Raw genomic sequence first — 115,343 nt, 5'->3', positions numbered from 1 at the left:
CTTGCGGTCGTCCGTGGACTGATAGCCCATCTGCTCCAACATGCCCTTGATAGTTTCGGTGTCATGCTCATTCATCTGACAGCCATAAGTGACGATCTGATAAAATTTGCCTTGACCGAACTCCTTCATGTCCTGCGGGATGCCGAAGTCATAATGGACTTCGATCGATTCCTTGCCTCTGCGCTTTCCTTCGGCCAAATCCGGCTGGGAATTGATCTGAATATTTCTTCCCTTAATCCGGTACGTCGTCTTGCCGTCGCCTTCGGATACAACCTTCGCATCGGAGAAATCAAAATACTTGGAGTAGTCCTTCACCTTGTCGGATTTTAAGTCCGATGTATGCTGGCTCTCCTTCTTCATGCTGCTTCACGTCCCCTCTATAATCAAAACCATCCTGCGATAAGCAATCTGATACAACTTAATCCAATACAACATTATAGCATTCCGACTCTATGATATCCATCTCGGGAAAAAGGCAATATTCGTACAAATCCCCACCCGGCCGGATCCGTACATGCAAAAGACCCCAATCCGGGGGGGGGGGACTGAGGTCTTTCGTCTTTATTTGCGCAAGTTATATTGGTCAATCATCTTGTTCTGCTGGTCAACGTACCGGCTTGTAGCCGGCTGATTTTGATGGCCCTCATTCACCTTCTCCTGAGGATCCAGCTCTTCGATAAACGATCTGAGGTTGTTTTTCGGCTGCCCGTTGTCGTCAAACTTGTTTAATGGCTTGTCTGCCTGGTTCTTACCCATACGTCTAGCCACCTCCATAGAATAGGACATGACTATTCTTAACCGCCTGGGCGAAAGGTGAAACAAGCATTCCTCCGTTTTTTGGGGAAGTTATGTAGACAAGATGGTCGCCAGATCGCCTGTCTGGACGCCAGCCGCATTGGCTTCATCCGTATCGATATGCATGTCCAGCGCGTACTGCTCCGATACCCGAGCCACAACCCGCTCGAAAATAACCGAACGCTCGCCCTCCACACGCACCGTCAGCAGCTGCTTGTCCGCAATTCCCCAGTTTGCCGCAACTTCGGTATGAAAATGAATATGCCGCGCCGCTACGATCACGCCCTGCTCCAGCTCGACCTCGCCGGCCGGCCCGATGACCCGAATCCCCGGCGTGCCTTCAATATCGCCGGACTCCCTTACCGGGGGCTTCATGCCAAGGGCAAAAGCATCCGTGCGGGATATTTCCAGCTGCGACTTGGGACGTGCGGGGCCAAGTATCCGTACTTTATCAAAGCGCCCCTTCGGGCCGACGACGGCTACCGTCTCCTCGGCTGCATATTGTCCCGGTTGAGATAAATCCTTCATCGCCTTCAGCTCATAACCTTTGCCGAATAAAGCCTCGATATGCTCGGGAGACAGATGAATATGTCTGGCGGATACGCCGATCGGTACTTGTTTCATATGCGTTCTCTCCTCGCTCTCTCTATCGTTTTGCCTTTGCCCTCCCTCTCATTATACCCTGAACGCAAACAAAAAGCATACGGCCTAAGCCGTATGCCTGCTTGTTAAGCTGCGCTTATTTGAATTCGGACACCAATTTATCAAATTCTGCTTCTGTCAGCTCGAGATTGGCTTTGTTCAGGCCCTCCGGCTTAAAGCCGGCAACCAGATTTTCATAGCTTTTTCTCGTTTTGTCCTGATAGATCAGACCGGTTACGAGGCTGTTTGTTTCCATGATTTTATTCATGGCCATCGCACGGTTGGACGAATCGTAATCCGGCGTTTCTTCCAGATCGACGATATTTTCCTTGAACCACTCGTACGTATTTACTTTGTTGAACGTTACACAAGGGCTGAATACGTTGATGAAGGAGAAGCCTTCATGCTTCATGCCTTCTTCGATCAGTGAGGTCAGCTGCTTCAGGTTGCTCGAGAACGACTGGGCTACGAAAGTTGCGCCTGCCGCAAGAGCTACCTCAAGCGGGGACAAAGCGGATTCGATCGAACCGGATGGCGTTGATTTCGTCTTGAAGCCTTCCGCGGAACGCGGTGAAGTTTGGCCTTTGGTCAAGCCATAGATCTGGTTATCCATGACGATATACGTAATATTGATGTTGCGGCGAATGGCATGCACCGTGTGCCCCATCCCGATAGCGAAACCGTCTCCGTCTCCGCCGGCAGCGATAACTGTCAGCTCGCGGTTAGCCATCTTCAGACCTTGCGCGATCGGCAGCGAACGTCCGTGAATTCCGTGGAAGCCATAGGCGTTGATGTAACCGGAGATCCGGCCCGAGCAGCCGATACCCGATACGACAGCAAGCTGTTCCGGCTCCAGACCTACGCCGGCAGCCGCTCTTTGGATGGCTGCTTGGATGGAGAAATCTCCGCAGCCAGGGCACCAGTTCGGTTTGATGTTGTTACGGAAGTCTTTTAACGTTGCCATACTAGGTTCAGCTCCTGACAGAATGTAGTGATTTCAGCTGGCAAGAATGGGTTGCCATCGTATTTCAGCATGCTTTTGATTTTCTCGGCATAACCTACGTTGAGCTTGATCAGGGAAGCCAGCTGGCCGGTCGCATTGTTCTCTACGATCACGACTTGCTTCGCTTTCTCGAGGTAAGGCTGAATTTCTTCGACCGGGAACGGGTGAAGCAAGCGAACCGTGATGTGGTTCGTGTTGATGCCCTTCTCGGCCAAGCGGCCGCGCGCCTCGTCGATTGTACCGCCTGTGGAGCCCATGCCGATGATCAGCAGGTCCGGCGTTTCGTGAGGAGCATCCACCTTGATCGGGTCCGTCACCTTGATATTTTTCATCTTGCCCAGACGCTTATCCATCATTTTCTTGCGGTTGATCGGGCTTTCGGACGGACGGCCGTCTTCCGCATGCTCAACGCCTGTCACATGGTGAATCCCGTACTTCTGGCCAGGCACGGAACGCTGGGAGATGCCGTCTTCCGTGAACTCATAACGCTTGAACATTTGATTCTCTGCGGTTGGAGGCAGCTCGCCCTGCTGCAGCTTGCCGCGTTTCACTTGGATCCGCTTGTAATCAAGCAGCTCGCTCGTTTGCTTGCCCAGAGACAGCTGCAGATCCGTCAGAAGGATAACCGGCAGCTGATGCTCTTCCGCCAGGTTGAACGCTTCGATCGTATCGTAGAAGCACTCTTCGATCGTGGACGGGGAGAGAACAACCTTCGGAATCTCACCATGCGTACCGTAGATCATAGCCAGCACGTCGGATTGCTCCTGCTTCGTCGGCAGACCCGTGGATGGACCGCCGCGCTGCGTATCCACGATGACGACTGGCGTTTCTGTCATGCCGGCCAAGCCGATCGCTTCCATCATCAGCGACAAGCCCGGGCCTGCGGATGCCGTCAGAGCGCGCACGCCGCCGTAGTTGGCGCCGATGGCCATCGTACAGGCAGCAATCTCGTCCTCGGTTTGAATAACGGTACCGCCGAATTTAGGCAGCGTCTTGATCAGATATTCCATAACCTCGGAAGCAGGCGTGATCGGATATGCGGGCATGAAGCGGCATCCGGCAGCTACGGAGCCAAGGCCGATCGCATCGTTGCCGATGATGAACAGCTTTTGTCTGCCGTCTGCAGGCTCCAGCTGGAACTCGGGAAGAGGACCGCCCGTCAGCTCTAGCACGAATTCAGCCGCTTTGCGGACCGCTTCGATATTTTTCTCAACGACAGCCGGACCTTTGCGTCCGAACTCTTCTTCTACTGCTTTATTAAACACTTCGAGCGGCAAGCCGAGCAATGCCCAGGATGCGCCGGAAGCAGCCATGTTCTTGAATAGGGAAGTGCCCAGCTCCTCAGCGATAGCCGTAATCGGAACTGCAAACAATCTTGCGTTAACCCCTTCTGGCACCGTAGGGTTAACCTTCGCATCGGCGATGATCACGCCGTTATTGCGAAGCTCGTGAGCGTTTACATCGATCGTTTCTTGGTCAAAAGCCACAAGTATGTCCAAATCGTCGGAAATCGCGCGAATCGGTTTCGTACTGATTCTGATCTTGTTATTCGTATGCCCACCTTTAATCCGCGAGGAAAAGTGGCGGTATCCGTACAAATAATACCCCAGTCTGGTCAAAGCTGTGGAAAAAATTTTGTCGGTACTTTCCACGCCCTCCCCCTGTTGACCTCCGACTTTCCAAGATAATTGGCTAATCACCGCTGTCCACTCCTTTTAAATTCGCTGCCCTTGCAGCTGCACCTACTTGATCGTCTGAAAGACGATGGTACAAAGCATCTTTCAGTTGTCACCCAAATTCTATGTCTTCACAAGGTAAATTGCAAGGGTTTTCGACAAAAATCAAACATAGTTATTTTAGATCATATCCATATCGGGTTGAGAATAGTTTAGTCCTCTTGCATCTCCAAAAAAGATGTTAACGTTTTATTAAGCCGGAAGCTGCTCCATCAGGAACGAATGCCAGTTCGCATGCAGGATGCCTTCCACGATATCGTCGGGATACCGTTTGTACAGCTCAAGGGCGAGCCGATCAAACTGTCCGGCATGTTCAAGCTGGGGAATCCAGCGGTCAATCCCGTCAAAGTCAGACCCGAGCGTCAGAGCCCCCGCACCTCCGAGCGACAAAATATGGTCGATATGCTTCAGCAAGCCGGTGATCGAAGCACCTTGAGCGGCAACAAACCATGGGACGAAGGTAAGCCCTATTCGCCCGCCGATCCTTATCAGCTCCCGGATCTGATCGTCGTCCAGATTGCGCGGATGTCCGCAAACAGCCTTGCTATTTGAGTGGGTCGCCACAAACGGCTTGTTCGAGCATTCGGCCAAATCCCAGAAAGCGCGAACGGACAAATGCGAGGCATCCAGCACAATGCCCAATTCATTGCATTGCTTGATGAACGATTTTCCTTGGCGCGTGAACCCGGCTTGTCTCGGCTCCAAAACGCCGTCCGCCGCCCAGTTGGCATAATTCCAGGTTGTCCCGATCAGTCTTACTCCCAGCTGGTACAGCGTCCTGAGGTACAGCGGATTCCCCTGCAAAGCGTCCGCCCCCTCCAAAGTCAGCAGCGCTCCTCGCTCCGGTCCGTTCATCACGGCTTCCAGATCGCGGCGGGTTTTGATCGGCCGGACGCGTCCGCCGGCGGCGATTGTGCGATGGAACAAGTCCGCATATTCCAAGTAATGATCAAACCTCGGGTTCTTTATACGCTCGGACAAATAAATGGCAAAAAATTGCACCTTAATGTTGGATCGGCACATCCGGGGGTACGTCACATCAAGACCGCTGGGGCCGCTGGAGAAAAAGTCGAGGGAAGGGTCTTCGTACATTTTGAGCAGCGCATCGCAATGCCCGTCGATAACAATCATAAGCGATCAGCCTCCCGATCATCGTATGTGATGGCATACAGCTCAAAACACCTGTCTACTGGGTAAACAGGTGTTTCGGGTTTCCACGCTTGACGCTCTATTCAATCTCATAATAGCAGCTCATGCCATTTGGTGAGCGGCTCGTAAGCTCCTGCCGTAGGAACACCCGCACTACCTCGGCTCCACGATCAATTTGATCGCAGTGCGGTCCTCTCCGTCAATGACTATATCGGTGAACGCTGGTATGCAAATCAAATCAACCCCGCTGGGAGCCACAAATCCTCGGGCGATCGCTACGGCTTTAATAGCTTGATTAAGCGCCCCTGCGCCGATGGCTTGGAGCTCGGCTGCCCCACGTTCGCGCAACACACCGGCAAGCGCGCCAGCTACGGAATTTGGGTTGGATTTTGCTGAAACTTTTAATACTTCCATGAAAAGTACCTCCTCGGGAATGATGATAGCTTCCAGTATTCATCATATTCTAGGAATTTGCCGTTAATTCCTTCTACCCGAAGATGGCGTTATCGAAAAACTTAGAATGTTCAGTCAATTATCCGAGGCTATTCAAACAGCAGATCGTCCTCGGTCATTCGCACCAGCTGCAGCTTCTGTCCAAGGCCTGTCTCCGGGTTCACGTCGATGCATACCGCGTGAAAATGCCAGGTTCCTTCATCAACTACAAATCTTGCCGGGAGCGAAGTTTTGAATTTGTACATGACGGCCTCGCGCTCCATCCCAAGTATCCCGTCCCGGGGTCCGACCATACCCACATCCGTTAAATAGGCCGTGCCTTGGGGCAGGATACGCTCATCATGCGTCTGAACATGGGTATGCGTCCCAACCACCGCCGATACTCGGCCGTCCAGATGCCAGCCCATCGCCAGCTTCTCGCTCGTAGCTTCCGCATGAAAGTCCACGAAAATATACGGCGTACGCTTGCGGGCCATGCTCACCAGCTCGTCCGCCTTGGCAAATGGGCAGTCCAGAGGAGGCAGAAACGTGCGCCCTTGCAGATTAATGACCGCCAATTCCTTATCCTTCGATCCGATAAACGTCATCCCCGCTCCGGGCGTTCCGGCAGGAAAGTTTGCCGGACGGACAAGCCGCGGCTCATCATCGATAAATTCGAAGATGTCCTTCTGATCCCATGTATGATTGCCCATCGTGATCCCCTGAACGCCTTGTTCAAAAAATTCACGGGTGATCGCGGCCGTAATGCCGCGGCCTGCAGCCGCATTCTCGCCATTCACCACAATCCAGGTCGGATTGTATTTGGCTCTCAGCTTCGGCAGGCAGGTTTTCAGCGCTTTGCGCCCGACCGAACCGACAATGTCTCCAATAAATAACAGTCTGATGCTCAAAACCTCCTTATAATAGGGCAAAACGCAAAATAACCCCACAAAGTGGGGCTCAAGGCTCCGGGTGCACATTCAGGTACTTTGCGGGAACCCCGAATTTTAAGAAAAGCTCAGAAAAAGAAGTGGCTTGAGTGCCACTTCTCTTCGTAAGTGAAGCTGTTATTTGGCGTATTCGACCGCGCGGGTTTCCCGGATGACCGTAACCTTAATATGTCCCGGATAGTCCAGCTCATTCTCGATTTTCTTCGTAATGTCACGCGCCAATCGGAATGCTTCGGTATCGTCGACCTTCTCCGGCTGCACCATGACGCGAACTTCTCGTCCGGCCTGGATAGCGAATGATTTCTCAACGCCTTCGAACGACTCGGAAATTTCCTCAAGCTTCTCCAGACGCTTGATGTAAGTTTCCAAAGTTTCTCTGCGCGCTCCCGGTCTTGCTGCGGACAACGCATCGGCTGCGCCGACGAGCATTGCAATGACCGAGGTTGCTTCCGTATCGCCGTGATGCGATGCGATACTGTTGATAACGACCGGATGCTCCTTATACTTCTTGGCGATCTCCACACCGATCTCCACATGCGAGCCTTCCACTTCGTGGTCGAGCGCTTTGCCGATGTCGTGAAGAAGCCCGGCACGCTTCGCCAATGTCACGTCTTCTCCGAGTTCTCCCGCCATTAGACCGGCCAGATAAGCGACCTCCATGGAATGCTTCAGGACATTCTGTCCATAGCTTGTACGGAATTTCAAGCGGCCCAGGATCTTGATAAGATCGGGATGAAGACCGTGAACGCCGGTTTCGAACGTAGCTTGCTCGCCATGCTCGCGAATCCGCTCGTCCACTTCCTTGCGGGATTTCTCCACCATCTCTTCGATTCGGGCCGGATGTATCCGTCCGTCAGCCACCAGCTTCTCCAGCGACGTACGGGCGATCTCACGGCGAATCGGGTCAAATCCGGACAAAATGACCGCTTCAGGGGTGTCATCGATGATCAGGTCAATCCCCGTCAATGTTTCCAGGGCGCGGATGTTGCGTCCTTCCCGGCCGATGATGCGTCCCTTCATCTCTTCGTTAGGCAAGGAAACAACGGATACGGTCGTTTCTGCAACATGATCCGCCGCGCAGCGCTGAATAGCGAGCGTGATGATGTCTCTTGCTTTCTTGTCTCCTTCTTCCTTGGCCTGCTGCTCGATCTCCTTAATGAGCTGCGCGGTTTCATGGCGAACTTCCTGCTCTACGTTGCTCAAGATGATTTGTTTGGCATCATCCATCGTTAACGCGGAGATTCGCTCCAATTCGGAAACCTGATCGCGGTAGATCTGATCAATCTGCGATTGGGTCTCTTCGATTCGTTTCTCTTTGTTGGCGACCTGCTCTTCTTTGCGTTCCAGGGATTCTAATTTCTTATCCAGCGATTCCTCTTTTTGCAACAATCGTCTTTCTTGTCGTTGAGTTTCATTCCGACGGTCACGAATGTCTTTTTCAGCTTCGGTTCTCAGCTTATGAATTTCGTCTTTGGCTTCGAGAACCGTTTCCTTTTTCAGTGCTTCCGCTTCTTTACGTGCATTTTCCACGATTTGCAGAGCGGCCTGTTCAGCACTGGAAATTTTCGCTTCTGCAAGGGACTTGCGGATAAAATAACCGATCCCAAAGCAAATTGCACCAACAACGAGAACGATCAGGATCCAGATGACTAGGTCTTGTGTAGGCATCAGTTCACCTCCCTCGTTGTTTCTCCAAGGGGTAAGCTTGGGATATTCAGGTTTTTAATCCAATCAGCTTGCTGTAGTAAAGTAAAAATTGGCGATTTTACTTTGCGAATCGTTGCTTTGGGCTGGCAAAGCACGACTCCGTGTATCAGGAATGTACAACAACATTTTATAGGTTGTGAAGAAAGCTTGTCAAGCCGTTAACGCCGGACCTTTATAATATGCACGCAATTAGGGGACAGAACCGGCATTTATTCGTCAAAATCGCTTTGTTCCGGAAACTCATGCCAATCCTCGTCGCCTGATGCAGCCGGCATTTTTGCCATGACCTTGCTGACAACATTGCCCGAGTAGCCGCGACGCTGCAGAAAGCCGGCGATTTTCCGGCGTGCCTTCAGCCGATCTTCCTCCCAGTCCTTGCGGTAACGCTTGCTCGCCAGTTGGTAAGCCGCCTCCACTTCAACCGCCTCATCCACCTGCTCAAGCGCATTCGTTATATGCTCCTTTGGAATGCCTTTCTGCTGAAGCTCCTGCTTGATCCAATGGCGCCCCTTCTTATGGGACTCCGATCTTTGCTTGGTCAGCATCTCGGCGAACATCTCATCGTTCAAATAACCTTCGTTTTTCAGCCGCGCCGCCACATGATCGATAACTTCCGCTTCAAATTCCTTCCGCTTAAGACGCTCTCTTATTTCATATTCGGACCGAAGCCGGCTTGACAGCAGCCTGAGGGCACTGGAGTAACCCCTGTGGCGCTCCTCCTCGATCAATATATGCTCGTATTCCCCCGGCTCTATGGAAGCGCCCTTGAGCAAGCGAAACTTCACCATCAGATCCTCATGCACGGAAAACGCGAATAAGCCGTCCAGAAACACATTATACCGCTGCTTGGACCGCGCTTGCCGCTCGATCTTCGTAATAACGCCTCCTACCGGCGCCTGCTCCTGCTGTTCCTGTTCTTCCGTCACCCTGTAACCCCTCCCGTCTTAATGACAAAAGAGCACCTTCTCCAGAAGAAAAGGTGCTCCCTGCCTACTATTCCAATACTGCCAATTCTTCTTCGTCTTCCATCTCATCGTCCGTATTGGGACCTGTCACGGCAATCAAATTGCTGTTCTCGCGAATTTTCTTCTCGATCAGGTCAGCCACATGAACATTTTCCTTGAGGAACTGCTTCGCATTCTCCCGGCCTTGACCCAACCGGTCATTGTTGTACGAATACCAGGCTCCGCTCTTCTGGATGATGTCCATCTCCGTCGCAATATCGACGAGGCTGCCTTCACGGGAGATGCCTTCACCGTACATGATATCAATCTCGGCCTGCTTGAACGGAGGAGCTACCTTATTCTTCACAACCTTGATCCGCGTCCGGTTGCCGACCATATCATTGCCCTGCTTAATCGTCTCAATTCTTCTGACGTCCAGACGCACGGAGGAGTAGAACTTCAGAGCTCGTCCACCCGGAGTCGTCTCGGGATTCCCGAACATAACGCCGACCTTCTCGCGAAGCTGGTTGATGAAGATGGCGATCGTCTTCGATTTGTTGATGGCCCCCGACAGCTTACGCAAAGCTTGCGACATCAGACGGGCTTGCAGACCGACGTGAGAGTCGCCCATCTCGCCTTCGATCTCAGCCTTCGGCACAAGAGCCGCTACGGAGTCGACAACGATGATATCCACCGCGCCGCTGCGTACGAGTGCTTCGGCAATCTCAAGCGCCTGTTCGCCCGTATCCGGCTGCGAAAGCAGCAGCTCGTCGATATTGATGCCCAGCTTGCTGGCATACAGCGGATCGAGCGCATGCTCGGCATCGATAAAGGCAGCCGTTCCTCCCGCCTTCTGCACCTCGGCGATCGCATGCAAAGCGACCGTCGTCTTACCGGATGATTCCGGGCCGTACACCTCAATGATTCTTCCGCGCGGAAAACCGCCGATGCCCAGTGCGATATCCAGCGCCAGAGAGCCGCTAGGGATCGTTTCTACTTGCATATGGGTGGATTCACCCAACTTCATAATCGAACCTTTGCCAAACTGCTTCTCAATTTGACGAAGAGCATTTTCCAAAGCTGCTTTACGATCCGTCAAGAGACTCACTTCCTCTTCTTATAATTTCTATGATAGTACCATCATAACGGTTTTTGAAAGGTTTGCCAAGCTATTTTTCGAACATACATTCGCATCGGAATCCAAATAAAAACCGTAACAAGGGTTGAAGTTGTTACGGTGCTTCCGCATAACTCTATTATACTTTATTTTCTAGCCGCCAGCAACTATGTTTTGCAAATATCCGGACGAAGCCGGTCAGCAAAAAACGCCTCGCGCCTGAGGCCTTCTTCTAGAAGTCCGGAGAACAAAAGCGGCCGGCGGCCGATAGGGGTTCCCCTTGCGGTTTCAACCCCCTACCGGCTCTCCGGCATCTTATTCACCAGCTTTTAGCCCTTCATACGCCGCCACAGCTGATAGAGCGCGCTTTTGGCCGCCCTCAGCTTGATCGTAGGCCGGTTGCCCGCAAGCTTCAGCTCTACGGCGTCCGGCGCTTCTCCGCGCGCCGCTATGCCGACGTATACGAGCCCTACCGGCTTGCCTTCCGTTCCGTCAGGACCCGCTACGCCCGTCACCGACAGGCCGTAATCGGTGCCGCACAGCTCCATGACCCGCTGCGCCATCGCTTTGGCCGTCTCGGGGCTCACCGCGCCGGGAGCTCCTTCGCCCTCCAGCAGCTCGGCCGGCACCCCCAGCACATCGCGCTTGATTTCATTCGTATAGGTAATGACCCCGCCCGCGAAAGCGCCCAGTCCGCCCGGAACCGCCGTCAGCAGATCGCTGAGCTGGCCGCCCGTGCAGCTCTCCGCCACAGCGAGCGTAAGCTTCTGATCGCTCAGCTTGCGGACGATAAACTCCTCTAGCGACATGTCCTCGGACGCATAGATGAACTCACCCAGACGGCTGCGGATCTCCGACTCCAGCGGCTGCAGCCTGGAGGCGGCCTCCTCGGCCGTTGCAGCGCGCGTCGTCAGCCGGATCGCCACCTCGCCCTCTTTGGCGTATGGGGCAATCGTCGGATCCGTCTGAGCGTCAATCAGGTCGATCAGACGATGTTCGAGCAGCGACTCGCCGATGCCGGCGAACTTCAGAATGACGGAATGCAGCGGCTGCAATCCCTCGAAGCGCGTTTGCAGCCAAAGCTTGACGCCGTGATCGAACATCGGCTTCATCTCTCTCGGCGGTCCCGGCAGCACGATATAGTGAATGCCATCATGCGTAAGCGCGTTGCCGACGGCCAGCCCCGTCTCGTTGGCGAGCGGGTCGCTGCCCTCCAGCATCAGCGCCTGGCGGGCGTTGCTCTCCACCATAGGCATGCCGCGGCTTGCGAACAGATCCGTTATTTTATCCATGGAAGGCTGGTGAATGAGCAGACGCCGTCCCAGCGCTTCGGCAAGCACGTCCTTCGTCAGGTCGTCCTGTGTCGGTCCAAGCCCGCCCGTGCAGATGATCAGATCGGCGCGGCTCGCCGCAATGGCCAGCGCATCCTTGATCCGGCCGGCATTGTCGCCTACGACCGTGTGGAAATAGACGCCCACCCCGATCTCGGCCAATCCCCGGGATAAATACTGAGCGTTTGTATTCGCAATCTGTCCCATCAGCAGCTCGGTACCGACGGCTATAATCTCAGCTTTCATCCCGATCCCCTTCCGATTTATGTATGTCCGGGCCGAGGCAAGCGGCGTGCAGACCGTTCTGCTTGCCCTTCCTCGCAGCCCGCTACTCTCTGAAGTTCAGCACATGCTTATTTTTGATAAAGTAATCAAAACCCGAATAGAGCGTAATGATGGCGGCGACCCAGCTTGCGATCAGATCGAAGCGGAAGTCGATGAACGCAAACGGGAAATTGTTGACCAGCAACGCGATGATAGCGGTAATCTGCACGCCCGTTTTCCATTTGCCCCATTTGCTGGCCGCCATGACGATGCCTTCGAGCAGCGCAATCTGACGCAGCCCCGTTACGGCAAATTCGCGGCTGATGATCACGATGGCGATCCATGCATCCAGCTTGCCCATCTCCACCAGGGAGATGAGCACAGCGGATACGAGCAGCTTGTCTGCCAGCGGGTCAAGCAGCTTGCCGAGATTGGTGACCAGCTTATGCTTGCGAGCGATATAACCGTCCAGACTGTCCGTGCTGGCCGCGATGATAAAAATGAGCGCCGCGATAATCTGATTGTAGGTGATCGTGAATTGCTCGATGCGAACATGCGGAAACTTCACGTTGACGAGCAGGAAAAACATGATGATGGGAACCAGGAAAATTCTCGCCACCGTAATCCGGTTGGCTAGATTCATGCCACGACCTCCCCGGACAAATCAAACTCGAATGAGTGGGTGACCCGTACTTTGGCGATGGACCCGATCTGCAGATCTGTCCCTCTGGCAAATACCTCGCCGTCGATCTCCGGAGCGTCGAATTGCGAACGTCCGACATATACATCGTTGCGTCCGTCATATTTCTCGATCAAGACGTCGATGACCTGTCCGATCTTGCTGCTGTTGCGCTCATTGGAAATTTCCCGTTGAATTTCCATCAGCACGTTGGCGCGGTAATCCTTCACGCTTTCCTTAATCTGATCCGGAAGCCGCGCGGCCGGCGTATCCTCTTCCTTGGAGTACGTAAACACGCCCAAGCGGTCGAATTGTACCTCGCGGACGAAAGCCTTGAGGTTCTCGAAGTCTTCCTCCGTCTCGCCCGGAAACCCGACGATTAGCGAAGTGCGCAAGGATACGCCCGGGATGCGTTCGCGAATTTTGCGGACCAACTCGCGCGTATCGCGCTGGCGGCCCGGCCGGCGCATCCGTTTGAGGATGCTGTCCTCGCTGTGCTGCAGCGGCATGTCGATGTACTTGCAGATCTTAGGGTTGGACGCGATAGTCTCGATCAATTCATCCGTGAAGAAGCCGGGATACGCATAGTGAAGACGCACCCACTCGACTCCTTCCACCTCGCTGACGCGGTTCATCAGCGTCGGCAGCATGAAGGAATCGTAGATATCCGTTCCATAATTCGTGGAATCTTGGGCAATCAGGCTGATCTCCTTCACGCCTTGGGCCGCCAGTTGGGCAACCTCATCCAGAATGGATTCGATGCTCCGGCTGCGGAATTTCCCCCGCATAATCGGAATGCTGCAGAACGTACAGGCGTTATCGCAGCCCTCGGCAATTTTGACATAAGCCGTATAGCGAGGAGTGGATACGCGGCGCGGCAGCTTCTTATCATAGTTAAATACCGGGTTGCCGATGAGAATAGGCCTTTTGCCTGCAAGCGCGTCATCGATGATATCGTTAATCTTATCAAAATCGCCCGTACCGACAATGCCGTCGATCTCGGGCATCTCGTTCATCAATTCCTTCTTATAGCGCTGCGTCAGGCAGCCCGATACGATCAGCGCCTTCAGGCTCGCCGTTTCCTTCAGCTCCGCCATATCCAGAATGGTGTTGACGGACTCTTCCTTGGCCGCATCGATAAAGCCGCAGGTATTGACGATAATGATGGTCGCCTCTTCCTTGTCGGTTACAAGCTGGTACCCGCGTTCGTGAACAAGGCCGGACATAATCTCCGAGTCGACGAGATTTTTCTCGCAGCCGAGTGTTACAACTTTCACTTTCTCTGTCATGAACTTTCCTCCAGAACGGCTTCATGCCTTTTACTTCTAAACGTTTGTACCAAGTATAATATAACCCCGCGAAGAGTGTCAAAATTACGAAAAACCCTGCAGCGGCTCACCGCAAGGTAGTTCGCCGGGTTTGCGGACTGCCGGCCCGGACTAGCGGAAATTGATAAACTGCAGCTCCAGCGGCAAATCGGCCTTGCGAAGCAATTGGATGATCTGCTGAAGATCGTCTTTATTTTTGCCGGTCACGCGGATTTGATCTCCTTGAATTTGGCTTTTAACTTTCAGCTTGGAGTCGCGAATCAAAATATTGATCTTCTTGGCGTTATCCTGATCGACTCCCTGCTTCAGCTTGATGCGTTGACGCACCGTGCTGCCCGCGGCGGCCTCTACCTTCCCGTATTCCAGGTTTTTGAGCGAAATGCCGCGCTTGGCCATCTTCGACTGGAGAATATCCAGCACGTTCTGTAGCTTGAAATCATCGTCGGAGATCACGACCAGCTCTTCCTTCTCCAGCGTTATGCTGCTTTTGCTGTTCTTGAAATCGAATCGCGTGGCGATCTCCTTCTCCGCCTGGCTGATCGCATTGTTCATCTCCTGCATGTCCAGCTTCGATACGATATCAAACGAACTTTCACTACTCATGTTCCCCTGCACCCTTCCATGTTCAGTTTTACCCTTTCAACTTGCATCCGCTCCTATTTTAACAAAAAAGACACCCGATGCACAAAGGCATCGCATGTCTGTTCCCGTTTCTCTCGTTATGCCGCAGGCTTCTGCCAATCCACCTGCACATTTTTTACGTTCGCCTGATCGCCCACAGGGAAGGTTTGGCCGTTAATCGTGATTTCAATCGCGCTGGCCTTGCCGAAGCGCAGAGCGGCTGCGCTCGTAAGCTCCCAGCTTTTGCTGTCGCCGTTCTTCAGCGTCCCTTCAAACAGCTGCTGTCTCGGATCGGTCAATGCGTCGATCTTCAACCAGCACTGATCGCCCGTCACCTTCACCTCGATCTTCAAGCTGCCCGTTCCGGTGACGGTGTAATAATCCGTGCCCCGCTCGCTTTTGGCCAGCTTGACATCGTTCTCGGGCTGTGCCGGAGGGGGCTGCACGACAGGCGGAGTCACAGCCGCTCCTCCGGGAGGAGCGTTCTGATACGTCGCTCCGGATGCGGTAAGCTGTCCGGGCGACTCCGCTTTGTCCGTGATCTTCTTGGGCAGATCCTCGCTGGCATCGCTGGTTCCTTTATAGTTGATGCTCATAAAGTAGTAGATGATGCCCAGAATCAGCACCACAAACGAAATCACCATAATGTTCGACGCCCACTTGCCGATTCTCTCCGTATTGCGCAGCGCTCCCGTTCGCTTGGTGCGGACGGTCGTTTCCGGCTGCTCGGTCTCCGGCGGAGGAAGGACGTTCTGATACATATTTAGAACTTCATTCGGATCCAGCTCCACGGCCTCGGCATAACTTTTGATAAAAGCCCGCACATAAAAGTTGCCGGGAAGCACCTTATAATTGCCTTCTTCGATCGCTTCCAGATAGCGTTTGCGGATTTTGGTCACTTCCTGGAGATCGTCGAGCGATATTTTCTTTTCCATTCTCGCTTTTCTCAATAGCAGACCAAGATCTGTCACGCCCATCATCCTTCCAAGTATGTGTCATCAGGCTTTTACTACCGAAGCCGGTCCGCTGCTAATAGCTGTCGAAGCCTCCGGTGAACGATTCATAGCTAATTTCTTCCTCAGGGGTTGTGCGAAGCTCGACGATGCAGTCGAAGTGTTCATACGTATATTCCGATTCGCGGATAAAAATATCCGGATGCTCAATCACTTTGGTAGACGGCATAGCCATAATATCCTGCAGCAAAGTATGATGCTTTTCATTGGAGCGCAGCGTGGACACAATGCCGTCGATGATAAACACATTGTTCGGATTCATCTCGTCCTCTGAAAGCTGGCTGCGGACCGTTTGGCGCAGCAGCGTCGAGGATACGAACGTCCATCGCTTGTTGGCGCATACGCTGCCGGCGATGATGGACTCCGTCTTTCCTACCCGCGGCATACCGCGCAGACCGACAACATGATTGCCTTCCCGCTTGAATACCTCGCCCAGGAAATCGACCAGCAGCCCCAGCTCATCGCGGGTAAACCGGAATGTTTTCTTATCATCCGAATCGCGCTCGATGTACCGGCCGTGGCGAACAGCCAAAATATCGACCAGCTTGGGCGTGCGAAGCGCCGTTATCGTTATATTATCCACTTTCTTTAACATTTTACCCATAAGTTCCACTTTTTCTTCATCCCGGGTTTGCAGCAGCATGCCGCGCGTGCGGTCTTCCACCCCGTTGATCGTCACAATATTGATATCGAGCATCCCCATCAGGGAAGCGATATCGCCGAGCAGGCCGGGGCGGTTTTTATGTATACGGTACTCCATATACCATTGCTTCATTTCATTCGATTCTGTTCCAATTATCATAGCGCGAGCTCCGATCGGTTTGAATTTGGGGCTAGACAATTATTCTACAATTTTCGATAAAATCCTCCCGGTTCAGGGGGGAATTTATAAATTCTTCTGAATCCGAATTTCCCTTTCCTCATACGGCCGAGGTCCGGATGTCCAGGTTCCCGAATTCATCATCGCCTGCATCGACAGCAGCAGCTCGTTCCACTGAAGCTCCAACGTCGTTTTGTTGATGTCCACGACAGGAACCTGCACGGCACGAAGCCGCTGCAGCTGGGCTGCGTCAAGCGGGGCGAACGCCACTACCCATGAGGGCCTGTGCGCTTTGACCGCGAATTGAAACTGGCTTGCCCATCCCTCCGCATCCGCCAGATGAACCGTATCCGCTTCCTCCGCGGGCGCCCAATCGGAAGGAACGGGATAAGCGGAGATCGTCACCCATTCAATTGGCCGTTCCGATACAATTTGCTGACGGACCCACTCGTCCCATTCTTGGCGGAGCCTGTCCTCCTGCACCGCTTTGAGACTGATATGAGAACCTTTCACAGTCAAGGACTGGCGTAAAATCCGGTCATCGAGCAGCAGCCATTTGGGGCCTTGGACAGTCTCGGCTTGGGGGAGCGTCGCGTGAACCAGCTCATGCCCCGCTACGACGATATAATCAAATGAGCCTGTCCGGATATGTTCCAACTGTTCTTCCGACAAGATCTTTACATCCGGCAGCCACTCAAAAGCAAGCTGCTTCGTTATCCTCCACTCCGTCAACGCATTATTCAGTCTTTCTCTGGCGTCCGCAGATAAAGATGGCTCTGTTACGACGAGCAAGGAAGCTTTGCGCTGCAGAAGCGCCGGATCAATGTCCGGGATTTGCTTGCCGCAAGCCGTTCCCAGTATAAGCAGCATGCCGAGCAAGGGGAGCATAATAAAAGTCCGCCATAAAGCCTTCATACGAATCGTTAACCCTCATTTCCTGAACATTCATTACTAGTATAAACGTTTGCCCGCGCCAATCCAAGCGATTGTCCCGAGCGCATGAAAAGCCTCCCTGCAAGAGGAGGCCGTTAAAATGACGTATGATTAGTTATTTACCTTGGCCAGCTTCACCATGGTCGACGCAAGCGCCCTGCGCTCCTGCTCGTCGGCGACGTCCCACAGCTCTTTCAGCACACGCTCTTCCTTGTTCTCGGGATCGACCTTGTCGGCAAGAAACTCACCGATCTGTACAGCCAGCTTGGTGATCGTTTCCTCGCTCATCCCCGCTTTTTCGGCTTGCTCTACGCGCTCCCCCAGAAACTCCTTCCAGCGGTCGAAAATTTTCAATACCGTTGCCATGTTGAATTCCTCCCTCAAAGGTAATGGACGTTACATGGGATAGAATTCGCAATATGATGGGGTCTTATACAAGCCTAAGTAAGCCAGCCGCCGTTAGGGCTAATAATTTGACCGGTAATATAACCAGATTCGGGCAGCGCCAGAAAATAAACAAGCGATGCAATCTCATCGGGCTGGCCGAACCGGCCTGCGGGAATGTCATTCTCAAGCGCAGCCTTTTCCTCGGGGTTGAATCCCGCCATCATCATGGTGTCTACCACGCCTGGCGCGACCGCATTGACCGTAACGCCGGACGGCGCGAGCTCCTTGGCCAGCGCCTTGGTGAAGGCGTTCATCCCGCCCTTGGCCGTCGAATAAGCGACCTCGCACGAAGCGCCCGACATGCCCCAGATGGAGGATACATTAATGATGCGGCCGAACTTCTGCGCAACCATCTCCGGCATAAACTGTCGGGTCATCAGAAACATGCCCTTCAGATTGACGTTCATGACCTGATCCCACTCTTCCTCCGTGATGTCAGCCAGCATCCCGTAATGCGAGATGCCGGCATTGTTCACCAGAATATCGGGGACAAGCCCGTGCTGCTGCAGCTTTTCTTTCATCCGGGCGATCTGCTCCTGGGAGCGCAGGTCGGCCGTCACGGTCAGTACGCGCGCACCATGATGCATGCATTGCCTGGCCGTTTCATTGGCCGCTTCATGCGAATGCAGATAATGAATGATCACGTTCATGCGGGCTGACGCGAAGCGGCGGGCGATCGCAGCGCCGATGCCGCGGCTCGCCCCCGTAACAAGCACCGTTTGCTCGGTGAAGGATTTGGTGTCCGGCAGCGAGGTCATTGGTCCTCACTTCGGACGATGGAAGCGGCCAGCTGGCTCCAGTCGAAATGCGCGCGCAGCAAACTGTTCACTTCCTCCAGCGTTAGCTCCTCATACACGGGAAGCACGTCGAACAGGTCTGCATCCTTGAACCGGTATTTGGTAAATTCGTTGGCGATCGCTTCCGGCGAATTCAGCTGACGCAAAAATCCGCCGATTTTCTTCTTCCTGCTGCGTTCGAAATCGGTCTGGCTTACGCCCGTTTGCTTCACGCGGTCGATTTCTTCCTGCACGCGGGAGATCAGCAGTTCAGGGTCCTTCGTATCTCCGCCCAGCACCGAGAACGCGTACTGCTCCGCAATATTGTACTCGGAGCCGAAGTTATCGGAGATCAGCTGCTCGTCGTACAGCTTCTGATAAATAGCCGAGCTGGAGCTTAGCAGCGCATCCAGCAGCACCTTCATCGTCAGCTCCCGCTTCAGCATATCGCGGCCGCGAAGCGGCTGCTCGGGCTCCTTGCAGCCAAACAAGCATTTGGGCACCGAGACAGGCAGCTTTGTCGTTTTGCGCGCCTGCTTGACGGTGCCGGGCTCCTGGTCGAACAGGCGCAGAATTTCACCTTGCGGCTTGAAGGTTTTAGCCGCCTGATTGCTGCGGATCAGCTCCATAATTTCCTCGGGATCTACGCCCCCGACTACGAACAGACTCATATTGGTCGGATGGTAGAAGGTATGGTAGCACTCGTACAGCATTTCCTTGCTGATCTGGGCGATCGACGCTACCGTGCCCGCTATATCGATATGTACCGGGTGCACGTGATACATCGTTTCGATCAATCCAAAGTAAGAGCGCCAGTCCGGATTGTCCGCGTACATATTGATTTCCTGACCGATAATTCCTTTTTCCTTCTCCACATTCTCATCGGTAAAATAAGGATTTTGCACAAAATTGATCAGCGTCGTCAAGTTCTCCCGGATCTGTCCGGTCGCGGAGAACAGGTACGCCGTCCGATCGAAGCTTGTGAAGGCGTTGGCGGATGCCCCTTGGGCCGCGAATACCGAGAAAATATCGCCTGTCGGCTCCTCGAACATTTTATGCTCCAGAAAATGGGCGATGCCGTCCGGCACTTTCTGCTCCGGCTGTCCTTCGACCCGGAAATGATTGTCGATGGAGCCGTATTTGGTCGAGAAAGTGGCGTACGTTTTTTGAAAACCCGGCTTCGGTAAAATAAACACGCTCAAGCCGTTGGGCAGCGTCTCCGTATACAGCGTTTCTTTGACTTGCGGATAAGGGATGGTTTGCATTTATTGTCCCCCTTTGCTATCGGTCAGGAAATAGATCGTGTCCAGCTCCACGCTCCGGGCCATCGTTTGGATATGAGCAGGGGTAATAGCCTCCACCGCCTCGATCAGCTTCGGCACGGTTCGCTCGGCGCCGGACAGCCGGTTATTGAAGTCGAAGGAAATCAGCTCGAATGCGGAATCCTGGAGTTCCCGCAGATGGCCGGTTATCATCGCTTTCGTTTGTTGCAGCTCGGTTTCGCTGATCTGTCCCTGTTCCATCGCCTGCAGCTGTTCCTTGATGATCGCGACGGCTTTCGCAAAGTTGGCAATCTCGATGCCTGACTGGATGGTCAGTATGCCCTTGTGACCGTCAAGGCGCGAGGACGCGTAATAAGCCAGGCTCGCTTTCTCGCGTACGTTGGTGAACAGCTTGGCATGGGGGTATCCTCCGAGAATACCGTTGTACATCAATGCGGCCGGATAGGAATCATCGCCATACGATGTGGGGATACGCAAGCCCATATTCAGCTTGCCTTGATTCACATCCAGCCGCTCGATAACTTCCTTGACTTCACCGACGCGGCGATGCTGCGGCTTCCGTTCATAGCCTGCCTCCGCTTCCCGGTCAACGACAAAGTATTGCGACACCAGCGGCAGCACGTCCTCCAGCTTCGTGTCGCCTACGACGTAGATATCGATCGGGGCCCGCTTCAGCCAGCTCTCATAAGCGGAACTCAAGGAAGCTGCGTCTATATCGGCGAGCGCCGAGATTTTGCCGAGCGGATGCAGCCGATACGGCTCTTCGCTGCACATCTCTTCGATACAGCGCTCGGCCGCATAACGAATTTTATCATTTACGATGGCTTCCAGCTTCTTCCGGACAGTCTCCTTCTCGGTATCGATATATTTACGGAGGAGATGACCGTTTTCCCGCGCCGGCTGAGTGACCGCTTCGCCCAAAAACTGCAGCGCTTGCCCAAGCAGCGACTCGGAGCTTGCCACAAAATCGTCTTGGATGACATCCATCTTGAACTGAACCATCTGATAATCGCCGCGCTTGTAGACGTCGAAGCCAAAGCCCGCACCGTACAAGTCATCCAGCCTCTCTCTGAACTGCTTGGTCTCGGGGTAAGACTGGCTCCCGCGGCGCAGCACGAATGGAATCAGCGCTGTTGGCGTAACCGTATCTTCCTCCAAGGGGCGTCCTACGTAAATCGAAATCGCATAAGTCTTGAACTGATCGGTGGGCAGCACGTGGACGCGTATGCCGCGCACAGTTCCACGCTCGAATTGAATCTGCTTCATAACCGCAACAACTCCTCTCGACAAAAGCATAACCGCAGCCTCCGGTCGTATTCCATTATATTCCTCTCTAAGCAGAAGAAGCAACCGCATGAACGGTTACTTCTTCGCCCTGCTATTTGCAGAAAATATGTTTGCCGATTGTTTTCACCTGAGGCCGGGTCCAGATCCATTTGGAAGTCGCCGTAACCGGGTTGAAATAATACAAGCAGCCGCCTGTCGGGTCCGAGCCGTTCACCGCATCCTGCACCGCTTTGAACGAGGTCTCGTTCGGCTCCAGCCAGATCTGGCCGTCCGCTACGGCTGTAAACGCCCCAGGCTGGAAGATGACCCCGGACACCGTATTCGGGAAGCTTGACGACTTCACGCGATTCAGTATGACCGCCGCCACAGCGACCTGCCCGATGTAAGGCTCGCCTCTGGCCTCGCCGTGGACGGCATTGGCCATCAGCTTTAGATCCTGCTGGGAAAAGCCTAGCCGGGTCGCCTGCGTCATCCCTGCGGGAGGGGAGGCTGCTGCGCCTCCACCGCCGGCGGCGTTTCCAGCGCTGCCGGACGAGCTGCCTGTTACCCATGGCGGCAACTCCTCGGCCTTCGCCTTCCAGTTTTTCGTCGCTTCCCACAGCTTCAGCTTCGTTTTGTCTCCGGCGACTCCATCGGCCTTCAAGCCGAACTCGGACTGAAACCACTTGAGTGCCTTCAAGGTCTGGTACCCGAAATCTCCGTCCACATCGCCTTTGTAAAAGCCCAGAAATTTCAAGCGGCCCTGAAGCTCGTAAGTATCGGCCGTACCGGATGCGCCGTATCGAATCTCATTTTTACTGAAGGTCTGCTCCGTAACGAGACGATGCTTCAGCTCCAATCCGGCAAACAAAACCGCGACCAAGGTAACCGTAATGACAATCAATCGTTTGTTCATGAACGGCAACTCACCTTTCTCGCCAACTTATTGGCAACCTAATATAAGGTTATTATGAGAAAGGGAACCCGCGATTATTCAGCCTTGGCGGCTCATCCGAGATTTGTCAGGAGCTCATCCGGTTGTTTGTCTGATACTGCTCCAGCGAGACCAGCACCTCACGCGGCTTGCTGCCCTCGTAAGGGCCTACGACTCCCTTGGCTTCCATCGTATCGATCAGCCTGGCCGCCCGCGTATAGCCGATCCTCATGCGCCGCTGAAGCAGCGATACGGAAGCCTGCTTGGCTTCCAGGATGATCTGCACCGCCTGATCATACAGCTCATCCTCGAACAGATCCTGGTCGTCCGACTTGTCGTCCACCTGAGGCACCATATCCTCGACGTATTCGACTTGACGCTGAGTGCGGACAAAGTTGCACACGGTCTCCACCTCCTGATCGGAGAGGAAAGCCCCCTGCACGCGAACCGGCTTGGATGCGCCCATCGGCAGGTACAGCATATCGCCGCGGCCCAGCAGCTTCTCCGCACCCGCCGAATCCAGAATCGTGCGCGAGTCCACCTGCGACGACACGCCGAAAGCGATCCGGGACGGAATATTGGCCTTGATGACTCCCGTAATGACGTCGACAGAAGGCCGCTGCGTCGCGATCAGCAGATGAATGCCCGCCGCCCGCGCCATTTGCGCCAGCCGGCAGATCGCATCCTCCACATCGTTCGCCGCCACCATCATCAAGTCGGCAAGCTCATCGACGATGACGACGATATAGGGCAGAGGAGCGCCGGTCTGCGTTTCAATCAGCATATTGTTATAGCCTTCGATATTCCGCGTGCCGCTTTTGGAGAAGAGCTCGTACCGCTTCTCCATCTCCACGACCACTTTCTTGAGCGCCAGCGAAGCGCGCTTCGGATCGGTGACGACCGGAGCGAGCAGATGCGGGATTCCGTTGTATACGTTGAGCTCGACCATCTTGGGGTCGATCATCAGGAATTTAACCTCATCCGGCTTCGCTTTGAACAGGATGCTGGTAATAATCCCGTTGACGCATACCGACTTGCCCGATCCCGTAGCCCCCGCGACAAGCATATGGGGCATCTTCGACAGGTTGCCGACGATAGGCTGGCCCGAAATATCCCGCCCGAGCGTAATCGACAGCTTGGACGCAGCATCCTGAAAGGTTGCCGTCTCCATCACCTCGCGCATCGTGACGATCGATACCTCTGTATTCGGCACCTCGATGCCGATAGCCGACTTGCCCGGAATCGGCGCTTCCATCCGGATATCCTTAGCCGCCAGCGCAAGCGCGATGTCATCCGTCAGACTTACGATCCGGCTGACCTTCACGCCTACGTCGGGCTGAATCTCGTACCGGGTCACCGCTGGCCCGCGCACGACCTCCAGCACCTTCGCCCGTACGCCGAAGCTTTCCAGAGTGGCTTCCAGCTTGCGGGCTACCGCTTTATAATCAAGCGACTCGCCGCCCTTGCCTGATGCCGGCTTGGACAGCAGCGCAAGCGACGGCAGCTCGTAAGGAAGCGTCAGCGGCTTGACTTTGATATCGAAGTCCTCGCCTTGGCCCTCCCCGTCCTCGGCAGAACCGTCCCCCGCAGGCGTTTTCTTGGCAGCCGCGGCAGTCAAGCCGGCCCCTCCGGCCGCCTGGTTCCGGTCGGGCACCTTGCTGTAGGTCTCTTCCTGCCGGACCTGCTCCTGGAAGTCGCGAATGACCGGGATCGGCGACTCCGACTCCGCTTCCTCCTGCTGCCAGGAAGCGCCACCGGCACTGTCCTGATCCGCCGCGTAGACGGTGACCTCCTCCTCGTCAGCTTCCGGCTCCTCCGCCTTCTTGCGCGCCGCCTTCGGCTTGGCCTCGCTCTCGCCGCCCGTCGGCTTCAGCAGCTCGAAAAACAGCGACCGCTTCTTGCCGTCCGTTTTGCGCCCCTTGGGCGCCGGCTTGTACGATTCTTCGTTGAACTCGTCGTCTTGAACGCCCGCATAGGCTGCCGCCGGGGCGGTCGGCTTCTTCTTCTTCGCCGCTGCGGCTTCTGCCGTCCTGGCCTGCCTGCGTTCCAGCGCCTTGCTGCGGATATATTGGCCGAGCAGCGTGTCCTTGAACGGTTTACGCGCCCGCAGCTTCTCCGCGATGTCGCCGATGGACCAGCCGGTCACCAGAATGACGCCGGCAACGATCAATGTAATCTGAATCAGTCTGGCTCCCAGATTCCCGAACATGAAGAAAAAAGCGGCGTACAGCACGGCGCCGACCATGCCTCCGCCTACGCTGTCGGTCAAAATATTTTGTCCCTGCTCCGTCCCTTCGAGACCGTCCACAAGACTTGCCCATGTCTGGGACAAGATTTGCCCGGCTTCAAACCCCGCTTTGGGGAAAAGCATGGCGAACAGGCTGATGTGACTCATCAGCAGCAGAGAGAGCAGGATAAGCAGCAGCCCCGCCTTGCGGGTTGTCCGCCATATCGGCCATCTTCGCTTCATCATCGCATAAAGCGCAGCGTAGATGCATACGAGCGGAATGATAAAATCCCATGTTCCGATGACGAACCGGAACAGATAGGTCAGCGAACGGGCCACCGAGCCTTCACGGGACAATGCGATGACGGATAATGTGAGAATAACGATTCCGTAGAGCTCGAATTTTAAATTCGCTTTAATCCCTTTGCCTTTTTTCTTCCTTTTGGCCAACGCCGTTCACCCCCGTCAGCCCATTATACCATAAACTGGGGAGAAACGTACGCTGACCGGCATGATAACATTAGCTGACGATCACCGGCTGAAATTCGATGATTTGACCGGGAGCGAGCCGGGGGTTCAAATAATCCTGCAGGTCGCAGCTGATGAGCCGGACGATCGCGGCTTGCGATGCATTCAGCGGCTGTACCTGCATGGTCACGCCGCCAAGCGATATTTCCATCGTCTGCAGATGGGATGACGGCGGCGGACTGTCGATTCCCTCCCTGACAGCTTCCATAGGCAGCACCGTATAATGAATCATTGCACCATTCCTCCTGCTTGCTGCTGACGCCGGCTCTCGATCAATTCATTGAGCTTGCGGATCGCCTCCCCGACGCCGCCCAAGCTGTCGATCAAGCCATATCTCACGGCATCCGCCCCGATGACGGTAGTCCCGATATCCCTCGTCAGCTCGCCTGTTTTGAACATCAGCTCCTTGAATTTCTCCTCCTCGACCCGCGAATGCCGGGTAACAAAGCGAATGACCCGCTCCTGCATCTTGTCCAGATATTCGAACGTCTGTGGAACCCCGATCACAAGACCGTTCAGACGGATCGGGTGAATGGTCATCGTCGCTGTCTCTGCGATGATGGAATAACTGGCCGAGACGGCGATGGGCACGCCGATGCTATGCCCGCCTCCCAGCACCAGGGTGACGGTCGGCTTGGACAAGGTTGCGATCATCTCCGCTATGGCCAGTCCAGCCTCGACATCGCCTCCTACCGTATTCAGAATGATGAGGACTCCCTCTATCTTCTGATTTTGCTCGGCCGCCACCAGTTGCGGAATCAGATGCTCGTATTTGGTCGTTTTGTTCTGGGGAGGCAGCACGATATGGCCTTCTACCTGGCCGATGATGGTCATGCAGAAGATGTTGGACTCTCCGTTCGGAACGGCAGTCTGGCCAAGCTGCTGTATGGCTTCTACCGCTCCGTTCTTGCGCATCTCTTCCGGCGCCGGATTCACCTGAGGCTGTGCCGGCTGAGGCTGTTGCTCCTGTTTGTCGTTATTGGACATGAATGATCCCCCTCGCCAAAAATCCCAATCTGACTATAGTATGGGTTCGCCCCTGAGGAATATGCGCGCATGCAAAAAGCTTCCCGCAAGCGCGGCGGCAGCCGGCGCGGGAAGCTTCGGTTTTTGTTATAAGGTAAAGGGTCAAGTGACTAATGCGAGTGACTACACTTCCATAATGATAGGAAGAATCATCGGTCTTCTTCTGGTTTGTTCATATAAAAATCGTCCAAGCGCGTCTTTCACATGTGTTTTGAGCGACGCCCACTCATTCACGTTCTCATTCATCAACCGGTGCAGAGTGCTGGTTACAATCCGGTTAGCCTCGTCCAGCAAACCTTCGGATTCTCTCACATAGACAAAGCCTCTGGAGATAATATCCGGTCCGGACAATATTTTCCCGTCCTGCTTGCTGAGCGTTACGACGACGACGAGGATGCCGTCCTGAGACAGCAGCTTGCGGTCTCGAAGCACGATATTTCCTACATCGCCCACACCCAGTCCGTCGATCAGCACATTCCCTGCGGGAACCTTGGAAGCCTTCCGTGCTACGCCGTCCACGATCTCGACCGTCTCACCGTTATCCACGATAAAAATGTCTTCGCGCGGAATACCGACGGATTCGGCCAGCAGTCCGTGCTGACGCAGCATCCGGTATTCGCCGTGAATCGGAATAAAGTACTTAGGCCGCATGATGTTCAGCATAAGCTTGAGTTCTTCCTGGCTGCCATGGCCGGAGACGTGAACCCCGGTGATCGATCCCGGACCGTAGATGACATGTGCGCCAATGCGCATCAGTTCATCTACCGTACGCCCGACATAACGCTCATTGCCCGGGATTGGGGTTGCTGCGATGATAACCGTATCCCCCGGCAAAATGTCGATCTTGCGGTGCGTGGAGCGAGCCATCCGGGTCAAAGCCGACATCGGCTCGCCTTGCGATCCCGTGCAGAGAATGACGACACGGTCGCCGGCCAGCTTGTTGACCTCTTCCGGTTCAATCAGCATGCCGTCCGGAACGTTCAGATAGCCCAGTTCGCTTGCGATAGACACGACATTGACCATGCTGCGTCCGATAACCGTGAGCTTCCGGCGCGTCACCTGGCAAGCGTCAATCACTTGCTGGACCCGGTGAATGTTGGAAGCGAACGTCGCGATAATGACACGCTGCTTCGCTTTGCGGAATACCTCTTCGATCTCGGCGCCCACGCTGCGCTCCGAGCCGGTGTAGCCCGGACGCTCGGAGTTCGTGCTATCCGACAGCAAGGCAAGCACGCCCTGCTGGCCGATGGCCGCCATACGATGAAGATCGGCATACTGCTCGTTTACCGGCGTCTGATCGAACTTGAAGTCTCCCGTGTGAACCACGTTGCCTTCCGGTGTTGCCAGGCATACGCCTACGGAATCCGGAATACTGTGATTCGTCTTGAAGAACGTCGCCGTCATGCAGCCGAGCTTCAGCTCTGAATCCGACGTGATGACGATACGCTTCGTCTCGCCCAGCAGCCCGGCCTCCTTCAGCTTCGTTTCGATCAGGCCAAGCGTAAGGCGCGTCGCAAAGATCGGAACATTCAGGCTCTTCAGCACGTACGGCAAGCCGCCGATGTGATCTTCATGCCCGTGTGTAATCAAAATGCCGCGTACCTTGTCACGATTCTCCAGCAGGTAGGAGATGTCGGGAATGACGATATCAATCCCCAGCATGTCCTCCTCCGGGAACTTCAGACCGCAGTCCACCACCACGATATCATTGGCATACTGCACTACATACATGTTCTTCCCGATCTCGCCCACGCCGCCAAGGGCAAAAATCGTCAATTTATCTATATTTTTCTTAGACAAAGTATTGAAACCTCCTCAAGTTATTTGACGACGATTATTCATATGAACAAACAATCCCATTACTAAACCGCACCAGTCACTTGCCACCATTATACATGAAATTATCTTTACTTTACAAGTAAGCGCCAGGATGCTGCGCTCGCTTGCTCCGATACTGGTTAGAGTATCCCAAAAAAAGAAAACCGATGCCGCGAGCGACACCGATTCATCGAAGACTTCATCCAAGCAGTGAAGCAATGAATTGTCCTTCTTGTTCGGTCACATCCACGAGCGGAAGCCGTACGCCGCCCGCCGTCAGCCCCTTCAGTTTCAAGGCATGTTTGACCGGAGCGGGACTTGGCACACGATGCGGGCAGAAGAACAATCCTCTGAATACCGGCAGAAGCTTGCCGTGCAGTTCGGCCGCTTCTCGTACATTCCCCTGTAAATAGGAGTTTATCATAGATTTCATTTCTTTTCCAATCACATGCGAGGCCACGCTCACAATCCCGTGCGCTCCAACCGCCAATGCCGGCAATGCCGCGCTGTCGTCCCCGCTATACACAAGAAAACCGGATGCCGCGCCGCTCACAATCTGTGTCAGCTGATCCGTGTCGGCGCAGTCCTTGGTTGCCACAATATTCGGGATTTGCGATAAGCGAATCGTTGTATCCGCGTCGATATTGACGCCGGTACGTCCAGGCACGTTGTAAAGGATGACCGGAATGTTCACTGCTTCCGCAATGGCTTTGAAATGCTGGTAAAGCCCTTCCTGAGAAGGTCTGCTGTAATAAGGAGCAACGAGCAGCAGCGCATCGACGCCCCGCTTCTCCGCCTCCTTGGACAAGTGAATCGAATGAGCCGTATCGTAGCTTCCCGTACCGGCGATAATTTTTACCCGCCCGTCGGCCTGCCGAACCGCGGCTTCGAACAATTGCAGCTTCTCCTCCTCGTTCAGCGTCGGGGATTCCCCCGTCGTACCGCAGATGACGAGGCTGTCGCTTTGCTGCTCGTCTATCAAATAGTTGAATATGCGCTCGAATTGCGCCCAATCGATGCTCATTTGCTCATCGAATGGGGTTACCATGGCTGTGATCAATCTTCCGAAATCCACGATTTTTTCCCCCTGACTTGATGATGTGCTATTTATGCAAATTAAACTTGCGGTGCAGCGCTCTCACCGCTTTCGCCATATCCTTGCCTTCTACAAGCGCCCAGATCGTCGTATTGGAGTCGGCCGATTGCAGAATATGAATATCCTCATCGGTCAGAGCCTCGACAATCATAGCCATAATGCCGGGAACGCCGTTCATGCCTCCCCCGATGATCGACACCTTCGCGCAGCCCCCCGTCACGACCGGCGACAAGCCCAAAGCGCCCAATGCGGCCGTTGCCCGGTCCGCCTCATGGTCGAAGACGGTGTACGTAACCCCCGAAGGGTTGACGTTAATAAAGTCCACGCTGATCTTCTCCTGCGCCATCGCCTTGAAGACGCGAAGCTGAAGATCGAAGGCCGCCTTGGGGGCGGTCACGCGAAGCTGCGAGATGCCTGCGACATGAGCGATGCCGGTGACAAACCGGTCATGAACGGCTTCGGCTCCCTTCGACGGATCGGGACGGGTAACCAGCGTCCCCGGCTCCTTGGAGAACGTGGACCGCACCCGTACGGGAATCCCCGCGTGCATGGCCACTTCCACCGCGCGAGGATGGATGACCTTTGCCCCGAGATGAGCCATATTGCATATTTCCGTATAGGAGACGACCTCCAGCGGCTTGGCATCCTGAACGATGCGCGGGTCGGCCGTCAATATCCCGTTCACATCGGTAAATATGTCAACTAGTTCGGCCTTCAGAGCGGCGCCCAGCGCTGTCGCCGACGTATCGCTGCCGCCACGGCCCAGCGTCGTCAAGTCCCCGTTGTCGCATGCGCCTTGGAAGCCGGCCACGATAACGACGCGGCCCTGCCTCAGCTGCTCGATGATCCGGTCCGGCACAACGGACACAATCTGCGCATTGCCGTAATCGTCATTCGTCCTAATGCCGGCTTGAGCGCCGGTAAGCGCCGTGGATTCAATATCCGCGGCTTGCAGCAAGCTGCATAAGGTTGCGGCCGAAATCAGTTCGCCGCAGCCCAGCAGCATATCCCGCTCTCTGGCCGGCAGACGGTCTCCGTTACGGCCGATCCAATCCAATAAGGTATCTGTAGCATAGGGCTCGCCCTTCCGTCCCATAGCCGATACGACGACGACTGGCTTGTATCCTTGTTCGATGGCATCGCGGATATGTTCGATAACATGTGCTCTGGCTTCGGCTGTGGAAAGGGAGGTGCCTCCAAATTTCTGCACCAGGATCTTCACCGGGATCTTCCCCTCTCCTCACGGCTCTATTCAAAAATGAAGCTGGGTATGGCAAGCTGTCTTGAAGCAAAAGCCAGGCTTCCTGCCCGAAGACAGGAAGCCAGACGAAACGGTCCCTTGTTCTAGTTCTGCTCGATCGCGATGTACTCGGCAATCTGTACGGCATTCCAGGCCGCGCCCTTGAGCAGATTGTCGGATACGATCCACAGGTTGAGGGCACGCGGATTGCTCAGGTCGCGGCGCACGCGGCCTACGAACGTGTCGAGCTTGCCGGCTGCTTCTGTCGCGAGCGGATATTCCTGCTCAGCCGGATTGTCCTGCAGGACGAGGCCAGGAGCCGCTGCCAGCAGCTGCTTCACTTCTTCCACGTCGAAATCCGATTTCAGCTCCACATAGACCGATTCCGAGTGACCGTAGACAACCGGGATGCGCACGCATGTAGCGGTAACCTCAAGCGTGTCGTCTCCCATGATTTTCTTCGTCTCGTTGATCATCTTCATCTCTTCGTACGTAAATCCGTTGTCGACAAACTTGTCGATCTGCGGAATCGCGTTGAAGGCGATCTGATGCTTCTTCGGCAGCGAGCCTACCGGCAAAATCTTAGGCTCGACTTCCTGACCGTCGAGCGCTTCGCGGGACTGGCGGAGCATCTCCTGAATCGCGCTCGCCCCGGCTCCCGATACCGCTTGGTACGTGGAGACGATGATGCGCGAGATGCCGTACCGGTCATACAGCGGCTTAAGCGTCTGCACCATCTGGATGGTGGAGCAGTTAGGATTGGCGATTACGCCTTTATGCTCGCTCACTTTATCGATGTTGACCTCAGGGACGACGAGCGGAGTTTCGGGGTCCATCCGGAATGCGCTCGTGTTGTCTACGCAGACGGTCCCGCGGCTGATGGCTTCAGGGATCAGCACCTTGCTCACATCGCCGCCGGCGCTGAACAAGGCGATATCGACGCCTTCGAAAGACTCGGGGGTCGCTTCTTGGACGGTTACTTCCTTGCCTCTAAACGATATCTTGGTGCCTGCCGAACGAGCGGAAGACAGCAGCTTAAGTTCTTGAATGGGGAAATTACGCTCAGCCAGCAAGCGGATAATTTGTTCTCCTACGGCACCTGTTGCCCCTACGACGGCAACGTTAAACAATTTCTGATTCGACATGTAGTTCTCTCCCCTGCGATAAGTAATAAGCGGAATCAATAATTGAAACGTTCGATCAGCATCGGCTGAAGCTGCTTGCCGCCCAGTGCCGCCTCACAAGTTTCCATAATCAGATCCATGCGGGCAACCAGAGAGTTCGGCTTGGCAGTCGGCGCGTCCTGTCCGAACGGGACAAAGTAAATGTTCTTCGTGATCAGCAGCTTGCCGACATTTGTCGCATTGAGCCCAAGTCCGTCATTGGTGGAAATCGCCAGAACGAGCGGACGTTGATTCCGCATCTGCGCCTTGGCCGCCATCAATACGGGGCTTTCGGTCATTGCGTTGGCCAGCTTGCTTGTCGTATTCCCTGTGCAGGGAGCAATCACCATCACGTCCAGGAGCTTGGAAGGACCCAGCGGCTCGGCATCTACAATTGAAGAAATGATATCATTTCCTGTGATCTCTTTCAACTGTTTTTGCCAACTTTCCGAGCTTCCGAAGCGGGTATCGGTCGTCATGATCGTATGGGATACGATTGGCACCACCTTGGCCCCGGCATCTGTGAACCGCTTGATCTGCGGCATAACCTCTTCGAATGTGCAATGCGAGCCTGTCAGCGCAAAGCCCACGGTCACGTTGGACCAATCCATTTATACATTCCCCCTTGACTGTGCTTGCTCCATGATGATGCGGCTGATCGTGTCGGCAATGATCCGTCCGGCCGTCTTCGGCGCGACAATGCCCGGCAATCCGGGAGCGAGCATCGCCTTCACCCCCCGTTTCTCGGCAAACCGAAAATCCGTTCCCCCCGGCTTGGAGGCCAGATCAATAATCAGGGCGCGATGCGGTAGGCTGGCGATAACCTGAGCCGTTACGACTAAAGAGGGAATCGTATTAAATAGAAAGTCCACTCCCGCGGCCCGGCTGATAAGCTCCCTCGTATAGAACGGGTTCATCCCCATCTCGGCGGCCCTGGCAAAATACTCGGGCTTGTTGACCCCCATCGTTACATGCGCGCCCATCCCTTGAAGCGTGCGGGCCAGCGTAATCCCTGTCCGGCCGAAGCCGAGCACCATCGACTCCGAGCTGTGAATCGTAATGTCGGTGTTTTGAATGGCCATCATAATGGCGCCCTCGGCAGTTGGGATCGAGTTGTAGATCGCCACATCGTCGCGGTCGAACAGCTCGACAAGCGCGATGCCCTGGGTGGCGCATAGTTCCCGTAAGTAAGGCTTTGCCATCCCGGTGAAGACGGTGGCATGCTTCGGCAGCGCCGCTATATGTTCTGTGGTCAGACGCAATTCTTTCGAAGAAAACAAGCTATCCACTCGGCCATGGTCGTCGGTTCCTACCGCAGGCAGAATAACCGCATCCATTCCGTTCAGCGCTTCCGGTATGAGCTCCGCCTTGGTGATGCCGCTGAATCCATTTTGCAGATTATCGAATCCTATCAGGGTGACGGAAGCGTCCAGCTCCGAGCATTTGTGAATGACCTCGAGCTGCCTCGCGTCGCCTCCGATCAGGACTGCTTGAATCCCGGTCAGCATGTATTCTCACCTCTTTCTAGTCGCTTTCGATAAGTCATCTTATGCGACTGCCCAGAGATGGGTTCCAATGCGCCGTCCCTGCCCGATTAACGTTTCAAGACATGAGGCCGTGCTGCTTCGGGAGTTCCGCGGTTCCGCTGGAGTCCAGGCAATCCCGCTTCTCGTCATCAGGGGTTGTTGACAAAATGGGCCAGGTTCTTAAAAAACTCTGCGTACGGCACCATGCTTTTGGTGCGTGGGAGGAATGGATATGGGGTTCCAACCGCTCTTGAAGTCGTGTCCAATTGGAATTGATTTAGTAGTAAGGACACGGCTTCAAAGGCGGACGCTTTCGCTTTTCCACCCCACATCCATTCTCTTTGCTCTACCTCGTGCTTCCTTCAACTTCTAAAAGGATCAAACTCAACCCTCTTTTCGGAATTCATAGCCATGTACTCGCTTGCCGTATTCTGGCTGCATGTCGCCACCCACATGCTTCACACGAAAACCGCAGCCACTCCTCCGAATCTCTAGCGGTCATCCAAGTAAAATCACGTACTTAAGAGGCTCTGTTCCGTTACAAATTACGCGCTCTTAACTTTCCGAAACGCAAAAAAAAGCCAGCCTGTACATGTCTATGCACAAAGCTGGCCCCTTTAACGGCTGACTATTTAGTTCCCGTATGACCGAAGCCGCCGGCTCCGCGAACGGTAGCGTCCAACTCCCCGACCTCTTGAAGAACAATATGCGGAACCCGCTGAAACACCATCTGGGCAATCCGTTCCTTCCGCTCGATCGTAAAAGGCTCGGAGCCGTGATTGATCAGCAGCACCTTCACTTCGCCGCGATAGTCCGCATCGACTGTCCCGGGCGAGTTCAAGGTCGTAATCCCATGCTTGAAGGCGAGTCCGCTGCGCGGCCTGATCTGCGCCTCCAGCTCGCCAGGCATCGCCAGCGCGAAGCCCGTCGGAATAAGCTGCCGCTCGCCCGGTGCCAGCACGACGGGCTCAGCCACGGCGGCATACAGATCGAAGCCGCTGGCAAGCTCGGACATTTTAGCCGGGAGCGGCACGTCTTCATTGCCCGGCAGCCGTTTGATTTGAACCTCGTACCGTTCAGACAAGCTGATCCCTCCTGAATCCCTTGAGCGCATCGTCCGTATGTCCGACCATTGCCACGGCAAACGGCACAGACAACAAGCTTGCCGTCAGTTTCTGGATATGCTCCATTTCTACCCGCTCGATCCGGTTGATGATTTCATCGAGGCTGTAATGCTTGCCCAGCATCAACTCGTTTTTGCCGATGCGGTTCATCCGGCTGCTCGTGCTTTCCAGGCTCAGGATCAGGCTTCCCTTCATCTGCTCCTTGCCCTTGCGCAGCTCGGCCGGGGTTAAGCCATGCTCCTTCAGGTCGGCCATCATCTCAAGCGTAACCTTCAGCACCTCCGAGGTTTGCTTGGGAGCCGTGCCCGTATAGATCGTGAACAATCCGCCGTCCTGATAGGACGTATGGTAGGAGTAGACGGAGTAAGCCAGCCCCCGCTTCTCGCGGATTTCCTGGAACAAGCGCGAGCTCATCCCGCCGCCGATCGCATTGTTCAGCAGAATCATCGCATAGAGATTATCGTCGGTTATCGGCAGCCCGGGCAAAGACAAACAGATATGATTTTGTTCCGTCTTCTTCTGGTGATAGGCGAGCTCGCTGTGGAAGCCGAGCGGCTGACGCTCCTCCGGAGCCATAGCCCCCGCAAAGCCATTGAAATGGCGCTCGATTAAGGACATGACATCATCGCCGACATTGCCTGCGATACTGACGACCGTATTCTCAGGCGTGTAATGGGTTTTCATATAATCCCGCAGCGTATCCGAATTCATCCCGGATAAGTTGTCTTCCGTGCCTATGATCGTATAACCTAGCGTATGCTCGCCGAATGCCGCCCTGGCGATCAGATCATGCACCATATCGTCCGGCGTATCTTCGTACATGGAGATTTCTTCGTAGATAACGTTTTTTTCCTTCTCCAGCTCTCCCGGATCAAACACCGAGCGGAAGAACATGTCGGAGAGCACCTCTACCGCCAGCGGCAGATGCTCATCCAATACTTTGCAGTAATAGCAAGTATATTCCTTCGACGTAAAGGCGTTGATATTGCCGCCGATCCCGTCGAATATTTCCGCAATTTCCTTAGCCGAGTATTTCTCGGTTCCTTTGAAGAGCATATGCTCGATAAAATGGGAGATCCCGTTATTTGTTTCTGTCTCGTTGCGCGATCCGGTTTTCACCCAAATCCCGAATGCCACGGAGCGGCATGTCGGAATTTTCTCGATCACAACCCGCAGACCGTTCCCCAAGGTATATTTGTCCAAGCACGGATGCCTCCTCGTTCGTATTCGCTGAAGCCGTCTGCAGCAGCTGCGGCGCCAAGCATAATATTTAGATATTACCATTATTGTCCGGGTGACTCAACCTTCGCCAGCCGCTGCGGGGACAGAATATCGCTGACCGTCCCGAGCTGCAGTCCCTTAGCCCGGATCGAACGGATCATGCCGCTCAGCGCTTCGCTGCTTGAGGCGGTCGGATGCATCAAAATCATAGCGCCCGGCTCTACCCGCGCGCTGACCTTGCGGACGATGGAATCCGCGGGAGGCTTCTTCCAATCAACCGTATCGAGCGTCCATAAAATCGTCTTCAGGCCCAAGCTATGAGCGGCATCCACCGTCGTCTGATTGTAATCCCCGGATGGAGGCGCGAATAGCCCTCCGCTTACGCCTACCTGCTCCTTCAGCAGCTTCTCGGTTTTGACGATTTCCGTCTCATTCTGGGCGCGGGACAAGGTACTCATATTTTTATGCGAATAGGCATGGTTGCCAAGCTCATGCCCTTTCTCCGCAATTTGCCTGGCTGTATCCACATGCTTGGAAAGCCACATCCCGTCCAGAAAAAACGTCGCCCGCACCCCTTCTTTCTCAAGCGTCGCCAGCATCTTCGGCAAGTACTCGTCTCCCCAAGCGACATTGATCATTAGCGCAACAAGCGGTTTGTTCGGATTCCCCTTATAGACCGGATGCGGACCCAATTGCTCCAATGCGACGGCCGGCGGAACTTCCCTGTAAACGAGCGGCGGATTCGCCGGGTAACCTTGCGCCTCCGCCGCAGCCAGCGATTTCTCTATATCAACCTCAAGCCCGTTATATCCGGGAATCGCCTTCCATACCCGGTCGATCTTGGCATCGACAGGCGCGATATAGCGCTTGCGGGCTTCGTCTTGGATATAGGCGGCGGCTTTGTCACGCGGCCCTTCTTCCTGATTGAACACATGGCGGGCCCAGTTTTGCAGCGAATTGGCCGCAGTCGTATCGGCCCGGTAGCCGCCGGCTTCCCTGGCATTGGCGACGAACTGCTCGACGGCCGTCGATTGCTGCAGCAGCAGCAGGACAGCGCCGAGGCTGGAGGCGGCGAACAGCAGCAGCTTTTGATTTTTCCGGTTCATAGTAGAGGTCTCCCGTCCATCCTTGTTTGTCCCATTCATATGTCGCGGCGGACGAATTTAGACCTTGGCCGGGGAGACAGGGAATCCGGGAAGCATGAGCGGGGATTTACTTCGAAGCCGGTTCAGGGGCTTTGCGGCCCCCTGACTTATAACGGCTATAATGACAAAAAAGAGTCAGACAAAATCTGGCTCTTTCTTCGATCAGCAGAAGGCATCCGCCTTCGCTTTATTCAGCTTTTGTTAAGTTTGCGCCGGAGCTGCAGGAGGAGTAAGCAGCACTTTGCGGGAAAGGTTGACGCGGCCTTGGGCGTCGATTTCAGTCACTTTGACCGTAATCTGATCGCCGATCTTCACGACATCCTCGACTTTGGCTACACGTTCGCTCGACAGCTGCGAAATATGAACGAGACCGTCTTTGCCCGGCAAAATTTCGACGAAGGCGCCGAACTTCTCAATCCGTTTGACCGTACCCAGATAAATCTCGCCGACGATCACCTCGCGGACGATTCCTTCGATAATCAAGCGCGCTTTCTCATTCATCTCGCTGTTGGACGAAGCGATAAATACGCGGCCATCCTGCTCGATGTCGATTTTCACGCCGGTCTCTTCAATGATTTTGTTGATGATTTTACCGCCGGCCCCGATCACATCACGGATTTTGTCCGGATTGATCTGCATCGTTACGATCTTAGGCGCATATGGCGACAGTTCGTTTTTCGGCTCGGAGATGCGCTCCATCATTTTACCGAGAATATGCATCCGGCCTTCTTTTGCTTGCTCAAGCGACTGGCTCAAAATCTCACGGTTGATGCCGTCGATCTTGATATCCATCTGGAGCGCGGTCACACCCTTGGCCGTACCCGCCACTTTGAAGTCCATGTCGCCGAGATGATCTTCCATCCCTTGGATATCGGACAAAATGGAGAAATGCTCGCCGTTTTTGATCAATCCCATCGCGATACCCGCTACCGGAGCTTTGATCGGAACGCCTGCATCCATCATGGCAAGTGTGCTTGCGCAAATACTGGCCTGGGAAGTCGAGCCGTTCGACTCAAGCACTTCGGAAACGAGACGAATCGTATAAGGGAACTCCACTTCATTCGGGATAACAGCTTCCAGCGCCCGTGCGCCAAGCGCGCCATGACCGATCTCGCGGCGGCCCGGAGGACGCAGAGGTCTGGCTTCTCCTACGCTGAACGGCGGGAAATTATAGTGATGCATGAAGCGCTTGGACTCTTCCAGATCAATGCCGTCAAGAATCTGCACATCGCCCAGCGCGCCAAGCGTACAAACCGATAACGCCTGCGTCTGGCCGCGTGTAAACAGTCCGGAGCCATGCGTGCGCGGCAGCAGATTGATGTCGCATTCGATCGGGCGAATTTCTTCAAGCGCGCGTCCATCGGGACGAACCTTGTCATGCGTGATCAGGCGGCGTACTTCTTCCTTCACGATATCGTACAGCGTCTCCTTGACATCGTCCATCTTCTCCGGCGTCTCGGCGTATACCGCTACAAAATGCTCCTTCGCTTCCGCATTCACGGCGTCGATCGCATCCTGGCGGGCATGCTTCTCTGGAATTTTAACCGCTTCGACCAGACGGGCCTGGGCAAACTCACGGACAGCCCGATTGACTTCAGCGTCAACCGCATGCAACTTCACTTCCATCTTCGGTCTGCCAACCTGAGCTACAAGCTCTTCCTGCACGGCGACGATCTTCTTGATCTCGTCATGGCCGAACATGATCGCTTCGAGCATCACTTCTTCAGCCACTTCATCTGCGCCGGCTTCCACCATCATAATCGCATCTTTCGTTCCGGCGACGACCAGATGAATATCGCTTTTCTCCGCCTGAGCGAGCGTCGGGTTGATGACGAATTGACCGTCAACTCGTCCGACAATAACGCCGCCGACAGGGCCGCTGAACGGAACATCGGAGATGCTCAGCGCTGCGGATACGCCAATCATAGCCGCCATCTCAGGAGTGCAGTCCTGATCTACGCTCATGACGATAGCCACGACCTGAACGTCGTTGCGGAATCCTTCCGGGAACAACGGACGAATCGGGCGGTCCGTCAAACGGCTGGCCAGGATGGCCTTCTCGCTCGGACGTCCTTCCCGCTTAATAAACCCGCCGGGAATTTTACCTACCGAGTACAGACGTTCCTCGTAGTTCACCGTCAGCGGGAAAAAATCCAAATCCTTCGGCTCGGCGGATGCCGTAACCGTACACAACACAACCGTATCTCCATAGCGGGCGACGACGGCGCCGTTGGCTTGCTTGGCCAGGCGGCCCGTCTCCAGCACGAGCTGTCGGCCGCCAAGCTCCATTTGCACCTTGCTCTCCATAAACAACCTCCTATTATTGGCGTTCGTTCATAACATGTGTCGCGAGGGTTCGCTTATGTATGCCCGTTCGCACGCAAGCTGATCTATTTAACCATTCTGCATAATGGTTAGTATTTCCTTCTTTTTGCGAAAACATTAGCTAATTTAAGCCACAAAGCAAACCGCCCCCATGAAGCCGAAACCTCTGCTTCTCCAAGCGGCAGCTTATGTATATGGACGAGGACAAACGCCTTGCGGCGTCTTCCGGGATTTCAAAAAAAGCAACCCCGAGTCCTGGAGCATCCAAATGACGATGATCTGGAGGCGCCCGAAGGACAAACGTGGTTGCTTTATTTGCGAAGCGCGCGCGATTAGCGGCGCAGACCGAGTTTCTCAATCAGTGCGCTGTAACGCTTAACGTCTTTGTTCTTCAAGTACGTCAGCAGCTTACGGCGTTGACCGACCATTTTGAGCAAACCGCGACGAGAGTGATGGTCTTTCTTGTGGGTTTTCAGGTGAGCTGTCAAGTTCACGATGTTTTCCGTAAGGATCGCGACTTGCACCTCAGGAGAGCCCGTATCGTTCTCGTGAGTTTTGTGTGCGGCAATCAGTTCATGTTTGCGCTCTTGTGTCAATGCCATATTGATTCACCTCCATAAATGTGTTATCCCCGGTAGCCCAGAGACCGTCGGAGTCTCGTTTCTCCACGCTACGGTTTATTCGATGCCGGGCTCTTGGCGAGCGGCCGCTTTACAACGGCTTTTCCGAATCGACAACGTTTCATAGTATAGCATATCGCATGGATAAAAGTAAAATAAAAAGACGCGATTTTTTTAAATAGGTTGGGCAAGCATCCGCCGGGCCGTATCCGCATCCCGAGCAATCTGGCCGATAAGCTCTTGCACCGAGCCGAATCTGCGTTCGGGACGAATAAATTCGATGAGCTTGACCTGTACCGTCTGACCGTAAATATCATCCTCAAAGTCGAATAAATGCGCCTCAAGCGTCGGATGAATGAGCGTTCCTTCAAATGTCGGCTTGACCCCGATATTCATCACGCCGTCATGCCACACCGAGCCGACGAGCACCCGAACGGCATACACGCCGTTGGCCGGCAGCACATACGGATCCTTCAGCAAAATATTCGCTGTCGGAAAGCCGATCGTCCGGCCACGGGCATCGCCGTGTACGACCTCGCCCTCCAGCTGATACGGGCGGCCCAGCAGCTCCGCCGCTTCGCGGGCTTTTCCGTCCTGCAGACACTGCCGAATTCGGGTGCTGCTCACTTTTTCTCCGCCCAGATGAAACGGCCGCACCACCTCGACGGCGAACCTGCCCTTGGCCAGCTCGCACAGCGTATCGGGCGTGCCCGCTCCGCGATATCCGAACCTGAAGTCGAAGCCTACATAAACCGTGTCAAGGTTCAGAGGCACAAGCATATGCTCGACAAATTCCTCCGGGGTCAGCTTCATGAACGATTCATTAAAGTCGACCATATAGGTCACGTCTACTCCAAGCTCGCTTAACACTTCGCGTTTCGTCCAGCGCGGCGTAAGCAGCCTGACATAATGATCCAGACCCAGCACTTGGCGCGGATGCGGATGGAAGGTCATAATCGCGCTGACGGCTCCCAGCTCACGGCTTCGCTTGACGGCGCGCCCGATCACTTCGCAATGTCCGAGATGGACACCGTCGAAATCCCCGATCGCGAGCACTTGCGATTTTTTTCCCGTCCATCGCCCGGCTTCGAGCGGGAACGAGAGCGATACTGTTTGCATCATATCGTTGCGTTCACCTACAATTCGGCATTAAAAGGCTGTCCATCAAGCTTGCTATGGCTCTTGCGAGAATATTTTGACGGCTTGCAGTCCTTGCATCTCCTGATTCCATTCAAACACCCCGACCGCCTGCTCCGCGGGATCGGCGAAGCCGGCAATCCGTCCCAGCTGCTCCGGCGTCAGCTCTTGAAGCCGAGCCAGCTGCGCGGCATTCAGCCGCACTCGCTGTCCCTGCCTGGCTCTAAGCGTCTGCTCCGCGGATAAGCATACCGACGGAAGATGCCGGAGCGCCTCCTCGATGGGGATCAGCTTCTCGGGCAAGCTTCCGGCGGCTGCCAGCTCCTGCACATCCTCCAGGGTAAGACATTGTTCCCGGGTCATGCTGCCTGTAGAGGTGCGGACAAGCTCGCCCATCACGGCAGGCACACCCAGAGACTTGCCGATATCGGCGCAAAGCGTGCGGATATAGGTCCCTTTGGAGCAGAGCACGCGAAAGCGGATCGTCGGATACTCAACGTCCCAGTCCGTTTCCAGCACCGCGATGCTGTGGATGGTCACCTGCCGGGACTGGCGTTCGACCTCCAGCCCTTGGCGGGCCAGCTCATACAGGCGCTTGCCCTCCACCTTGACGGCGGAATACATCGGCGGCACCTGCTCGATCTCTCCGATAAAATGACGAACCGCTTCGGCCGCCGCTTCCGGCGATACCCGCTCCTTAACCGTTTCGTCCTTGTCAAGCACCGTTCCGGTCAAATCTTCCGTATCCGTACGGAGTCCGAGCCACAAACAGGCTTCATATTCCTTAGGCAAGTCCTGAATATATTCGACAACACGGGTCGCCTTCCCGATACATAAAGGGAGCACGCCGGTCACCATCGGATCAAGCGTACCCGTATGACCGATACGTTTGATCTTCAGGATACGGCGCGCCTTGGCAACAACATCATGAGATGTATATCCTTTGGGCTTCCATATCGGCAAAATACCGTCCAGCGTCATCCTAGCGCACTCCCAACTTCCCGAACTACCCGGTCGATCGCCTCCTGCAGAGTGCCTTCGACCGTACAGCCGGCCGCTCTGATATGGCCGCCGCCGCCAAAGCGCTGGGCAATCTCCGCCACATTCGCTTCGCCGCCGGAACGCAGGCTGACCTTAACGACCCCGGGGGTTTTCTCCTTGAAGAGCATGCCTACCTGAACGCCCTCCACATTGCGGGCATAATTCACAAGCCCGTCCATATCCTCGCTTGCCGCGCCCGACGCCCGCAGCTGATCCGACGATACCGACAGCCAGGCAACGCGTTTATCATGGGCGAAGCAAAGCGTATTCAGGCTGGACTTAAGCAGCGTAACCTGGGGAAAAGTCATCGTCTCCAGCAGCTTCTCCGCAAGCTCATGACCCTGCACGCCGCGGCTGAGCAAGTCGGCCGCAATACTCATCACCTTCGGCGAAGTGTTCGAATATCGGAACCCGCCGGTATCCGTCAACAACCCTGAATAAATACATACATTCCAGGCATCGGAGCATGCAAGCCCCATCTCCTCAGCCAGATCGTACAGCACTTCGACCGTGGCCGCGGCATCCGCTCTCACCAGATTGACGGCGCCGAATAAATCATTGGTAGCGTGATGATCGACGTTCAGCAGCTCGAATTCGTGAGCAAAGCAGCCGCTCACCTTCCCGATCCTGTCGAAATCAGCGCAATCCACGGCAATAACTGCGGCGAACTTTCTCTCCGGCGGCGTCTTTTCAAAATTCAAGATGGGATGCGGCCCGGCCATATATAAATATTTGGAAGGCATGCTGCCTTCGTTGATCAACGTAAATTGCTTGCCGAGCGTATGCAGCATCCAGGCAACGCCGAACGTCGACCCTGCGGCATCCCCGTCCGGCTGGACGTGGGATACCACCAGAAAGTCGTCGTGCTTGCGGATGAATTCGGCTGCCGCCCGAAGCTGAACGGCGTATTCCGCATTCATCATGCGTTGGATTCCCCTTCATTAATCTGATGAAGAATCGACTGGATTTTGGAGCCGTAATCAATGGACGCGTCAAACTTGAACTGCAGATCCGGAATTTTGCGAATTCGGATCCGCTTGCCGAGCTCCGAGCGGATGAAGCCGGAGCTTCTGCCCAGCGCCTTCAGCGTCTCCTCACGCTGCTCGTCAGTTCCGAGCACGCTCAGATACACCTTGGCTTGCGAATAATCGTTCGTGACATCGACACCGGTCACGGTAATAAACCCGATTCGCGGATCCTTCAGCTCAGATTGAATAATCTGGCTGATCTCTTTCTTGATTTGCTCGCCAACTCGACCAACGCGAATTTTAGCCATAGCGAATCACCTCTTATCTCTCTACAGTCTCCATGACGAAGGCTTCAATAATGTCCCCTTCTCTAATATCGTTGAATTTCTCTACAGATATACCGCACTCGTACCCTTGGGACACTTCTTTTACATCGTCCTTGAAGCGCTTGAGCGAGTCTACCTTGCCCGTAAATACAACGATACCGCCGCGGATCACGCGAAGCTCCGCGCTCCGGTTGATTTTGCCCGAGGTAATCATGCAGCCTGCGATCGTGCCGACCTTCGATACCTTGAAAATATTGCGGACCTCGGCTTGACCGATGACCACTTCTTTATAAGTCGGATCAAGCAAGCCCTTCATAGCCGCTTCGATCTCTTCCATCACCTTGTAAATGATGCTGTGCAGACGGATGTCGACCTTCTCTTGATCCGCCGTGTTTTTCGCTTGAGGCTCGGGACGAACGTTGAACCCGATCACGATCGCATTGGAAGCCGAAGCCAAAATAACGTCCGATTCGGTAACTGCGCCTACCCCGCTAAGCAGGATTTTGACGCGAGCGCCCTCTACATCGATTTTTTCGAGCGAGCCTTTCAACGCTTCCGCGGAGCCTTGAACGTCCGCTTTGATGATTACGTTCAGATCCTTGATCTCGCCTTCCTTGATCTGCTTATACAGATCGTCCAGCGTGACGCGGGAATTCGCGCCCATCTCGGACTGACGCAGCGTAATCGTACGTTTATCCGCGATCGCTCTGGCTTTGCGCTCATCCTCGAACACGAGGAATGGATCGCCCGCCTGCGGAACCTCCGTCATCCCGGTAATTTCGACCGGTGTGGATGGTCCGGCTTCCTTGAGCTTCTTGCCTTTATCGTTGACCATGGCACGTACGCGGCCGAAATGAACACCGGCTACGAAGCTGTCGCCCACTTTCAGCGTACCGTGCTGAATCAGAACCCGTGCAACAGGTCCTTTGCCTTTATCCAGCTCGGCCTCGATGACCGTACCTCTGGCCCGTTTGTTCGGGTTGGCCTTATACTCCTGTACCTCGGATACGAGCAGAATCATGTCGAGCAGATTCTCAAGCCCGATCCGCTGCTTGGCGGAAATGTTGCAGAAAATCGTGTCTCCGCCCCACTCCTCCGGCACCAGCTCATAAGCGGTCAATTCTTGCTTGATATGATCCGGGTTGGCATCCGGCTTGTCGATTTTGTTAACCGCCACGATAATCGGCACCTTAGCCGCTTTGGCATGGGCGATAGCTTCGATCGTCTGCGGCATAACGCCGTCATCCGCCGCTACGACAATGATCGTAATGTCGGTTACTTGTGCGCCGCGGGCACGCATCGATGTGAAAGCTTCGTGGCCCGGGGTGTCGAGGAACGTAATTTTCTTGCCGTTCGTTTCGACTTGATAAGCACCGATATGCTGCGTGATGCCGCCTGCTTCGCCTTCACTAACGTTCGTTTTGCGGATGGCATCCAGCAAAGTCGTCTTACCATGGTCGACGTGACCCATGATCGTAACAACCGGCGGACGCTCCATCAGATCCTCGTCCTCGTCCTTCTCTTCGAAGTTCTCGAACTTGTCTTCTTCGACCGGAATTTTCAGCTCGACTTCAACGCCGTAGTCGGAAGCAAGCAGGTGGATGGCATCCAAATCCAGCTCTTGGTTAATAGTAGCCATGACGCCAAGGAACAACAGCTTCTTAATAACTTCGGAAGCATCCTTGTGCAGCGATTTGGCAAGCTCGCCGACAGTCATCGTACCGCGTACGATAATTTTCTTCGGCGTGTTGTCAATTTTCGGCTTAGGTGGCTCCGCATTGTACCGGCCGCCTTTGCCTTGTGCGCGGCCTCTGTTGCCGGGGCCTTTGCCGCCCGGTCTATTGTCGTCAAACCGTCTTTGACCCGGTCTGGACGGTTTCTTTCCTGCTTTGTCCAGATCATTATCGATATTGGACGCATTCGGTCTCGTCGAGCCGCCTGGTGCAGGACGGCCGCCTTGTCCGCGACGATTATCGGATCGCTGTCCTTGAGCTCCGCCTGCCGCACCGCCGCCGCCTGCCGGACGGCTTCCTTGGCTGCCTCCGCCGAACGAGCCTTGACCGCCTCCGCCGCGATTAAAGCCGCCTTGGCTGCCTTGGCCGCCCGGACGATTTTGCCCGCCGCCTTGACCGCTTCCGCCGCCGCGATTAAAGCCGCCTCCTTGGCCTTGACCGCTTGGACGATTTTGTCCGCCGCCCTGACCGCCCTGGCCGCCTTGGCGATAACCGCCTCCGCCTCCTTGACCTTGGCCGCTCGGACGACTTTGTCCGCCGCCTTGACCGCCCTGACGATAACCGCCGCCTCCGCCTTGACCTTGGCCGCTCGGACGGTTTTGCCCGCCGCCCTGACCGCCTTGGCGATAACCGCCGCCTCCTTGGCCTTGGCTTTGTCCGCCTTGACGGTAGCCTCCGCCTCCTTGGCCTCCGCCGGACCGGCCTTGACCTTGGCCGCCTTGGCCCTGGCTTTGCCCGCCGCCTTGCGGACGCTCGTTAGTTTGACCTTGCGGTCTTTCTTCCTGCTGCTCGCTGCTCTTAGGAGCTGCGGATTGGACTTGCTGACTGCCGGAAGCGCGCTGCTCCGGTTTAGGTTGTACGGCTACGGTTTGTTGTTTCGACTGATTAGTAATACTTGCACCTCTTTCTGACGGTTTGGATCCATGTCCCGCTCCGCCTTCACGTTTCGCTGCTGCGTTAGCTTTAATGTCTTTGAAAAATTTCTCTACACTATTCACCGCATCGTTCTCCATTACGCTCATATGGTTGTTGACCGGGAGTCCCAGCCTTTTCAAAATGGTGATGATCTCTTTACTGCTCATGCTCAAGGATTTTGCATACTCGTAAACTCTGAGTTTATCTTTATTATTGTCCTGTTTTGTCAATACAGTCCACCTCCGAGCTTTTTTTACGGCTTCAGCAGCAGTCGTGCAAATCCCCCATCGGCAACGGCGACGACAACCCGCATTTCTTTCCCTATACTGCCCCCGAGCTGTTCCCGGCTGCCGTATTGATGAATAGGAACTTGATAATGACTGCATTTATCGGTTATCTTCTTAAGCGTACCAGCGGAAGCGTCCTCGGCCACAATGACCAGCTTAGCTTCCCCGCTGCGGATCGACTCGATGACAGCCTCTTCGCCGGTAATGACCTTGCCGGCGCGCATCGCAAGACCTAGATTGGAAAAAAAACGGTTATTCATCGTCATCCTCATCTGCCGATTGTTTCCCGGCTATAAACTCGTCTTCGACTTTAATAAAATCCTGCTCCAAAGCATCGTAGATGTCCGGACTAACCTGCGCTTTCAGCGCCCGGTCCAGCGCTCGCGACTTCTTCGCGAGCTTGAAACAAGACTGCTTGCCGCACAGATAGGCCCCTCGGCCAGCCTTCTTGCCGGTCAGATCGATGAGCAGCTCGCCGGCCGGGGTTTTGACAACACGGATCAGCTCCCGCTTCGGCATCATCTGCTGGCATGCCACGCACTTGCGCAGCGGCGTTTTTCTCGGCTTCATCGCTAATCCCCCCTAAGGCTTATATAATCCGCAACTAATCGATCTAATCGATGCTGACCGAATCCTGATGCATTTCCTCCGCATATGTCTTCGGACGGCCAAACTCCTGCTCGGCTTGCGTCTCGCTCTTGATATCGATCTTCCATCCGGTCAGCTTCGCGGCCAGCCGCGCATTCTGACCCTTGATCCCGATCGCCAGCGACAGCTGGTAATCCGGTACGATAACGCGGGCCATCTTCTCGGCTTCGAACACCTGCACCTCGATGACCTTGGAAGGACTGAGCGCGTTCGCTACGTATTCGTCAACGCTTTCCACCCACCGCACGATATCGATCTTCTCGCCTTTCAGCTCGCCGACAATCGTCTGCACGCGCATGCCCTTCGGGCCGACGCAGGAGCCGACCGGGTCAACCTCACTGTTGCGGGAGTGAACGGCGATCTTCGAGCGGAAGCCGGCTTCTCTGGCCACGGAGCGAATCTCGACGACGCCTTGAAAAATTTCCGGCACCTCAAGCTCAAACAACCGCTTCAATAACCCCGGATGCGTACGCGAGAGGATGATTTGCGGCCCTTTGGTTGTGTTCTCGACTTTGGTAATATAGGCCTTCACGCGGTCGCCCTGCTTGAACTTGTCGGTCGGCATCAGCTCGGTGAGCGGCATCACCGCTTCGATCTTACCCAAATCGATATACAGGTTGCGCTGATCTTGGCGCTGTACGATCCCGTTGACAATGTCTTCCTCTTTGTCCACATAGGCGTTGTAGATCAGGCCGCGTTCCGCTTCGCGGATGCGCTGGGTTACGACCTGCTTCGCCGTTTGCGCGGCAATGCGGCCGAAATCTCGCGGAGTGACTTCGATCTCCACGATATCGTTTAATTGGTAGTTCTGATTCATCTCTCTGGCAGCGAACAACGAAATCTCGAGACGGGCGTCGAGCACTTCCTCCACGACGGTTTTGCGCGCGTACACCTTGATCAAGCCGGTATGCCGGTTGATGTCGACGCGGACATTTTGCGCCGTGTTGAAATTGCGCTTATAGCCGGAGATCAGGGCTGCTTCGATGGCATCGATCAGCAGCTCCTTGGCGATGCCCTTCTCGCGTTCGATTTCGTTCAACGCTTCGATAAAATCCATATTCATTTGTTTGGAGTTCCCCCTCTCATAAAATACGAAGCCCGAAATCGGGCGTCTTAGCTAAAACTTGATGGCCAGTCTCGCGCTGGCGACTTTGGCCGCGGGCAGCCGGTGCTTCTTCTTGCCGACCTCAACCTCGACAGCCGTCTCATCGTAAAACGTAAGCGTGCCTTCGAACTCCTTCAAGCCGTCGATAGGCTCGTAGGTTGTTATAAAAACATGCTGGCCGACGGCGCGGCTGTAATCCTGCGGCTTGCGAAGCGGCCGTTCCGCCCCGGGCGAGGATACTTCAAGAAAATAAGCGTCGGGAATCGGATCTTGCTCATCCAGTCTGGCGCTCAAATATTCGCTGATGCGCCCGCAGTCGTCGATGTCGATGCCGCCTTCCTTATCGCAATACACCCGCAGGAACCAGTTCCCGCCTTCTTTTACGTATTCGATGTCGACCAGCTCGAACTGGTTCTCGTCCAGGTACGGACGCACCAGCGCCTCCACAGCCGATTTGATCTGATTGCTCAAACGCGTTATCCTCCTGTTCCCTCATAAAACGAGTCTCCGAAAACACTCATACAAAATGTAAAGAGTGGGTTTCCCCACTCTCCGGATTCGAGATATACCGTTGTTACCATAGGAAATTATACCATAGGTCCCGGCTTTATTGCAACTGGGGCCGCCGGTACCGCCGCTGCGATAAACCCCGGCGCAGACTAGAACAAAGACAGCTGATTCGTCTCGGGAAGGCCGCGGAAGCAGCCCATGCCGCCGAGCAGCTCGACGATCGTCTTCGATGCCTTGCTTCGCGTCTGAAAATCCTCGATCGACAGATAAGGTCCCGCATCCCTGGCGGCGGCGATGTTCCTGGCCGCATTTTCCCCGATGCCGCCGACCGCCGAAAACGGTGGAATGAGCGAGTCGCCCTCGATGATGAATTTTGTCGCATCGGACTTGTACAGATCGACCGGCTTGAAGGAGAAGCCGCGGGCCGTCATCTCGATCGCCATCTCGAGAATCGAGATCATGTTTTTCTCCTTAGGCAGCGCCTGGAAGCCCTTTTCTTCAATTTCCACCAGCCTGCGGACGATGGCGTCATAGCCCTGACAGAGCAGCTCCAGCTCAAAATCGGTCGCGCGGACGGAGAAGTATGTGGCGTAATAGGCGATTGGATGATACAGCTTGAAGTAAGCGGTCCGGACGGCGGAGATGACATAAGCGGAGGCATGCGCCTTCGGAAACATGTACTCGATTTTTTCGCAGGAATCGATGTACCACTGCGGCACCTTATGCTTCTTCATGTCTTCCTTCCATTCCTCGGTCAGCCCTTTCCCCTTCCGCACGCTCTCCGTAATTTTGAAGGCAAGCCCTGCATCCATCCCTGCTTTATAAATCAGATACAACATGATGTCGTCCCGGCAGCCGATCACGGTTTTGATCGTACAGATGCCTTTTTTGATCAGTTCCTGGGCATTGCCCAGCCATACGCCGGTTCCGTGAGACAGCCCCGAGATCTGGAGCAAGTCGGCAAAGCTTGACGGCCTCGCCTCCTCCAGCATCTGGCGGACGAACTTGGTCCCCATCTCCGGTACGCCGTAAGTGGCGACCGGCGTCCGTATCTGCTCGGGCGTTACGCCAAGCGCGTCCACAGAGTTGAACATGCTCATTACCTTCGGGTCGTTCATCGGGATCGTCGTCGGATCGACGCCGGTCAAGTCCTGCAGCATCCGCATCATCGTCGGATCGTCATGTCCCAGAATATCAAGCTTGAGCAAGTTGGCGTCAAATGCGTGATAGTCGAAATGCGTCGTCTTCCAATCGGCGCTCGTGTCATCCGCCGGATACTGGACCGGCGTAATGTCATTGACGTCGATGTAATCCGGTACGACGACGATGCCGCCCGGATGCTGGCCGGTGCTGCGCTTGACCCCGGTGCAGCCGAGCGCGAGCCGGCTCAGCTCCGCCCCTCGCCATTTCTTCCCTTGATCTTCCTCGTACTTTTTGACAAATCCGAATGCCGTTTTCTCCGCTACCGTACCGATCGTGCCGGCCCGAAAAACGTTCCGCTCTCCGAACATCTCTTTGGTAAAGTTATGCGCGTTCGGCTGGTATTCCCCCGAGAAGTTCAAGTCGATATCGGGAACTTTATCCCCCTTGAAGCCAAGGAACGTCTCGAACGGAATATCCTGGCCTTCGCCCTTCAGCTTGCTGCCGCATGTAGGGCAGTTCTTGTCCGGCAGATCGAAGCCCGAAGGGATGGAGCCGTCAAGAATCCACTCGCTGTACCGGCAGGAAGCGCATATATAATGCGGGGGCAGCGGGTTAACCTCGGAGATGCCGAGGAAAGTAGCGACGACCGAAGAACCGACCGAACCCCGCGAGCCGACCAGGTATCCGTCCTGATTGGACTTTTTCACCAGCCGCTCGGAGATGAGATAGTTGGCCGAGAAGCCGTACTTGATGATCGGCACCAGCTCCTTCTCCAGCCGGGCGACGATGACCTCGGGAATCGGCTCTCCATAAATTTCCTTTGCCGTGTTGTAGCAGGTCTCGCGGATCTCGTCGTCCGCCCCTTCGATAATCGGGGTGAACAGCTTGTCCGGGAACAGCTCCAGCTCCTCGAACCGGTCGGCCAGCGCCGCGGTGTTCGTGACGACTACCTCATGCGCCAGCTCGGCGCCAAGGAATTCGAACTCGGCCAGCATCTCCTTCGTAGTGCGGAAATGCACGTCCGGCTTGCGGATATCTTTCAGCGGGCTGAACCCGGTAATGCCGTGAATCGTAATATCGCGGTTTATTTTCTCGCGCGGATGCAGATAATGGACATTCCCGGTCGCGATAACGGGCTTGCCCAGCTTCCGGCCGATATCTACGATTTTGCGGGCGGCGTCCTCGAGCTGTGCCGGGCTTCCGACCAGCCCTTTTTCGACCAGATGCATATTGACCAGAGCGGGCTGAATTTCCAGCACGTCGTAGAACTCGGCCACCGATTCCGCTTCCTCGAGGGATTTGTTCAGCACGGTCTCGAACAGCTCGCCCTTCTCGCATCCGGAAGCGATAATGAGCCCTTCGCGCAGTTCGATCAGCTTCGTCCTCGGAATGCAAGGGACCCGGTGGAAATATTCGGTATGAGATAATGAGATCAACGTATATAAATTTTTCTTGCCGACCATGTTTTGCGCATAGATGCAGCAATGGAAAGGCCGCTGCGTTTTCAGGTTTTTGCCGACCTGATCATTCAGCTGACTAAGCTGCGTATAGCCGTTGTCCGCCGCTTCCTTGAGCATATGATATAAGACCAGTCCGAGCGCTATGGAGTCGTCGATCGCCCGGTGATGGTTATCCAGGCTGACCTTGAACTTGTCCGACAGCGTATTTAGCCGGTGATTTTTCATCGTCGGATACAGCAGGCGGGCCAGCTCCAGCGTATCGAGCACCGGGTTCGCCGCTTCCGGAAGACCCAGCCGCTTGAGATTCGTATTCAAGAAGCCCATATCGAACCGGGCGTTGTGGGCCACGAGCACCGCGTCCCCCACAAACTCCATAAACTGCGGCAGCTTCTCGGAAATATCCGGCGCTCCCCGTACCATGTCATCGGTAATATTGGTGAGCTGTTGAATATTATAAGGAATCCGCTCATGGGGATCGATAAAGGTAGCGAACCGGTCGATTTCCTTGCCGTCCTTCATCTTCACGCCCGCCAGCTCGATAATCTTGTTATTGGTCACCGACAAGCCCGTCGTCTCCACGTCAAAGATCACGTATTCAGCTTCGGCAAGCGCAATATCGGTAGCGTTCATCGCCACTTGAACGGAGTCGTCAATGACATTGGCCTCGACGCCATAGATGACCTTGATACCGTTCTTTTTCCCCGCCTTATGCGCTTCAGGGAAGCATTGGACGCCTCCGTGATCGGTCACCGCGATCGCCTTATGCCCCCACTTGGCAGCCATCTTGATGTATTGATCGACAGGCGTAATGCCGTCCATCGTGCTCATCGACGTATGCAGATGAAACTCCACGCGTTTCTCCGCCGCATCGTCCTTGCGGTCCGGAGGAGCCATAATTTCGTTGACATCGGACGGGATCATCACAAGCTCAGGAATTTGCATGAACCGGTCATATTCCACGCGCCCGCGCAGCTTGAGCCAGGTGCCGTTTTTGATCAGACTGTAAATCTTAACGTCTTCCTTCGTCTTGGCGAAGCTCTTCACCATAATGGAATCGGAGAAATCCGTAATATTGAAAGTGAACAGCGTGCTGCCGTTGCGGAGCTCCTTCATATCGAGACCGAACACAGAGCCTTGGACGGTAATCTTCTTCTCTTCGTCCTTCACATTCTGAATCGGAACAGCCGGCTCCTTGATGTCATAACCGACCATCAGCTTCACTTCACCTTCCGGTACGGTCGCCTGCGCCGCTTCCTCAGCCTCAACCGCAGTGAGAATCTGAGTAGTGACTACCTTCTGCTCCTGCTCGATAATTTTCGTGAATTTCTCCAGTTCTTCTTCCCGGGAAGCGCTGACCGTATATTTCACATGAAACTCGACTCCGAAAAAACCGGAGAAATACTGCCTGATCCACTCGCCGATGTTCTTCTTCTTCGCCAGCTCCAACCCAATGGTATCGAGCAGGCAGAGCGTCAGCACATTCCCGTTCACCTCGATCTTGGCCTTCGTCATCCAGCCGTTGATCGAAGCCGCCTCCCGTTGCACCCACTCGAGAAACATGCCCCAATATTCATGAGCCACGCTAGACGGATCGACGTCAGCCGTATACTGCAGTACGAACCGGATCGCGGCAATATGCGCGAACTTGTCGCGGATCATCTTGCAGAACGTCCGGTAGATGTCGCAAGGAACGACCTGCGTCTTCACGATGAAGAACACCCATTCCTTGTTTTTGCGGCTGGTCTCCACCTTGTCGATATAGCCGTCGGCGAAAAACTGTCTGACGACCTCCGAAGGAACGCTCGCCTGCTGCATCAGCATCTCGAACCGATCGCGCTTCAATGCTGTACTGCTACCGCTCATGTTGTCCCTCCCCAAAAAAATTCCCCGCAAAGTCATTCCCCACAAAGTTATTCCCCACAAAATGGTGTTTGGCTTCGAAGCCTATTCAGGTACTTTGCGGGGACCCGGAAAACCAAAATCACCCGCAAAGCTGAAAAAAAGGCAAATGGAATTAATAAAACCATCCCGTTTGCCTCCTCCTATTGATTTAAACCGCTGCAGCGATTAGTACGATCGTCCGAACACGACCGTATGCTTGGACGGCTCCCCGCAAACGAGACATGTCGACTTCTGAAACTCAGGCGCAAACGGAATATTGCGGCTTGTCGCGCCGGTCTCTTCCTTCACGGTCGCTTCGCAAGCCGCCGAGCCGCACCAGCCCGAGAGCGAGAAGCCCCGCTTTTGCTGCAGGAAGCCCTTCAGCTCATCCAGCGTATCCGCGCTCGTCATCGCCTCGTCGCGGAACTTCTTGGCTCGATCATACATTTCTTGCTGGGTCTCCGTCAACAGCTTTTGCACTTCTTCTACAATTTGGCTTTGGGCCACAACGCGCTTCTCGCCCGTGATCCGGGATACGAGCACGACCTGTCCGTTCTCCATGTCGCGAGGTCCGAGCTCGACGCGCACAGGCACGCCGCGCATCTCGTATTCATTGAACTTCCAGCCCGGGCTTTGATCCTGCCGGTCGTCCACCTTCACACGAATGCCAGCCCGCTTCAGCTCGGCGTACAAACCGTCCACGCAGCCGATAACCTGCTCGCGCGTCTTAGGCGGTCCGATCGGGATCATCACGACTTGCGTAGGCGCTACCTTAGGAGGCAGAGCCAATCCTCTGTCGTCGCCATGCACCATGATCAGAGCGCCGATCAAGCGCGTGCTGACTCCCCAGGACGTCGTATGGCAGAACGTATGCTGATTATCGCGGTCCAAATACTTGATATCGAAAGCTACGGCAAAATTAGTGCCCAGATAATGGGAGGTTCCGGCCTGAACGGCTTTGCCATCCTTCATCATCGCTTCGATCGAATACGTGTCCACAGCGCCGGCGAATTTCTCCGAGGGCGTCTTCTGTCCCATAATGACAGGGATAGCAAGGAAGTTTTCAGCGAAATCGCGGTATATCTCCAGCATCTGCATCGTTTCCTTGCGTGCGTCCGCTTCGTCTTCATGCGCCGTATGGCCTTCCTGCCAGAGGAACTCGCTTGTCCGCAGAAACGGCTGGGTTTTCTTCTCCCAACGAACCACATTAGCCCATTGATTGATGAGCAGCGGCAGATCCCGGTAGGAGTTGATCCATTCGGCATACATATGGCCGACCATCGTCTCCGACGTCGGGCGGATCGCCAGACGCTCCTCCAGTTTTTCTCCGCCTGCTTCGGTTACCCATGGCAGCTCGGGGTTGAAGCCCTCGACATGCTCCTTCTCCTTCTGGAAGAAGCTTTCCGGGATGAACAGCGGGAAGTAGGCGTTGCGATGGCCCGTTTCCTTGAAGCGGCTGTCCAGCTCCCGCTGGATATTTTCCCAAATCTCGTAGCCGTCCGGCTTGAACACGATACAGCCGCGAACCGGCGAATAGCTCATCAGGTCGGCTTTCTTGATCGTGTCGATATACCAGCGCGAGAAGTCTTCACTTTGCGGCGTAATTTCTTTGACAAATTGTTTTTCCTGCTTATCCTTCGACATGGTCCGGATGCTCCCCCTACTAACGGGCAGCGCGGCGCGCTACCCTTTGATCAATCGTAATATATCATTATACGTCACGGCTATCATCAGCAGCATCAGCATCGCAAAGCCGACAAAATGCACCAGGCTTTCCCTGCTTGGATCAACCGGCTTGCCGCGGACCGCCTCCAGCGCCAGAAACACGAGCCGGCTTCCATCCAGCGCCGGGACCGGCAGCAGGTTGAACAAGCCGAGATACAAGCTCATGATGGCCATCCAGTAAATGTACTGGATAGCGCCGGCGCTTGCCTGCTCGCTCGTAAATTCGACGATGCGGATCGGTCCGCCGAGATCGTCCATCTTCACCTGCAGCGTAGCCAGCTTGCCAAAGCCGTCCAAAATGATGGTCGAAGCCGAAGCCATGCTTTTCGCTCCGCCCGTGATCGCCTCGCCGAAGGAAGCCGGCCGGGTATCCGGAGCAAGCGATACGCCTACGCGGTATACCTTGTCCTCGCTAAGCGCAGGCTTAACCTGCAGCGAGACGTGCTGCTGGCCGCGCTCCACGATCCAGCTCATCGCCTTGCCTTCCGAGCCTTGGATAATCTCCGTCAGCCGTTTGCTGTCTCCCGCAATCTTCTCTCCGTTCACGGAGACGATAATATCGCCGCTTTGCAGGCCTGCCTGCTGCGCTACTCCGCCAGCCACCGTATCCGAGATGCGGACGCGGTCCGGAACGGGCACTCCTGCCACAAAAACGACGGCAACGAACAGCAGAAAGGCGAGAATGAAATTCATCAGCGGACCGGCAAATATCGCCATCGCCCGCTGCCCCACGGTTTTACTCCCGAACTGGCGGTCCCATGGCGCAATCTGGGTTTCCTTCTCCTTGCTGACCATCATCGCTTGCGGATGCACGGCATAACGCTGCACGGCGCCGTCCACATCAAGCTTGACGAACAGCTTGCGCTCCAGGTCGATCTCCTCGACGACGCCTTCCAAAGCGCCGCGGCGGCTATCAAATTCGTTCAGATAAATATGGGTGACTTGATCCTGCTTGAGAGCGACGGCTACCCGCTGACCGGGATTAATCTGTACGATCTCGGGGTCCTCTCCCGCCATCCGCACGAATCCTCCGATGGGAAGCAGGCGCAGCGTATAGCGGGTTTCTCCCTTCACGAAAGACAACAACTTCGGACCAAAGCCTATCGCAAATTCGCGAGTGAGGATGCCCGCTCGTTTGGCAAAATAAAAGTGTCCCCATTCGTGCACAGTCACAAGGACAAAAAACAAGAGCACATTCAGCACGATGATTTGAAGTACATCCACTCTAGCTCACGGCCTCCTTAAACACTAATGTTCATCATATGCAAGCATGGTAAGGGCGTCATCCATGTGTTCTTAGATTACCATTAATGATAAACCGAACACAAGCAAGTGCCCCTGCTATGAACATATTAGCGCCGCAGCCCAAACATGCTTCTCTCTGGCCGTCTCCGTCTTAAACGATGCGTCCGGCTTCCGCCCTGGCCCAGGCGTCGCTGTCGAGGATCGTTCCCAGATCCGGCAGCCGGACAGCCCGGTGCTTTGCCATCACGCCGCCGATGATATCCTCGATCGCCAGGAAAGGAATCTCGCCCTTCAGAAAGCGATCGACGGCGACTTCATTAGCCGCGCTGTATACGGTCGGCATCGTGCCTCCCGCCCGGCCGCTTTCGTAAGCAAGCGCGATGCAAGGATACCGCTCGAAGCTCATCTCACGGAAATTCAGCTTGCCTGCCTCGGCCAGATTGAGCCGTCCTGCCGGAGCAGGCAGCCGGTCAGGATACGTAAGCGCATACTGGATAGGCACTCTCATGTCAGGCAGCCCCAACTGGGCAATAACGCTGCCGTCGACAAATTCGACGAAGGAATGAATGATGCTCTCGGGATGAATCAGCACATCGATCCGGTCGTACGATAAACCGAACAGCCAGTGAGCTTCAATCACTTCCAGCCCCTTGTTCACCATCGTCGCCGAATCGATCGTAATTTTGGCGCCCATCGACCAATTCGGATGCTTCAGGGCGTCCTGGACCGTGACCTCAGCCAGTTCTTCCCTTGTCCGATCCCGGAAGGAGCCGCCGGAGGCCGTCAACGTAATTTTATGTAGGCGGGATACGCTTTCCCCGTTCAGGCATTGGAAGATGGCCGAATGCTCGCTGTCGATCGGGAGCAGGGACACACCATGCCGCGCAGCCGCCTCCGTCACCAGATGGCCGGCGCTGACAAGCGTTTCCTTGTTCGCCAGACCGATCTGCTTGCCGGCTTCTATCGCCGCCAGCGTAGGCTTCAGCCCTTGGCTGCCTACTACAGCCGTTACGACGAGCTCCGCGTCATGGCCGGCGGCTGCCTCCAGCAGCCCCTCCGGTCCATAGACGACCCGTGTGCCTGCCGGCGCTTCGGCGCGTAATCGATCAGCCAGCTCCTTGGTCGCTACAGACAAGATGGCGGGCTTGAACAGGTTCATTTGCTCCCGGAGCAGCTCCGCATTATAGCCGCCAGCCAAGGCGACAACCTCGAAGAGGTCCGGATAACGAGAGACGACATCCAGGGTTTGGGTGCCGATGGAGCCCGTCGATCCGAGAATACTGATCTTTTTCACACGCGTTCTACCTCCAGCACAAGTTAAGCGGACGGAATCAGAGACAAGAGATGCAGGAACGGAAACACGATCAGCCAGCTGTCCGTCCGATCCAGCACTCCGCCGTGTCCGGGCAAAATCGTGCCGGAGTCCTTGATGCCCTTCACCCGCTTATAAGCCGATTGAATCAAGTCGCCCAGCTGTCCGATGATCGCGATGGCAAGTCCCATCCACGCCGCCTGTCCGTAGCTGAGCAGCTCGGGCTGCGACCAGGCGAAAATCAGCGCCATAACGATCGAAAGCAGGACTCCGCCGATCGCGCCTTCAACGGATTTTTTCGGGCTGATCGCAGGCCATAAGGGCGTCTTGCCCAGCTTGGAGCCCGTGAAATAGGCGCCCGAATCTGTCGTCCAAATACAAAGGAACACGAGCAGCGTCCAGAAAAGTCCGTGCTCCGCGATGGAACGGGTAGCGATCATATAATGAAAACCGAGCCCAATATAGACCATCCCGAGGAAGGCCATCGCAACCTGATCGATGGTCGTTTTGTTTTTCGAAATGACTGTCGCTGCCAGGAAAGCGAACATGAACAGCCAGATAAGCTCGCCCGAGCTCCAGCCTCCGAGCTGCCACGGAATGACCAGGAGGAGCAAGCCGACGTAGCCGACCGCTTCCACTAAGCGATTCTTCTTCAGTCCGTTCATTCGCAAAAATTCATCATATCCGATTACAGCGAGAGCGGCAATCAGACCGGTGAACCAATAGCCGCCCAAGTATAACAGGATGAAGAAGGCAAGCCCTGCCACGATTCCTGTAACGATCCGCTGCTTCAATTCTATTCCTCCATGTTAGCGTCTTCCTGCGGCGCGGCTTTATAAGCCCCCGTACCGGCGGGCGCGCCGCTGGTATTCCCGTATAGCGTCGTAGAAGTGGTTTTCGTTGAATTCCGGCCAGCACAGCTCGGTAAACCAAAGCTCCGAATAAGCCAGCTGCCACAGCATGAAGTTGCTGATGCGCAGCTCTCCGCTTGTGCGGATCAGCAAGTCAGGGTCAGGCAGAGGATCGGTGAGCAGATAACGGGAAAACATCGTTTCATCGATATCATCAGGCTGCAACTTGCCTTCCTGCGCATCGCGCACCAGCTGCTGGATGCCCGAAAGCATCTCCTTGCGGCTGCCGTAGTTCAACGCGAAATTAAGGATAAGTCCGGTATTGTGCTTGGTCTGATCGATCGCATCCTGTACAGCCTTCAGCGTATAATCCGGCAAATTTTGCGGCCAGCCGGTCATCCGGATCTGAACGTTGTTGGCGATCAGCTCATCGATCTCTTTAGGGAAAAACTCCAGCGGCAGCTTCATCAAATATTCCACTTCTTCCTTGGGACGCTTCCAGTTTTCCGTCGAGAAAGCGTACATGGTCAGAACCTGAACACCGATATCATTAGCCGCCATCGTTATTTTTTTCACATTTTTCATGCCGGAGTGGTGACCTGCAATCCGCGGCAAGCCGCGCTTCTGCGCCCATCGGCCGTTGCCGTCCATAATAACGGCCACATGGTTCGGAATGTTGTCGGAGCCAAGCCCTTGGGCCGCTTCCGCAGTATCCGCTTTCCCACCGAACCACTTTACGAATGGTTTCATTGCCAATCCTCCATCAGGAAAGACTAAAAGACTAAAAGCCCCCTCAAAAAAGGGGGTCTTCGCCCATTACACTTCCATGATTTCTTTTTCTTTTGCTTGCAGCGTCTTGTCGACTTCGGCAATAAACTTATCGGTAAACTTCTGAATATCTTCCTGGTGCCCGCGGGACTCGTCCTCGGAGAGTCCGGAGGATTTTTCCAGCTTTTTGATATCGTCATTGGCGTCGCGGCGCACGTTGCGGATGGCTACCTTAGCCTCTTCTCCGGCCTTGCGCGTCAGCTTCACCAGCTCCGAGCGCCGTTCTTCCGTCAGCGCCGGGATGACGATGCGGATGCTGCTTCCGTCATTGGACGGATTAAGTCCAAGATCGGACTTTAAAATGGCTTTTTCGATAGCCGAGATCGAGCTTTTGTCCCAAGGCTGAATCATCAACGTCCGGGAATCCGGCGTATTGATGTTGGCAAGCTGGTTCACCGGCGTCATAGCCCCGTAATATTCAACTTGCACACGGTCAAGCAGCGCAGGCGTAGCGCGGCCTGCACGCAGCGAGAGCAGCTCTTTTTTCAGCGCCGCGATCGCTTTGTCCATGCGCTCCTCGGCATTTTTTTTAATGGTTTGAGGCATTGGCTACACACTCCCCTTTACAATAGTGCCGATCTTCTCCCCAAGCACGACGCGTTTGATATTGCCGCTTTCGGTAATCGAGAAAACGATCAGCGGGATGTTGTTGTCCATACACAAAGAAGAAGCCGTCGAATCCATCACTCCGAGGTTCTTGTTCAGCACCTCAAGGTAGGTGAGCGTTTCAAACTTTTCTGCGCTCGGATCCTTGAACGGATCTGCGGAGTAAACGCCGTCGACTTTGTTTTTGGCCATCAGGATGACTTCCGCCTCAATCTCTGCGGCGCGCAAAGCAGCGGTCGTATCGGTGGAGAAGTACGGATTGCCCGTTCCTGCTGCAAAGATGACGACGCGGCCCTTCTCCAGATGCCGGATCGCTCTGCGTCGGATATAAGGCTCAGCTACTTGCTGCATGTTAATAGAGGATTGTACGCGTGTCGGAACGCCGATCGTCTCCAGCGCGTCTTGGAGGGCAAGGGAATTCATCACGGTAGCGAGCATGCCCATATAATCGGCTGTCGCCCGGTCAATACCTTTCGCGCTGCCGGCGATCCCTCTCCAGATATTGCCTCCGCCTACGACGATGGCAACCTCAACTTGAAGATCGATCACTTCTTTCACCTGCTGCGCAATGGAGCTGATCATCTCCGAATCAATTCCGTAACCTTGCTGTCCTGCCAAGGCTTCACCGCTTAATTTCAATACGACTCTTTTAAACATCGGACGTTCCAAAGCTACATTCCTCCCTTTCGCTTGGGGCGCATTTCCCTTTACTTAGCAAACAGGGAACACGTCGGTGTCCCCTGCTTTTGTTGCTATAGGTCTTACAGTTTGACTTGGCTCATAACTTCTTCAGCGAAGTTTTCTTGCTTCTTCTCAAGGCCTTCTCCGAGCTCATAGCGAACAAAGCGACGGATCGAGAGGTTTTCACCGATCGTAGCGATCTTCTCTTTCAACACTTGCTCGACAGTTTTGTCCGGGTCCTTGATGAATGCCTGCTCCAGCAAGCAGTACTCTTCGTAGTACTTGGCGATGCGGCCTTCCACGATTTTCTCAACGATTTTCTCAGGCTTGCCTTCGTTCAGAGCTTGGTTCGTCAAAATTTCACGTTCTTTGTCAAGCGCTTCCTGAGGAACTTCGTCGCGGCGAAGGTACTTAGGGTTGGATGCTGCGATGTGCAGGGCTACGTCGCGCACGAACGTTCTGAACTGCTCGTTTTTCGCAACGAAGTCCGTTTCGCTGTTCACTTCAACCAATACGCCGATTTTGCCGCCCGCATGGATGTAAGACTCGATCATGCCTTCGGTAGCCGCACGGTCAGACTTTTTAGCCGCAGCTGCCAAGCCTTTTTCACGCAAAAGCTCGGAAGCTTTCGTCAGATCGCCGTTTGCTTCCTCGAGAGCCTTTTTACAATCGAGCATGCCCGCTCCTGTTTTTTCACGCAACTCTTTTACTGCTGCTGCACTTACTGCCATATTGGGGCCTCCTTAATGGTTGTCGGTATTTGGATATACACCTTAAAAAAAGGGCGGTGAAAGGATTTTGCACCTTTGAACCACCCTTCTCGTATTCACACGTTATGTGGATTAAGCTGTTGTTTGCTCGCCTTGGTTGGCTTCAATAACAGCGTCAGCCATTTTGGCTGTCAGCAGCTTAACGGCGCGGATCGCGTCGTCATTACCAGGAATGACATAGTCGATTTCGTCCGGATCACAGTTCGTATCTACGATACCCACGATTGGGATACCGAGCTTGCGAGCTTCTGCTACAGCAATGCGCTCTTTACGAGGATCGATAACGAACAATGCGCTCGGCAGACCCTTCATATGCTTGATACCGCCCAAGAACTTCTCGAGGCGATCTTTTTCCTTGCGAAGGATAATAACTTCTTTCTTAGGAAGAACGTCGAACGTGCCGTCAACTTCCCACTTGTCCAGCTCATGCAGACGGTTGATCCGCTGTTGAATCGTGGAGAAGTTTGTGAGCGTACCGCCGAGCCAGCGCTGGTTGATGTAGAACTGACCGCTGCGCTCCGCTTCTTCCTTCACGGAGTCTTGAGCTTGCTTCTTCGTGCCGACAAACAGGATTGTCCCGTTCTCTTCAGCTACGGATCTTACGAAGTTGTAAGCTTCCTCTACTTTTTTGACCGTTTTTTGCAGGTCGATAATATAAATTCCGTTTCTTTCGGTGAAGATGTAACGATCCATTTTAGGGTTCCAGCGACGGGTTTGGTGACCGAAATGTACACCAGCCTCGAGCAGCTGTTTCATGGAGATTACTGCCATCCTCACGCACCTCCTCAAATATAGTTGTTTTTGGTACCTCCGCGCGATATCATCTTCACGATGAAACTTCCAGATTATTGTCGGCGCTGTCATCGGTTGACGCAGCAGCCGCAACGCGGAAGCACCCTCATCGGAATTCATCGGCGTGTGGATTTTTACACCGAGGACTACTATACCATAAGTCGCATAAGGTTGCAACTAGCGAGCTCTTTCGTCAAAAACACGCAAATCGGCGGTTCATCCCTACTTGACTGTCAGGCCGGTAATGATCTGGTCCAAGGTTTGCGGGCCTTTGAATTCATGAGCGCCGGCGATGATGCTGCCCGTGAGCTGCCGCTTGCGCATCTCATCCTCGAACGCCTTCTTGTCTGCGATAAGCCCGCTTTGCACCAGCATGTCCGACACTTGCCACAACGCCAGTCCGCTTTGCACATAGATATAGATTTCCTTTACAGGCGCGGCGGCTTCCTGCTTTTTCTTCTCTTCTGCGAGCCGCTGTCCGATCAGTTCCTCGACCTGGGGCTGGAGATATACCTTAACATCCTTCTCATACACCTGATAATAAACGGAGGCCGCTTCCTTCAGCCGTTCGGGAGTCATCGTCTCAGCGGCCGTGCCGGGCTGCGTCTCGCCCAGCCCTTCCGGGGTCAGCGTCCCGGAGCTGGGGGCAGCAAGCATCAGCTGGAGCAGAACAGCGCCGGCGATCATGCCGCTGCCCAGTCCGTAGAACAGCGACTTTTTATTCGACATTCGCCTTCTCCTCCTGCTTGGCCAGCTGCAGAATCAGCGCTACCTCGCCTTTGTTCATCCCCAATTTCTTTGCGATGGATTCGATGGATTTGCCATGATCATGCAGCAAAAACAGCTCCGCATAGCGATTCCGGATGCTCATGGGAGCGGGAGCTCTCTCTCCATCAGGCTCCGGTTTGCCTGCCGCATCCTCCGGCGGCTCGGGTGCGGGTAACGGGTTAGCCGCCCCTTGACGCACAAAATCCACCTCAGGCGCTTCCGCAAGCCGCCGCTGCCCGTCGGGGGCGATGCGGACTTCAGGCGGAGTACCCGGTGGGCCGGTTTGCAGCTTCTGAATTTGCTCCGTGACGAACCCGACCCGGCTAAGCTCCGACTGAAGCTGCCGGTTCTGCTTCTCGAGCAGCTCTACGCGGCCTGAGAGCATGGCGGAGTGGGTTTCATAATCTTTTTTGGTGTCCGTGAACAGCTGGACGATCGCCTTGTTCTGCTCTTCCAGCTCCACGGCGAAGTGGTCCATCGCGCTTTCCACTTCCTTAATCATGCCGGGGTTATCCTTGCCGGGCTTCGGTTCCCGCGGCAGCAGGCGAGCATAGACGATCAGCACGAGGCCGAACAACACAACATATACCCAAGGTTGATTCAACTGCTATCACCTAATTTCACGACAGGATGTCAAAGCGAAATATCAATATGATGACCCTTGAATGGATGCGCATCCTGAGGAACAGACTCCTTGGCTGCGCCGTCCGAGCTGCCCTTGGTTCGCCTCGGGGCAGCTGACGGATGGCTTCCGCCGCTTCCATCCCGTCCTCCGTCCCGGTCGGCATGCAGCCGGTTCGCTTCCTCCGTCTTGGCGCTGATGCGCCGCTGCCGCAGCAGCTGCTTCTCCGATTCCTGGGACAGCGCTGCCTGGTCCTGGACAGGCTTGCTCATTATCTGCTGCTGCTTGAAGCCGGCTTCATCGTTTTTGTGCAGGGCAAACTGCATCTCGACAGCTCTCATACTCATCCGGCATTCCTCTCCTCACGCTACTGAATGGGCAGCATCGCAATATCGCCGTCGACCAGCTGGAACTTCACTCGCGGAGAAGTATCCTTGATGAATTTGGTGTAGCGGCCGATTACGATCTTGGTTCCGCTGAATACGTTACCAATGACTTCAACCTTCGCGCGCTCAGAATCCTCAAGCGACTTCTCGATCTCCAGAATACGCTCCTTGGCACCCGATATTTCTTCCGTAACTTGCTTCTTGGAATGATTCAGCTTGATGCGCATCCCGACCTTATCGGGCGTGAGATGCCCCGCGGCGGCGAGCTGATCGAGCAAAGTCAGCGCCTTGTCGGTTTTGTCGTAATTCTCGTTAAGCGCTCGCAAATTCGTCCTCAACTGCTGCAGTTCGTTGCGAAGCTCGGGAAGCACCCCCACCTCAATGGCGGTCACCGTGGACATCGCATTGCCGATCGTACGTCCGACCACGCATTCTCCAGCCTGAATTTGCCCGCCGACGATCAATCCCTTCGTCCCCCTACAGGTGACGTACCGGCCGGCCCGGATATGCGAGTGCATGATGCTTTGGTTGGCCACTACCTCTTCGCCCGCTTCTACGGTAGCATCCTGGATGAACGAACATTTTACCCTATTGCCGGCTCGGACGGTCGCTTTGTTATGGCCCAGAATGCCCGCATTGATCTCAATCGAGCCTCCGGCCTCCAGATCGGCGCCGTCTACGTTGCCCGTAATCCGGATGTCTCCGGCAGCTTTGATCCGGAAGCCGGGCAGCACGCTGCCGCGCACGACGACAGAACCGACAAAATCGATATTGCCGATATTATAATCAACATCGCCGTTCACTTCAAATATAGGAAATACGTTAATTTTGTCGCGGTCGGTTTTCGATACCATCCCGTCTATCGCGGCATACATGGCGAGCTGTTCCGCGTCCGTGACTACATTTTTCCCCAGCTTGAACCGCGCTTCCTTTCCGTCCTTGGCAAATAAAGTTTCACCGGTAACAGCCGTTCCCGGGATACCTTGGCCCGCCGGAATGCGCTGAGCGATAAGCTGGCCTTTGCGAACATTATGAATCGCCGTTACTTCTTTATAGTCAACCTTCCCGTCTTCCATCTCAAGCGGCGTTTTCATGTGATTGTTCAGATCGAACATCATCCTGATTTGACCGTCAGGCCCATTTTGCGGCGCCTGTCCGGCAGCTATAACCGTTTTGCCATAGAAAAACGCGGAAGGATCGTTCGCGATCTCGAGCAGCTTCGCTTCGTCCACACCATGGACGATATGATAAGACCTTACCAGCTCTTGCAACTGCTCCAGGGTAACTCTGAACCGTTCGTCGCAGTTCATGAACTGCAGGAACGCCGTGAGCTTGTCATCCGATAATTGGATATCCAGATAATAGCTTAACGGCATTGTTGGCTCACCCATCATTATCCCCGCTTTCCTCGATTTAGTCTTGGAATAACTGCGATTTGTGACGGCTCAAGGAACCTCTCAGCCGTAAAATCGCCTTGGAATGCAACTGTGAGATTCTGGAAGGGGAAAGATTCATTACTTCGGCAATCTCGCTTAATGAAAGCTCTTCATAATAAAATAACGATACAACGGTTCTTTCCTTCTCCGTCAGCCGCTCGATAGCTTGCGCCAGGGTGTCTTTTAAGTATACATCATTTACGGTCGATTCGGGATTTTTTGCTTTGTCATCGATCAAGATGGACAAGCGGGTTTCCGCTTCCTCTTCGCGAATCGGCTCGTCGACCGAGCATATGGTCGTAACCGCTATATCCTGGACCATTTGCTGAAAATCAGCTTCGCTGATCTGCAGATATTCGCTCATTTCCGCATCCGTAACGGAACGAAGGTATTGCTGCTCCAGTTTCTGGTAGCCTTCTTCGATTTTTTTAGCTTTCTCGCGAACCGAGCGGGGGACCCAGTCGCCTTGGCGAAGACCGTCGATAATCGCCCCGCGGATTCGCCAGGAAGCGTATGTTTCGAACTGAAGGCCGCGTTCATAGTCAAACTTCTCGATCGCATCGATGAGTCCCATCACGCCATAGCTTCCGAGGTCTTCCTTCGACACATTTTTAGGCAAGCCAATGGACAGCCGGCCTGACACGTAGTCGACCAGAGGCAGATACGTCTCAATTAAAGTCTGCTTGGCCTGGAGCAGGCGCTCTTCTCTCCATTGCCTCCATGTGTCCATATTCGACAAGTGTGATTTTTGCCCGATCATGAAGGATTCCACCACCTTTACTCTTCAGTCATTCGGCGAAGCGCTTGAGCCATCTCCCACGAGCTTTCATCAGGCGCTCCGCTGATCTTGGTTGACAATTTAGGCGGGTTAAGCGGAGCAAACAAAGCCTCTTCGGCTTGGGGCGCCGCATCGTCGATCCGGTTTTTCAGCATCTGGTGAAGCTCAGCATCCTGATCGGGAGGAGTAATGGCGTCAAAGGCGGTTCCTTTGGCCATCTCCTCCTCCGCTTCCTCGGGGGGCGACTTCAAAGCGCTGTCCAATCCCGCAAATGTGCCGAGCAGCCACCGGCATGCAAACACAAGCACGAACAGGATGATGAAGCTGTAGAAGCTCCTTACGAGCGTCGTGAGCCAAATATTGTGGCCGGCCGACATCGCGAGGGTCGCGACAAAGGCGATCCCTCCGACGATGAAATTCCATTTGATTGATCCGATCATGGCTACAATTCCTTCACTCCATGTTGAACGCTGCGGATAACAAGCACTCCGGTTACACAGTCGAATTCGATCGTTCTTCCATAATTGCCGCCGGTGTCCTCTCCCACGACAGGGATACGGTAGCGGGCAAGCACTTCCTTGCAGGACTCGACGTTCCGCGGTCCGATTCGCATAGTCTCCGATTGCCCGCCGAAGGCGAACATCTGGGCGCCGCCCGCCATCTTGGCGGCCATCCGCCGGACCTCAGCGCCGAGCTGCTCCATCAGACGAATCACCTCGGGCAGCGCCGTATCGGCGTATTTGGCCACATTGAGCTTGCCTTCGCGGGCGATCTCGGAGGTTGGCAGCATCACATGCGCCATGCCCGCCACTTTGGCCTTGGCATCGTATAAGGTCAGTCCAACGCAGGAGCCGAGTCCGGTTGTTTTCAGAACTCCGGTCAGCTGAGTGACATTCAGATCGGCCATGCCGACTTTGATCAGATGATCCTGGATCATGGAGTTTGCACTCCCAAGGCGACGAAAATTTTCTCGAAAGATTCCGGATCGGGAATCAGGAAGAAATGGCCTTCGACTTCTTCTTGACCGTCCAGAAACTTCGTATCGATCAACAGCGCCTGATCCCCCATCTGACCGAATTGAAGCAGTCCGTAACCAAGAATGGCGCCGGCCATATCGATAGCCAGTGAAGGGACCGTAGGCTGCATGTTCAGCTGCGTGAAGTCGGCCAGCGAGCTGAGATAGGAGCCTGCCAATATATTGCCGATCTCATTCAAAGCCGACAGCTCCATCTCCGTATAGCCTTCATCGCTCAGAACTTCGATACCGACCAGATTGCGCAGCAGCCTTTTAGCCGAATCCAGACTTAGGATGAAAAACAGATTGCCGGGCGTTTCGCCCTCGACGCGCAGGAAGATGGCAATGACGACTTGCTCGGCTCCACCGACACTGTCAGCGATCTCTTCAAAGGGGACCATACGCACCTTGGGCACGAGCATATCGACCGGCTTATCGAGCAGCTTCGACAGCGCGGTGGCGGCATGGCCGGCTCCGATATTGCCTACCTCTTTCAGAACGTCCATTTGAAACTCCGCGAATGCGCTAAATGCCTCCACGTACACTACTCCTCTGCGTTTTCCAATTGAACGATCTCGCTTTTATTCAAAACTTCCTGCAGGTTCAGCAGAATGAGCAGGCGGCTGTCGCCGACCTTGGCGATGCCGTGCAAGTATTTGGCTTTGATGCCGCCGACGATATCCGGCGGATCGTCCACATGGTCGGTATCCACGTCGATCACATCATTGGCCGAATCGACGATTAAGCCTACCTCGATATCGCCAACAGCCACGATAATGATCCGCGAATTATCCGTATATTCGCTCTCCGGGAAGCCGAAGCGTCCGCGCAGATCGATAACCGGCGTTACGACCCCCCGCAGATTGATGACGCCTTTTACGAATTCCGGCGTTTTGGGAACACGCGTCATCGGCTGCATCCGCTCGATCGTTTTGACCTTTTCCACTTCTACGCCGTACTCTTCATGAGCAAGCGCAAATACGATGACCTTCATCTCTTGTCCCATATTTTCATCCTCCTTAATGATCGTACCGCTCCGTACGTGACGAGTTTACTTGATCAATGCATTCGTATCGATAATCAAGGCGACTTGTCCATCTCCGAGAATGGTAGCTCCGGAGGTGGCAAACAGGTTGGTCAAGTATTTGCCGAGCGTCTTCAGCACAATTTCCTGCTGGCCGATAAATTCGTCGACGACCAGGGCAGCCATTTTCTCGCCCTTGCGGATTACGACAACCTGCACATCCGCTCCGCTCTCTTCGCCTTGACCCGGCACGTCGAACAATTCGGCCAGCGGGATGAGCGGGATAACGGAATTGCGGTAATCCACCATCCGGTTGCCATGCACCTTGCGGATTTGCTCTGGCTTGACGGCAGCCGTCTCCACAATCGACGACAGCGGAATCGCATACTTCTCATGCTTCAGCCGGATCAGCATCGCGGAGATAATCGACAACGTCAGCGGCAATTGAACGGTCCACTTCGAGCCGCTGCCATAAGTAGAGTCCACCTGAACCCGTCCGCCCAAACTCTCGATCTTCGTTTTGACGACATCGAGCCCGACGCCGCGGCCGGAAATATCGGAGATTTTGTCGGCCGTGCTGAACCCCGAAGCGAACAGCAGCGCGTACACTTCGCTGTCCGACAGGCGGGCAGCCTGCTCTCTCGTCACGACTCCGTTTTGTATCGCTTTGTCCAGCACCTTGTCCCGGTTGATTCCGCGTCCGTTGTCCTCGATCTCGATGAACACATGGTTGCCGCTGTGATAAGCGCGCAGATTGATCGTCCCGGTCTCCGGCTTGCCAGCGGCCAGCCGTTCGGCCGTTGGCTCCAGCCCGTGGTCAACCGCATTGCGGAGCAGATGGACTAGCGGATCTCCGATCTCGTCGACCACGGTCCGGTCCATCTCCGTATCGGCCCCGGTAATGACCAGATCCACTTTCTTGTCCAGGTTTTTGGCCACATCGCGGATCATCCGCGGGAAGCGGTTGAACACCGTGTCCACAGGCACCATCCGCAGCTTGAGCACGATATTTTGCAGATCGCTGCTCACGCGCGCCATATGCTCGACGGTTTCGGTCAAGTCATTTTTCTTGATCTCGCTTGCCAGCTGCTCCAGACGCACCCGGTCGATCAGCAGCTCGCTGAACAGGTTCATCAGCGTATCCAGCCGTTCGATATCGACGCGGATCGTCCGTCCAGCCACAGGAGCCCCGCTTGCGGCCGCAGCCTTTTTCTCGGTTTTGGCCGGCTCGGAAGTCGGCGCGGACGCCTCGTTTGCAGGGGCAGCCGGAGCCGATACAGGCGCGGCAGCGGAAGGCTGCAGCCGCGCGGCGAGCTTCTCCCGATCAAGAACGACGAGCTCCACATGATCGATCTCGGACACGCTGGATACTTGAGCGAGCAGTTGATCCTTGTCCACCTGCGAGACATAATACACCGCAAATTTCTGATCGAACTTCTCCTGTTCAATCTCTTCAACGGAAGGGAGCGCCTTGAGCACTTCGCCGTTCTGCTCCAGCACGTTGAACACCATATAAGCGCGCGCAGCCTTCAACACGCAGTCGGCTCTGACCGTTACCTCTATCCAGAAGACGGGTATGCCCGCATCGATGGACTGTTCGATAATCGACAGCTGGAATTCATCCAGCTCGGGCGCCGCGCCGGCCGCAGTCGCGGCGGATGAAGCCCCGGCGCCTCCCTGGGCTCCTGGCGAAGCCTTCAAGTAATCGCCCGAAACGATGGACTTCAGCGAAGCGACAACCGCCGACACGTCCGCCTTGCCCGTTCCTCCCTGGATAATATCGTCGACCATCGTCTCCAGCGAATCCAAGCTTTTGAACAAGCAGTCGAAAATAAACGAATCCATCTTCAGCTTATGATTGCGGACCAGATCCAGCACATTCTCCATCTCATGGGTCAGGGAGGCGATATCCTCGAAGCCCATCGTGGCCGACATCCCCTTCAAGGTATGCGCGGAACGGAATATATTCTGTACAATACTAATATCCTCCGGACTGCTCTCGAGGCTTAACATGTTTTCGTTGATCGCCTGCAAATGATCCTTGGACTCGTCAATAAACATCGAGAGATATTGATTCATCTCCATAAGCACACCTCCATCGTGGTCGTAAGTATGTAATTTCTATCCGTCCTTACTAAGAAAGTCCTGCAACGCCGACAACCTCGATAAGCTTCCGTGAGATTTCCTGCTGCGGCAAAATATGATTCACGCAATTCAGCTCCACCGCAGCACGGGGCATGCCGTAAACGATGCAGGTGTCTTCCGCTTCCGCGATGGTGGTGGCCGCTCCCGCGTCCTGGAGAGCCTTCATCCCTCTCGCTCCGTCGGAGCCCATCCCCGTCATGATGACAATATGACGCTTCAGCTCTTTGAGCGGCAGCAGCGATTCGAACAGCGCGTCGACCGATGGGCGGTGGCCGCTGCGGGGCGCATCCTTGCTGAGATGAATCCGGTATCCGCCGGCTCCGCTGCGCGCCACCGCCATATGTAATCCGCCGGGGGCCACATAGGCCGCTCCATTCTCCAGCACCATGCCGTCCTCCGCCTCGACGACTTTGAGTCCGGACACCGAGTCCAGCCGCAGCGAAAGCGACTTCGTAAAGTTCGGCGGCATATGCTGCACGATCAGCACCGGAGCCGCCAGCCCTTCCGGAAGACCGGAGAGCACCTGATGCAGCGCCCGGGGACCGCCGGTAGACGTGCCGATCGCGACCAGCTGCTGGACCGGCCCTTGCTTGCGTGCGGCCGCTGAACGCTCTGCCGAAGATGCGGAAGCGGATTCGGATCGGCGATAGAGCGGCGCCGGAGCGGCAGGAGCTGCCTGCGCTTCCTTCAGCCCGCCGCTGTTTGCTTGCTCCGGAGGGCTGCTGATCTGCTTCATTTTGGTGCGCACAGCCGCCTGAAGCTTCTCGAGAATCATGGTCTTCACCTTGTGCAGGTCCAGCGAGATCGAGCCGGAAGGCTTGCCGACAAAGTCAAACGCTCCCCACTCTAAAGCCTTCATCGTCTCCAAAGCGCCTTCCTGGGTCAGGCTGCTCAGCATGATGACCGGGAGCGGACATTCTTTCATAATGATGCGCAGCGCCTCGAGGCCGTTCATGATCGGCATTTCGATGTCCATGGTCACGGCATGAGGACGAAGTTTTTTCACTAATTCAACAGCTTCCTTGCCATTTTTGGCTGTGCCTACGACCCTCAGCGACGGATCTTCCGCTATAAAATCGGAAATCAGCTTTCTCATGAAGACGGAGTCGTCGACGACCAAAACATCATATGGCTGCTGCATAGTACCACTCCTCTACGTTGTGAATCGGGTCTGAAGAAGCTAATTCGCGCCGGGAAGTCATTTATCGTTCCTACTAGGGCTTCAGCATGCGGATCATCCGGTTCAGGAAGCCTTTCACGGAGGCTCCCTGGTTTTCGGCCGGCATCTGATTCGACAGGAAGTCCTGCGTCAGCTCGTTCAGCGATTTGGCTGCCGCCGAATCCGGGAATGCCAATGAAAAGGGAACCTGCTTCCTCACAGCCTTGGACACCGAACTGTCATCCATCACATAACCGATCGTAGGGATGTCGAGGTTCATAAACTGTTTGGCCACCATGCTGATTTTATCGGCCGTTTGCCGGCCTTCCTTCCAATCCAGCACCCGGTTGACCACCAGACGAAATTTCACATCGTAATCCATGGAATGCACCATCTTGATAATGGCGTAGGCGTCCGTAATGGAGGTCGGCTCCGGCGTTGTAACGACGATCGTTTCCTGGGCCGCCAAAATAAACTTTAACGTTTCTTTGGATAAGCCCGCCCCCGTATCGAACAGGATGAAATCCACATGACCGTTCAGCTGCCCGACCTGCTCGGCGAAATAATCGAGCTGTTCTTCCGACAGCCTGATCAGATCGTTGAAACCCGACCCTCCGGCAATAAACTGCAGGCCTTGCGGTCCGGTGTTGATAATATCCCACACCGTCTTTTCGCGCTTGAGCAGATGATAAAGGCTGTACGGAGAGCTGACGCCCATCAGCACGTCGATGTTCGCAAGCCCGATGTCTGCGTCAAATATAAGTACCTTGAACCCTTTCTGCTGCAAGGCGAGCGCAAAATTAAGGGTGAAATTCGACTTGCCCACCCCTCCCTTGCCGCTCGTTACCGTAATGATGCGGGTCGGTCTCTCTCCTTGCACGGCACTCTGGTGTTTAATCAGATTCCGAAGTTCTTGTGCCTGGTCGCTCATGGTTCTCGGTCCTCCAAAATCAGATCGATGATGTGCTGTTCTTGCAGAATACTTATGTCATCCGGCACGCTTTGTCCATTGGCGATATACGAAGGCTGCAATCCGAAATCATGTACAAGATTCACGATAGCACCGTAGGAGTCCGTCTCATCCATTTTGGTGAACAGTACCTTGTTGAGCTTGAATTTGTGGAAATTTCCGGTGATCGCCTTCATGTCCTTGTACTTGGTCGTCAGGCTCAGCACGAGGAACGTTTCGCTCTTGCCGCTCGTCCGCAGCAGCGCATTCAGCTCGGACACATACATTTCATTGCGGAAATTGCGGCCGGCCGTATCCATAAAGATCAGATCGCAGTCCTTCAAATTCTCAAACGCCTTGTTCAGATCGAGCGGAGAAAACACCACCTCAAGCGGCACATTCAGGATCGTTCCGTATGTTTTGAGCTGTTCCACCGCGGCTATCCGGTAAGTATCGGATGTAATAAAGCCTACCTTGCGCTGATGCTTAAGCACCTGCTCCGCGGCCAGCTTGGCGATGGTAGTCGTTTTGCCCACCCCGGTAGGCCCCACAAAATGCGCGATCCGCGTGTCGGGCGCAATCGCCTTCCCTCCGCCGCCGCCCAGCAGAGCGGACAGCTGACGTTGCAGCGATTGCCTCGCAAAGGCATCGTCCAGCTCAGCCTCCTCACGCTCGGCCTCCTCAGCTACCCCAGCGAGCAGCTGCCTGACAAGCTGGGGATCGATCTCTTGATCCAGCAGCAAGCGCTCGTAACGCTCCAAGCTCGGATTAGGCTCTTCGGCAGGGCCCGAACGCAAGGAAAGCTTGAGCATCATTTCCTTCATCTGCTTGATCTCGTCCATCAGCAGGTCTTCCTTCGCGCGCGTCACGCCGGCGGCCTGCGAACGCTCGAGCGGAGTTTCCCGCGGCGCTGCCGGCGCCTTGGCCGGAGGAGCTGGCGGGAATACGTCCGGCACCTCGGGAAAGGCGAGCGACAGCTTCTCTTCCCGGGCTGCGGCAGATGACGCAGGCTGAGCTGCGGGAGGAGTCTGCACGGCTTGAGCCCCGTAGGCGGCAGCCGCGGCGGGCTTCGCCGCGGTCGACACTCCCCCGAACGATGACGGCGAAGCCGCCTGCTGCCGGGAAGCAGATACGGGTTCCTGCGACTTGCCGGACGGCACCGGCGCCGTCGTTGGCGTTGGCGCGCTATTATCCATCGCGGCAATGACTTCTATTTTCTTCTTGGAGAACAAGCCCAGAAATCCGCCGGAACGAACCTCTTTCGTGTTGATGATAACAGCATCCTTGCCAAGATCGCTGCGGATTTTCTGCAGAGCATCCGGCATCGAATCAACCACGTATCGTTTCACCCTCATAAGTTAACGACCCCCATGCTCTGAATTTCCACACTGGGCTCAAGCTCACTGTAGGACAATACCGGGATATCCTGCATCGTCCGCTCCAGCAGCTGCCGCAAATACATGCGGATTGTCGGTGAAGTCAACACGATGGGCTGCTGCCCCGCCTGAAGCAGCTTCGTCACCTGATCGGTCACCCGCTGGTAGATGACTTGAGTGGAAGTCGGGTCCATGGACAAATAGCTGCCCTGATCCGACTGCTGCACCGACTCCGCGATTTTCTTCTCCAGATTCGGCCCTACCGTAATCACCTTGAGCGAATCCCCGCTCGTCGTGTACTGCTGCGTGATCTGACGAGACAACGCTTGACGCACATATTCGGTCAATATATCGGGGTCCTTCGTGTAAGTCCCGTAATCGGCCAGCGTTTCGAGAATCGTCACGAGATCGCGGACCGAAATTTTCTCCCGAAGCAGCTTGACCAGCACCTTCTGCACATCCCCGAGCGAAAGCACGTTCGGGATCAGCTCGTCCACCAGAGCCGGATAGCTTTCCTTCACATTCTCGATAAGCGACTTGGTTTCCTGACGGCCGAGCAGCTCATGAGCATGCTTCTTGATAATCTCCGTCAGATGCGTGGCGACGACAGACGGCGGGTCGACGACCGTGTAGCCCGACAGCTCGGCCCGCTCCTTCGTCGGCTCGTCGATCCATAACGCCGGGAGGCCGAAGGCCGGCTCCAGCGTATCGATCCCAGTGATCGAATCGTCGTCAAAGCCCGGACTCATAGCCAGATAATGACCGAGCAGCAGGTCGCCGCGCGCCACGATGTTGCCTTTGATTTTAATGATATATTCATTGGGTCTGAGCTGAATATTGTCCCTGATCCGGATAACCGGCACCACAACCCCAAGCTCCAGCGCGCACTGTCTGCGGATCAGAATGATCCGGTCAAGCAGATCGCCTCCCTGCTGCGTATCGGCCAGCGGGATAAGCCCGTAGCCGAACTCGAATTCGATCGGGTCGACATTAAGCAAGCTGATGACGCTCTCCGGACTTCTCACTTCCTCGATCTGCTGCTCCTCCTCCATTTGTACCTCTTCCGCCTGCTTCCGCTGCATCGTCTGCGTCATCCTGTAGGCCGCGAACGCAAGCAGTGCCGCAATCGGGAACGTTGTCCAGAAATGAATCGGCGTAAATAGTCCGAGGGCCATGACCGTTCCGGCCGCAATGTAGAGCAGCTTTGGATAGGAGAGCAGCTGGCCGGCCAAATCATGCGCCAGATTGCCATCCGAGGCGGCGCGGGTTACGATAATACCTGCTGCGGTCGAAATAAGCAGGGCCGGAATTTGGCTAACGAGGCCGTCCCCGATCGTCATGATCGAGTATTTCTCCCCCGCTTCGGCAAAGCTCATCCCTTTCATGGCGACCCCGATGATCAGACCGCCGACTATATTGATCAAGAGCATGATGATGCCTGCGATCGCATCGCCTTTGACGAATTTGCTGGCCCCGTCCATCGCGCCGTAGAAATCGGCCTCACGGGAAATTTTCTCGCGCCGCTCCTTCGCCTGCTGTTCATTGATCATGCCTGCGTTCAGGTCCGCATCTATACTCATCTGCTTACCCGGCATGGCGTCGAGTGTAAATCTTGCCGCTACTTCGGCAACGCGCTCGGAACCTTTGGTAATAACGATAAATTGTACGAGTACGAGAATGATAAACACGACGAAACCGACAACCAGGTTGCCCGCCGCGACGAATGAACCAAAGGTTTCGACCACATTACCGGCATCCGCGTGAGCCAGGATATTACGAGTTGTTGAGACGTTCAATGCAAGTCTGAACAAGGTTGTAATGAGCAGCAAGGATGGAAAGATCGAAAATTGCAAGGCATCGGTCGTATTCATCCCCACAAGGATAATCATCAGGGCCAGCGTAATGTTCATAATGAGCAGAAAATCCAGCAGCCATATCGGGAGCGGAACGACCATCATAAGAATGATGCCGATTATGCCGATCAGAACGACAAAATCTCTAGTTTTCAAAGCCGGTGCCCCCTTTCCCCAATATCAGCGTTAAGCGCTTCTTAGTTGGCTTTGCCTTTCAGCTTGTACACATATGCCAATACTTCAGCCACGGCCTGAAACATGTCGGCGGGAATCGCCTCTCCGATTTCCACCTGAGCGTATAAAGCGCGGGCGAGCGGTTTGTTTTCGATCGTTGTCACGCCATGCTCCTTGGCCACCTGCTTGATCTTGAGCGCGACATAGTCGGAGCCTTTGGCGATAACGGTAGGCGCCTGCATCTTCGTTCCGTCATATTGCAGAGCTACCGCGAAGTGCGTCGGATTCGTAATGACCACATCGGCCTTCGGCACATCCTGCATCATCCGCTGCAGAGCCATCCGGCGCTGTTTCTCTCTGATTTTGCCTTTGATCAGAGGATCGCCCTCCGATTTCTTATACTCGTCTTTAATATCCTGCTTGGACATCTTCAGGCTTTTCTCATGCTCATACTTCTGGTACATATAGTCCAGCACGGCCAGCACGATCAGCACAGCCCCGATCTTCACGCCGAGCATCAGCGTCAGAGACGCCGTAAACGCCATAATCTCCTCCAGCGGCAGATGGGCGAGCTGCATGATGTGCTCCCGTTCTCCCATCAGCGTCGAGTAGACGATGTACCCGATAATCGACATTTTGAGCAATGATTTGAGAAAATCAACGACCGCCCGCATGGAGAACAGCTTTTTGGCGCCTTCGATCGGGTTGATCTTGTTGAACTTCATCATCAGCGGATCGCCGGTTACGAGAAACCCGATCTGCATATAATTGCCGGCAATGGCGATAAGCACGGAGATCAGGAAAATCGGACCTACGATCAGCAAAATTTGCAAGCCCAGCTTTTCGAATAAAACCATCACGTTGTCCGCCGTGACATCCAGTAGCAGGAAGTCGGTGTAGATCGAGCGGAACATGCCGACGAGATGAGTTTTCATAAAACCGCCGAAGGCGAAAAAGGAAAGGAAGGAGAAAAACAGGATGAAGGCGGCCGGCAAATCCATGCTTTTGGCTACCTGACCCTTTTTTCTGGCCTCCTGCTTTTTCTTGGGCGTCGCGGGCTCCGTCTTCTCCCCGGCAAACAGTTGAAGATCAAGCTGCAATCGATATGCCGGTTTTCCCACGTCCGTCCCTCCTATCCATTCTGGAACAAGCCGAAGAAGCTTTTCGTCGTGTCCATCATCTCGGCGAAAATATGAATAAACAATTGCTCATAGCCAGGGAACAGCAACACAAGCATCAGCAGTCCCAGCAAAATTTTAAGCGGCAGCCCGATGACAAAAATATTGAACTGGGGCGATACCCGCGCGAGCAATCCAAGCCCGACATCGGTGAGAAACATCGCCACGACCAGCGGAGCCGCCATCTGAAAGCTGAGCGCAAACACTTCCGAAAACGTTTTTACGATAAAATCGGAAATTTGCCCGCCATACATTCTGGCAAACAAATCATTGGACAGCGGTACCCACTCATAGCTTCGCATAATCGCTTCCAGCAAATAAAGATGACCGTTCAACGTCAGAAACAGCAGCGTCGCGATCATAAACTTCAAATTGCCGATCACCGGGCTTTGCATGCCTGTCATCGGATCGATGACGTTCGCAATACCGAACCCCATCTGAATATCAATGAACGCTCCCGCGATCTGAACGACCGTGAAGAACAGATAAGCGATGAAGCCCAGACATAAGCCGACCAAAATTTCGCGAACGATCGCCAGAATGTACAGGCCGTCCAGCACGACGCCCGCCTCGGCTCCCGCCCCGCTGAAAGCAATAAGCGCTATAAAGAACGACAACCCCAGCTTAAGCTGGGCGGGCACATTGCGCGCCGAGAAGATCGGTGCCACCAGAAAGAAAGAGGTTACCCGGCAGAATACGAGCATATACGCTGGAAAGTAGGATAATATCCATTCCATCTCCCGGGCCTACCCTACGAATTTGTATAGATTGTTCATCAGGTTGTACGTAAAATCTACCAGCGTGTTCAAAATCCATGGGCCAAATACAAGGATTGACAACAGCACCAGCACGATTTTGGGCACAAATGCCAGTGTCTGCTCCTGAATCTGCGTAGTTGCCTGAAATATGCTGATAACCAAGCCGGCGACAAGGGCGATCACCATCATCGGAGCGCTGGCCTTCAGTGTCGTATATACAGCCTCGCCGGCCAACCGGATAATAAACTCCGTACTCAATGCAAGATCCCTCCTTGTCCGGTTACGAATTATAGCTAAGCAGCAGAGATCGTACGACCAAGTACCAGCCGTCAACCAGAATAAACAGCAGGATTTTGAACGGCAGCGAGATCATGACCGGAGGCAGCATCATCATCCCCATGGCCATCAGCGTGCTTGCAATGACCATATCGATGACCAGAAAAGGAATGAAGATCATAAAGCCCATCTGAAAGGCCGTCTTAAGCTCGCTGATCGCGTAAGCCGGCACAAGCGCCGTCAGAGGCGTGTCCGCCACCCCGCTGGGCGGAGGCGCCTGCGTATAATCGAGAAACAGCTTCAGATCCTTCTGGCGGGTATGCTTGAACATAAACTCCTTCATCGTGAGCGAAGCTCTCTCGAGCGCTACGGTCTGAGTAATCTCGCCCTTGCTGTACGGCTGGAACGCCTGCGTGTTAAGCTCGCCGAACGTAGGAGCCATGATGAAGAAGGTTAGGAACAAAGCAAGGCCGATCAGCACTTGATTGGGCGGCATCTGCTGAGTACCCAGCGAAGTCCGCACAAAGCCCAGCACGATAATGATGCGTGTGAAGCTCGTCATCATGACAAGTATCGCCGGAGCGATGCTCAAAATCGTAATCAAGAGCAGGATGGTGACTGTGCCGGAGCCGCTTCCGGGATCGCTTGTCCCTCCGATATCGATATTAATACCCGGTATCGGGTCGGCGGCGAAAGCTTGTCCGCCCGGGTATGCGAGCAGCCAGACGACAAACAGCAGGACTACAGGTTTGATCCACTTGTTCATGACTTATCCTTCAACCCATCTGAATCAGGTTCCTTCTGGAGCAGTTCCTCCATCAATCTCTTGCGCTCGGTCATCTTGTTTTGAAACACATGCTGGAAGGACGGATTCGCGCTGTCCAGCTCCTCCTCCATCTCGGGCTTCTGGCGGCGGTTCTTCAGCCATTCCCCAACCGACTGCAGAGTCGGGCCGGAGAAAGCTGTACCGGCCGCCATAGACTCGGTGATGATGGCTACTTCCTGCTCATCCGCGATCTTCTCAAGCAGCTGCACATTGTCCCCGACGCCAATGATGTAAAGCGATCTACCGATCTCCACCACCTGGATGGATTTATTCGGCCCCAGCGGCAGTCCGCCCAAAGATCGGATGGACCGTCCGGACAGGATCTTGCTTTTTTGGGAAATGATCTTCATTATCACGAAGAAAATGACGATAATAACGATAAGAAAAAAGATGACCTTCACGACCATGCCGAAGGTGTCCCCTGACGAATACAAGGAATCGGGAGAGTCAAAAGGACTCGAACCCGGCTCCTTCGTTCCCGCTTCCCCGTAACAAACAGCAGCAAACACTACGGTCTGTATCCATGCGGCGAATACGGCAAGCATCGTCTTGGTTGCGAATTTCTTCACTGAACACATTCCTTTCCATTGGTGTGAAAGTCTTGGAGCTGCCCGATGCCGGAAGGGCGCAGAACGCTTAGCTGATTAGCCAAGCGTCTTTTTGATAGCTTCGATAACGCGGTCAGCCTGGAAAGGCTTGACGATAAAGTCCTTGGCGCCAGCCTGGATCGCGTCGATAACCATCGCTTGCTGTCCCATCGCGGAACACATGATAACCTTCGCGTTCGCATCGATTTTCTTGATTTCCTTCAGCGCTTGAATTCCGTCCATCTCCGGCATCGTAATATCCATCGTAATCAAGTCGGGGCGAAGTTCCTTGAACTTTTCAATCGCCTGAGCTCCGTCATTTCCTTCGCCTACTACTTCATAACCGTTTTTCGTCAAAATGTCACGAATCATCATTCTCATAAATGCTGCATCGTCTACAATCAAAATTCGGTTTGCCATGGGTCTCAAGTCCTCCTAGTAAGGTGTAGTTTAGTATTGCTGCAGTTTTTGAATGCGGTCCCACTGGTTGACGATATCTGTCACGCGAACACCGAAGTTTTCATCGATGACGACGACTTCGCCTTTGGCAATCAGCTTGTTGTTGACCAAAATATCGACGGGTTCGCCGGCAAGCTTGTCCAGCTCGATGATCGAGCCTTGGGACAGCTCCAGAATATCTTTGATCACCTTGTGCGTGCGGCCGAGCTCGACCGTCACCTTAAGCGGAATGTCAAGGAGCAGGTTCAAGTTCGTATCCTCAGCAGGCGACAGCTGAGATGGAGAGAAGTTGGAGAACTGCGCCGGCTGCACATTCACATTGCGGCCCGTCGGCGTTCCGTAGTTAGCTGGCTGCGGCGGCGGGTAAGCCGGCGGCTGCTGATACATCGGTTGCTGGTACATCGGCTGCTGGTAGCCGGGATGCTGCATCGGCGGCTCTTGATACATCGGCTGCTGGTAGCCGGGATGCGGCTGCTGATACGGATCTGGCTGATACATCGGCTGCTGCATCGGCGGCTGCTGATACGGGTCCTGCTGGTAAGGAACTGAAGCGGCCGGAGCCGATGGTGCGGGAGCCGATGGGGCCGATGGCGCCTGCGCCGGCGGAGGCGCCGTCTCCGACATCTCCGTGCCTCCCATCAGAATAGAGACCATATCCCTCGCGAACCCTACGGGCAGAAGCTGCATAATTGTCGAGTCGATCAAATCGCCTATCGTTAAGCGGAACGAAATTTTAATAAACACATCTTCCTGCGGAATGCTCGCCGAATCGCCTCCCTCCGCAAGGTCCATAATATCAATGCCTGGCGGGGAGATATTAACGAACCGGTTGAAGATGGTCGACATGGACGTCGCCGAGGAACCCATCATCTGGTTCATCGCTTCCTGGACGGCGCTGATATGGATTTCGGACAGTTCCATGTTCTGACCGGTCCCGTCTCCGCCCATCATCAGATCGGCGATCACCTGGGCGTCGCGTGTCTTGATGACGAGTAGATTAATGCCATGGAAGCCATCGACATAATCGACATGCACAGCCACATGCGGCTTCGGAAATTCCTTGACCAGATCCGTTCTGGCAATAACCGATACCTTGGGAGTTGTGATATCCACCTTTTTGCCGAGCAGCGTTGACAAAGCCGTCGCGGCGCTGCCGAAAGTGATATTCCCAATCTCGCCGAGCGCATCCTGCTCAAGCGGCGACAGATAATCCTCCACCATGGGAGTCATTGCGCCCGAATAATCCGAACCGTCAGATCCGCTGCTCTCCGAAGACTGTCTCAGCAAAGCGTCAATTTCCTCCTGAGACAAGTAATCCTTATTCGTCATTCTCTTCTACTCCTTCTTGAACAACTTCACTGATTTGTATCGCCAGCTTGCCTCGGGTCGTACCCGGTGTCCCGTAATACTTCAATTTCTCGCCAATCCTGATATGCAGAGGCTCGTCTACGGATCGGTTCAGGGCGATGACATCGCCGGCATTCAGACTCAAGAACTCTTTGACGGAGATCTGAGAGGCACCCAGCTCGGCAATGATCGGCAGCTTCGCTTTGTGAAGTCTGCTCTGCAGAGCCATGGCTTCTTCCGGGGCGCTCGTTTTTTTCTGCGATACAAACCAGTGATGGACGGACAGCCTTGGCATGATCGGCTCGATAACAACATGCGGGATACAAAGGTTGATCATGCCGGTCGTGTCGCCGATCTTCGTGCTTAGCGAGATCAGAGCGATCGTTTCATTCGGCGATACAATCTGCATAAACTGCGGATTGGTTTCAAGCGCCTCCAACCGGGGGGACAGATCGACAACCGTCTTCCAAGCTTCCTGCAGGCTTTCAAAGGCGCGGCTGAAAATGCGTTCCATCACGATCGTTTCAATTTCCGTCAAGGCGTTGATTTTGGTCGGAGAAGTGCCGGCGCCGCCAAGCAGCCGGTCGAGCATCGCGAAGGCGACGTTCGGGTGTACCTCGAGCACCATTCTTCCTTCCAGCGGCTCTGCTTCGAAAATATTCAATATCGTCATCTTGGGAATGGAACGAATAAATTCATCATAAGGCAATTGCTCGACTTGCACCACATTAATCTGTACGAAGGTTCTTAATTGCGCAGAAAAATAGGTAGTCAGGAAACGGGCAAAGTTCTCGTGAATGCGTGTCAAGCTTCGGATATGATCCTTAGAAAACCGCACAGCACGCTTAAAGTCGTATGCCCGGACCTTCTTCTGCGTATCTTCCTTCTTAAGCTCCTCGGCATCCATTTCCCCGGATGAAAGCGCCGCAAGCAAGGCATCAATCTCATTCTGCGATAGTACATCCACCATGTCTCGTCACCCCCTTGTCGCTGATTCCCTCATATGCGGCCCGGCTATTGGAGCACGATATCGGTAATCAAGATCTGCTGCAGCTTTCCTTCATGCAGCTCTTCATTCATTCTATTCATAAGGGATGAGGTAAGATTGTCAAAGCCCTTTTTCCCCGACACCTGATCCGGCGTCATATCGGCGAGCGTTTCAATGACAATAGCCTTCATACGACTTTGCAATTTTTCAAACTCTTCCTTCCCCTTTTTATTTTCAAGTTCAAAGGCAAAGCTCACTTTGACGAATTTGCTCGATGTGCCGTTGCCCGCAGAGGCAAGGTTCGTGAGCACGTCTTTCATTTCCACTGTAAATTCCTTCACTTGGTCTGGCGTCAGCTTCTTGCCGGCCTTGACGTCGCGGGCCGAATTTTGTGCCTGCTCCGCGCCGCTTACCCCCGATTTGTCCATGTAATTCCACAGCACAAACGCGGCGGTCAAAATTAAAGTTATGGCGATCAGTATAGCTACGATCATGATAAAAATTTTACTTTTAAACAACTTACGACCCCTCCGAATTCAGGCTCTTCATCGTACCGCCGATGAGACCAATGGTCTGCATATAGCGCTGTACCAATTCGACCACTTCCGGCACAGGTTCGAGCACCATTATTTTTTTGCCGTTCATGAGCGATATCATCGTATCCGGCGTTTCTTCTATTGCTTCTATAAGTATGGCATTGATGGTAATCGGCTTGCCGTTCAGTCGGGTCAGCTTGACCATATGCTTTCCTCCGGTTCGGATAATCGGGGGAGACCGGCTCCCCCATCGTTGCCAGCTTAGCCTAATTACCGCTTCAGATTAACGACTTCCTGCAGAACCTCGTCAGAGGTCGTGATGATCCGGGAGTTCGACTGGAAGCCCCGCTGCGCAATGATCATCTCGGTAAACTCTGAGGTCAGGTCAACGTTGGACATCTCCAGCTGACCGGACACGACAGCACCTGTCCCCGTCTCCGGGTTGGCTGCAAGCGCCGTTCCGAGATCCAGTTCCTCCGGGTTGGAGTTCGGCGTCATCCGGTACAGATTGCCTCCGATTTTCTCCAGGCCCGCCGGGTTTATGACTTTGGCTACCGCAATAAACTGCCCGGATGGGGTAGCCGTCCCGTCTGCGCCAACCGTTATAATCTCACCGGCTTGCGAGATGGAGAAGGCGGTAACTTCAGCCTCCAGCGTCACACCGGTGCCTTCCGTATTCAGAACAAACATACCGTCCGCATTTACAAGCCGGTTCAAGGAATCCAGCTCGAAGTTGCCGGCACGCGTTAAATAAGGTCCATCCGCTCCGTCCAGAGCGGGGGACACGGCGAAAAATCCGTCGCCGTCGATCCTCAGGTCTGTCGGCTTGTTTGTCGTCATCGCGCTGCCCGGCGTGTGCAGCGTGTCAATCGCCGCTACCGTCACGCCCAAACCGATCTGCTTGGAGTTGACTCCGCCCTTCTCGTCGGTCGGAGCCGATACGCCGGATACCGTCTGGCTTAATATGTCTTTAAACATGACCCGGCCGGCTTTAAATCCAACCGTATTCACGTTTGCGATATTGTTGCCAATGACGTCCAGCTTCGTTTGAAATCCTCTCATCCCGGAGACGCCTGAATACAGAGACCTTAACATCGAATATTGCCTCCTAGTGGGCTGAGTAACATCAGCCGCTCGCTAAACTGGTATAATGGTCGGTTGCTTCCGTCGTTCCGCAACCTAAGGCTTCCGGAAACCGGGCCAGCCTTATGAAATGATCATGGCGCTGTCAATCTGGGTGAATACATTATCCTTCATGGACGCTCCGTCCATCGCCGTGACGATCGTCCGGTTTTTGATATTAACGATTAATGCCGTATCGTTGATCAACATCAACGAATCCTTCGCGCCTTTTGTCGCCGCCTTGTCGATAGCGGTATTGATTTTGGCCAGCTGCTCGGGCTTGAATTCAATTCCCCGCTGGCGGAGCCTCTCCTCGGCGTGATGACTGAACTTCACCATCTGCTTCTGCAGGAGCGAGTCAAAGGAAGAAACGCGAGCCGGGTGCTCCGGGGCGCTCTTAGGACGAGCGGGCGTTAACGTTGCCTGATACAAGCTCCCTGCCGTTATTCGTTCGCTCATGAAGAGGAAGCCTCCCCGCCGCCGCTGCCGGGATTCTTAATTTGCGAGATGTTTTCCAGCGCAATATCCTCGCCGTTTACTTTCGCAAACTGCTCGCCCTGCTTAACGGTAATCGATTCGACTACGCCCGTCCTCGTATGTGAGGTGCCGTCTTTATCCTCATAAGTCCAGTTGATCTCCTTGCCGATCAATCCGGAAGCAAATCCTAATGATTGACGAAGCAGCTTCATCTCTCCGGCCATATTCGTCAGCTGCTCAACGGAGGTGAACTGGGCCATCTGTGCGATAAATTCCTTGTCCTGCAGCGGCTGCGTCGGATCCTGATGCTTAAGCTGGGTGATCAAAATTTTCAAAAACTGATCCTTGCCCAGGTTATTGGCATTTTTGTTTGCCGCCGCATTTTCTACATTCGATTTCGAATAATAAGGCCATATGTTTTTCGTGCTGATATTGGAATCTGCCACGTGATTTCACCTCCTGCCCTTCGCTTAGCTGCGAGCTCAATTAGACAGTATAGTCGATTGAGCCGTCATTGCCCGCTTGCCGCAAACGGCTGGCGAGCGCTTCTTCCTCAGCCTTCACATCGTCAGCCGACAGTTCTTTGCCGCCGGACTTCTGCTGCTTGGAGGATTGCGACTGCTGCTGGCGGCCTTCCTGGAACATGCCGGATTGATAGCTTTGGCTCTGAGTGACCTCGAGCTTGTCGACCTGGATGCCCTGAGCCTGCAGCGATGTGCGAAGCTGCGACAGCTGGCTTTCCAGCATCTCCTTGCCGGTCAGACTATCGGCCATAAACTGAGCGATCAGCTGTCCGTTATGCAGCGTAAGCTTGACCTCCACATGACCCAAATGCTGCGGGTATAACGATATCCGCGCTTCGGTCATTCCGCCTTCGGTCTTGCCGAGTACAAACGAGCTTACCACGAACTTTGTCATCTCGTCGCTAAATGTGGATGCGGGCATTTGCAGCACGGCAGCTCTGGCAGCCTGCTGCCCGGAAGCATTCTGCTTCATCCAGTCGTTTACGGTCATCGGTACCTGGCCTTCTCCGTCGTTCCTATCGCCTGCAAGAGGCTCGAAGAGCGGCCCTTCATCCTTAACCGACGTATCGATCGTCATCTGCAGCGCTTGATGCTTCAAAGCGATGGCTTCCAGCTTATGCATCGCGTGAGGAGCCGTATGTAGGAGCGGAGCGTCAGCAGCCGTCTTTCCGGCGTCGCTGCCGGCTTTCGTCATGAGCAACTGTTGAGGCGCTTGCGTTTGCTCCTTTTTCGCGGCACTTGCTTCTCCCAGCTGAGCTGCTGCATGCTGCAGTACGGCGGAGAGCTCCTTGCTTACATGCTGAACGGCCGGGTCCTTCGAGCCTGCGGCAACCAAGTCCTTCAACTGTTTCAGCATATTCAGCGCTTCCTGCACATTGATAGCACCGACTTTTTTGGCTGGCCCGTCGGCAGCCTCTCCTTCAGCAGTGGAAACAGCTGGCTGTAAAGGTACGAACAATAAAGGGTTCAGCGCCAGCGAATCATCCGGCTCTTCATCCTCAATCGAAGCTGGCCGTTGATCCGGCGAGCTTGTCTCTCCTCCCTCAGACCCCGCTTGCCCTGCCGTAAGCTGAAGGAGCAGCGCCTGAAGTTCCTGAAGCCAGGATTGAAGCTCCGGCTGCTCAAGTAAAACATCGCTTTGGCCCGCCGCATCCGCTTGTTCCAGTAACGCGATCAGTCCGTCCAGCTGCTCAGCTTGGATCCCTGCCACCTGCTCCTCGGTCATGCCGGCTTGCGCCAGCAGCGGGGACAGCCATTGGATTAATGCTGACAGTCCGTTTCCGGCAGCTTTGCCGCCGCCGGCCGCCTGGCCGTCGACCGCTAGGACCCCCGAGAGAGCCGCAGTAAAAGCGCCTGGGCTGGCTGATCCTGAAGCAGTTCCTGTAGAAGTACTGCCCGTTGAGGCGACTGCTAATGGTGTCGCTTGAATTTCCATTGTATTTTCACCTCCCTTCAAGCATGGATCGCTCCGTCTTCCCGGCTATTGAACGAGTCTGGCCGAGATCAGCGCAGCCGTTTCTTTGGATGCATCGGAGATCGCTGATAAAATCTTGGAACGGCCCGCGTTGTCCACCGACTTCAAAATCGATATGACCTTCTCGGGGTTCGTATTCTGAAGCTCCAGCAGGACGGTAGCCGCACTCTTCGGCGTCATATTGGCGAATGTTGAGCCCAGGTCATCCTTACTCAGCTGGTCGGTCGCCGCTGCGGCAGCCGGCACCGTTGCTTGCTTCAGACGTTCCTGCAAAGCAGCGATCTGCATATCGCGGGCCTGTTTTTGGTCCTTCAACAGGATTGAAGCCTCCGCAGCCTTCTTCGGGTCCATCTTCTCCAGAACCTTCACCCGTTCATCCGTCTTCATCATGCTGAGCACGAGCACCTGCTCGCTAAGTGTAAGATTCTCCAGAATTGGCGCCGACTTGCTTGGCGTCATCTTGGCATACATTGCCGCCAGCTGCTGAATCTGTGCCGTATATTCTTCATCCGACTGCGCCTTGGATTTCATCTGCTCCTCAAGCTCGCTGTTTTTCAGCTGCAAATCCTTGATCGTCTGGTCCCGCTGCTGGATAGCGGCCTCCGCTTTCTGCAGCTCGGCATCCTTCGATGCGGCCTCGCGGGCGATCTCCTGGGCCTTCTCCTCCGGAGTCGGGGCGGCTTCTTCCTGCTTAACTTGATTGTCGCCGGACGAAGCTGCGGGAGTTTCGCTTTGAGGAACCGGAATCATGCGGCCGACGATCGGAATCTTGTTGGCCGTCTTGAGCGCGCTGTTCATAATGTCGTAATCGAATATTGTCAGAAGCACGCCGAGCAGAACGGCCGTAAAAACGAACGGGATGAGGAACCAGATCAGAAAACGCTCCATGGCCCCATAGGAAGCCGATTGCTCCGAATCTGACTTTGCCATTCCCCCACCTCCTTTTCCCTACTTATTACACTGGCCTTACATAGCGATTCGTCGCCATCTCATCGAGCTGATCCTGTTCCTTCTTGAGCAGGTCCGACGCGAAGCGCTGATACGCCTTTTCCTTTGCTTTGTTCCACACCTTCTCCTGCAGCACCTTGCCGTTCAGATCCTCCTGGCGGCTCTGCACTACGGTCTTCGCATATTGCAGATCGCGCTGTTTGGACTGAATACGGCCTTCAATATGATCGACATAGCCCTGCAGCATCATCAGGTTGGATACTGTCGTACGATGGACGGAAACCTTATGCAGCTCCTCCTGCATCTCGTACTTGGATTGCTGCAGCTCGGATAGCGTGGTCTCTTCCCGGCGCATAACGCCGATTGCTTCCGATAGAATCCATTCGGCTTGCGTTTTCTCATTTTCCTTCAGATCTACGATCTTCTGAAAAGCGTAGCGAAACCGCATAGGTCATCTCAGCCCCTATAGAATTGTTGGATTAACTGCTCCGTCGCTTCCGCATAGGTCAATTTGTCATGAACACGCTGCTTGGTATAATCATTGATCGACTGAATCGAGTCCATCGCATGGTCGATCTCCGGGTTGGAGCCGCGCTGATACGCCCCGATATTGATTAAGTCCTCCGAATCTTTGTAAATAGACATCAGTCTTTTCAAATTTTCGGCGGCAAGCTGCTGCTGCTGCGGTACGATTTCCTTCATCACGCGGCTTACGCTCGCAAGAACGTCGATTGCCGGATAATGACCCCGGTTGGCGATGTTCCGGTTCAGGACGATGTGCCCGTCCAAAATACCGCGGACGGCGTCGGCGATCGGCTCATTCATGTCGTCTCCGTCAACGAGCACCGTATAAAACGCCGTGATCGAGCCTTTCGGCCCGGTGCCGGATCTTTCCAGCAGCTTCGGAAGCGTTGCGAACACGGATGGGGTATACCCTCGCGTGGCCGGAGGCTCGCCGACGGCAAGGCCGACTTCCCGCTGAGCCATCGCATAACGCGTGACCGAGTCCATCATCAGCATGACATTCAGGCCGCGGTCCCTGAAATACTCCGCAATGCTTGTGGCGATCAGCGCCCCTTTGATCCGGATAAGCGCAGGCTGGTCGGAAGTCGCTACGATGACGACCGAGCGCGCCAGTCCTTCAGGGCCTAGATCTCGTTCGATGAAGTCCAGCACCTCGCGGCCCCGTTCTCCGATCAACGCGATGACGTTGACATCGGCTTCCGTATTTCGCGCGATCATCCCCATCAGCGTGCTTTTCCCGACCCCGGAGCCGGCGAATATACCGACCCGCTGGCCGCGGCCAATGGTCAAGAGGCCGTCGATGCACCGGACTCCTACGCTGATCGGCTCTAGCACTCTCGGGCGCTTCAACGGATTGCTCGGAGCATTATGTGTCGAATAATGCGTCATTCTCGAGGGCAGGAACGTTCCGTCCAGCGGCTGCCCAAGGCCATCCAGCACTTTACCGAGCAGCTCATGGCCGACCTGGACCGTCAGCGGCTTGCCGGTTCCGACGACGTCGCAGCCCGGACCGATCGCATGAAGCTCGCCCAAGGGCATCAGGATGACCTTGTTGTTTTTAAAACCGACGACCTCCGCCTTCAAAGGCTTGTTCGACTTGAACGGATAAATATAGCACACATCGCCGACGCTGGCGTCGGGCCCTTCCGACTCCACCGTAAGCCCGATGACCTGGGTCACCTTCCCGTTGACGCGAATCGGGTCCATCTGTCTGAGATGCTCGATATATTTTTGTGCGGATGGTATGTGCACCGGATCATTCCTCCCCGTCGCGGCTGGCCAGCTGTTGAAGAGCCTGCTTGATTTCATTCAGCTGCGTATCGATACGCGCGTCTATGCTGCCGAAGGAAGATCGGATCACACAGCCCAGATCCTGAACGGAGCCGTCTGGAATAATTTGCAGCTCGGCTTGAGAATCGATGTGCAACAAAAGCTCTTCCCGTGCGTCTTGTATATAAGCGAACTGGGACGGCGCAACGCATAATGCGATCAATCCCTGCTCTCTGCGTCTGGCAAGCACCTTGCGGATAAGATCCTTGACCCACTCCGGTTCCAGCGTCAGCTGCCGGGCAATAATCTTCTCCGCGATGGAACAGCTCATCTCGATAAGAAAAGGCTCCGCTTCTTGGATGATATCGTGCTTCATCAGGTACGACTGCTGCAAAATCTGCGAAGCCTCCTGAAGCATCTGGTCGTAACGCTCGCGCAGCTCGGCTTCCGCATGAGCGCGGCCTTCTTCGTAGCCTTGGCGAAAACCCTGGTCCTTGGCCTCGGCAAACGCGGACTGATCATGCTGGCGCCGTTCTTGCCACCAGCCGTCAATCTCTTGCTGCGCATGCTCCTTGAGCGCTGCCGCTTCTTCCATCGCGGCCCGCACCTGCTCCTCGGCGAATGCCTGAGCGTCCTGAATGATCTGCTCCTTGGCCAGATGCAGCTCATCGATTTCCTGCTGCTGCTCGGCGGTCAGCCCTTCAGGCTCCTGACTTTCTTCATGAAGAACAGGCGGAGGCGGGTGTTCGACGATCTTGGTATCCTCCACCGGTACGTACTGGAAATATTTGATGACATTAGACAATAATATCATCTCCTCCGCCGCGTGCGATAATGATCTCCCCGGCTTCTTCCAGGCGGCGTATCGTAGCTACGATGCGGGTTTGAGCTTCCTCGACATCCCGCAGCCGGACAGGTCCCATGAACTCCATCTCCTCGCGGAACGACTCGGCCATCCGCTTGGACATATTTTTAAATATTGCTTCCCGGACTTCTTCGCTGGCCACCTTAAGCGCCAGCTGCAGATCCGCATTCTCGATATCGCGAATGATGCGCTGTATGGAACGATTGTCGATATTGACGATGTCCTCGAAAACGAACATCCGCTTCTTGATTTCTTCCGCCAGCTCCGGGTCCTGAATCTCGAGCGAATCGAGAATGGTCCTCTCGGTCCCGCGGTCGACGCCATTCAAAATCTGTACGACCGACGAGATGCCGCCGGCATTCGTATAGTCCTGGGTAACCGTAGCGGACAGCTTCTGCTCCAGCACACGCTCGACCTGGCTGATGACTTCCGGGGAGGTGCTGTCCATCAAGGCGATCCGTTTGGCCACATCCGCCTGCTTCTCCTGCGGCAGCGAGGACAAGATGATCGAAGCCTGCTCAGGCTGCAAATAAGCAAGCACAAGCGCTATCGTCTGGGAATTTTCGTTCTGGATAAAGTTCAGAATTTGCGCCGGGTCCGCCTTGCGGGCAAAATCGAACGGCCTCACCTGCAAGGTGGCGGTCAGGCGGTTGATGATGTCAAGCGCCTTCTGTGAACCGAGGGCCTTCTCCAGAATTTCCTTGGCGTAAGAAATACCGCCTTGCGAGATAAATTCCTGGGCCAAGCAAATTTGATGAAACTCAGCCATGATGGCTTCTTTTTCAACATTATCCACTTTCCGTACATTGGCAATTTCAAGCGTCAGCTGCTCGATTTCCTCGTCCCGCAGATGTTTGAAAATTTGCGCCGATACTTCCGGACCCAAGCTAATTAAGAGAATAGCGGCTTTTTGTCGTCCCGTTAACATCGGTTGCTGCATTTTTGCCAAGTTCCAAACACCTCTATTCGTCTACTAACCAGGTGCGCAGCAGATTGACGAACTCTTCCGGCTTGCGTTTGGCCAACTGCTCGAGCTGTTTGCGCACTTGATTCTCATTGGTAACATTGTCGATATCGATGGTCGGGAACTCTACCTTGGCCGCCGCCGCTTCCTCCATCAGCGCCGCTTCCTCGGCCTCTTCCTGTGCCCTGCGTCTTCTGCGCATCATCCAGAAAGCACCTACGCCGAGCAAGGCAAGCGCCAAGCCGCCGAGACCGCCATACAACAGAGCCGTGTTGGAGGTAAGCCCTTGATTCTCATTCGTTTTAGCGAACGTATGAGGAAACACCGTTACTTTTCTGGCCAAATCGTCTTCCGTCATCGCAACCTTGCTGTCCGCCAGAGCTGCGCGAACGATATTCACCAGAATTTGCCTGACCGCTTCCGTCGTCTCCGGAGTAAGCGAAGCCGGATTATTTGGATCAGGTGGTTCAACTCCGACGTTAATGGTTAAATCTTTTACGACGTAAGGTGTGGCTACTACTTCCTGAGTGATCCGGTTTACTTCCCGGTTCACCGTTCTCTGCAGCTCTTCGGATGATGTTTTTCCTCCGTTGTTGGAACCTTGATAGCCCGGGACGTCCGTTGCGCCGGTGCCCGGCACTCCTCCGTTTGCGGCAGCACCATCGCTCGTATAGTTTTTCTGAATTTCCTGGATGGAAATTTCAAGTCCGGTCTGATCCACTTGATTAGGCGCGGTGACCAGATTGCTGACCGAGCTGGTTTGATCAAAGTTCATAGTTGAGAACACGCTGACGATAACTTTGTCACGGCCTAATATAGCGCCGAGCATCTGCTGCACATTGCGCTGCACATCATTGCGGAACTGGTTGTTGATCTCGAAATGATCCCTCGCAAGACTGGCCGAGCCGGTTGCTTTGCTGTTTCCCTTGGAATACTCCAGCGGATCTCCGTTTTGGTCGGATATCGTGATGTTTTCCACCGGGAGTCCCTTGACGCTGTGAGAGACCAGGTTGTACATCGTATCGACTTTAGCCTGATCCAGCTGATAGCCGGGTTTTAATTCGAGCACCACCGAGGCTGTCGCTTTCTCCGCTTCCTGGCCTTTGGGAAGAAAAACCGATTCCTTGGGCATATTAATCAATACCTTGGAGCTTGCTATGGCGTTGTTGGAGTTGATCAGCTGCTGCAGCTCGCCTTGCACCGCATTGATATATTTTACATCGAACTCACGATCCGTTGTACCAAACGTACTGCTCTGACTAAAGGCTCCGTATCCGACATTGCCGGTCTTGTTCAAACCTTGCGACTCGACGGCAAGCTTCACATTCGCCACTTCGCTGCGGGGAACCCCGATGCTTTTCCCGTCATCGCTGAGCTGATACGATATTTTCGCTCCATCCAGATATGCTTTGATCGATGCGGCGTCGCTGGGCTGAAGATTCGTATAAGCGAGCGCATATTCGGTCTTAGAAAAATTATAGCTGATGATCCCGACTGTCAGTATGACTAAAATCACAGTGGCGATCAGGGTATATTTCTGCGTTTTGCTGAATTGATTCCAATATTGTTTGATCCGATTCCAATATTGGAGCAAATTTTCGTTCACTGTTTCACCCCATCTGATTGACCGTTACATGGATTATTCAAGATCAAACCTGCATTCTCATGATTTCTTGATAAGCCTCGATGACTTTATTCCTCACTTGAACGGTCAGTTCCAATCCGAGGGATGCTTTTTCCGATGCAATCATCAGCTGGTGAACATCGGATATTTCGCCTTTGACGAATTGCGTATTCAGCTTGTCTACAGCTGCTTGCTGCGTATTGAGGTCGGAGATTGCTCCGTTTAAGTACCTGCTGAATTGATCGGTTACTACAGAAGCGCTCATATCGTTTGTCGGTGCTGTCTTCACCATCTGCAAAGGCGCAAGACTAACTTTATCAATCATGGACGAAACCCCTTTTTGAGTGATCTGCCTTTATCCCAGGCTTGGCCCGCGTTCGTTACCTTCCGATTTCCAACGCTTTCGTTACCAGCGCCTTAGAGGCATTCAGTGCCGTTACATTCGCTTCATAGGATCTGGTAGCCGATATCATATCGACCATCTCCTTCATGATGTCGACATTCGGCATCATGACAAATCCGTTTTCGTCCGCATCGGGATGCGTCGGATTATAAACCTGCTTCAGAGGTGAAGTATCTTCAAACACCCTGGTGACCCGAACGCCTTCTCCTGCGCCCTGATCTTGACCCGACATGGCGTTCTGCAGCGAATAGGCAAAGTTTTGAGGTTTAGATTCAAGCGTAACCAGCTTGCGCTGATACGGCACCCACTTGCCGTTTACGAGCTGAGCCCTGGTTGACTCCGCGTTCGCAATATTCGACGAAATGACATCCATACGAAAGCGTTGCGCGGTTAGGGCGGAAGCGCTAATATCGTATCCGTTCGTTAATCTCATGCGTTACCCCCTCCCCCCGATAGCCGTTCTGAATTTCTTGATATCAGCATTGACCTGCTGCACTATCGTATTGTAGCGCAATTGGTTCTTAGCCATCAATGCCATTTCATAGTCGATATCAACGTTGTTTCCATTGTTGTTCATCGTCGTCTGGTTATCCCGCACAATCTCAGGCTGCGGATTCGCCGGCTTGCCGATAACAAAATGCCGGGGGTCCGTCCGGTAACCTTCCAAAGATTTCGTCCCCATCTCCTGCTGCAGCAGTTCCTCGAACTTGACTTCAGACCTCTTGAAGTAGGGTGTGTCCACATTGGCAATGTTGTCTGCCGATACCTGCTGACGCAAGGTAGCCGCATTCAAAGTCCGCTCCATCAGCTGAAAGCCAGGCTTATTCAGGATCATCATAGTTGGAAACCCACTTTCGCTAGAAATAATCTGTGAGTAGTTATTCAACAAGGAACTCGGAATATCCTCCTTCCTTCGACAATATATTCGAAAAAAATAATAGCATGCGTGGCATATGTTGTAGTAACACAGAACTATATCTATATTGAAGAAATATGGAAATGATTACAATAAGAAAAAAGCCCTATATTTTTCATACAGGACCTAGGTTTCATTTAAAATTATTCGAAATATTGTAATATCAATAGATTTATGCCTTTACCTGCTGGATGCCAGCCAGAAGCTGATCATTCAACACGCGAATGTATGTTCCTTTCATACCTAAAGACCTGGTCTCGATGACCCCTGCGCTCTCCAGTTTACGTAGGGCATTTACGATGACGGAACGAGTAATTCCGACACGATCCGCAATTTTGCTGGCAACAAGCAGTCCTTCTGTGCCTTCCAACTGCTCGAATATATGCTCGACCGCCTCCAGCTCGCTGAAGGAAAGTGAGCCTACCGCCACTTGCACCACGGCCTTGCTGCGCGCTTCGATCTCAATCTGCTCGGCCTTCTCCCGCAATATTTCCATCGCCACAACCGTGGAGCCATACTCGGCCAGGATCAGGTCGTCATCGACAAATTCTCCGCCATACCTCGTTAGGACCAGCGTCCCCAACCGCTCCCCGCCTCCGATGATGGGAACGACGGTGATATAGAAACTGATGCCCTGCCCATGATCGCCAAACACATCGTAGGCCGAACCTGCCTCCAGATTAGAAGACGTATCCGACACCTGCAGGAGAAGATCGTTGTAGTCGGCTGGAAAACGCTTCTCCCGGTCCAGGGCCGGACCGCTGAAGCCATCGCTGCGCTGAGCCGTGACCGAGCTCCCGAGCACCTTTCCCCGCCGGCTGACCACGAATATATCTGCGTACAGGATATCGCTGAGGACCGCCGCCATATCCTTGAAGCTGACCGGATTGCCGGCCTCTTTTTGAAGCAGCTTATTCAGTCTTCTCGTCTTCATCAACAATGTCATGATTCTTGCCTCCAACTTGAGCGATTACAAAATATACTGACTGAGATCCCGATTCTGAACAATGCTCGACAGCTTCTCGCGAACATATTCGGGAGAAATGACGATTTGCTCCAAAGTAAGCTCGGGAGCTTCATAGGATAAATCCTCCAGCAGCTTCTCAAGAATCGTGTGGAGTCTGCGAGCCCCGATATTATCGGTGTTCTGATTCACTTCCGCCGCGATGCGGGCGATCTCTTGAATGGCTTCTTCCGAAAACTCGACCCGGATTCCCTCGGTCTCCAGCAGCGCCGTATATTGCTTCGTAAGCGCATTCTTAGGCTCTTTGAGAATGAGCACAAAGTCCTGCTGGCTCAAGCTGTTCAGCTCGACCCGGATTGGAAATCGTCCCTGAAGCTCAGGAATTAGGTCTGAAGGCTTAGCAATATGAAAAGCGCCAGCGGCCATGAACAAAATATAGTCTGTCTTGACAGGACCATATTTGGTCATAATCGTCGACCCTTCCACGATAGGCAAAATGTCGCGCTGCACGCCTTCGCGGGAAACGTCCGGTCCGCCTCCGCGGCCGGAGCCGGCAATTTTGTCGATCTCATCGATAAAGATGATGCCGACCTGTTCCGCCCGGCGTACCGCCTCCTGGATCACCTCATCCATATCCAGCAGCTTCTGGGCTTCTTCTTGAAGAAGAACTTTGCGCGCTTCCTTAATGGGCAGCTTGCGCTTCTTCGTACGCTTCGGCATCAGGCTGCCGAACAGCTCCTGCATATTCATCCCGGCCTGCTCGTTGCCTTGGCCGCCCAGCATATCCAGCATCGTCGGGGCATTGTCCTCGATCTCGATCTCGATGACCTGCTGCTCCAGCTCTCCGCGCTGCAGCTGGGCCTTGATCTCTTGGCGGCGCGCTGCAAGACCGGCATCCTGCTGGTCGTTCTCAGGCTCGGTCTGAGCTTGCCCCTGTCCTCCGAACAGCATCTCGAACGGGTTTTTCTGACCGCGTGATTTGGACGGACTTGGCGCCAGGATGGAAGCAATGCGTTCGATGACCATTTGCTCGGCTTTGTCTTTCAAGCCTTCGGTTTTCTCCGTTTTCACCATCCGAATCGACGTCTCTACGAGATCGCGGACCATCGATTCGACATCGCGGCCGACATAACCGACCTCCGTAAACTTCGTGGCTTCCACTTTAATAAAAGGAGCTCCGACTATTTTGGCGAGCCGTCTGGCGATCTCCGTTTTTCCGACGCCGGTCGGTCCGATCATCAGAATGTTTTTGGGAACGATCTCATCACGCAGCGATTCGTCCAATCTGCTACGGCGGTAACGGTTGCGCAAGGCGACGGCGACCGATTTCTTGGCTTGGCGCTGTCCGATAATATATTTATCCAGTTCGGCTACGATTTCTTTCGGAGTTAAGCTGCTTGCCTGCACGGTTGGCACCCCCTGATTAGTTCAGTTGCTTGGTCGATCTGCTCAGCTGCGCTATTCAATCTCTTCCACAATGATATTATGGTTCGTAAATACGCAAATCTCGGCAGCCATCGTCAGCGCCGCCTGGGCGATATCCTTGGCGCTCATATCCGAAGCGTACCGGTGAAGCGCCCGGCCGGCCGCAAGCGCGAAGCTGCCCCCTGAACCGATCGCCAAAATACCGTCGTCCGGCTCGATAATTTCGCCGTTGCCGGAAATCAGCAGCAGTCCGCTCCGGTCCATGACGATCATCATCGCCTCCAGACGCCGCAGCACTCTGTCCTGCCGCCAATCCTTGGCGAGCTCGACCGCCGCTCTCTGCAGATTGCCATGATGCTCCTCCAGCTTGGCTTCGAACTTCTCGAATAATGTAATCGCATCGGCTACAGAACCGGCGAAGCCTGCTATAACCTGGCCTCTGTACAGCCTTCTGACCTTCTTCGCATGGGATTTCATCACCATGCTGTTGCCGAAGGTCACCTGGCCGTCTCCGGCGATAGCGCCCTTGCCATGATGCCGTATCGCAAATATCGTAGTCGCATGAAATGCGTCCATAACCAGCGAATTCCTCCTCTTTCAAGACGAAAACTAAGCTCAAGGGGCAAGCTTAGTTCGTTGAGTTTCCGATCCTTGTGATGCAAGCAGGACAGTCGGATATATCGTAACATAGGTCAAGTTTTACTGACAAGCCGAATTGTGTATGCTTTCGGTAAAATTCTGAATTTTCGAAATTGCCCGTTCAGCAATTTTTTCATATTTCAGCTTTTTATTTTTAATCCGTTCCTCGAGCGGCGGGAACAGTCCGAAATTTGCATTCATCGGCTGGAAATGCTTGAAATCGGCCGTTGTAATATATTGAGCCATACTGCCTAACGCCGTTTCTGCAGGGAGCACGAAGCACTCCTCGCCCCGCGCATAACGGGCGGCGTTCAACCCTGCAATCAAGCCGGAAGCGGCGGACTCTACATAACCTTCTACGCCCGTCATCTGCCCGGCAAAGAACAGATCATCGCGGCCGCGGAACTGATAAGTCGGCTTCAGCAGGCTCGGCGAGTTGATAAACGTGTTGCGGTGCATAACGCCATAGCGGACGAACTCAGCGTTCTCCAGGCCGGGAATAAGCGACAGCACTCTTTTCTGCTCGCCCCATTTCAGATGCGTCTGAAACCCGACCAGGTTGTACAGCGTGCCTGCCGCATTGTCCTGGCGGAGCTGGACGACCGCATAAGGCAGCTCTCCGGTATGGGGATTAATCAGCCCGACGGGCTTCATCGGCCCGAACAGGACGGTTTGACGGCCGCGCCGGGCCATCACCTCGATCGGCATACAGCCTTCGAAGTATATTTCTTTCTCAAATTCCTTGACCGGAGCCGTCTCCGCCGTTATCAGCGCTTCGTAAAACACGGCAAATTCTTCTTCCGTCATCGGGCAGTTCAGATAAGCGGCCTCGCCTTTGTCATACCGGGAAGCCAGATATACCTTGCTCATGTCGATCGATTCCTTCTCGACGATCGGAGCGGCTGCGTCGTAAAAATACAGATATTCCTCGCCGGTCAGCTCCTGCAGATGCTTCGACAGCGCGGGAGAGGTCAGCGGGCCTGTAGCGACGACGGTAATCCCTTCCGGCAGCGCCTCCAGCTCCTCGTTGCGGACCTCGATAAGCGGATGGTTCCGCAGCAGGGAAGTTACCTCCTCCGAGAAGCCGTCGCGGTCGACGGCAAGCGCCCCTCCGGCGGGAACCGCATGCTTGTCGGCCGCACGGAGAATCAGCGAATTCATCATCCGCATCTCTTCCTTCAGCAGGCCCACCGCATTGGTCAAGCCGTTTGCCCGCAGCGAGTTGCTGCATACGAGCTCCGCGAATTTGTCCGAGATATGCGCCGGCGTCTGACGCACCGGCCGCATCTCGTACAGCACGACCGGCACGCCTTGCGATGCGATCTGCCAAGCGGCTTCGCTGCCTGCTAGACCGGCGCCGATCACGGTAACTTGCTTCTTGTCTGCCAACTTACGTTCCCCCTAAAGCCATAAATCAGATGATCATACAGCCATAATCTTATTCTGAGCTTGCTTTCCTTTTAATCCGAATCCTGGTCATTATCCTTCGCTTCTTCTTTAAAGTCGCAGGCCACACACTGGATAAACACGCCGGATTTGTTGCGTTTTTCGATCAGCATGCCGCCGCATTGCGGACAAGGCTGTCCGACCGGCTTATCCCAGGAGACGAATTCGCATTCCGGGTACTTGTCGCAGCCGTAGAAAATGCGGCCCTTCTTGCTGCGCCGTTCTATAATTTTTCCTTCGTGGCAGGTCGGGCAAGCTACCCCGATATCCTTGACGATAGGCTTCGTATTGCGGCAGTTCGGGAAGCCGGAGCAAGCGAGGAATTTGCCGAAGCGGCCCATTTTGTACACAAAATGGCTTCCGCACTTCTCGCAAATTTCGTCGGAGACTTCATCCTGGATCTCGATCTTCTCCATCTCTTCCTCAGCCACTTCCAGCCGTTTTTCGAAAGATTCGTAAAATTCGCTCAACACCTGTACCCAGTCTTCCTTGCCTTCCTCGATATGATCGAGTCCCTCTTCCATATGCGCGGTAAACTCCACGTCCAGAATTTCCGGGAAAAATTCGATCATCTGCTGAATGACAAGCTCGCCCAGCTCCGTCGGAATAAACTTCTTCTCCTCGATCGCCACATATCCGCGCTTCTGAATCGTCTCAAGCGTCGGCGCATACGTACTTGGCCGGCCGATGCCCATCTCCTCCAGCGCTTTGACGAGCCGGGCTTCCGTAAACCTTGGAGGCGGCTGCGTGAAATGCTGCTTCGGATCGATCTGCTTCGCTTTGACGATATCACCTTGCGTCAGAGGCGGCAGCAGACGGTCATCCTCGTCCCCCGGCTCAGACGTATCGTCATTGCCCTCGACATACACTTTCATGAATCCGTAAAATTTCACCTTGGAGCCGACTGCCCGGAAAATCGTATTGCCGGCCGATAAATCAACGGTCATCGTGTCAAGTACAGCGGAAGACATCTGGCTTGCGACGAAACGCTCCCATATGAGCTTGTAGAGACGCAGCTGATCGCGGCTGAGATGAGCTTTGATCGAATCCGGATCGCGAAGAACGGAGCTTGGCCGGATCGCCTCATGGGCGTCCTGGGCATTGCTGTTTTTCTTCACATACACCCGCGGCGTCTCCGGATAATAATCCGCGCCGAACTTGCTCTCGATATACTCCTTCGCTTCTTCCTGCGCAACAGGAGAAATGCGGGTCGAATCCGTTCTCATATACGTAATCAAGCCTACGGTGCCTTCCGGCCCGAGGTCGATTCCTTCATACAGCTGTTGGGCGACGGACATCGTCTTCGAGGCCCGGAAGCCCAGCTTGCGCGCCGCTTCCTGTTGGAGCGAGCTTGTGATAAAAGGCGGCGAGGGATTGCGGTGGCGTTCCTTCTCCTTCACCTCGCTGACGACGAATTCGGCCTGCTGCAAGCCATGGAGGATTTCATTAACCTCCGACTCGGTCTTCAGCTCCTTCTTGTCGCCGTTTACGCTGTAAAACTTCGCATCAAACTCGGCTTTTCCCGTAGCGAGCTTCGCCGTTATCGTCCAATATTCTTCGGGCACGAATGCGTTGATTTCATTCTCCCGATCGTAAATCAGCTTGACGGCAACAGATTGAACCCGGCCGGCGGACAATCCCTTCTTGACCTTCTTCCACAGCAGAGGACTGATCTTGTAGCCGACCAGCCGGTCCAATATACGTCTGGCCTGCTGGGCATTCACCAGATCCTGATTAATTTTCCTCGGCGTCTTGAAGGCGTCCTTAACCGCTTGCTTCGTAATCTCATTAAATACGACCCGACAGGGGTCCTGGTCGTTGATCTCCAGATAATGCGCGAGATGCCAGGCAATCGCTTCCCCTTCGCGATCAGGGTCAGCCGCCAGATATACTTTTTTAACGCGTTTGCTCGCGTCTTTCAGTTCTTTCAGCACCGTGCCTTTGCCGCGGATGGTTATATACTTGGGTTCGAAGTTTTTTTGCACCTCTACCCCGATTTGACTTTTCGGCAAGTCCCGAATATGACCCATAGAAGCTTTGACGATATATTTGCTGCCCAAATATTTTCCAATCGTTTTGGCTTTTGCGGGTGACTCCACAATGACTAACGAATCGGCCATAGGCGTCTTTCCCCCTTCAACTTATAAATATGTATACTTCATTAACGTAAGGTGTAGGCTGTACCCGGAATTTCTACGATTCGCTGCATCATTAGTAAATTTATCAGAACTGCGTGCAAATGTCCAAAGGTAAATTGGCTTTGCAGCAGGAGCTGATCGATGGTAAGCGGACCGTCAGCGAGCAAGCCGCAGATCAAAGCCTCATCGGCGGACAGCCTCTGACCCGCGGCCGATGTGTCATTACTGTATGCGGAATGGCGCGGCTCTATTCGATCCGGATACTCCTCCAGCACGTCACCGGCCGAAGCGACCAGCTTCGCTCCATCCTTGATCAGCTTGAGCGTTCCTTGGCTTTTGGGCGAGTTGATCGGTCCCGGCACCGCGAACACGTCGCGGCTGTAGCCTGTTGCCAGATCCGCCGTAATGAGCGACCCGCTTCGGACGGCGGCTTCGATGACGAGGACGCCAGCGCTTAAGCCCGCGATAACCCGGTTGCGAAGCGGGAAAAGTCCGGCATGTGGTTTCGTGCCCAGCGGGTATTCCGTCAGCACGAGTCCTTCCCGAATTATGCGCTGGAAGAGCTGTTTGTTCTCAGCCGGATACACGGTATCCATCCCGCAGCCCAGCACGGCTGCGGTCCGTCCATGCCCGAGAAGCGCTCCTTCATGGGCGAAGCTGTCGATTCCTCTGGCCAGACCGCTGATAATGCAGACACCGGCTTGCGACAGCTCGGCAGCGAGCCTTTCAGCCGAAGTACGTCCGTATACCGTAGGCGTACGCGTGCCGACAACGCCGATGCAAAGCTTGCTCAGCAGCGTGATGTCTCCGCGGCTGTACAGCATCCATGGCGGGTCTGCCGTTTCCCGGAGCAGCTCCGGATAATCTTCATCCCAGACGGTCGTCCACTTGACTCCCGCCTGCTCATAGGCGCGGAGCTCCGCTTCCAGCCGGCCTTCGCGGAGGCTGTGCCGCAGCTTGCCAAGCGCGTTCGCCCGGGCCGGGGTGAAGCCCAAAGCCGACCAATCGGCGGCTTCCATAACGCCAAGCTCGTCCAAGGACGAAAGGCGCGTCATAATGTGCTGAATCGTCTTCCAACCAACGCCCTGCAGCTGGTGCAAAGCAAACAAACCGTGCCGGTTGTCCATATAGTATATCTCACTCCTTATAATAGAAACAAATTTTTGGCGGTTGAAACAAAAAAGCAGCCTTCCGGCGTTCGCATAAGCGAAACCAGAGAGGCTGCTTGCCTGACTCGATTTACTTTTTAGTGATGCATTTGTCGAGCAATCCTTTTTCTTCGAGGACGCTGACGAGCGTGGAACCCATCTCGGAAGGCGTCGGAGCTACCTTGATGCCGCAGCGCTCCAGCGTAGCGACCTTCTCAGCCGCCGTGCCCTTGCCGCCGGAGATGATGGCCCCTGCATGGCCCATCCGTTTCCCTGGAGGCGCTGTTTGGCCGCCGATAAAGCCGACAACCGGCTTCTTCATGTTCGCCGCGATCCATTCCGCCGCTTCTTCTTCGGCAGATCCGCCGATCTCGCCGATCATGATGACGGCATAGGTGTCCGGATCTTCATTGAACAGGTGCAGAATATCGATAAACTCAGAGCCCTTGACCGGGTCTCCGCCGATGCCTACGGCAGACGATTGGCCGATGCCGCGGGTCGACAGCTGGTGAACCGCTTCGTACGTCAGCGTTCCGCTGCGGGATACGACGCCTACATGGCCCTTGGTGTGAATATAGCCCGGCATGATGCCGATTTTGCACTCGTCAGGCGTAATGACGCCCGGGCAGTTCGGTCCGATCAGGCGGGTTTTCTTGCCTTCCATGTAACGGCTGACCTTCACCATGTCCAGCACCGGAATGCCTTCCGTGATGCAGATGACGAGATCCAGCTCGGCATCCACCGCTTCCATAATCGCGTCGGCCGCGAAAGCCGGCGGTACATAGATAACGGAAGCCGTAGCATCCGTTGCTTTCTTCGCTTCAACCACCGTGTTGAAAACAGGTACAGACACCGTCGAGCCGTTTTCCAGGGCGATGTCGACATTGGTGCCGCCTTTGCCTGGCGTTACGCCGGCAACCATTTGTGTGCCGTATTCCAGACCGCCCTTGGTATGGAACATACCTACGGAACCGGTAATCCCCTGTGTGATAACCTTTGTATTTTTATCTACCAAAATAGACATGTTACGGTTCACATCCCCTGATCATTTTAGAAATTGCCGCTTATGCTTGCATAGCGAGTCGCGTGATGATTACTTCACAAGTGCAACGATCTTCTGAGCGCCGTCTGCCATCGAATCCGCAGCTACAATGTTCAGACCGGACTCGTTCAAAATTTTCTTGCCGAGCTCAACGTTCGTGCCTTCCAGACGGACGACGAGCGGACGGTCCAGGCCAAGCTCGCGCGCAGCCGCAACTACGCCGTCAGCGATGACGTCGCATTTCATGATGCCGCCGAAGATGTTGACGAAAATCCCTTTGACGTTCTCGTCGGACAGGATGATCTTGAAAGCTTCGGTAACTTTCTCTTTTGTAGCGCCGCCCCCTACATCGAGGAAGTTCGCAGGGTCGCCGCCATAATATTTGATAATATCCATCGTAGCCATCGCGAGGCCGGCGCCGTTAACCATACATCCGATGTTGCCGTCAAGGGCGATGTAGCTCAGGTCATACTTGGAAGCTTGGATTTCCTTCTCGTCTTCTTCCTCCAGGTCGCGCAGCTCGACGATGTCCTTGTGGCGGAACAGGGCGTTCGAGTCGAAGTTCAGCTTGGCGTCCAGCGCCATGACGTTGCCGTCGCCGGTAACGACCAGCGGGTTGATCTCCGCCGTGGAGCAGTCTTTGTCTACGAAAGCGTTATAAAGCGCAGTCATAAACTTGACCGTTTTGTTCACAAGCTCGCCCGGAATGTTGATCGCGTAAGCGAGTTTACGCGCTTGGAAAGCCTGCAAACCGATAGCAGGATCGATGATTTCTTTAAAAATTTTCTCAGGCGTATGGTGAGCCACTTCCTCGATTTCCGTACCGCCCTCTTCGGAAGCCATCATGACGACGCGGCCCGTGCCGCGGTCCAGTACGACGCCGATGTAGTATTCCTTCTTAATATCGCAGCCTTGCTCGATCAGCAGGCGCTTGACTTCTTTGCCTTCCGGGCCCGTTTGATGAGTCACAAGCACTTTGCCGAGAATTTGCTCCGCATATGTACGCACTTCGTCCAGGTTTTTGGCAACCTTGACGCCGCCTGCTTTACCGCGGCCGCCAGCGTGAATTTGCGCTTTGACGACGACAACAGGCGTTCCCAAAGATTTCGCCGCTTCTACAGCTTCGTCCACCGTGAATGCCACTTTACCCTCAGGTACGGCAACCCCGTACTGTTTCAGCACTTCTTTGCCTTGATATTCATGGATATTCATTTAGCAAAATCCTCCTATCGGTATTGACTTGCTCTATGGAATCGACTCGCTTTCGCTTCCGAAAGGAGTTGACCGCTGATTGCCGCGCTTGCCAACCAATAGCATGTCCGTTATGGCAAACCTTAATCATTGTACCACTTTTCAAGGCGGGTTTCCTTATATTTTGTGTGAATTTGGCGATACATATTTTTTATTGACTCTTAAAATATATGTTTTCGCATATTCAGGCAAAGTTACTCTATCCTGCAGCCTATTGCCAAGCTTACGAGCTCCGGGTACAATAGAGCCATCGAACAGGCGGATGAGGAAGCACCTTGAGCCATGACTTTTTCATGGGGAAGGTGTTTTTTATGCTGTACGGAAAAACAATCAGCGCTTGCCTCCACGGGGTAGAAGGCCGGCTGATCGAGGTGGAAGTCGATCTCAGCAACGGCTTGCCCCAAGTCAACATCGTTGGTTTGCCCGATAATGCGGTGAAGGAATCGATTGAGCGGGTACGGGCCGCGATCAAAAACTGCGGATTCAGCTTTCCGCTGCAAAGGATAACGATCAATATGGCGCCTGCCGACATCCGCAAGGAAGGCTCGGCCTTCGATCTGGCTATTGCGCTGGGCATCCTAGCCACAAGCGGACAGCTGCCGCCCGGCACGCTGGACGATACATTAGTGATAGGCGAGCTGTCGCTGGACGGCTCGATTCGCCCGGTCCCCGGCGTGCTTTCCATGATGGAAGCTGCGGTCAAAGGCGGGCTGAGCCGGGTGATCGTGCCGGCCGGCAATGCCGAGGAGGCAGGCTGGATCAGCGGCTGCACCGTCCAAGCGGTCAGCCACCTGGCGGAATGGAGCCGGACGCCGCCGGACAGCCCCGCGCTCGCGGTGACTGGCACGCTTGTGCCTCAGGCCTCCGCGAGCATGCCGGCTCAAGCCGCATATACCGACGACTACGCCGATGTGCGCGGGCAAAGCCATGTGAAGCGGGCACTGATGATCAGTGCCGCCGGCATGCACAATCTGATGCTTATCGGACCTCCCGGCACCGGCAAAACGATGCTTGCCAAACGCCTGCCCTCCATCCTGCCCTCCATGGATGAGCGAGAGTCTCTGGAGGTTACAAAAATTTACAGCGTCTCGGGGAAGTTTGCCGACCGGAGCCGGCTCGTCCGCGAGCGCCCGTTCCGGATGCCTCATCATACGATATCGGCCGCAGGTCTTGTCGGAGGCGGAGGAGTTCCGAAGCCCGGGGAGATCAGCTTGGCCCATCGGGGGGTTCTGTTTCTGGATGAGCTTCCCGAGTTCTCGCGAGCCGCCCTGGAAGTATTAAGACAGCCGATGGAGGACCGCTTTGTCACGATCGGGCGCGCGAAAGCCGTTTATCAATTTCCCGCTCACTTCCTGCTGGTCGCATCGATGAACCCGTGTCCGTGCGGGTCCGGCCACTGGGGGATAGAAGCTGACGGGGGAGACATCAGCTGCGTCTGCTCTCCCTTGAAGGTGATGCAGTATCGGTCCCGCATCTCCGGACCGCTGCTTGACCGGATGGATCTTCATGTCGAAGTGCCGCGCGTCCCCTACTCTCAGCTGGCCTGCCAGGAACCCCCGCTCTCCTCCCTGACGATGCGGGAAACGGTTGAGCGGACGCATCAGCTGCAGCTGGAGCGATATCGGCAGAGCGGACTTATGTTCAACAGCGAGCTGAACGGAAGACTGCTCCGGGAGCACTGCCAGCTGGATGCGGCGGCGTCCAGCCTGCTGGAGAAGTCGTTTCAGGCGCTCGGGATGAGCGTCCGCTCGCATGACCGAATCCTAAAGATCGCCCGCACGATCGCCGATATGGAAGGGATGCGGGATATAGCCGGGCATCATGTGGCCGAAGCGCTGCAGTACCGCTGTCTGGACAAGCGGCAAACCTTGCGGTCTCTGCCGCCCGCTTAGCTTGGCGCCTTCTGCCGGGCGTGCTCCGGCTGTTCTGACGAGAACCGGAAGATCGCTGCGGCACCAGGCAAAAGCTGCGCGCATTCAGCAGCTGGGGCGAAGTGAGCCTTAGAGCCGCTCTCGCGCCGGGCGACAGCCTACCAGACCCGCCCCCTCCACTTCAATGGCCCATTTGTGCGATTTTTCGGATAACCTTTATCCTTTGAACCGCCAGCTGAGCTTATTTATGCGATTTTCCACACAAAATCCATAATTTGGTTTGCCAGCACATTGCCTTTATACGTTTTTCCATATCAATCCTATGCTTGGGCTATTAGTCGGGCGTATTTTATACGATTTTCCGGCTATTGCTTGAAGTACCCCTTTTGAGGTTGGCTTAGACAAGAGCTTCTAGTTAAAACTATCGTCCTTTACCTCAAGCAGCACATTCCTATCTTTGTCCTTCACTGTGTTTTCCGAGCTCTTGCGTGTCCCTCCGGCAAATGGAAACAGCCTATAGAGGACCGCTTGATCATGACCGATCACGCAAAAACGGTCTGTCCATCTGCCCTTCGCTTTCCACCGGCAGCTTCGATAATCCGTATCCCCGCGGCTCCGTCACTGCGGAGAAGCTGCAAAAAAATCCGCAACGGCACTAACCAAGTGCGTTGCGGATATGGTCGAGCTGCGCTAACTTCCCGTCAGGAGCGATGCGGATGGATATGACATCGAAGCGAATCTGGCTTGCATGTCTGCCGTTCATATGAATATATACTTGGGCCGTCTCGAGGATCTTCCGCTGCTTGCGCGCGTGGACGGATTCCTGCGGTGTGCCGAACGCTTCATTCAAGTTCCGGGTACGCACCTCGACAAAGACGAGAACGCCGCCTTCCTCGGCCACAAGATCAATTTCCCCTGTCCGGCATCTCCAGTTGCGGTGGACAATAGATAGTCCTTGTCTCCGCAAATAGTCGGCCGCTTCCGCCTCCCCCAGCGCCCCTCGCTGCTTCCGGCCTGCCAGCCTCCCGTTCATCGCGGCTCATGCCTCCATTCTTTCGCCCGGCTATCCGACCGGTATATATAGGAAAGCACTTCGGCGACCAGCTTGTACAGCTCGGGAGGAATCTCCTGATCGATATCCAGTTTGGAGAGCACTTCCACCAAAGACGGGTCTTCCTGGATCGGAACGCCGGTTTCTTTGGCCTTCTCCATGATTTTATCGGCGATGCGCCCCTTGCCCTTCGCTACAACTTTGGGCGCAGCCGAAGCCTCCGGAGCATATTTGAGCGCTACGGCTTTTTTTAGCGTGTGGGGCCGGTCGCTCATAGCCGTATGTCCACTCCTTTGTATGGCTTCTGTGCAAATGCGCCCAAAGCGGCACCTGGAGCCGCCTCCTTGGCCGCTCTGGCTCCCGTATTCGACAAGTCGCCCAGATCGCTGACCTTCTCGGGATACGGACTTACCTTCATCGAAATAAATTGATAACCGATCGAAGCCAGCCCGCTGCCTATTTCATCCCGGTATTGCTCCAGAAGCGCCTGGGTATGCGGGAAATCATTGTGCACATGCAGGCTGACGATCCGGTTCACCACCTGCACGTCGACCATGGTGTTGCCCAAGGCTTTCATCTGCAGATCAAACACCAGCCGGCAATTGTTTGAATCCAGGCTTCCGTTTTTCCCTTTGCGGGATTGAATATGAATCGCCGCCGTCTGCGTGCCGTCCGGCTGTACGATCGGAACAAACATGGTGATATGCGAAAACATTGACGACCGGTCCTGGCTCAACAACAGCTGCTGCCCGGTAATCTGATGGACGGCTTGCTGAGCCGCTTGTTTAAGCTCATCCGGAGCATCGGACGCCTGAGCCAGCTGCATGAGCACGCTTTTCAAAGAATCTGCGCTTTTATCCGCCATGCCCGCCGGCCTCCCGTCCTCGGCTCCGAGCATTCTGACCGCCTGATGCTCATGCTCAATGCCGATCGCCTTCATAAGCCGTCCGAGCAGATGCTCCGGTGCATCCGGTGGCGCGCCTGCTCCGCCTGCTGCGGCTCCGCCCGCCTGCGTCTGCGCGCCCGCTCCGCCTGCCACGGCTCCGCTCGCCTGCGTCTGAGCGCCTGCTCCGCCTGCCACGGCTCCGCTCGCCTGCGCCTGCGCGCCTGCTCCGCCTGCCACGGCTCCGCTCGCCTGCGCCTGCGCGCCTGCTCCGCCTGCCACGGCTCCGCCCGCCTGCGTCTGTGCGCCTGCTCCGCCTGCCGCTGCTCCGCTCGCCTGCGTCTGCGCACCGGCTCCGCCTGCCGGCGCTCCGCTTGCCTGCGCCTGCGCGCCCGCTCCGCCTGCCGCTGCTCCGCTCGCCTGCGTCTGTGCGCCTGCTCCGCCTGCCGCTGCTCCGCTCGCCTGCGTCTGCGTGCCTGCTCCGCCTGCCACGACTCCGCCCGCCTGCGCCTGCGCGCCCGCTCCGCCTGCCGGCGCTCCGCCCGCCTGCGTCTGTGCGCCTGCTCCGCCTGCCGCTGCTCCGCTCGCCTGCGTCTGCGTGCCTGCTCCGCCTGCCACGACTCCGCCCGCCTGCGCCTGCGTGCCTGCTCCGCCTGCCACGGCTGCGCTCGCCTGCGTCTGCGCGCCCGCTCCGCCTGCCGGCGCTCCGCTCGCCTGCGCCTGCGCGCCTGCTCCGCCTGCCGCTGCTCCGCCCGCCTGCTGAGCCACGGCTCCGCCTGCGTCGCGAACCTGCTGCAGCAATGTCTTCACCGCCTCCAGCAAAGCGCGGGTTTGCGGCGTCAGTTCCTTGGCGGCCGTATCGACACGCCCAACTGTCTCGGCCAATTGGTCCAGCATCTGATGCAAGGGAGGGCCTTGAACAACCTGGCGCAGCGAAATTACTGTCTCAAGCGTGAGCGGAAGTCCTTTCTGAACGGCAATGACCGCGGCCGGCAGCCATTCCGCCTGCGGCAGCGTCTTGCCCATCGCCGCTTGCAGCTCGGTGAACGCCTTTACGCTCTCCTTGGTCAAGGCTACGCCGTTTTGATGCAGCAACTGGACCAGCTGGCGATTTTCAGGAGTATCGCTCATTCCGAGCGTCTTCAGCACCTCGCCCATTGACGTATCGGCGATCTGCACCTGCGATGACTGCAAGGGCTTCAGCACTATCTGGCCGTTCGCCGATTCCGGCTGTACCTGCAGCATCGTTACCTCGCCTTGCTTCAGGGGCGTTTCCAGCTGCGCACGAACCTGCACGCCGCCGATATTCACGATCGCTTCCCGCTCGGACAGCTGCTGCTGAACCACTCCCTTAACCACTTGCCCCGCCTGCAGCTCCAGCTTTTTCGGCTCCTGAATCTGCCCGTCGCCGACCCAGCCGCGGATTATTCCTCCGATATTCAACCAGACCCCCTCCTTCCTGTTGCAGTTCGACTGCCTTGTTCTCCCGCTCCTGCACGAGAAGCCGACCCGGGTCCCGGGTTCATCGCCCCTCTTCCCGTGCCGGCCTCCTTGCCCCGGTAGCTCTATATATCGGCAGAATCGGTGCCGATTTTCACTTTCTCCTTCTAAAACAGCACCTGCTGCTCATACTCGATATTGCGCAGGAAAGATCGTCTATGAAGCGGCGTCGCTCCCAGCTTGGCTATCCGCTCCCGGTGGACGCGGGTGGCATAACCTTTATGTATGGCAATCTCATATCCCGGATATTCCAGCTCCCAGCGCAGACACATCCGGTCGCGCGTCACTTTGGCAACGATCGACGCGGCGGCGATCGATTGGCTGAGCGCATCCCCGTGGATGACAGCAAGCTGCTCCGTTTCCGTATCCACTTTCTCGGCGTCCACCAGCAGCTGGTCGGGCGCAACAGCCAGCCGTTCGACAGCAAGCTTCATCGCAGCTCTGGCCGCCTGCTTAATATTAATGCGCTCAATCGTCGGCACGTCCACGATCCCGATGCCTACGGCAACCGCTTGATCCATAATGACTTCGTATAGGGCCTCGCGTTTTTTTTCACTCAGCTTCTTGGAGTCATTGACCCCCTCCAGCACAAGACCGGCAGGCAATACGACAGCAGCGGCTACGACATCGCCGAACAAACAGCCGCGCCCTACTTCATCCACACCCGCGATCCGGCTCTTGCCCTGCTCCCAAAACGCGCGTTCATATGCAAGTATATCTATCAATTGAAATCTCTCCCGGATAACATCATTCGCTTTATTATAGCGCACCCGAGCCCGGCCTGACCATCCCTTGACCGAACCCCGCCTGCATATTCCGGCGCCCGGGCTCGCATAATATGGAAATGTATGGCCGACATACAAGCGCGGAAGGGCGGTTAGAGCTATGAGTGAACAAACATCAGCAGCGCATTGGGATGAACTCACCCGACTGCTAGGCAGTCCTGCGGATTTGGTGAGCAACGAGTTTCATTGCCGTGGACTGACCGTAAAGCTGCTGTATATCAGCTCTATCTGTGATGAAGCGAAAATCCATGAGATGCTGCTTGCCCGATTTTACGAGATGAGCAAGCATGAGGAATTTTCCGCCTACCTGCAGGCGCTCTCCGGACCCGCTTTGCATTCCGTGCAAAAAGACATTGTACAGCGAATGCTCCAAGGTGCCGTTGTCGTCGATTTTGGAGCCCTATATGTCATTGAACTGCGCAAAGCGGAACATGCACAGCCTCTGGAAGCCAGCATAGAGAAGGTTATTCAAGGGCCTCAGAACGCGTTCAGTCAAAACCTTCAGACCAACATCAGCATGCTTCGCAACCGTTACCCGCAAGCTTCCTTAACCGTTGAGCTTTTTAAAATCGGCCGGCTTACCCGTACGCCGGTCGCCTTGGTTTACGACCGGAACCTGACGGATCCCGCTACCTTGCTCCTGACCCGACAAACCTTGGAATCGGCAGGGCTGGATACCTTGCAAGGTCTGGGTCAGCTGCAGAATCGAATGACCCGCACGAAGCGGTCTTTGTTTCCGACGATTATGATTACCGAGCGGCCGGACCGGGCGGTCTACAATATCGCCCAAGGCAAAATCGTGCTGCTCGACGAAGGCACGCCATTTTCTCTCGTCGTCCCGGCCGCGTTCTATGATTTTATTTCTTCCATGGAGGATTTGTATCATTCCTATTGGATCAGCCGCTTTTTACTGGGACTGCGTTATATCGGTCTTCTGATCAGTGTCACTCTGCCTGCTCTGTATGTGGGCGTAACCGCCTACAACCCCGAGCTGTTCCGCGTGCAGCTTGCCCTCTCCATCGCGGGAAGCCGCGTGAGCGTGCCGTATCCGGCTTTTCTGGAAGTGCTCTTCATGCTGCTGATGATGGAGCTGCTGACGGAAGCCAGCGTTCGGCTGCCCAAAACGATCGGGTCTACAGCGACCACGGTAGGCGGATTGATTCTCGGACAAGCTGCCACGGAAGCGGGCCTCGTCTCCAACATCATGATCATCATCGTGTCCGCAGTCGCGATATCGAATTTTGTCATTCCGATTAATGCGATGAGCTTCGCCATGCGAGTCGTTCGATATGGCTTATTGGCGCTGACGATTCTTTTAGGCATGATCGGCATGATTTTCGGCATGCTCGGCCTGATCGCCTACTTGATTTATCTGGATAGCTTCGGCCAGCCCTATTTTCGTCTATTCGCCAGACCGCCCAATTCTGAACGGCTGTGACCGGAGGTGGAAGCCGCGTGAACGTTTTTTACAGTCTGTTTTTCATTAATTTGCTGGTACAAGTCATCGTCTTCGTGCCTACTATGCTGATCAGCGAACGCTTCGAAGGAAGCGTGATGGCCATCCCCGCCGGCGTGCTGATCGGCACAAGCTTGCTGCTTATTTTCGTTCGCTCGATGAACGCATTTCCGGGCAAGACGCTGCCTGAAATTTTATCGGCTGCGCCGCGCTGGTTTCGCGCTCCATTTCTCATCGGCATGTCGTTCATCTGGTTTTCAGCAGGCATGATCTCGCTTCTTTCCATCAACAACATCGCCATCCGTTTCATTAATGTCAGCCTGCAGGGACCCGCCATGATTTTGATTATTTCCATTTTTGTCGCCTGGATCATGTTTTTTCACAAAAGCGAGCAAATCATCGCGCTGGTCAGCGTCATCTTCGTCCTGAACCTCCCGTTAATCGGCGTAATCCTGTATCAAGCCGTTACCAGCGAATATATGATGTGGTCCTCCATTTTGGAGGTAGGGACTCACTGGACCGAGTTTCCCTCCTACCAAGCGATCACGGCTTCGACCTTTATGTTTACCGGCTATACGAATCTGGTTGTATTCAACAAGCTGCTGACCAAGCCTATTCAGTTAAAAAAGCTGTGGCCGGTTTCGATTATCGGCCTCGTCAATTTGCTCACCTCGTTTCTGATTCCTATCGGTCTTCTGGGGGCGGACGGCGTCGATGATTTTGTATTTCCCTGGGTAGTGACCGCCGACTCCCTGCAGGTACAGTACGGACCTATCGAACGGCTGATTTCGGTGTTTTTGCTTTTGTACATTTCCATCACGACGCTGAGCATTCTCATTCACTGGCATGTGTCCCATCAGCTGCTCCTGTCCTTCATCAAGGGCAAGGGCAAGCGGGGTCAGCAGCGCCGTATGAAATATGCGACTATCATCATTTTGGCCGCCTTCATAATGACTGCTTATTTGCTTGAAAAAAATACGCGCGAGCACGAAATATTCCGATTGGCCGAACTATGGATGAACATCAGGCTTCCCGCCGAATTCATTCTCGTCCTGACGATATTCCGGATGGCTAGGAGGAAACGGGCATGAAAAAGCTTTTGTCCCTGCTGCTGCTGTGCTGCCTGGTCTTCCTATTAGCGAGCTGCGGTTACAAGGACATCGACAAACGTTTTTTTGTCGTTTCCATCGGACTGGACAAGGCCCAGACGAATGAAACCTATATCCGGGTGCTGCTGAAGCTCGCCGTTCCTTCTTCGGATCCCCGTGCAGGCAAGTCTACCTATGTCATCGTGCAGGAGGAAGGGGATTCCATCGCTGAAGCGATTCGGATGATCAAGTCCAAGGTGGATAAAGAACTGGATTTCAGCCACGCCAAAATGATCGTTTTCGGCGAAGCTGTCGCCTCCTCCGGCATCCGGGAATGGATAGACTGGTTTGTCAGACGGCGGGATATTCAGATGATCGCCTGGGTGGGCGTTGGGAAGCCGAATGCCGCGGCGATTCTTAGCACAAGTCCGGTCTCGGAGCGCCTGCCTTCCAATACGCTGTTCAATACGTTTGGCGAAACCGGGACAGAGTCCTCCTATGTCGTCTCTGAATATTTGTTCGACTTCCGCAAGCGGCTGTATGAGCGGGGACTTGACCCGATACTTCCTCTGATCGAAGTATCGCGTAACGAGAAGCTGTTTCAAATTAATCAGGCATCGGTCTTCGACAAAAACAAGCAAAGGCTTGTCCTTGGTCCCCAGGAAACGAGACTGTTCAATATCTTAACCAATCGGACCAAGCGGGCTGAAATTCACGTGGCCAGCTCCAAGCAAAAATTTTACGTGGACGTAGATAAGTCGAAAACCTCCTACCGGTTCGTGGAGTCGGCAGGAGCGGCGCCTAAGATCATAGCGGAGATGAAGCTGGAAGGCAGCATCGAAGAGGCGCAGACGCCCATAAGCAGCGATCTCATCAGTCTTTATAAGCAGACTACCGAAGCTTCGTTCAAGAAGGAAGCTCTCCGCCTGCTCAAGCTGCTGCAAAAAGAAAAACTGGACCCGATCGGTCTCGGCCTTTTATATCGCTCACGCAGCTTTGACCGCAAGGATTGGGAGAACTGGCAAAGCTTATATGCGTCAGCCGAATTCGAAGTTCAAGTCCAATTCACACTGCAGGGCACCGGGGGGCTCGGATAGCTTTGTAGAGGAGTTCGAGGCAGCGTGCCGCAAAAAGCGTACTTCCTGCCAGGAATAAACAAAAAAACGTCAAGCCCGCCGCCTCTAAAGGACAGCTTGGCTTGACAATCAGCTTGTTTTCACCTATTTGACTTCGGAAGCAATGACCGCCGGTTCTTCGTCAGGCTGCTCCATCGTAATACGTCCGAGCTTGCCGGCCCGCAGCTCCCGCAAAATGGCCAGAGAAGCTTTCTCCAGATCGACGCGGCCCCCGCTGACGAGTGCCCCGCGTTTGCGGCCGATTTCTTCCATCAGCTCCACCACGGCATCCGTATCGCTCGGATCTTGCGGCAGCTTCTCCACTCCGAAGCGATCTTGCAGCGACGCCGGGTAATGTCCGACCAGGTAACGCATCGCGAACAAGGCAACCTCAGAAATATGCAAAATTTCTTCCTTGATCGCGCCGGTCGCCGCAAGCCGGAAGCCTACCGTCTGATCCTCGAATTTCGGCCACAATATGCCTGGCGTATCCAGCAGCTCCATCTCGGCGCCTACTTTAATCCACTGCTGACCTTTCGTAACGCCCGGCTTGTCGCCGGTTGCGGCAATTTTGCGGCCCGCCATCTTGTTGATCAAGGTCGACTTGCCTACATTCGGGATACCGACGATAAGACCGCGGATCGTGCGCGGCTTCATTCCTTTGCGCAGCTGGGCCTCAATCTTGGCCGACAGCAGCTGCTTGCTCCGCTGAATGATCTCACGCGTGGGATTGCCGGCCACCGCATCGATCGGCAGCGCCTGCAGCCCCTTTTCCGCAAAATACTCGATCCATCTGCGCGTCGCCTCGGGGTCCGCCAGATCGCTTTTGTTCAGAAGCACGAGCCTCGGCTTATGCTGCAAAATTTCATCGATCATCGGGTTGCGGCTCGACAGCGGAATTCGGGCATCCAGCAGCTCGATCGCCAGATCGATCAGCTTCAGCTTGTCTTGAATTTGACGCCGGGCTCTTGTCATATGGCCCGGAAACCATTGTATAGTCATGTGAGACGGATCACCTCCCCTTGATATGCGTACAGCCTAACCCACCGTTAGTGGATCAGGCTGATTTTGTTAAGCGGCCAATAAATTACATCGGCTCTGCCTACGATTTTTTCGAACGGCACGAAGCCCACACGACTGTCCCGGCTGTCCATCGAGTTCGATCGGTTGTCTCCCATCGCAAACAGCTTCCCTTCAGGAACCGTCTGCTCCGCAAAATTATTCAGCCGATTGTACGGAACACCCTTCTTCGCGGCTTCATCCAGCGCGGATTGCAGATAGGTTTCCGTGATCTGCTCACCGTTTACGAATACTTTATCGCCTTCGACACGCACCTTATCTCCCGGCAGCGCGATAACCCGTTTGATATAGTCGCGCCCATCGGGGGCATGGAAAACAATGACCTGGCCCGCTTTCGGCTCGGCAAACTTATATAAAATCTTGTTGACGATCATTTTTTCACCGGTATAAAAGTTAGGCTCCATCGAAGGGCCTTCCACGACGAACGGAGAACAGATCAGCCAGCGGATCAGGATGACGAGCGCGGCCGCAATCAGCAGCGCCTTGGCCCATTCCCAAGCTTCATGCTTCATCGTGTTCGCTTTTTTACCGGATTGTTGCTGCCCTTGCTCCTGCTCCATCAAGCTTCCTACCCTTCCGCCATAGTGCTGGAGAAAACGAACAGGGGCTTGTTAACCAAGCCCCCGGTGTTCATCTTATCGGATTTCTTGAATTCTGGCTGCTTTACCGCGAAGACCGCGCAGATAGTAGAGCTTCGCGCGACGAACTTTACCACGGCGAGCCACTTCAATCTTGTCGATTTTCGGAGTATGCAGTGGGAACGTTCTTTCAACGCCGACACCGTAAGAAATTTTTCTTACCGTGAACGTTTCGCTGATACCGCCGCCGCGGCGCTTAATAACAACGCCCTCGAACAGCTGGATACGCTCGCGGGATCCCTCGATAACCTTAACATACACTTTCAAAGTGTCGCCAGGACGAAAGCTGGGAAGATCGCTGCGAAGCTGTTCCTTCGTAATCTCTTGAATCAAACTCATGGATGACTCCCTCCTTCCACACAGGTGTTCTTGCCGCTTCTCTTGAAGACTGAATCTTGCTTGTACACGCGCAGAGGACCACCGTACTCGTGGCAAATGCCACAACGCTAACCATCATAACATAAATCTCCATGAATCTCAACATGAACTTCACAAAGTGTTGTTGTTCCGTGATAATGTCACCCTATAACTGTTCTGAGATAATGTCACTATGGGACAGGAGACATTAACATTGACGAGAGCAGAGCTGAAGAAGGTATTAGTGGTGGAAAAGATCTTCGAGGGACATATGACAAACAAGGAAGGGGCAGCAGCGCTGGGGCTGACGGAGAGGCAGGTCATTCGATTGAAGCAGAAGTATCAGAACAAAGGAGGAGCTCGTGCACTTATCCACGGGAATCGTGGCAGAAAACCGGCACACGCCCTGCCGGACGAAGTGAGGGCGAAAGCGGCGACCCTGTATACAACGAAGTACCAAGGCAGCAACAACTGCCACTTTGCCGAATTGCTTGAGGAGCATGAATCATTGAAAATCAGCCC

At 54.7% G+C, this 115,343-nt stretch carries 113 protein-coding genes (1 of these 113 running past the window's edge); 5 read left to right on the top strand and 108 right to left on the bottom strand.

Annotated features, from left to right (window positions below; translation table 11 throughout):
- The 101 genes from miaB to sucC form a co-directional block, all read right to left on the bottom strand.
- A protein-coding gene (gene miaB / locus BLR08_RS09675; protein WP_072329005.1) for a tRNA (N6-isopentenyl adenosine(37)-C2)-methylthiotransferase MiaB crosses the window boundary here: on the bottom strand, window positions 1–360 show its 5' end (the start). It extends 1,233 nt beyond the left edge of the window; only the first 360 of its 1,593 coding nucleotides appear in the window; the start codon lies at window positions 358–360; its stop codon lies off the left edge, out of view.
- Between the two features lie 201 nt (window positions 361–561).
- Window positions 562–756, bottom strand: a complete 195-nt coding sequence (locus BLR08_RS09670; RefSeq protein WP_072329004.1) for a hypothetical protein — start codon at window positions 754–756, stop codon at window positions 562–564.
- 90 nt (window positions 757–846) lie between these two features.
- The gene (pduL, locus tag BLR08_RS09665; protein WP_072329003.1) at window positions 847–1,419 is read right to left on the bottom strand and encodes a phosphate propanoyltransferase; all 573 of its coding nucleotides are present in this window, start codon (window positions 1,417–1,419) and stop codon (window positions 847–849) included.
- Between the two features lie 115 nt (window positions 1,420–1,534).
- Window positions 1,535–2,401 carry a 2-oxoacid:ferredoxin oxidoreductase subunit beta gene (locus BLR08_RS09660; protein ID WP_072329002.1) on the bottom strand — a complete coding sequence of 289 codons (867 nt, stop codon included), beginning with the start codon at window positions 2,399–2,401 and terminating at the stop codon, window positions 1,535–1,537.
- Window positions 2,389–4,140: a 2-oxoacid:acceptor oxidoreductase subunit alpha gene (locus BLR08_RS09655; RefSeq protein WP_072329001.1), complete on the bottom strand. Its 1,752-nt coding sequence runs from the start codon at window positions 4,138–4,140 to the stop codon at window positions 2,389–2,391. The genes BLR08_RS09660 and BLR08_RS09655 overlap by 13 nt, the downstream gene beginning before the upstream one ends.
- Window positions 4,141–4,368: 228 nt before the next feature.
- On the bottom strand, window positions 4,369–5,307 hold the full coding sequence (locus BLR08_RS09650) for a dipeptidase (RefSeq protein ID WP_072329000.1): 939 nt from the start codon (window positions 5,305–5,307) through the stop codon (window positions 4,369–4,371).
- 171 nt (window positions 5,308–5,478) lie between these two features.
- Window positions 5,479–5,739: a stage V sporulation protein S gene (locus BLR08_RS09645; protein ID WP_006286829.1), complete on the bottom strand. Its 261-nt coding sequence runs from the start codon at window positions 5,737–5,739 to the stop codon at window positions 5,479–5,481.
- A gap of 128 nt (window positions 5,740–5,867) precedes the next feature.
- Entirely contained in the window at window positions 5,868–6,662 is a 795-nt protein-coding gene (locus BLR08_RS09640; RefSeq protein ID WP_072329217.1) for a TIGR00282 family metallophosphoesterase, read from the bottom strand.
- Window positions 6,663–6,824: 162 nt separating this feature from the next.
- Window positions 6,825–8,375 carry a ribonuclease Y gene (rny, locus tag BLR08_RS09635; protein WP_072328999.1) on the bottom strand — a complete coding sequence of 517 codons (1,551 nt, stop codon included), beginning with the start codon at window positions 8,373–8,375 and terminating at the stop codon, window positions 6,825–6,827.
- A gap of 248 nt (window positions 8,376–8,623) precedes the next feature.
- A complete protein-coding gene (locus tag BLR08_RS09630) occupies window positions 8,624–9,340 on the bottom strand; it encodes a RecX family transcriptional regulator (protein ID WP_072328998.1) in 717 nt (238 codons plus the stop codon).
- A 67-nt stretch (window positions 9,341–9,407) separates the two neighbouring features.
- Window positions 9,408–10,457, bottom strand: a complete 1,050-nt coding sequence (recA, locus tag BLR08_RS09625; RefSeq protein WP_072328997.1) for a recombinase RecA — start codon at window positions 10,455–10,457, stop codon at window positions 9,408–9,410.
- A 347-nt stretch (window positions 10,458–10,804) separates the two neighbouring features.
- A complete protein-coding gene (locus BLR08_RS09620) occupies window positions 10,805–12,052 on the bottom strand; it encodes a competence/damage-inducible protein A (RefSeq protein ID WP_072328996.1) in 1,248 nt (415 codons plus the stop codon).
- 82 nt (window positions 12,053–12,134) lie between these two features.
- Window positions 12,135–12,713, bottom strand: a complete 579-nt coding sequence (pgsA, locus tag BLR08_RS09615) for a CDP-diacylglycerol--glycerol-3-phosphate 3-phosphatidyltransferase (protein WP_072328995.1) — start codon at window positions 12,711–12,713, stop codon at window positions 12,135–12,137.
- On the bottom strand, window positions 12,710–14,038 hold the full coding sequence (gene rimO, locus BLR08_RS09610; protein WP_072328994.1) for a 30S ribosomal protein S12 methylthiotransferase RimO: 1,329 nt from the start codon (window positions 14,036–14,038) through the stop codon (window positions 12,710–12,712). The genes pgsA and rimO overlap by 4 nt, the downstream gene beginning before the upstream one ends.
- 150 nt (window positions 14,039–14,188) lie before the next feature.
- Window positions 14,189–14,680, bottom strand: a complete 492-nt coding sequence (locus BLR08_RS09605; protein WP_072328993.1) for a YajQ family cyclic di-GMP-binding protein — start codon at window positions 14,678–14,680, stop codon at window positions 14,189–14,191.
- Window positions 14,681–14,796: 116 nt separating this feature from the next.
- Window positions 14,797–15,669, bottom strand: a complete 873-nt coding sequence (locus BLR08_RS09600; protein WP_072329216.1) for a helix-turn-helix domain-containing protein — start codon at window positions 15,667–15,669, stop codon at window positions 14,797–14,799.
- Between the two features lie 58 nt (window positions 15,670–15,727).
- Window positions 15,728–16,513, bottom strand: a complete 786-nt coding sequence (locus BLR08_RS09595) for a DUF3388 domain-containing protein (RefSeq protein WP_072328992.1) — start codon at window positions 16,511–16,513, stop codon at window positions 15,728–15,730.
- Window positions 16,514–16,597: 84 nt separating this feature from the next.
- Entirely contained in the window at window positions 16,598–17,446 is an 849-nt protein-coding gene (locus BLR08_RS09590) for a hypothetical protein (RefSeq protein ID WP_072328991.1), read from the bottom strand.
- Window positions 17,447–17,575: 129 nt separating this feature from the next.
- Window positions 17,576–17,830, bottom strand: a complete 255-nt coding sequence (locus BLR08_RS09585) for a DUF3243 domain-containing protein (protein ID WP_072328990.1) — start codon at window positions 17,828–17,830, stop codon at window positions 17,576–17,578.
- Window positions 17,831–17,904: 74 nt separating this feature from the next.
- On the bottom strand, window positions 17,905–18,669 hold the full coding sequence (gene ymfI, locus BLR08_RS09580; protein WP_072328989.1) for an elongation factor P 5-aminopentanone reductase: 765 nt from the start codon (window positions 18,667–18,669) through the stop codon (window positions 17,905–17,907).
- The gene (gene yfmH, locus BLR08_RS09575; protein WP_072328988.1) at window positions 18,666–19,952 is read right to left on the bottom strand and encodes an EF-P 5-aminopentanol modification-associated protein YfmH; all 1,287 of its coding nucleotides are present in this window, start codon (window positions 19,950–19,952) and stop codon (window positions 18,666–18,668) included. The genes ymfI and yfmH overlap by 4 nt, the downstream gene beginning before the upstream one ends.
- Entirely contained in the window at window positions 19,953–21,236 is a 1,284-nt protein-coding gene (yfmF, locus tag BLR08_RS09570; RefSeq protein WP_072328987.1) for an EF-P 5-aminopentanol modification-associated protein YfmF, read from the bottom strand.
- 112 nt (window positions 21,237–21,348) lie between these two features.
- Window positions 21,349–22,152, bottom strand: coding sequence for a spore cortex-lytic enzyme (gene sleB, locus BLR08_RS09565; protein ID WP_072328986.1), 804 nt, complete (start codon window positions 22,150–22,152; stop codon window positions 21,349–21,351).
- 106 nt (window positions 22,153–22,258) lie between these two features.
- Window positions 22,259–24,847: an FtsK/SpoIIIE family DNA translocase gene (locus tag BLR08_RS09560; protein WP_072328985.1), complete on the bottom strand. Its 2,589-nt coding sequence runs from the start codon at window positions 24,845–24,847 to the stop codon at window positions 22,259–22,261.
- 70 nt (window positions 24,848–24,917) lie between these two features.
- The gene (locus BLR08_RS09555) at window positions 24,918–25,157 is read right to left on the bottom strand and encodes a YlzJ-like family protein (RefSeq protein ID WP_072328984.1); all 240 of its coding nucleotides are present in this window, start codon (window positions 25,155–25,157) and stop codon (window positions 24,918–24,920) included.
- Window positions 25,154–25,912 carry a ClpP family protease gene (locus BLR08_RS09550; protein ID WP_072328983.1) on the bottom strand — a complete coding sequence of 253 codons (759 nt, stop codon included), beginning with the start codon at window positions 25,910–25,912 and terminating at the stop codon, window positions 25,154–25,156. The genes BLR08_RS09555 and BLR08_RS09550 overlap by 4 nt, the downstream gene beginning before the upstream one ends.
- A 162-nt stretch (window positions 25,913–26,074) precedes the next feature.
- Window positions 26,075–27,751, bottom strand: coding sequence for a ribonuclease J (locus BLR08_RS09545; protein WP_072328982.1), 1,677 nt, complete (start codon window positions 27,749–27,751; stop codon window positions 26,075–26,077).
- Window positions 27,752–27,968: 217 nt separating this feature from the next.
- A complete protein-coding gene (dapA, locus tag BLR08_RS09540; protein ID WP_072328981.1) occupies window positions 27,969–28,844 on the bottom strand; it encodes a 4-hydroxy-tetrahydrodipicolinate synthase in 876 nt (291 codons plus the stop codon).
- 28 nt (window positions 28,845–28,872) lie between these two features.
- A complete protein-coding gene (gene dapG, locus BLR08_RS09535; RefSeq protein ID WP_072328980.1) occupies window positions 28,873–30,087 on the bottom strand; it encodes an aspartate kinase in 1,215 nt (404 codons plus the stop codon).
- 122 nt (window positions 30,088–30,209) lie between these two features.
- The gene (locus tag BLR08_RS09530; protein ID WP_072328979.1) at window positions 30,210–31,250 is read right to left on the bottom strand and encodes an aspartate-semialdehyde dehydrogenase; all 1,041 of its coding nucleotides are present in this window, start codon (window positions 31,248–31,250) and stop codon (window positions 30,210–30,212) included.
- A 35-nt stretch (window positions 31,251–31,285) separates the two neighbouring features.
- Complete coding sequence (locus tag BLR08_RS09525; RefSeq protein WP_072328978.1) at window positions 31,286–31,879, bottom strand: dipicolinate synthase subunit B; 594 nt, start codon at window positions 31,877–31,879, stop codon at window positions 31,286–31,288.
- Complete coding sequence (gene dpsA / locus BLR08_RS09520) at window positions 31,880–32,776, bottom strand: dipicolinate synthase subunit DpsA (RefSeq protein ID WP_072328977.1); 897 nt, start codon at window positions 32,774–32,776, stop codon at window positions 31,880–31,882.
- 646 nt (window positions 32,777–33,422) lie between these two features.
- Window positions 33,423–33,908, bottom strand: a complete 486-nt coding sequence (gene dut, locus BLR08_RS09515; protein ID WP_072328976.1) for a dUTP diphosphatase — start codon at window positions 33,906–33,908, stop codon at window positions 33,423–33,425.
- Complete coding sequence (locus BLR08_RS09510; protein ID WP_072328975.1) at window positions 33,871–35,121, bottom strand: M16 family metallopeptidase; 1,251 nt, start codon at window positions 35,119–35,121, stop codon at window positions 33,871–33,873. Before BLR08_RS09510 ends, dut begins: the two co-directional genes overlap by 38 nt.
- 80 nt (window positions 35,122–35,201) lie before the next feature.
- Complete coding sequence (locus tag BLR08_RS09505) at window positions 35,202–36,245, bottom strand: polysaccharide deacetylase family protein (RefSeq protein ID WP_072328974.1); 1,044 nt, start codon at window positions 36,243–36,245, stop codon at window positions 35,202–35,204.
- A gap of 240 nt (window positions 36,246–36,485) precedes the next feature.
- On the bottom strand, window positions 36,486–38,591 hold the full coding sequence (pnp, locus tag BLR08_RS09500) for a polyribonucleotide nucleotidyltransferase (RefSeq protein WP_072328973.1): 2,106 nt from the start codon (window positions 38,589–38,591) through the stop codon (window positions 36,486–36,488).
- A 350-nt stretch (window positions 38,592–38,941) separates the two neighbouring features.
- Window positions 38,942–39,211, bottom strand: coding sequence for a 30S ribosomal protein S15 (rpsO, locus tag BLR08_RS09495; protein WP_072328972.1), 270 nt, complete (start codon window positions 39,209–39,211; stop codon window positions 38,942–38,944).
- Window positions 39,212–39,403: 192 nt separating this feature from the next.
- On the bottom strand, window positions 39,404–40,348 hold the full coding sequence (locus BLR08_RS09490) for a bifunctional riboflavin kinase/FAD synthetase (protein WP_176835480.1): 945 nt from the start codon (window positions 40,346–40,348) through the stop codon (window positions 39,404–39,406).
- Window positions 40,349–40,402: 54 nt separating this feature from the next.
- Window positions 40,403–41,347, bottom strand: coding sequence for a tRNA pseudouridine(55) synthase TruB (gene truB / locus BLR08_RS09485; protein WP_072328970.1), 945 nt, complete (start codon window positions 41,345–41,347; stop codon window positions 40,403–40,405).
- A complete protein-coding gene (locus BLR08_RS09480; protein ID WP_072328969.1) occupies window positions 41,344–42,330 on the bottom strand; it encodes a DHH family phosphoesterase in 987 nt (328 codons plus the stop codon). The genes truB and BLR08_RS09480 overlap by 4 nt, the downstream gene beginning before the upstream one ends.
- Entirely contained in the window at window positions 42,327–42,683 is a 357-nt protein-coding gene (rbfA, locus tag BLR08_RS09475) for a 30S ribosome-binding factor RbfA (RefSeq protein WP_072328968.1), read from the bottom strand. Before rbfA ends, BLR08_RS09480 begins: the two co-directional genes overlap by 4 nt.
- A 13-nt stretch (window positions 42,684–42,696) precedes the next feature.
- Window positions 42,697–45,579: a translation initiation factor IF-2 gene (gene infB / locus BLR08_RS09470; RefSeq protein WP_072328967.1), complete on the bottom strand. Its 2,883-nt coding sequence runs from the start codon at window positions 45,577–45,579 to the stop codon at window positions 42,697–42,699.
- Between the two features lie 23 nt (window positions 45,580–45,602).
- Window positions 45,603–45,902, bottom strand: a complete 300-nt coding sequence (locus BLR08_RS09465; protein ID WP_072329215.1) for a YlxQ family RNA-binding protein — start codon at window positions 45,900–45,902, stop codon at window positions 45,603–45,605.
- Window positions 45,889–46,206: an RNase P modulator RnpM gene (gene rnpM / locus BLR08_RS09460; RefSeq protein WP_072328966.1), complete on the bottom strand. Its 318-nt coding sequence runs from the start codon at window positions 46,204–46,206 to the stop codon at window positions 45,889–45,891. The genes BLR08_RS09465 and rnpM overlap by 14 nt, the downstream gene beginning before the upstream one ends.
- Before the next feature lie 43 nt (window positions 46,207–46,249).
- Window positions 46,250–47,347, bottom strand: coding sequence for a transcription termination factor NusA (nusA, locus tag BLR08_RS09455; RefSeq protein WP_072328965.1), 1,098 nt, complete (start codon window positions 47,345–47,347; stop codon window positions 46,250–46,252).
- A gap of 54 nt (window positions 47,348–47,401) precedes the next feature.
- On the bottom strand, window positions 47,402–47,860 hold the full coding sequence (rimP, locus tag BLR08_RS09450) for a ribosome maturation factor RimP (RefSeq protein ID WP_072328964.1): 459 nt from the start codon (window positions 47,858–47,860) through the stop codon (window positions 47,402–47,404).
- Between the two features lie 188 nt (window positions 47,861–48,048).
- A complete protein-coding gene (locus BLR08_RS09445) occupies window positions 48,049–52,365 on the bottom strand; it encodes a PolC-type DNA polymerase III (RefSeq protein ID WP_072328963.1) in 4,317 nt (1,438 codons plus the stop codon).
- A gap of 204 nt (window positions 52,366–52,569) precedes the next feature.
- Window positions 52,570–54,027 (bottom strand): proline--tRNA ligase, encoded by a 1,458-nt coding sequence (gene proS, locus BLR08_RS09440; RefSeq protein WP_072328962.1) that lies wholly within the window; start codon window positions 54,025–54,027, stop codon window positions 52,570–52,572.
- 39 nt (window positions 54,028–54,066) lie between these two features.
- The gene (gene rseP, locus BLR08_RS09435) at window positions 54,067–55,332 is read right to left on the bottom strand and encodes an RIP metalloprotease RseP (RefSeq protein WP_072328961.1); all 1,266 of its coding nucleotides are present in this window, start codon (window positions 55,330–55,332) and stop codon (window positions 54,067–54,069) included.
- 172 nt (window positions 55,333–55,504) lie between these two features.
- Entirely contained in the window at window positions 55,505–56,647 is a 1,143-nt protein-coding gene (locus BLR08_RS09430) for a 1-deoxy-D-xylulose-5-phosphate reductoisomerase (protein ID WP_072328960.1), read from the bottom strand.
- A gap of 23 nt (window positions 56,648–56,670) precedes the next feature.
- The gene (locus BLR08_RS09425) at window positions 56,671–57,459 is read right to left on the bottom strand and encodes a phosphatidate cytidylyltransferase (RefSeq protein WP_072328959.1); all 789 of its coding nucleotides are present in this window, start codon (window positions 57,457–57,459) and stop codon (window positions 56,671–56,673) included.
- Between the two features lie 39 nt (window positions 57,460–57,498).
- Window positions 57,499–58,266 carry an isoprenyl transferase gene (locus tag BLR08_RS09420; RefSeq protein WP_072328958.1) on the bottom strand — a complete coding sequence of 256 codons (768 nt, stop codon included), beginning with the start codon at window positions 58,264–58,266 and terminating at the stop codon, window positions 57,499–57,501.
- Between the two features lie 66 nt (window positions 58,267–58,332).
- Window positions 58,333–58,890, bottom strand: a complete 558-nt coding sequence (gene frr, locus BLR08_RS09415) for a ribosome recycling factor (RefSeq protein WP_072328957.1) — start codon at window positions 58,888–58,890, stop codon at window positions 58,333–58,335.
- Window positions 58,891–58,893: 3 nt separating this feature from the next.
- Window positions 58,894–59,619 (bottom strand): UMP kinase, encoded by a 726-nt coding sequence (gene pyrH, locus BLR08_RS09410; protein WP_072328956.1) that lies wholly within the window; start codon window positions 59,617–59,619, stop codon window positions 58,894–58,896.
- Between the two features lie 92 nt (window positions 59,620–59,711).
- On the bottom strand, window positions 59,712–60,362 hold the full coding sequence (tsf, locus tag BLR08_RS09405; protein ID WP_072328955.1) for a translation elongation factor Ts: 651 nt from the start codon (window positions 60,360–60,362) through the stop codon (window positions 59,712–59,714).
- 111 nt (window positions 60,363–60,473) lie between these two features.
- Entirely contained in the window at window positions 60,474–61,172 is a 699-nt protein-coding gene (rpsB, locus tag BLR08_RS09400; protein ID WP_072328954.1) for a 30S ribosomal protein S2, read from the bottom strand.
- A 243-nt stretch (window positions 61,173–61,415) separates the two neighbouring features.
- Window positions 61,416–61,922, bottom strand: coding sequence for a hypothetical protein (locus BLR08_RS09395; protein ID WP_072328953.1), 507 nt, complete (start codon window positions 61,920–61,922; stop codon window positions 61,416–61,418).
- Complete coding sequence (locus tag BLR08_RS09390; protein ID WP_072328952.1) at window positions 61,912–62,565, bottom strand: hypothetical protein; 654 nt, start codon at window positions 62,563–62,565, stop codon at window positions 61,912–61,914. The genes BLR08_RS09395 and BLR08_RS09390 overlap by 11 nt, the downstream gene beginning before the upstream one ends.
- A 29-nt stretch (window positions 62,566–62,594) precedes the next feature.
- On the bottom strand, window positions 62,595–62,930 hold the full coding sequence (locus BLR08_RS09385) for a hypothetical protein (protein WP_072328951.1): 336 nt from the start codon (window positions 62,928–62,930) through the stop codon (window positions 62,595–62,597).
- Between the two features lie 20 nt (window positions 62,931–62,950).
- Window positions 62,951–64,360 carry a DUF342 domain-containing protein gene (locus BLR08_RS09380; protein ID WP_072329214.1) on the bottom strand — a complete coding sequence of 470 codons (1,410 nt, stop codon included), beginning with the start codon at window positions 64,358–64,360 and terminating at the stop codon, window positions 62,951–62,953.
- 22 nt (window positions 64,361–64,382) lie between these two features.
- Window positions 64,383–65,165: a FliA/WhiG family RNA polymerase sigma factor gene (locus BLR08_RS09375; RefSeq protein ID WP_072328950.1), complete on the bottom strand. Its 783-nt coding sequence runs from the start codon at window positions 65,163–65,165 to the stop codon at window positions 64,383–64,385.
- Window positions 65,166–65,182: 17 nt separating this feature from the next.
- Entirely contained in the window at window positions 65,183–65,623 is a 441-nt protein-coding gene (locus BLR08_RS09370) for a hypothetical protein (RefSeq protein ID WP_072328949.1), read from the bottom strand.
- 2 nt (window positions 65,624–65,625) lie between these two features.
- Window positions 65,626–66,120 (bottom strand): chemotaxis protein CheD, encoded by a 495-nt coding sequence (locus BLR08_RS09365; protein ID WP_072328948.1) that lies wholly within the window; start codon window positions 66,118–66,120, stop codon window positions 65,626–65,628.
- On the bottom strand, window positions 66,117–66,704 hold the full coding sequence (locus BLR08_RS09360) for a chemotaxis protein CheC (protein WP_090586028.1): 588 nt from the start codon (window positions 66,702–66,704) through the stop codon (window positions 66,117–66,119). Before BLR08_RS09360 ends, BLR08_RS09365 begins: the two co-directional genes overlap by 4 nt.
- Window positions 66,705–66,742: 38 nt before the next feature.
- Complete coding sequence (locus tag BLR08_RS09355) at window positions 66,743–67,204, bottom strand: chemotaxis protein CheW (RefSeq protein ID WP_072328946.1); 462 nt, start codon at window positions 67,202–67,204, stop codon at window positions 66,743–66,745.
- 45 nt (window positions 67,205–67,249) lie between these two features.
- A complete protein-coding gene (locus BLR08_RS09350; protein WP_072328945.1) occupies window positions 67,250–69,307 on the bottom strand; it encodes a chemotaxis protein CheA in 2,058 nt (685 codons plus the stop codon).
- Between the two features lie 49 nt (window positions 69,308–69,356).
- Window positions 69,357–70,508, bottom strand: coding sequence for a protein-glutamate methylesterase/protein-glutamine glutaminase (locus tag BLR08_RS09345; RefSeq protein WP_072328944.1), 1,152 nt, complete (start codon window positions 70,506–70,508; stop codon window positions 69,357–69,359).
- Window positions 70,509–70,581: 73 nt separating this feature from the next.
- On the bottom strand, window positions 70,582–71,457 hold the full coding sequence (locus tag BLR08_RS09340; RefSeq protein ID WP_072328943.1) for a MinD/ParA family protein: 876 nt from the start codon (window positions 71,455–71,457) through the stop codon (window positions 70,582–70,584).
- Complete coding sequence (flhF, locus tag BLR08_RS09335) at window positions 71,454–72,830, bottom strand: flagellar biosynthesis GTPase FlhF (RefSeq protein ID WP_072328942.1); 1,377 nt, start codon at window positions 72,828–72,830, stop codon at window positions 71,454–71,456. Before flhF ends, BLR08_RS09340 begins: the two co-directional genes overlap by 4 nt.
- A complete protein-coding gene (gene flhA, locus BLR08_RS09330; protein ID WP_072328941.1) occupies window positions 72,827–74,860 on the bottom strand; it encodes a flagellar biosynthesis protein FlhA in 2,034 nt (677 codons plus the stop codon). The genes flhF and flhA overlap by 4 nt, the downstream gene beginning before the upstream one ends.
- A gap of 41 nt (window positions 74,861–74,901) precedes the next feature.
- Window positions 74,902–75,999: a flagellar biosynthesis protein FlhB gene (flhB, locus tag BLR08_RS09325; RefSeq protein ID WP_072328940.1), complete on the bottom strand. Its 1,098-nt coding sequence runs from the start codon at window positions 75,997–75,999 to the stop codon at window positions 74,902–74,904.
- Between the two features lie 11 nt (window positions 76,000–76,010).
- Window positions 76,011–76,793, bottom strand: coding sequence for a flagellar biosynthetic protein FliR (gene fliR, locus BLR08_RS09320; RefSeq protein WP_072328939.1), 783 nt, complete (start codon window positions 76,791–76,793; stop codon window positions 76,011–76,013).
- Window positions 76,794–76,802: 9 nt separating this feature from the next.
- Window positions 76,803–77,072 carry a flagellar biosynthesis protein FliQ gene (gene fliQ, locus BLR08_RS09315; protein ID WP_072328938.1) on the bottom strand — a complete coding sequence of 90 codons (270 nt, stop codon included), beginning with the start codon at window positions 77,070–77,072 and terminating at the stop codon, window positions 76,803–76,805.
- A 22-nt stretch (window positions 77,073–77,094) separates the two neighbouring features.
- Entirely contained in the window at window positions 77,095–77,856 is a 762-nt protein-coding gene (gene fliP, locus BLR08_RS09310) for a flagellar type III secretion system pore protein FliP (RefSeq protein ID WP_072328937.1), read from the bottom strand.
- Window positions 77,853–78,485: a flagellar biosynthetic protein FliO gene (locus BLR08_RS09305; RefSeq protein ID WP_072328936.1), complete on the bottom strand. Its 633-nt coding sequence runs from the start codon at window positions 78,483–78,485 to the stop codon at window positions 77,853–77,855. The genes fliP and BLR08_RS09305 overlap by 4 nt, the downstream gene beginning before the upstream one ends.
- A gap of 75 nt (window positions 78,486–78,560) precedes the next feature.
- Window positions 78,561–78,923, bottom strand: a complete 363-nt coding sequence (locus tag BLR08_RS09300) for a response regulator (protein WP_072328935.1) — start codon at window positions 78,921–78,923, stop codon at window positions 78,561–78,563.
- Between the two features lie 30 nt (window positions 78,924–78,953).
- Window positions 78,954–80,291 (bottom strand): flagellar motor switch phosphatase FliY, encoded by a 1,338-nt coding sequence (gene fliY / locus BLR08_RS09295; RefSeq protein WP_072328934.1) that lies wholly within the window; start codon window positions 80,289–80,291, stop codon window positions 78,954–78,956.
- Window positions 80,281–81,279, bottom strand: a complete 999-nt coding sequence (gene fliM / locus BLR08_RS09290) for a flagellar motor switch protein FliM (RefSeq protein ID WP_072328933.1) — start codon at window positions 81,277–81,279, stop codon at window positions 80,281–80,283. Before fliM ends, fliY begins: the two co-directional genes overlap by 11 nt.
- Before the next feature lie 44 nt (window positions 81,280–81,323).
- Window positions 81,324–81,815 carry a flagellar basal body-associated FliL family protein gene (locus BLR08_RS09285; protein WP_072328932.1) on the bottom strand — a complete coding sequence of 164 codons (492 nt, stop codon included), beginning with the start codon at window positions 81,813–81,815 and terminating at the stop codon, window positions 81,324–81,326.
- A 1-nt stretch (window position 81,816) separates the two neighbouring features.
- Window positions 81,817–82,038 (bottom strand): flagellar FlbD family protein, encoded by a 222-nt coding sequence (locus BLR08_RS09280; RefSeq protein WP_072328931.1) that lies wholly within the window; start codon window positions 82,036–82,038, stop codon window positions 81,817–81,819.
- A 65-nt stretch (window positions 82,039–82,103) separates the two neighbouring features.
- Window positions 82,104–82,928, bottom strand: coding sequence for a flagellar basal body rod protein FlgG (gene flgG / locus BLR08_RS09275; RefSeq protein WP_072328930.1), 825 nt, complete (start codon window positions 82,926–82,928; stop codon window positions 82,104–82,106).
- A 111-nt stretch (window positions 82,929–83,039) separates the two neighbouring features.
- Window positions 83,040–83,414: a TIGR02530 family flagellar biosynthesis protein gene (locus tag BLR08_RS09270; RefSeq protein ID WP_072328929.1), complete on the bottom strand. Its 375-nt coding sequence runs from the start codon at window positions 83,412–83,414 to the stop codon at window positions 83,040–83,042.
- Window positions 83,411–83,878, bottom strand: coding sequence for a flagellar hook assembly protein FlgD (gene flgD, locus BLR08_RS09265; RefSeq protein ID WP_072328928.1), 468 nt, complete (start codon window positions 83,876–83,878; stop codon window positions 83,411–83,413). The genes BLR08_RS09270 and flgD overlap by 4 nt, the downstream gene beginning before the upstream one ends.
- Window positions 83,879–83,918: 40 nt before the next feature.
- Window positions 83,919–85,391: a flagellar hook-length control protein FliK gene (locus tag BLR08_RS09260; protein ID WP_072328927.1), complete on the bottom strand. Its 1,473-nt coding sequence runs from the start codon at window positions 85,389–85,391 to the stop codon at window positions 83,919–83,921.
- A 45-nt stretch (window positions 85,392–85,436) separates the two neighbouring features.
- A complete protein-coding gene (locus BLR08_RS09255) occupies window positions 85,437–86,360 on the bottom strand; it encodes a MotE family protein (protein ID WP_072328926.1) in 924 nt (307 codons plus the stop codon).
- A 25-nt stretch (window positions 86,361–86,385) separates the two neighbouring features.
- A complete protein-coding gene (fliJ, locus tag BLR08_RS09250; RefSeq protein ID WP_072328925.1) occupies window positions 86,386–86,826 on the bottom strand; it encodes a flagellar export protein FliJ in 441 nt (146 codons plus the stop codon).
- Window positions 86,827–86,834: 8 nt separating this feature from the next.
- The gene (fliI, locus tag BLR08_RS09245; RefSeq protein ID WP_072328924.1) at window positions 86,835–88,154 is read right to left on the bottom strand and encodes a flagellar protein export ATPase FliI; all 1,320 of its coding nucleotides are present in this window, start codon (window positions 88,152–88,154) and stop codon (window positions 86,835–86,837) included.
- A gap of 4 nt (window positions 88,155–88,158) precedes the next feature.
- Window positions 88,159–88,977 (bottom strand): FliH/SctL family protein, encoded by an 819-nt coding sequence (locus tag BLR08_RS09240; protein ID WP_072328923.1) that lies wholly within the window; start codon window positions 88,975–88,977, stop codon window positions 88,159–88,161.
- On the bottom strand, window positions 88,970–89,977 hold the full coding sequence (gene fliG / locus BLR08_RS09235; RefSeq protein ID WP_090586002.1) for a flagellar motor switch protein FliG: 1,008 nt from the start codon (window positions 89,975–89,977) through the stop codon (window positions 88,970–88,972). Before fliG ends, BLR08_RS09240 begins: the two co-directional genes overlap by 8 nt.
- Window positions 89,978–89,999: 22 nt before the next feature.
- Window positions 90,000–91,607: a flagellar basal-body MS-ring/collar protein FliF gene (gene fliF / locus BLR08_RS09230; RefSeq protein WP_072328921.1), complete on the bottom strand. Its 1,608-nt coding sequence runs from the start codon at window positions 91,605–91,607 to the stop codon at window positions 90,000–90,002.
- A gap of 43 nt (window positions 91,608–91,650) precedes the next feature.
- Window positions 91,651–91,950, bottom strand: a complete 300-nt coding sequence (fliE, locus tag BLR08_RS09225; RefSeq protein ID WP_072328920.1) for a flagellar hook-basal body complex protein FliE — start codon at window positions 91,948–91,950, stop codon at window positions 91,651–91,653.
- Window positions 91,951–92,005: 55 nt separating this feature from the next.
- Window positions 92,006–92,461, bottom strand: coding sequence for a flagellar basal body rod protein FlgC (gene flgC / locus BLR08_RS09220; RefSeq protein WP_072328919.1), 456 nt, complete (start codon window positions 92,459–92,461; stop codon window positions 92,006–92,008).
- Window positions 92,462–92,464: 3 nt separating this feature from the next.
- Complete coding sequence (gene flgB, locus BLR08_RS09215; RefSeq protein ID WP_072328918.1) at window positions 92,465–92,866, bottom strand: flagellar basal body rod protein FlgB; 402 nt, start codon at window positions 92,864–92,866, stop codon at window positions 92,465–92,467.
- A 250-nt stretch (window positions 92,867–93,116) separates the two neighbouring features.
- The gene (gene codY, locus BLR08_RS09210) at window positions 93,117–93,890 is read right to left on the bottom strand and encodes a GTP-sensing pleiotropic transcriptional regulator CodY (protein WP_072328917.1); all 774 of its coding nucleotides are present in this window, start codon (window positions 93,888–93,890) and stop codon (window positions 93,117–93,119) included.
- 24 nt (window positions 93,891–93,914) lie between these two features.
- Window positions 93,915–95,315 carry an ATP-dependent protease ATPase subunit HslU gene (gene hslU, locus BLR08_RS09205; protein ID WP_072328916.1) on the bottom strand — a complete coding sequence of 467 codons (1,401 nt, stop codon included), beginning with the start codon at window positions 95,313–95,315 and terminating at the stop codon, window positions 93,915–93,917.
- A 51-nt stretch (window positions 95,316–95,366) separates the two neighbouring features.
- On the bottom strand, window positions 95,367–95,909 hold the full coding sequence (hslV, locus tag BLR08_RS09200) for an ATP-dependent protease subunit HslV (protein WP_072328915.1): 543 nt from the start codon (window positions 95,907–95,909) through the stop codon (window positions 95,367–95,369).
- A 123-nt stretch (window positions 95,910–96,032) separates the two neighbouring features.
- Window positions 96,033–97,361, bottom strand: coding sequence for an FADH(2)-oxidizing methylenetetrahydrofolate--tRNA-(uracil(54)-C(5))-methyltransferase TrmFO (trmFO, locus tag BLR08_RS09195; protein ID WP_072328914.1), 1,329 nt, complete (start codon window positions 97,359–97,361; stop codon window positions 96,033–96,035).
- A gap of 71 nt (window positions 97,362–97,432) precedes the next feature.
- Window positions 97,433–99,538 carry a type I DNA topoisomerase gene (topA, locus tag BLR08_RS09190; RefSeq protein ID WP_072328913.1) on the bottom strand — a complete coding sequence of 702 codons (2,106 nt, stop codon included), beginning with the start codon at window positions 99,536–99,538 and terminating at the stop codon, window positions 97,433–97,435.
- Window positions 99,539–99,579: 41 nt separating this feature from the next.
- Window positions 99,580–100,683, bottom strand: a complete 1,104-nt coding sequence (dprA, locus tag BLR08_RS09185) for a DNA-processing protein DprA (protein WP_072328912.1) — start codon at window positions 100,681–100,683, stop codon at window positions 99,580–99,582.
- Between the two features lie 112 nt (window positions 100,684–100,795).
- Window positions 100,796–101,728, bottom strand: coding sequence for a succinate--CoA ligase subunit alpha (sucD, locus tag BLR08_RS09180; protein ID WP_072328911.1), 933 nt, complete (start codon window positions 101,726–101,728; stop codon window positions 100,796–100,798).
- A 69-nt stretch (window positions 101,729–101,797) separates the two neighbouring features.
- Complete coding sequence (sucC, locus tag BLR08_RS09175) at window positions 101,798–102,958, bottom strand: ADP-forming succinate--CoA ligase subunit beta (protein WP_072328910.1); 1,161 nt, start codon at window positions 102,956–102,958, stop codon at window positions 101,798–101,800.
- Window positions 102,959–103,311: 353 nt separating this feature from the next.
- On the opposite strand from sucC, the gene BLR08_RS09170 reads away from it, so the two are divergent.
- Window positions 103,312–104,889 (top strand): YifB family Mg chelatase-like AAA ATPase, encoded by a 1,578-nt coding sequence (locus tag BLR08_RS09170; RefSeq protein ID WP_072329213.1) that lies wholly within the window; start codon window positions 103,312–103,314, stop codon window positions 104,887–104,889.
- 634 nt (window positions 104,890–105,523) lie between these two features.
- Here the strand turns inward: BLR08_RS09170 and BLR08_RS09165 are convergent.
- From BLR08_RS09165 to BLR08_RS09150, 4 genes are all read right to left on the bottom strand, one after another.
- Window positions 105,524–105,901, bottom strand: coding sequence for a YraN family protein (locus tag BLR08_RS09165; RefSeq protein ID WP_072328909.1), 378 nt, complete (start codon window positions 105,899–105,901; stop codon window positions 105,524–105,526).
- The gene (locus tag BLR08_RS09160; RefSeq protein WP_072328908.1) at window positions 105,898–106,194 is read right to left on the bottom strand and encodes an EscU/YscU/HrcU family type III secretion system export apparatus switch protein; all 297 of its coding nucleotides are present in this window, start codon (window positions 106,192–106,194) and stop codon (window positions 105,898–105,900) included. The genes BLR08_RS09165 and BLR08_RS09160 overlap by 4 nt, the downstream gene beginning before the upstream one ends.
- The gene (locus BLR08_RS30595; protein ID WP_143014350.1) at window positions 106,191–108,245 is read right to left on the bottom strand and encodes a hypothetical protein; all 2,055 of its coding nucleotides are present in this window, start codon (window positions 108,243–108,245) and stop codon (window positions 106,191–106,193) included. Before BLR08_RS30595 ends, BLR08_RS09160 begins: the two co-directional genes overlap by 4 nt.
- Before the next feature lie 164 nt (window positions 108,246–108,409).
- Entirely contained in the window at window positions 108,410–109,072 is a 663-nt protein-coding gene (locus BLR08_RS09150; RefSeq protein WP_072328907.1) for a ribonuclease HII, read from the bottom strand.
- Window positions 109,073–109,187: 115 nt separating this feature from the next.
- Between BLR08_RS09150 and BLR08_RS09145 the strand changes: the two genes are divergently transcribed.
- Genes BLR08_RS09145 through BLR08_RS09135 form a run of 3 tightly spaced genes read left to right on the top strand, consistent with a single transcriptional unit; the run spans window position 109,188 to window position 112,728 of the window.
- Window positions 109,188–110,525: a spore germination protein gene (locus BLR08_RS09145; RefSeq protein WP_072328906.1), complete on the top strand. Its 1,338-nt coding sequence runs from the start codon at window positions 109,188–109,190 to the stop codon at window positions 110,523–110,525.
- A gap of 17 nt (window positions 110,526–110,542) precedes the next feature.
- Complete coding sequence (locus tag BLR08_RS09140; protein ID WP_072328905.1) at window positions 110,543–111,634, top strand: hypothetical protein; 1,092 nt, start codon at window positions 110,543–110,545, stop codon at window positions 111,632–111,634.
- The gene (locus BLR08_RS09135; RefSeq protein WP_072328904.1) at window positions 111,631–112,728 is read left to right on the top strand and encodes a Ger(x)C family spore germination protein; all 1,098 of its coding nucleotides are present in this window, start codon (window positions 111,631–111,633) and stop codon (window positions 112,726–112,728) included. Before BLR08_RS09140 ends, BLR08_RS09135 begins: the two co-directional genes overlap by 4 nt.
- Before the next feature lie 123 nt (window positions 112,729–112,851).
- Here the strand turns inward: BLR08_RS09135 and ylqF are convergent, their stop codons facing one another.
- From ylqF to rplS, 3 genes are all read right to left on the bottom strand, one after another.
- On the bottom strand, window positions 112,852–113,748 hold the full coding sequence (gene ylqF / locus BLR08_RS09130) for a ribosome biogenesis GTPase YlqF (RefSeq protein WP_072328903.1): 897 nt from the start codon (window positions 113,746–113,748) through the stop codon (window positions 112,852–112,854).
- A 47-nt stretch (window positions 113,749–113,795) separates the two neighbouring features.
- Window positions 113,796–114,386, bottom strand: coding sequence for a signal peptidase I (lepB, locus tag BLR08_RS09125; RefSeq protein ID WP_072328902.1), 591 nt, complete (start codon window positions 114,384–114,386; stop codon window positions 113,796–113,798).
- Window positions 114,387–114,461: 75 nt separating this feature from the next.
- Entirely contained in the window at window positions 114,462–114,803 is a 342-nt protein-coding gene (rplS, locus tag BLR08_RS09120; protein WP_072328901.1) for a 50S ribosomal protein L19, read from the bottom strand.
- 232 nt (window positions 114,804–115,035) lie between these two features.
- Here rplS and BLR08_RS09115 point away from each other — a divergent pair.
- A partial coding sequence (locus BLR08_RS09115; RefSeq protein WP_143014349.1) for a helix-turn-helix domain-containing protein occupies window positions 115,036–115,343 on the top strand: 308 nt, incomplete at its 3' end.

The organism is Paenibacillus sp. cl123, assembly GCF_900101595.1.
Classification (GTDB): Bacteria; Bacillota; Bacilli; order Paenibacillales; family NBRC-103111; genus Paenibacillus_G.
The sequence above is the reverse complement of the archived record's forward strand: the minus strand, read 5'-3'. Positions and strand labels throughout refer to the sequence as shown.

Excerpts from the sequence above, each read along its gene's own strand:
- BLR08_RS09670 (WP_072329004.1), bottom strand. The coding sequence starts at position 756 with ATGGGTAAGAACCAGGCAGACAAGCCATTAAACAAGTTTGACGACAAC.
- pduL (WP_072329003.1), bottom strand. The coding sequence starts at position 1,419 with ATGAAACAAGTACCGATCGGCGTATCCGCCAGACATATTCATCTGTCT.
- BLR08_RS09660 (WP_072329002.1), bottom strand. The coding sequence starts at position 2,401 with ATGGCAACGTTAAAAGACTTCCGTAACAACATCAAACCGAACTGGTGC.
- BLR08_RS09650 (WP_072329000.1), bottom strand. The coding sequence starts at position 5,307 with ATGATTGTTATCGACGGGCATTGCGATGCGCTGCTCAAAATGTACGAA.
- BLR08_RS09645 (WP_006286829.1), bottom strand. The coding sequence starts at position 5,739 with ATGGAAGTATTAAAAGTTTCAGCAAAATCCAACCCAAATTCCGTAGCT.
- rny (WP_072328999.1), bottom strand. The coding sequence starts at position 8,375 with ATGCCTACACAAGACCTAGTCATCTGGATCCTGATCGTTCTCGTTGTT.
- BLR08_RS09620 (WP_072328996.1), bottom strand. The coding sequence starts at position 12,052 with ATGAAAGCTGAGATTATAGCCGTCGGTACCGAGCTGCTGATGGGACAG.
- pgsA (WP_072328995.1), bottom strand. The coding sequence starts at position 12,713 with ATGAATCTAGCCAACCGGATTACGGTGGCGAGAATTTTCCTGGTTCCC.
- rimO (WP_072328994.1), bottom strand. The coding sequence starts at position 14,038 with ATGACAGAGAAAGTGAAAGTTGTAACACTCGGCTGCGAGAAAAATCTC.
- BLR08_RS09605 (WP_072328993.1), bottom strand. The coding sequence starts at position 14,680 with ATGAGTAGTGAAAGTTCGTTTGATATCGTATCGAAGCTGGACATGCAG.
- BLR08_RS09595 (WP_072328992.1), bottom strand. The coding sequence starts at position 16,513 with ATGATAATTGGAACAGAATCGAATGAAATGAAGCAATGGTATATGGAG.
- BLR08_RS09590 (WP_072328991.1), bottom strand. The coding sequence starts at position 17,446 with ATGAAGGCTTTATGGCGGACTTTTATTATGCTCCCCTTGCTCGGCATG.
- BLR08_RS09585 (WP_072328990.1), bottom strand. The coding sequence starts at position 17,830 with ATGGCAACGGTATTGAAAATTTTCGACCGCTGGAAGGAGTTTCTGGGG.
- ymfI (WP_072328989.1), bottom strand. The coding sequence starts at position 18,669 with ATGACCTCGCTGCCGGACACCAAATCCTTCACCGAGCAAACGGTGCTT.
- yfmH (WP_072328988.1), bottom strand. The coding sequence starts at position 19,952 with ATGCAAACCATCCCTTATCCGCAAGTCAAAGAAACGCTGTATACGGAG.
- yfmF (WP_072328987.1), bottom strand. The coding sequence starts at position 21,236 with ATGAAGCAGATTCAATTCGAGCGTGGAACTGTGCGCGGCATACGCGTC.
- sleB (WP_072328986.1), bottom strand. The coding sequence starts at position 22,152 with ATGAACAAACGATTGATTGTCATTACGGTTACCTTGGTCGCGGTTTTG.
- BLR08_RS09555 (WP_072328984.1), bottom strand. The coding sequence starts at position 25,157 with ATGATTCATTATACGGTGCTGCCTATGGAAGCTGTCAGGGAGGGAATC.
- BLR08_RS09550 (WP_072328983.1), bottom strand. The coding sequence starts at position 25,912 with ATGTCCAATAACGACAAACAGGAGCAACAGCCTCAGCCGGCACAGCCT.
- BLR08_RS09530 (WP_072328979.1), bottom strand. The coding sequence starts at position 31,250 with ATGTCGAATCAGAAATTGTTTAACGTTGCCGTCGTAGGGGCAACAGGT.
- BLR08_RS09525 (WP_072328978.1), bottom strand. The coding sequence starts at position 31,879 with ATGGATTGGTCCAACGTGACCGTGGGCTTTGCGCTGACAGGCTCGCAT.
- dpsA (WP_072328977.1), bottom strand. The coding sequence starts at position 32,776 with ATGCTGACCGGGATTCAAGCAGTCCTGATCGGAGGCGACGCGAGGCAG.
- dut (WP_072328976.1), bottom strand. The coding sequence starts at position 33,908 with ATGCGCTCAAGGGATTCAGGAGGGATCAGCTTGTCTGAACGGTACGAG.
- BLR08_RS09505 (WP_072328974.1), bottom strand. The coding sequence starts at position 36,245 with ATGAACCGGAAAAATCAAAAGCTGCTGCTGTTCGCCGCCTCCAGCCTC.
- pnp (WP_072328973.1), bottom strand. The coding sequence starts at position 38,591 with ATGGAGAGCAAGGTGCAAATGGAGCTTGGCGGCCGACAGCTCGTGCTG.
- rpsO (WP_072328972.1), bottom strand. The coding sequence starts at position 39,211 with ATGGCATTGACACAAGAGCGCAAACATGAACTGATTGCCGCACACAAA.
- BLR08_RS09490 (WP_176835480.1), bottom strand. The coding sequence starts at position 40,348 with ATGCAAACAGTATCGCTCTCGTTCCCGCTCGAAGCCGGGCGATGGACG.
- truB (WP_072328970.1), bottom strand. The coding sequence starts at position 41,347 with ATGACGCTGGACGGTATTTTGCCGATATGGAAGCCCAAAGGATATACA.
- BLR08_RS09480 (WP_072328969.1), bottom strand. The coding sequence starts at position 42,330 with ATGATGAATGCGGAATACGCCGTTCAGCTTCGGGCGGCAGCCGAATTC.
- rbfA (WP_072328968.1), bottom strand. The coding sequence starts at position 42,683 with ATGGCTAAAATTCGCGTTGGTCGAGTTGGCGAGCAAATCAAGAAAGAG.
- BLR08_RS09465 (WP_072329215.1), bottom strand. The coding sequence starts at position 45,902 with ATGACGATGAATAACCGTTTTTTTTCCAATCTAGGTCTTGCGATGCGC.
- rnpM (WP_072328966.1), bottom strand. The coding sequence starts at position 46,206 with ATGAAGCCGAGAAAAACGCCGCTGCGCAAGTGCGTGGCATGCCAGCAG.
- nusA (WP_072328965.1), bottom strand. The coding sequence starts at position 47,347 with ATGAATATGGATTTTATCGAAGCGTTGAACGAAATCGAACGCGAGAAG.
- BLR08_RS09445 (WP_072328963.1), bottom strand. The coding sequence starts at position 52,365 with ATGAGCGGTAGCAGTACAGCATTGAAGCGCGATCGGTTCGAGATGCTG.
- proS (WP_072328962.1), bottom strand. The coding sequence starts at position 54,027 with ATGTCGAAGGATAAGCAGGAAAAACAATTTGTCAAAGAAATTACGCCG.
- BLR08_RS09420 (WP_072328958.1), bottom strand. The coding sequence starts at position 58,266 with ATGAAACCATTCGTAAAGTGGTTCGGTGGGAAAGCGGATACTGCGGAA.
- frr (WP_072328957.1), bottom strand. The coding sequence starts at position 58,890 with ATGCCTCAAACCATTAAAAAAAATGCCGAGGAGCGCATGGACAAAGCG.
- tsf (WP_072328955.1), bottom strand. The coding sequence starts at position 60,362 with ATGGCAGTAAGTGCAGCAGCAGTAAAAGAGTTGCGTGAAAAAACAGGA.
- rpsB (WP_072328954.1), bottom strand. The coding sequence starts at position 61,172 with ATGGCAGTAATCTCCATGAAACAGCTGCTCGAGGCTGGTGTACATTTC.
- BLR08_RS09395 (WP_072328953.1), bottom strand. The coding sequence starts at position 61,922 with ATGTCGAATAAAAAGTCGCTGTTCTACGGACTGGGCAGCGGCATGATC.
- BLR08_RS09385 (WP_072328951.1), bottom strand. The coding sequence starts at position 62,930 with ATGAGTATGAGAGCTGTCGAGATGCAGTTTGCCCTGCACAAAAACGAT.
- BLR08_RS09380 (WP_072329214.1), bottom strand. The coding sequence starts at position 64,360 with ATGGGTGAGCCAACAATGCCGTTAAGCTATTATCTGGATATCCAATTA.
- BLR08_RS09375 (WP_072328950.1), bottom strand. The coding sequence starts at position 65,165 with ATGATCGGGCAAAAATCACACTTGTCGAATATGGACACATGGAGGCAA.
- BLR08_RS09370 (WP_072328949.1), bottom strand. The coding sequence starts at position 65,623 with ATGATCGGATCAATCAAATGGAATTTCATCGTCGGAGGGATCGCCTTT.
- BLR08_RS09365 (WP_072328948.1), bottom strand. The coding sequence starts at position 66,120 with ATGATCCAGGATCATCTGATCAAAGTCGGCATGGCCGATCTGAATGTC.
- BLR08_RS09360 (WP_090586028.1), bottom strand. The coding sequence starts at position 66,704 with ATGGACGTTCTGAAAGAGGTAGGCAATATCGGAGCCGGCCATGCCGCC.
- BLR08_RS09355 (WP_072328946.1), bottom strand. The coding sequence starts at position 67,204 with ATGGGACAAGAGATGAAGGTCATCGTATTTGCGCTTGCTCATGAAGAG.
- BLR08_RS09350 (WP_072328945.1), bottom strand. The coding sequence starts at position 69,307 with ATGGAGATGAATCAATATCTCTCGATGTTTATTGACGAGTCCAAGGAT.
- BLR08_RS09345 (WP_072328944.1), bottom strand. The coding sequence starts at position 70,508 with ATGCAGCAGCCATATGATGTTTTGGTCGTCGACGACTCCGTCTTCATG.
- BLR08_RS09340 (WP_072328943.1), bottom strand. The coding sequence starts at position 71,457 with ATGAGCGACCAGGCACAAGAACTTCGGAATCTGATTAAACACCAGAGT.
- flhF (WP_072328942.1), bottom strand. The coding sequence starts at position 72,830 with ATGAGGGTGAAACGATACGTGGTTGATTCGATGCCGGATGCTCTGCAG.
- fliR (WP_072328939.1), bottom strand. The coding sequence starts at position 76,793 with ATGGAATGGATATTATCCTACTTTCCAGCGTATATGCTCGTATTCTGC.
- fliP (WP_072328937.1), bottom strand. The coding sequence starts at position 77,856 with ATGAACAAGTGGATCAAACCTGTAGTCCTGCTGTTTGTCGTCTGGCTG.
- BLR08_RS09300 (WP_072328935.1), bottom strand. The coding sequence starts at position 78,923 with ATGGCAAACCGAATTTTGATTGTAGACGATGCAGCATTTATGAGAATG.
- fliY (WP_072328934.1), bottom strand. The coding sequence starts at position 80,291 with ATGACGAATAAGGATTACTTGTCTCAGGAGGAAATTGACGCTTTGCTG.
- fliM (WP_072328933.1), bottom strand. The coding sequence starts at position 81,279 with ATGGTGGATGTACTATCGCAGAATGAGATTGATGCCTTGCTTGCGGCG.
- BLR08_RS09280 (WP_072328931.1), bottom strand. The coding sequence starts at position 82,038 with ATGGTCAAGCTGACCCGACTGAACGGCAAGCCGATTACCATCAATGCC.
- flgG (WP_072328930.1), bottom strand. The coding sequence starts at position 82,928 with ATGTTAAGGTCTCTGTATTCAGGCGTCTCCGGGATGAGAGGATTTCAA.
- BLR08_RS09270 (WP_072328929.1), bottom strand. The coding sequence starts at position 83,414 with ATGAGCGAACGAATAACGGCAGGGAGCTTGTATCAGGCAACGTTAACG.
- BLR08_RS09260 (WP_072328927.1), bottom strand. The coding sequence starts at position 85,391 with ATGGAAATTCAAGCGACACCATTAGCAGTCGCCTCAACGGGCAGTACT.
- BLR08_RS09255 (WP_072328926.1), bottom strand. The coding sequence starts at position 86,360 with ATGGCAAAGTCAGATTCGGAGCAATCGGCTTCCTATGGGGCCATGGAG.
- fliJ (WP_072328925.1), bottom strand. The coding sequence starts at position 86,826 with ATGCGGTTTCGCTACGCTTTTCAGAAGATCGTAGATCTGAAGGAAAAT.
- fliG (WP_090586002.1), bottom strand. The coding sequence starts at position 89,977 with ATGCAGCAACCGATGTTAACGGGACGACAAAAAGCCGCTATTCTCTTA.
- fliE (WP_072328920.1), bottom strand. The coding sequence starts at position 91,950 with ATGATTGATAAAGTTAGTCTTGCGCCTTTGCAGATGGTGAAGACAGCA.
- flgC (WP_072328919.1), bottom strand. The coding sequence starts at position 92,461 with ATGAGATTAACGAACGGATACGATATTAGCGCTTCCGCCCTAACCGCG.
- flgB (WP_072328918.1), bottom strand. The coding sequence starts at position 92,866 with ATGATGATCCTGAATAAGCCTGGCTTTCAGCTGATGGAGCGGACTTTG.
- codY (WP_072328917.1), bottom strand. The coding sequence starts at position 93,890 with ATGACATTGTTGATGAAGACGAGAAGACTGAATAAGCTGCTTCAAAAA.
- hslV (WP_072328915.1), bottom strand. The coding sequence starts at position 95,909 with ATGGACGCATTTCATGCGACTACGATATTTGCGATACGGCATCATGGC.
- topA (WP_072328913.1), bottom strand. The coding sequence starts at position 99,538 with ATGGCCGATTCGTTAGTCATTGTGGAGTCACCCGCAAAAGCCAAAACG.
- dprA (WP_072328912.1), bottom strand. The coding sequence starts at position 100,683 with ATGGACAACCGGCACGGTTTGTTTGCTTTGCACCAGCTGCAGGGCGTT.
- sucD (WP_072328911.1), bottom strand. The coding sequence starts at position 101,728 with ATGTCTATTTTGGTAGATAAAAATACAAAGGTTATCACACAGGGGATT.
- sucC (WP_072328910.1), bottom strand. The coding sequence starts at position 102,958 with ATGAATATCCATGAATATCAAGGCAAAGAAGTGCTGAAACAGTACGGG.
- BLR08_RS09165 (WP_072328909.1), bottom strand. The coding sequence starts at position 105,901 with ATGAACGGGAGGCTGGCAGGCCGGAAGCAGCGAGGGGCGCTGGGGGAG.
- BLR08_RS09160 (WP_072328908.1), bottom strand. The coding sequence starts at position 106,194 with ATGAGCGACCGGCCCCACACGCTAAAAAAAGCCGTAGCGCTCAAATAT.
- BLR08_RS09145 (WP_072328906.1), top strand. The coding sequence starts at position 109,188 with ATGAGTGAACAAACATCAGCAGCGCATTGGGATGAACTCACCCGACTG.
- BLR08_RS09135 (WP_072328904.1), top strand. The coding sequence starts at position 111,631 with ATGAAAAAGCTTTTGTCCCTGCTGCTGCTGTGCTGCCTGGTCTTCCTA.
- ylqF (WP_072328903.1), bottom strand. The coding sequence starts at position 113,748 with ATGACTATACAATGGTTTCCGGGCCATATGACAAGAGCCCGGCGTCAA.
- lepB (WP_072328902.1), bottom strand. The coding sequence starts at position 114,386 with ATGGAGCAGGAGCAAGGGCAGCAACAATCCGGTAAAAAAGCGAACACG.
- rplS (WP_072328901.1), bottom strand. The coding sequence starts at position 114,803 with ATGAGTTTGATTCAAGAGATTACGAAGGAACAGCTTCGCAGCGATCTT.